Origin of the sequence: Bacillus sp. 41-22, assembly GCF_025809295.1 — a bacterium.
Classification (GTDB): domain Bacteria; phylum Bacillota; class Bacilli; order Bacillales; family Bacillaceae_G; genus Bacillus_A; species Bacillus_A mycoides.
The window spans coordinates 3,318,900-3,434,242 of the sequence record NZ_CP084035.1 but is presented as its reverse complement, the minus strand read 5'-3'; the positions used below and the strand labels follow the sequence as shown (position 1 = coordinate 3,434,242).

At 35.4% G+C, this 115,343-nt stretch carries 108 protein-coding genes and 1 pseudogene (2 of these 109 cut by a window edge); 79 read left to right on the top strand and 30 right to left on the bottom strand.

The window, feature by feature from the left end; genetic code table 11:
* The 4 genes from LCF45_RS17485 to LCF45_RS17470 all read left to right on the top strand — a co-directional run.
* Positions 1 to 1,378, top strand: partial view of a long-chain fatty acid--CoA ligase gene (locus tag LCF45_RS17485; protein WP_002128516.1) — the 3' portion only. The gene continues 236 nt to the left of window position 1, outside the view; only the last 1,378 of its 1,614 coding nucleotides appear in the window; its start codon lies beyond the left edge, outside the window; its stop codon occupies positions 1,376 to 1,378.
* A gap of 123 nt (positions 1,379 to 1,501) precedes the next feature.
* Positions 1,502 to 2,077, top strand: a complete 576-nt coding sequence (locus tag LCF45_RS17480; protein WP_002014265.1) for a biotin transporter BioY — start codon at positions 1,502 to 1,504, stop codon at positions 2,075 to 2,077.
* Between the two features lie 65 nt (positions 2,078 to 2,142).
* Positions 2,143 to 3,606, top strand: coding sequence for an acyl-CoA synthetase (locus LCF45_RS17475; RefSeq protein WP_263893018.1), 1,464 nt, complete (start codon positions 2,143 to 2,145; stop codon positions 3,604 to 3,606).
* Positions 3,599 to 4,696 carry an acetyl-CoA C-acyltransferase gene (locus LCF45_RS17470; RefSeq protein WP_002192725.1) on the top strand — a complete coding sequence of 366 codons (1,098 nt, stop codon included), beginning with the start codon at positions 3,599 to 3,601 and terminating at the stop codon, positions 4,694 to 4,696. Before LCF45_RS17475 ends, LCF45_RS17470 begins: the two co-directional genes overlap by 8 nt.
* A gap of 7 nt (positions 4,697 to 4,703) precedes the next feature.
* Here the strand turns inward: LCF45_RS17470 and LCF45_RS17465 are convergent, their stop codons facing one another.
* Entirely contained in the window at positions 4,704 to 5,285 is a 582-nt protein-coding gene (locus LCF45_RS17465; protein WP_002128513.1) for a DUF6434 domain-containing protein, read from the bottom strand.
* A gap of 104 nt (positions 5,286 to 5,389) precedes the next feature.
* Between LCF45_RS17465 and LCF45_RS17460 the strand changes: the two genes are divergently transcribed.
* Entirely contained in the window at positions 5,390 to 5,833 is a 444-nt protein-coding gene (locus LCF45_RS17460; RefSeq protein WP_002128512.1) for an NUDIX hydrolase, read from the top strand.
* Between the two features lie 42 nt (positions 5,834 to 5,875).
* Here the strand turns inward: LCF45_RS17460 and LCF45_RS17455 are convergent, their stop codons facing one another.
* On the bottom strand, positions 5,876 to 7,078 hold the full coding sequence (locus LCF45_RS17455) for an alanyl-tRNA editing protein (RefSeq protein ID WP_263893017.1): 1,203 nt from the start codon (positions 7,076 to 7,078) through the stop codon (positions 5,876 to 5,878).
* A gap of 132 nt (positions 7,079 to 7,210) precedes the next feature.
* On the opposite strand from LCF45_RS17455, the gene LCF45_RS17450 reads away from it, so the two are divergent.
* Together LCF45_RS17450 and LCF45_RS17445 are read left to right on the top strand one after the other, a co-directional pair.
* Positions 7,211 to 7,603, top strand: a complete 393-nt coding sequence (locus LCF45_RS17450; RefSeq protein WP_002137716.1) for a hypothetical protein — start codon at positions 7,211 to 7,213, stop codon at positions 7,601 to 7,603.
* A gap of 84 nt (positions 7,604 to 7,687) precedes the next feature.
* Positions 7,688 to 8,926 (top strand): MDR family MFS transporter, encoded by a 1,239-nt coding sequence (locus tag LCF45_RS17445; RefSeq protein WP_002128510.1) that lies wholly within the window; start codon positions 7,688 to 7,690, stop codon positions 8,924 to 8,926.
* A 51-nt stretch (positions 8,927 to 8,977) separates the two neighbouring features.
* Here LCF45_RS17445 and LCF45_RS17440 read toward each other — a convergent pair whose 3' ends face one another.
* Together LCF45_RS17440 and LCF45_RS17435 are read right to left on the bottom strand one after the other, a co-directional pair.
* Complete coding sequence (locus LCF45_RS17440) at positions 8,978 to 9,364, bottom strand: Hsp20/alpha crystallin family protein (protein ID WP_002066632.1); 387 nt, start codon at positions 9,362 to 9,364, stop codon at positions 8,978 to 8,980.
* A 125-nt stretch (positions 9,365 to 9,489) separates the two neighbouring features.
* Complete coding sequence (locus LCF45_RS17435; RefSeq protein WP_002128508.1) at positions 9,490 to 9,633, bottom strand: small acid-soluble spore protein P; 144 nt, start codon at positions 9,631 to 9,633, stop codon at positions 9,490 to 9,492.
* 121 nt (positions 9,634 to 9,754) lie between these two features.
* On the opposite strand from LCF45_RS17435, the gene LCF45_RS17430 reads away from it, so the two are divergent.
* Together LCF45_RS17430 and pdaB are read left to right on the top strand one after the other, a co-directional pair.
* Positions 9,755 to 10,018, top strand: a complete 264-nt coding sequence (locus LCF45_RS17430) for a hypothetical protein (RefSeq protein ID WP_002014282.1) — start codon at positions 9,755 to 9,757, stop codon at positions 10,016 to 10,018.
* 46 nt (positions 10,019 to 10,064) lie between these two features.
* A complete protein-coding gene (gene pdaB / locus LCF45_RS17425) occupies positions 10,065 to 10,790 on the top strand; it encodes a polysaccharide deacetylase family sporulation protein PdaB (RefSeq protein WP_002066634.1) in 726 nt (241 codons plus the stop codon).
* 37 nt (positions 10,791 to 10,827) lie between these two features.
* Here the strand turns inward: pdaB and sspO are convergent, their stop codons facing one another.
* The gene (gene sspO, locus LCF45_RS17420) at positions 10,828 to 10,977 is read right to left on the bottom strand and encodes a small acid-soluble spore protein O (protein ID WP_002033549.1); all 150 of its coding nucleotides are present in this window, start codon (positions 10,975 to 10,977) and stop codon (positions 10,828 to 10,830) included.
* A gap of 289 nt (positions 10,978 to 11,266) precedes the next feature.
* Here sspO and acnA point away from each other — a divergent pair, with 289 nt between their 5' ends.
* Both acnA and LCF45_RS17410 read left to right on the top strand, forming a co-directional pair.
* Positions 11,267 to 13,990 (top strand): aconitate hydratase AcnA, encoded by a 2,724-nt coding sequence (gene acnA, locus LCF45_RS17415; RefSeq protein ID WP_002014285.1) that lies wholly within the window; start codon positions 11,267 to 11,269, stop codon positions 13,988 to 13,990.
* Positions 13,991 to 14,059: 69 nt separating this feature from the next.
* Positions 14,060 to 15,778 (top strand): ABC transporter ATP-binding protein, encoded by a 1,719-nt coding sequence (locus LCF45_RS17410; protein WP_263893014.1) that lies wholly within the window; start codon positions 14,060 to 14,062, stop codon positions 15,776 to 15,778.
* Between the two features lie 33 nt (positions 15,779 to 15,811).
* On the opposite strand, the gene LCF45_RS17405 is transcribed toward LCF45_RS17410, so the two are convergent.
* A complete protein-coding gene (locus LCF45_RS17405; protein ID WP_003190802.1) occupies positions 15,812 to 16,144 on the bottom strand; it encodes a YmzC family protein in 333 nt (110 codons plus the stop codon).
* Between the two features lie 11 nt (positions 16,145 to 16,155).
* Positions 16,156 to 16,371, bottom strand: coding sequence for a hypothetical protein (locus tag LCF45_RS17400; protein WP_002121369.1), 216 nt, complete (start codon positions 16,369 to 16,371; stop codon positions 16,156 to 16,158).
* 482 nt (positions 16,372 to 16,853) lie between these two features.
* On the opposite strand from LCF45_RS17400, the gene LCF45_RS17395 reads away from it, so the two are divergent.
* The 4 genes from LCF45_RS17395 to sspN all read left to right on the top strand — a co-directional run bounded on the left by LCF45_RS17395 (position 16,854) and on the right by sspN (position 18,945).
* Positions 16,854 to 17,429: a TlpA family protein disulfide reductase gene (locus LCF45_RS17395; RefSeq protein WP_002128499.1), complete on the top strand. Its 576-nt coding sequence runs from the start codon at positions 16,854 to 16,856 to the stop codon at positions 17,427 to 17,429.
* A gap of 115 nt (positions 17,430 to 17,544) precedes the next feature.
* A complete protein-coding gene (locus LCF45_RS17390; RefSeq protein ID WP_263893013.1) occupies positions 17,545 to 18,492 on the top strand; it encodes a 3'-5' exonuclease in 948 nt (315 codons plus the stop codon).
* A 131-nt stretch (positions 18,493 to 18,623) separates the two neighbouring features.
* Entirely contained in the window at positions 18,624 to 18,767 is a 144-nt protein-coding gene (locus LCF45_RS17385; RefSeq protein ID WP_002014298.1) for an FbpB family small basic protein, read from the top strand.
* Positions 18,768 to 18,810: 43 nt separating this feature from the next.
* Positions 18,811 to 18,945 (top strand): acid-soluble spore protein SspN, encoded by a 135-nt coding sequence (gene sspN / locus LCF45_RS17380; protein WP_000527988.1) that lies wholly within the window; start codon positions 18,811 to 18,813, stop codon positions 18,943 to 18,945.
* Positions 18,946 to 19,021: 76 nt separating this feature from the next.
* On the opposite strand, the gene LCF45_RS17375 is transcribed toward sspN, so the two are convergent.
* A complete protein-coding gene (locus LCF45_RS17375) occupies positions 19,022 to 20,314 on the bottom strand; it encodes a glycoside hydrolase family 18 protein (protein ID WP_002066644.1) in 1,293 nt (430 codons plus the stop codon).
* Positions 20,315 to 20,423: 109 nt separating this feature from the next.
* Here LCF45_RS17375 and LCF45_RS17370 point away from each other — a divergent pair, with 109 nt between their 5' ends.
* Positions 20,424 to 20,843 carry an acyl-CoA thioesterase gene (locus tag LCF45_RS17370; protein ID WP_002128497.1) on the top strand — a complete coding sequence of 140 codons (420 nt, stop codon included), beginning with the start codon at positions 20,424 to 20,426 and terminating at the stop codon, positions 20,841 to 20,843.
* 77 nt (positions 20,844 to 20,920) lie between these two features.
* On the opposite strand, the gene LCF45_RS17365 is transcribed toward LCF45_RS17370, so the two are convergent.
* Together LCF45_RS17365 and plsY are read right to left on the bottom strand one after the other, a co-directional pair.
* Positions 20,921 to 21,211, bottom strand: a complete 291-nt coding sequence (locus LCF45_RS17365; RefSeq protein WP_002033558.1) for a HesB/YadR/YfhF family protein — start codon at positions 21,209 to 21,211, stop codon at positions 20,921 to 20,923.
* Positions 21,212 to 21,320: 109 nt separating this feature from the next.
* Positions 21,321 to 21,917 (bottom strand): glycerol-3-phosphate 1-O-acyltransferase PlsY, encoded by a 597-nt coding sequence (plsY, locus tag LCF45_RS17360; RefSeq protein ID WP_002014306.1) that lies wholly within the window; start codon positions 21,915 to 21,917, stop codon positions 21,321 to 21,323.
* Between the two features lie 225 nt (positions 21,918 to 22,142).
* Between plsY and LCF45_RS17355 the strand changes: the two genes are divergently transcribed.
* The 8 genes from LCF45_RS17355 (at position 22,143) to LCF45_RS17320 (ending at position 33,305) form a co-directional block, all read left to right on the top strand.
* Positions 22,143 to 23,999, top strand: a complete 1,857-nt coding sequence (locus tag LCF45_RS17355; RefSeq protein ID WP_263893012.1) for an anaerobic ribonucleoside triphosphate reductase — start codon at positions 22,143 to 22,145, stop codon at positions 23,997 to 23,999.
* Positions 23,996 to 24,448: an anaerobic ribonucleoside-triphosphate reductase activating protein gene (gene nrdG, locus LCF45_RS17350; protein WP_002128495.1), complete on the top strand. Its 453-nt coding sequence runs from the start codon at positions 23,996 to 23,998 to the stop codon at positions 24,446 to 24,448. Before LCF45_RS17355 ends, nrdG begins: the two co-directional genes overlap by 4 nt.
* A gap of 18 nt (positions 24,449 to 24,466) precedes the next feature.
* A complete protein-coding gene (locus LCF45_RS17345; RefSeq protein ID WP_002087776.1) occupies positions 24,467 to 25,144 on the top strand; it encodes a response regulator transcription factor in 678 nt (225 codons plus the stop codon).
* Between the two features lie 203 nt (positions 25,145 to 25,347).
* A complete protein-coding gene (locus LCF45_RS17340) occupies positions 25,348 to 26,589 on the top strand; it encodes a S1C family serine protease (protein ID WP_002185182.1) in 1,242 nt (413 codons plus the stop codon).
* 79 nt (positions 26,590 to 26,668) lie between these two features.
* Entirely contained in the window at positions 26,669 to 27,082 is a 414-nt protein-coding gene (locus LCF45_RS17335) for a CoA-binding protein (RefSeq protein ID WP_002014313.1), read from the top strand.
* 378 nt (positions 27,083 to 27,460) lie between these two features.
* Positions 27,461 to 29,425: a DNA topoisomerase IV subunit B gene (gene parE, locus LCF45_RS17330; RefSeq protein WP_002014314.1), complete on the top strand. Its 1,965-nt coding sequence runs from the start codon at positions 27,461 to 27,463 to the stop codon at positions 29,423 to 29,425.
* Position 29,426: 1 nt separating this feature from the next.
* Positions 29,427 to 31,850 (top strand): DNA topoisomerase IV subunit A, encoded by a 2,424-nt coding sequence (parC, locus tag LCF45_RS17325; protein WP_002014315.1) that lies wholly within the window; start codon positions 29,427 to 29,429, stop codon positions 31,848 to 31,850.
* Positions 31,851 to 32,273: 423 nt separating this feature from the next.
* Positions 32,274 to 33,305, top strand: a complete 1,032-nt coding sequence (locus LCF45_RS17320; RefSeq protein WP_078203408.1) for an oxidoreductase — start codon at positions 32,274 to 32,276, stop codon at positions 33,303 to 33,305.
* Positions 33,306 to 33,361: 56 nt separating this feature from the next.
* Here LCF45_RS17320 and LCF45_RS17315 read toward each other — a convergent pair whose 3' ends face one another.
* Positions 33,362 to 33,805: a VOC family protein gene (locus LCF45_RS17315; protein ID WP_002128490.1), complete on the bottom strand. Its 444-nt coding sequence runs from the start codon at positions 33,803 to 33,805 to the stop codon at positions 33,362 to 33,364.
* Between the two features lie 59 nt (positions 33,806 to 33,864).
* On the opposite strand from LCF45_RS17315, the gene LCF45_RS17310 reads away from it, so the two are divergent.
* Positions 33,865 to 34,833 carry a helix-turn-helix transcriptional regulator gene (locus LCF45_RS17310; RefSeq protein WP_002128489.1) on the top strand — a complete coding sequence of 323 codons (969 nt, stop codon included), beginning with the start codon at positions 33,865 to 33,867 and terminating at the stop codon, positions 34,831 to 34,833.
* A 95-nt stretch (positions 34,834 to 34,928) separates the two neighbouring features.
* Here LCF45_RS17310 and LCF45_RS17305 read toward each other — a convergent pair whose 3' ends face one another.
* Positions 34,929 to 35,522, bottom strand: coding sequence for a TetR/AcrR family transcriptional regulator (locus LCF45_RS17305; protein ID WP_002128486.1), 594 nt, complete (start codon positions 35,520 to 35,522; stop codon positions 34,929 to 34,931).
* A 164-nt stretch (positions 35,523 to 35,686) separates the two neighbouring features.
* Here LCF45_RS17305 and LCF45_RS17300 point away from each other — a divergent pair, with 164 nt between their 5' ends.
* From LCF45_RS17300 to LCF45_RS17260, 9 genes are all read left to right on the top strand, one after another.
* The gene (locus tag LCF45_RS17300) at positions 35,687 to 36,580 is read left to right on the top strand and encodes an ABC transporter ATP-binding protein (protein WP_002167840.1); all 894 of its coding nucleotides are present in this window, start codon (positions 35,687 to 35,689) and stop codon (positions 36,578 to 36,580) included.
* Positions 36,573 to 37,379: an ABC transporter permease gene (locus tag LCF45_RS17295; protein WP_263893011.1), complete on the top strand. Its 807-nt coding sequence runs from the start codon at positions 36,573 to 36,575 to the stop codon at positions 37,377 to 37,379. The genes LCF45_RS17300 and LCF45_RS17295 overlap by 8 nt, the downstream gene beginning before the upstream one ends.
* Positions 37,380 to 37,588: 209 nt before the next feature.
* Positions 37,589 to 38,122, top strand: a complete 534-nt coding sequence (locus LCF45_RS17290) for an RNA polymerase sigma factor (RefSeq protein ID WP_000864747.1) — start codon at positions 37,589 to 37,591, stop codon at positions 38,120 to 38,122.
* Positions 38,123 to 38,134: 12 nt separating this feature from the next.
* Positions 38,135 to 39,133, top strand: coding sequence for a hypothetical protein (locus tag LCF45_RS17285; protein ID WP_002128480.1), 999 nt, complete (start codon positions 38,135 to 38,137; stop codon positions 39,131 to 39,133).
* Between the two features lie 17 nt (positions 39,134 to 39,150).
* Positions 39,151 to 40,188: an LCP family protein gene (locus tag LCF45_RS17280; RefSeq protein ID WP_078203406.1), complete on the top strand. Its 1,038-nt coding sequence runs from the start codon at positions 39,151 to 39,153 to the stop codon at positions 40,186 to 40,188.
* 347 nt (positions 40,189 to 40,535) lie between these two features.
* Positions 40,536 to 42,233 carry a peptide ABC transporter substrate-binding protein gene (locus LCF45_RS17275; RefSeq protein WP_263893009.1) on the top strand — a complete coding sequence of 566 codons (1,698 nt, stop codon included), beginning with the start codon at positions 40,536 to 40,538 and terminating at the stop codon, positions 42,231 to 42,233.
* A 280-nt stretch (positions 42,234 to 42,513) separates the two neighbouring features.
* Complete coding sequence (locus tag LCF45_RS17270) at positions 42,514 to 44,229, top strand: peptide ABC transporter substrate-binding protein (RefSeq protein ID WP_002167845.1); 1,716 nt, start codon at positions 42,514 to 42,516, stop codon at positions 44,227 to 44,229.
* A 417-nt stretch (positions 44,230 to 44,646) separates the two neighbouring features.
* Positions 44,647 to 46,341, top strand: coding sequence for a peptide ABC transporter substrate-binding protein (locus tag LCF45_RS17265; protein ID WP_078203404.1), 1,695 nt, complete (start codon positions 44,647 to 44,649; stop codon positions 46,339 to 46,341).
* A gap of 83 nt (positions 46,342 to 46,424) precedes the next feature.
* Positions 46,425 to 47,144 carry a class I SAM-dependent methyltransferase gene (locus LCF45_RS17260; protein ID WP_002167847.1) on the top strand — a complete coding sequence of 240 codons (720 nt, stop codon included), beginning with the start codon at positions 46,425 to 46,427 and terminating at the stop codon, positions 47,142 to 47,144.
* Between the two features lie 38 nt (positions 47,145 to 47,182).
* Here LCF45_RS17260 and LCF45_RS17255 read toward each other — a convergent pair whose 3' ends face one another.
* Positions 47,183 to 47,584 carry a hypothetical protein gene (locus tag LCF45_RS17255; protein WP_197236427.1) on the bottom strand — a complete coding sequence of 134 codons (402 nt, stop codon included), beginning with the start codon at positions 47,582 to 47,584 and terminating at the stop codon, positions 47,183 to 47,185.
* A 137-nt stretch (positions 47,585 to 47,721) separates the two neighbouring features.
* Here LCF45_RS17255 and LCF45_RS17250 point away from each other — a divergent pair, with 137 nt between their 5' ends.
* From LCF45_RS17250 to LCF45_RS17205, 10 genes are all read left to right on the top strand, one after another.
* A complete protein-coding gene (locus LCF45_RS17250; RefSeq protein ID WP_002128473.1) occupies positions 47,722 to 48,057 on the top strand; it encodes a hypothetical protein in 336 nt (111 codons plus the stop codon).
* 72 nt (positions 48,058 to 48,129) lie between these two features.
* Complete coding sequence (locus LCF45_RS17245) at positions 48,130 to 48,468, top strand: VOC family protein (protein ID WP_002087749.1); 339 nt, start codon at positions 48,130 to 48,132, stop codon at positions 48,466 to 48,468.
* A gap of 255 nt (positions 48,469 to 48,723) precedes the next feature.
* Positions 48,724 to 50,820 (top strand): vWA domain-containing protein, encoded by a 2,097-nt coding sequence (locus LCF45_RS17240; RefSeq protein ID WP_263893008.1) that lies wholly within the window; start codon positions 48,724 to 48,726, stop codon positions 50,818 to 50,820.
* Between the two features lie 83 nt (positions 50,821 to 50,903).
* Positions 50,904 to 54,266 (top strand): tubulin-like doman-containing protein, encoded by a 3,363-nt coding sequence (locus LCF45_RS17235; protein ID WP_263893007.1) that lies wholly within the window; start codon positions 50,904 to 50,906, stop codon positions 54,264 to 54,266.
* Between the two features lie 57 nt (positions 54,267 to 54,323).
* Positions 54,324 to 54,464, top strand: coding sequence for a hypothetical protein (locus LCF45_RS17230; RefSeq protein WP_002167849.1), 141 nt, complete (start codon positions 54,324 to 54,326; stop codon positions 54,462 to 54,464).
* A gap of 514 nt (positions 54,465 to 54,978) precedes the next feature.
* The gene (locus tag LCF45_RS17225; protein ID WP_002128470.1) at positions 54,979 to 56,355 is read left to right on the top strand and encodes a branched-chain amino acid transporter BcaP; all 1,377 of its coding nucleotides are present in this window, start codon (positions 54,979 to 54,981) and stop codon (positions 56,353 to 56,355) included.
* Between the two features lie 112 nt (positions 56,356 to 56,467).
* Complete coding sequence (locus tag LCF45_RS17220) at positions 56,468 to 56,716, top strand: DUF1294 domain-containing protein (RefSeq protein WP_263893006.1); 249 nt, start codon at positions 56,468 to 56,470, stop codon at positions 56,714 to 56,716.
* A 105-nt stretch (positions 56,717 to 56,821) separates the two neighbouring features.
* Positions 56,822 to 57,763, top strand: a complete 942-nt coding sequence (rarD, locus tag LCF45_RS17215) for an EamA family transporter RarD (protein WP_002014350.1) — start codon at positions 56,822 to 56,824, stop codon at positions 57,761 to 57,763.
* An 80-nt stretch (positions 57,764 to 57,843) separates the two neighbouring features.
* A complete protein-coding gene (locus LCF45_RS17210) occupies positions 57,844 to 58,269 on the top strand; it encodes a divergent PAP2 family protein (RefSeq protein WP_000447809.1) in 426 nt (141 codons plus the stop codon).
* A 102-nt stretch (positions 58,270 to 58,371) separates the two neighbouring features.
* Entirely contained in the window at positions 58,372 to 60,225 is a 1,854-nt protein-coding gene (locus LCF45_RS17205; RefSeq protein ID WP_002185204.1) for a terpene cyclase/mutase family protein, read from the top strand.
* 74 nt (positions 60,226 to 60,299) lie between these two features.
* Here the strand turns inward: LCF45_RS17205 and LCF45_RS17200 are convergent, their stop codons facing one another.
* Positions 60,300 to 60,449, bottom strand: a complete 150-nt coding sequence (locus LCF45_RS17200; protein WP_002128468.1) for a YfhD family protein — start codon at positions 60,447 to 60,449, stop codon at positions 60,300 to 60,302.
* A gap of 133 nt (positions 60,450 to 60,582) precedes the next feature.
* Between LCF45_RS17200 and fabG the strand changes: the two genes are divergently transcribed.
* On the top strand, positions 60,583 to 61,323 hold the full coding sequence (gene fabG / locus LCF45_RS17195; RefSeq protein ID WP_002128467.1) for a 3-oxoacyl-ACP reductase FabG: 741 nt from the start codon (positions 60,583 to 60,585) through the stop codon (positions 61,321 to 61,323).
* A gap of 50 nt (positions 61,324 to 61,373) precedes the next feature.
* On the opposite strand, the gene dhaS is transcribed toward fabG, so the two are convergent.
* Entirely contained in the window at positions 61,374 to 62,858 is a 1,485-nt protein-coding gene (dhaS, locus tag LCF45_RS17190) for an aldehyde dehydrogenase DhaS (RefSeq protein WP_002014355.1), read from the bottom strand.
* Between the two features lie 272 nt (positions 62,859 to 63,130).
* Between dhaS and LCF45_RS17185 the strand changes: the two genes are divergently transcribed.
* The 6 genes from LCF45_RS17185 (at position 63,131) to LCF45_RS17160 (ending at position 69,650) form a co-directional block, all read left to right on the top strand.
* Positions 63,131 to 63,409, top strand: a complete 279-nt coding sequence (locus LCF45_RS17185; RefSeq protein ID WP_002014357.1) for a YhdT family protein — start codon at positions 63,131 to 63,133, stop codon at positions 63,407 to 63,409.
* A gap of 3 nt (positions 63,410 to 63,412) precedes the next feature.
* Positions 63,413 to 64,846: a sodium/pantothenate symporter gene (gene panF, locus LCF45_RS17180; RefSeq protein ID WP_002087740.1), complete on the top strand. Its 1,434-nt coding sequence runs from the start codon at positions 63,413 to 63,415 to the stop codon at positions 64,844 to 64,846.
* A gap of 134 nt (positions 64,847 to 64,980) precedes the next feature.
* Positions 64,981 to 65,913 (top strand): nucleoside hydrolase, encoded by a 933-nt coding sequence (locus LCF45_RS17175; RefSeq protein ID WP_033708028.1) that lies wholly within the window; start codon positions 64,981 to 64,983, stop codon positions 65,911 to 65,913.
* A 117-nt stretch (positions 65,914 to 66,030) separates the two neighbouring features.
* Positions 66,031 to 67,140, top strand: a complete 1,110-nt coding sequence (locus LCF45_RS17170) for a serine hydrolase (RefSeq protein ID WP_002128464.1) — start codon at positions 66,031 to 66,033, stop codon at positions 67,138 to 67,140.
* A 101-nt stretch (positions 67,141 to 67,241) separates the two neighbouring features.
* Entirely contained in the window at positions 67,242 to 68,750 is a 1,509-nt protein-coding gene (gene argH, locus LCF45_RS17165; RefSeq protein ID WP_078203401.1) for an argininosuccinate lyase, read from the top strand.
* A gap of 66 nt (positions 68,751 to 68,816) precedes the next feature.
* A complete protein-coding gene (locus LCF45_RS17160) occupies positions 68,817 to 69,650 on the top strand; it encodes a GNAT family N-acetyltransferase (RefSeq protein ID WP_016127398.1) in 834 nt (277 codons plus the stop codon).
* 35 nt (positions 69,651 to 69,685) lie between these two features.
* Here LCF45_RS17160 and LCF45_RS17155 read toward each other — a convergent pair whose 3' ends face one another.
* On the bottom strand, positions 69,686 to 70,435 hold the full coding sequence (locus tag LCF45_RS17155) for a (S)-benzoin forming benzil reductase (protein ID WP_002128461.1): 750 nt from the start codon (positions 70,433 to 70,435) through the stop codon (positions 69,686 to 69,688).
* Positions 70,436 to 70,552: 117 nt separating this feature from the next.
* Here LCF45_RS17155 and LCF45_RS17150 point away from each other — a divergent pair, with 117 nt between their 5' ends.
* Entirely contained in the window at positions 70,553 to 78,025 is a 7,473-nt protein-coding gene (locus tag LCF45_RS17150) for a DUF7507 domain-containing protein (RefSeq protein ID WP_263893005.1), read from the top strand.
* A gap of 47 nt (positions 78,026 to 78,072) precedes the next feature.
* On the opposite strand, the gene LCF45_RS17145 is transcribed toward LCF45_RS17150, so the two are convergent.
* Positions 78,073 to 78,630, bottom strand: a complete 558-nt coding sequence (locus tag LCF45_RS17145; protein ID WP_002128459.1) for a CatB-related O-acetyltransferase — start codon at positions 78,628 to 78,630, stop codon at positions 78,073 to 78,075.
* 139 nt (positions 78,631 to 78,769) lie between these two features.
* Here LCF45_RS17145 and LCF45_RS17140 point away from each other — a divergent pair, with 139 nt between their 5' ends.
* The 8 genes from LCF45_RS17140 (at position 78,770) to LCF45_RS17105 (ending at position 83,856) form a co-directional block, all read left to right on the top strand.
* A complete protein-coding gene (locus LCF45_RS17140; protein ID WP_002128458.1) occupies positions 78,770 to 79,111 on the top strand; it encodes an ASCH domain-containing protein in 342 nt (113 codons plus the stop codon).
* A complete protein-coding gene (locus LCF45_RS17135; RefSeq protein WP_078206638.1) occupies positions 79,108 to 79,503 on the top strand; it encodes an NUDIX hydrolase in 396 nt (131 codons plus the stop codon). Before LCF45_RS17140 ends, LCF45_RS17135 begins: the two co-directional genes overlap by 4 nt.
* A gap of 86 nt (positions 79,504 to 79,589) precedes the next feature.
* A complete protein-coding gene (locus tag LCF45_RS17130; protein WP_000070943.1) occupies positions 79,590 to 80,210 on the top strand; it encodes an acetate uptake transporter in 621 nt (206 codons plus the stop codon).
* Between the two features lie 142 nt (positions 80,211 to 80,352).
* Positions 80,353 to 80,796, top strand: a complete 444-nt coding sequence (locus tag LCF45_RS17125) for a flavodoxin (RefSeq protein WP_001062757.1) — start codon at positions 80,353 to 80,355, stop codon at positions 80,794 to 80,796.
* Between the two features lie 16 nt (positions 80,797 to 80,812).
* Positions 80,813 to 81,712: a WD40/YVTN/BNR-like repeat-containing protein gene (locus LCF45_RS17120; RefSeq protein WP_002087724.1), complete on the top strand. Its 900-nt coding sequence runs from the start codon at positions 80,813 to 80,815 to the stop codon at positions 81,710 to 81,712.
* 218 nt (positions 81,713 to 81,930) lie between these two features.
* Complete coding sequence (cspB, locus tag LCF45_RS17115; RefSeq protein WP_001179147.1) at positions 81,931 to 82,131, top strand: cold shock-like protein CspB; 201 nt, start codon at positions 81,931 to 81,933, stop codon at positions 82,129 to 82,131.
* Positions 82,132 to 82,320: 189 nt separating this feature from the next.
* The gene (locus LCF45_RS17110; RefSeq protein ID WP_002167856.1) at positions 82,321 to 83,166 is read left to right on the top strand and encodes an exonuclease; all 846 of its coding nucleotides are present in this window, start codon (positions 82,321 to 82,323) and stop codon (positions 83,164 to 83,166) included.
* Between the two features lie 342 nt (positions 83,167 to 83,508).
* Positions 83,509 to 83,856 (top strand): hypothetical protein, encoded by a 348-nt coding sequence (locus LCF45_RS17105; protein ID WP_002087722.1) that lies wholly within the window; start codon positions 83,509 to 83,511, stop codon positions 83,854 to 83,856.
* Positions 83,857 to 84,169: 313 nt separating this feature from the next.
* Here the strand turns inward: LCF45_RS17105 and LCF45_RS17100 are convergent, their stop codons facing one another.
* Together LCF45_RS17100 and LCF45_RS17095 are read right to left on the bottom strand one after the other, a co-directional pair.
* Entirely contained in the window at positions 84,170 to 85,261 is a 1,092-nt protein-coding gene (locus LCF45_RS17100) for a DUF3900 domain-containing protein (RefSeq protein ID WP_002128454.1), read from the bottom strand.
* A 115-nt stretch (positions 85,262 to 85,376) separates the two neighbouring features.
* Positions 85,377 to 85,703, bottom strand: a complete 327-nt coding sequence (locus LCF45_RS17095; RefSeq protein ID WP_002087720.1) for a hypothetical protein — start codon at positions 85,701 to 85,703, stop codon at positions 85,377 to 85,379.
* A gap of 464 nt (positions 85,704 to 86,167) precedes the next feature.
* Between LCF45_RS17095 and LCF45_RS17090 the strand changes: the two genes are divergently transcribed.
* Positions 86,168 to 87,079: a VanW family protein gene (locus tag LCF45_RS17090; RefSeq protein WP_002128453.1), complete on the top strand. Its 912-nt coding sequence runs from the start codon at positions 86,168 to 86,170 to the stop codon at positions 87,077 to 87,079.
* Positions 87,080 to 87,301: 222 nt separating this feature from the next.
* Positions 87,302 to 88,210 carry a VOC family protein gene (locus LCF45_RS17085; protein WP_078203398.1) on the top strand — a complete coding sequence of 303 codons (909 nt, stop codon included), beginning with the start codon at positions 87,302 to 87,304 and terminating at the stop codon, positions 88,208 to 88,210.
* Between the two features lie 200 nt (positions 88,211 to 88,410).
* On the opposite strand, the gene LCF45_RS17080 is transcribed toward LCF45_RS17085, so the two are convergent.
* Positions 88,411 to 88,929 (bottom strand): GNAT family N-acetyltransferase, encoded by a 519-nt coding sequence (locus LCF45_RS17080; protein WP_078203397.1) that lies wholly within the window; start codon positions 88,927 to 88,929, stop codon positions 88,411 to 88,413.
* Positions 88,930 to 89,242: 313 nt separating this feature from the next.
* Here LCF45_RS17080 and LCF45_RS17075 point away from each other — a divergent pair, with 313 nt between their 5' ends.
* Together LCF45_RS17075 and colA are read left to right on the top strand one after the other, a co-directional pair.
* Positions 89,243 to 89,920, top strand: a complete 678-nt coding sequence (locus LCF45_RS17075) for an MgtC/SapB family protein (RefSeq protein WP_002066498.1) — start codon at positions 89,243 to 89,245, stop codon at positions 89,918 to 89,920.
* A 203-nt stretch (positions 89,921 to 90,123) separates the two neighbouring features.
* Positions 90,124 to 93,039, top strand: a complete 2,916-nt coding sequence (colA, locus tag LCF45_RS17070; protein ID WP_002128448.1) for a collagenase ColA — start codon at positions 90,124 to 90,126, stop codon at positions 93,037 to 93,039.
* Positions 93,040 to 93,072: 33 nt separating this feature from the next.
* Here colA and LCF45_RS17065 read toward each other — a convergent pair whose 3' ends face one another.
* Positions 93,073 to 93,576 carry a GNAT family N-acetyltransferase gene (locus LCF45_RS17065; protein ID WP_000636220.1) on the bottom strand — a complete coding sequence of 168 codons (504 nt, stop codon included), beginning with the start codon at positions 93,574 to 93,576 and terminating at the stop codon, positions 93,073 to 93,075.
* Positions 93,577 to 93,831: 255 nt separating this feature from the next.
* Here LCF45_RS17065 and LCF45_RS17060 point away from each other — a divergent pair, with 255 nt between their 5' ends.
* The 6 genes from LCF45_RS17060 to LCF45_RS27070 all read left to right on the top strand — a co-directional run bounded on the left by LCF45_RS17060 (position 93,832) and on the right by LCF45_RS27070 (position 98,066).
* Positions 93,832 to 94,230: a DUF2871 family protein gene (locus tag LCF45_RS17060; RefSeq protein WP_033729908.1), complete on the top strand. Its 399-nt coding sequence runs from the start codon at positions 93,832 to 93,834 to the stop codon at positions 94,228 to 94,230.
* 171 nt (positions 94,231 to 94,401) lie between these two features.
* Positions 94,402 to 95,793: an FAD-binding oxidoreductase gene (locus LCF45_RS17055; protein WP_263893002.1), complete on the top strand. Its 1,392-nt coding sequence runs from the start codon at positions 94,402 to 94,404 to the stop codon at positions 95,791 to 95,793.
* Positions 95,794 to 95,799: 6 nt separating this feature from the next.
* Positions 95,800 to 96,147 (top strand): DUF4260 domain-containing protein, encoded by a 348-nt coding sequence (locus LCF45_RS17050; protein WP_088290914.1) that lies wholly within the window; start codon positions 95,800 to 95,802, stop codon positions 96,145 to 96,147.
* A 24-nt stretch (positions 96,148 to 96,171) separates the two neighbouring features.
* A complete protein-coding gene (locus LCF45_RS17045) occupies positions 96,172 to 96,708 on the top strand; it encodes a GrpB family protein (RefSeq protein WP_263893001.1) in 537 nt (178 codons plus the stop codon).
* A 192-nt stretch (positions 96,709 to 96,900) separates the two neighbouring features.
* Positions 96,901 to 97,506: an FMN-binding negative transcriptional regulator gene (locus tag LCF45_RS17040; RefSeq protein ID WP_000275775.1), complete on the top strand. Its 606-nt coding sequence runs from the start codon at positions 96,901 to 96,903 to the stop codon at positions 97,504 to 97,506.
* A 350-nt stretch (positions 97,507 to 97,856) separates the two neighbouring features.
* Positions 97,857 to 98,066 carry a hypothetical protein gene (locus tag LCF45_RS27070; protein WP_016120604.1) on the top strand — a complete coding sequence of 70 codons (210 nt, stop codon included), beginning with the start codon at positions 97,857 to 97,859 and terminating at the stop codon, positions 98,064 to 98,066.
* Positions 98,067 to 98,112: 46 nt separating this feature from the next.
* Here the strand turns inward: LCF45_RS27070 and LCF45_RS17035 are convergent, their stop codons facing one another.
* The 5 genes from LCF45_RS17035 to LCF45_RS17015 form a co-directional block, all read right to left on the bottom strand.
* Positions 98,113 to 98,301: a Phr family secreted Rap phosphatase inhibitor gene (locus LCF45_RS17035; protein ID WP_000592011.1), complete on the bottom strand. Its 189-nt coding sequence runs from the start codon at positions 98,299 to 98,301 to the stop codon at positions 98,113 to 98,115.
* Positions 98,298 to 99,392 (bottom strand): response regulator aspartate phosphatase, encoded by a 1,095-nt coding sequence (locus LCF45_RS17030; protein ID WP_001102705.1) that lies wholly within the window; start codon positions 99,390 to 99,392, stop codon positions 98,298 to 98,300. The genes LCF45_RS17035 and LCF45_RS17030 overlap by 4 nt, the downstream gene beginning before the upstream one ends.
* A gap of 276 nt (positions 99,393 to 99,668) precedes the next feature.
* Entirely contained in the window at positions 99,669 to 101,135 is a 1,467-nt protein-coding gene (locus LCF45_RS17025; RefSeq protein WP_263892999.1) for a protein adenylyltransferase SelO, read from the bottom strand.
* Positions 101,136 to 101,312: 177 nt separating this feature from the next.
* The gene (locus LCF45_RS17020; protein WP_002190327.1) at positions 101,313 to 102,311 is read right to left on the bottom strand and encodes an NADP-dependent oxidoreductase; all 999 of its coding nucleotides are present in this window, start codon (positions 102,309 to 102,311) and stop codon (positions 101,313 to 101,315) included.
* An 18-nt stretch (positions 102,312 to 102,329) separates the two neighbouring features.
* Positions 102,330 to 102,674: an ArsR/SmtB family transcription factor gene (locus LCF45_RS17015; protein WP_002033417.1), complete on the bottom strand. Its 345-nt coding sequence runs from the start codon at positions 102,672 to 102,674 to the stop codon at positions 102,330 to 102,332.
* Between the two features lie 533 nt (positions 102,675 to 103,207).
* On the opposite strand from LCF45_RS17015, the gene LCF45_RS17010 reads away from it, so the two are divergent.
* The gene (locus tag LCF45_RS17010) at positions 103,208 to 104,824 is read left to right on the top strand and encodes an FAD-dependent oxidoreductase (protein ID WP_078203392.1); all 1,617 of its coding nucleotides are present in this window, start codon (positions 103,208 to 103,210) and stop codon (positions 104,822 to 104,824) included.
* Between the two features lie 112 nt (positions 104,825 to 104,936).
* A complete protein-coding gene (locus tag LCF45_RS17005; protein ID WP_233147358.1) occupies positions 104,937 to 105,311 on the top strand; it encodes a hypothetical protein in 375 nt (124 codons plus the stop codon).
* A 144-nt stretch (positions 105,312 to 105,455) separates the two neighbouring features.
* Here LCF45_RS17005 and LCF45_RS17000 read toward each other — a convergent pair whose 3' ends face one another.
* From LCF45_RS17000 to LCF45_RS16990, 3 genes are all read right to left on the bottom strand, one after another.
* Positions 105,456 to 106,133: a YdcF family protein gene (locus LCF45_RS17000; RefSeq protein ID WP_002167869.1), complete on the bottom strand. Its 678-nt coding sequence runs from the start codon at positions 106,131 to 106,133 to the stop codon at positions 105,456 to 105,458.
* A gap of 93 nt (positions 106,134 to 106,226) precedes the next feature.
* Complete coding sequence (locus LCF45_RS16995; protein WP_033729923.1) at positions 106,227 to 106,715, bottom strand: DUF3916 domain-containing protein; 489 nt, start codon at positions 106,713 to 106,715, stop codon at positions 106,227 to 106,229.
* Between the two features lie 15 nt (positions 106,716 to 106,730).
* Positions 106,731 to 107,582, bottom strand: coding sequence for a LysR family transcriptional regulator (locus LCF45_RS16990; protein WP_002167871.1), 852 nt, complete (start codon positions 107,580 to 107,582; stop codon positions 106,731 to 106,733).
* 112 nt (positions 107,583 to 107,694) lie between these two features.
* Between LCF45_RS16990 and LCF45_RS16985 the strand changes: the two genes are divergently transcribed.
* Positions 107,695 to 108,921: an MFS transporter gene (locus tag LCF45_RS16985; RefSeq protein WP_063225727.1), complete on the top strand. Its 1,227-nt coding sequence runs from the start codon at positions 107,695 to 107,697 to the stop codon at positions 108,919 to 108,921.
* 94 nt (positions 108,922 to 109,015) lie between these two features.
* Here the strand turns inward: LCF45_RS16985 and LCF45_RS16980 are convergent.
* A pseudogene (locus LCF45_RS16980) lies at positions 109,016 to 109,243 on the bottom strand (hypothetical protein).
* Positions 109,244 to 109,504: 261 nt separating this feature from the next.
* Between LCF45_RS16980 and LCF45_RS16975 the strand changes: the two are divergent.
* The 6 genes from LCF45_RS16975 to LCF45_RS16950 all read left to right on the top strand — a co-directional run.
* Positions 109,505 to 110,632 carry a serine hydrolase domain-containing protein gene (locus tag LCF45_RS16975; protein WP_002128430.1) on the top strand — a complete coding sequence of 376 codons (1,128 nt, stop codon included), beginning with the start codon at positions 109,505 to 109,507 and terminating at the stop codon, positions 110,630 to 110,632.
* Positions 110,633 to 110,917: 285 nt separating this feature from the next.
* Positions 110,918 to 112,081, top strand: coding sequence for an agmatine deiminase family protein (locus LCF45_RS16970; RefSeq protein ID WP_002167874.1), 1,164 nt, complete (start codon positions 110,918 to 110,920; stop codon positions 112,079 to 112,081).
* A gap of 176 nt (positions 112,082 to 112,257) precedes the next feature.
* Complete coding sequence (gene psiE / locus LCF45_RS16965) at positions 112,258 to 112,677, top strand: phosphate-starvation-inducible protein PsiE (protein ID WP_016120597.1); 420 nt, start codon at positions 112,258 to 112,260, stop codon at positions 112,675 to 112,677.
* A gap of 178 nt (positions 112,678 to 112,855) precedes the next feature.
* Entirely contained in the window at positions 112,856 to 113,788 is a 933-nt protein-coding gene (locus LCF45_RS16960; protein WP_088044880.1) for a bestrophin family protein, read from the top strand.
* A 229-nt stretch (positions 113,789 to 114,017) separates the two neighbouring features.
* The gene (locus LCF45_RS16955; RefSeq protein WP_002128426.1) at positions 114,018 to 114,995 is read left to right on the top strand and encodes an agmatine deiminase family protein; all 978 of its coding nucleotides are present in this window, start codon (positions 114,018 to 114,020) and stop codon (positions 114,993 to 114,995) included.
* Between the two features lie 44 nt (positions 114,996 to 115,039).
* Positions 115,040 to 115,343, top strand: partial view of a MerR family transcriptional regulator gene (locus LCF45_RS16950; RefSeq protein WP_002167877.1) — the 5' end (the start) only. Its footprint extends 518 nt past the window's final position; 304 of the gene's 822 nt are visible here — the first part of the coding sequence; its start codon is at positions 115,040 to 115,042; its stop codon lies off the right edge, out of view.

Below are 115,343 nucleotides of genomic sequence, written 5' to 3'. Positions count from 1 at the left end.
TATTCCTGGTATTACTTCCGTTTTACACACAATTAATATTCGTTTATCTCCTCAACATATTTCATACATTATTCAGCACGCAGAAGATCGAATTCTACTTATAGATGAAGATCTCGTACCACTTGTTGAAAATATTCAATCACAATTATCAACTGTACAAGCCTACATTATTATGACTGATAAAGATGAACTTCCCAATACTACGCTAGAACCTGTATATCATTATGAAAAGCTATTAGAAGAAGGCGATCCAACTTTCCAATTTGTAAAAGATATTGATGAAAATACACCTGCTGGTATGTGTTATACGTCAGCGACTACAGGAAACCCAAAAGGTGTTGTATATACGCATCGTAGTACTGTATTGCATTGTATGGCACTCGGTTTAGCGGATACAGCTGCTTTATCGGAAAGTGATGCGGCGATGGCAATTGTACCGATGTTCCATGTGAACGCTTGGGGGCTTCCTTTTGCAGCTACTTGGTTTGGAACTAAACAAGTTCTGCCAGGACCAATGTTTACTCCAAAAATTTTATTAGAGATGATTCAAGCTGAAAAAGTAACGATAGCAGCAGGTGTGCCGACAATTTGGCTCGGTGTATTACAAGAGTTAGAAAATAATAGTTACGATTTATCTAGTATAACGAGAATATTATGCGGTGGTGCAGCTGCACCGAAAAGCGTTATTAAAGCATTTGAGCAAAAATATAATGTTCCTTTCGTACATGCATATGGTATGACTGAAACAAGCCCACTCGTAACACTTGCACGTTTAAAAAGTTATGAAACAGAATTATCATATGAAGAGCAATTAGAAATCCGCTCAAAACAAGGATATCTTGTCCCTGGTGTAGAGATGAAAGTAGTCGGTACAAATGGTGAAGTGAAGTGGGATGGTACTGAGATGGGAGAGTTATGTTTACGAGCACCTTGGATCGCTGAAAGCTATTATAACGATGATCGTACTGTCGAAGGATTCCGAGACGGTTGGTTATATACTGGTGATGTTGTTACAGTTGATGAGGAAGGCTGCGTGAAAATTGTTGATCGTACGAAAGATGTTATTAAAAGCGGGGGAGAATGGATTTCTTCAGTGGATCTTGAAAATGCTTTAATGGCACATGATGCTATATTTGAAGCGGCTGTCGTTGCAATTCCTCATCCGCAGTGGCAAGAACGCCCAGTTGCCTGCGTTGTTCAAAAGAAAAATAGTACGGTTACAAAAGAAGAAATATATGAGTTTTTAAAACCGCAGTTTGCGAAGTGGTGGTTACCAGATGATATTGTATTTATGGAAGAAATACCGAAAACATCTGTTGGGAAGTTTTTAAAACAGGCACTTCGAAAAGAACTTGAGCATTTGCATAAAGAGAAATAATTGAATTTATATTTGTAAACCAATATTAAAAATAAGTTGACAAAAAGCTAGTGAAAAGATAATATAACTCCTATAATATGTTACCTAAAAAACATTTTAAGTTTACAAATAGGAGAAGCAAATATGAATACAAAAAACTTAGTTTTCGTCGCTTTATTTAGTTCTATTATGGGAGTGTTAGGATTAATACCCCCAATTGCTCTTGCTATTACACCAGTTCCGATTACATTACAATCACTCGGTGTTATGCTTGCTGGTGGATTGTTAGGATCACGTCTTGGTGCGTTAAGTCAGCTTATTTTCTTACTTATAGTTGGAGTTGGAGCACCATTACTTGCTGGTGGACGCGGTGGTCCAGGCGTATTTGTTGGGCCAAGTGCAGGATATTTACTTGGTTATATCGTTGGAGCGTTTGTCATTGGTTATTTAATTGAGCGTTTACGTGAAGTTTCTATAATAAAGGTATTATGTATTAATATAATTGGTGGTATTTTCGTAGTTTATGTATTTGGTATCATTGTCCAAGCTTTCGTAATGGATATTTCCGTATGGGAAACGATGAAAGTAAGTGTCGCATTTTTACCAGGTGATTGCATAAAGGCGACTATAGCAGCGATTCTTGTGACAAGATTACATCGCTCATTGAAACATATTATTACGCCTGCTTTGAAGAATAAAAAAATTACAAATGCAGGGTAAGAAAAAGGAGAAACACGTTACTTGCGTGTTTCTTTTTATTATTTTGTAAAGAAAGGACGTCTCATATGGGGATTACAAAAGAATATAAAAAGTATGCCTCTTTACAACCAAATAAAATAGCGATTAAAGAAAATGATAGAGTATTAACATATAAAGAATGGTTTGAGTCAGTGTGTAAAGTAGCAAACTGGTTGAATGAAAAAGAATCGCAGAATAAAACGATAGCAATTTTATTAGAGAATAGTATGGAATTTTTACAACTATTTGCGGGTTCCGCTATGGCTGGATGGGTTTGTGTGCCACTAGATATAAAATGGAAACGAGATGAACTTAAAGAAAGAATAGCGATTAGTAAACCGGATATTATTGTGGCGGAGCAGTATAGGCTTAGTGATATATCGTGCGAAGAAGGAAGGATTATTGAGATTGAAGAATGGAAAGAAATGATTGAGAACTATCTTCCTGCATATCATTCTGTAGAAAATGTACAAAACGCTCCTTTTTATATGGGATTTACATCAGGATCGACTGGAAAAGCAAAAGCGTTTTTACGTGCTCAACAGTCGTGGGTACATAGTTTTGATTGTAATGTACATGACTTTCATATGAAAAAGGAAAATTCTATTTTAATAGCTGGGACGCTTGTTCATTCTCTTTTCTTATACGGGGCAATAAGTGCATTGTTTTTAGGGCAAACGGTACACATAATGAGAAAGTTTGTACCAGTTCAAGTGCTATCTAGTATAAGGATAGAGAATATTTCTGTAATGTATACAGTTCCTACAATGCTTGAGTCTTTGTATAAAGAAAATAAAGTAATTGAAAGTGAAATGAAAATTATTTCGTCAGGAGCCAAATGGGAAGCTGAAGCAAAAGAGAAGATGAAGAATGTGTTTCCTTATGCAAAAAGATATGAGTTTTATGGTGCGTCTGAGCTAAGCTTTGTAACGGCATTGGTTGATGAAGAGAGTGAAAGAAAACCGAATTCAGTAGGGAAACCTTGTCATAATGTACAAGTTCGAATATGTAATGAAGCAGGAGAAGAAGTACAGATAGGTGAGATAGGAACTGTGTATGTGAAAAGTGATCAATTTTTTATGGGCTATGTATCGGATGGAGCTATAATCCCGCAATTGTCCGAAGGTGGCTGGATGACAGTGCAGGATGTGGGCTACCAAGATGAAGAAGGCTTTATATATATTGTTGGTAGAGAGAAGAATATGATTTTATTTGGAGGAATCAATATTTTCCCAGAAGAAATAGAAAGGGTATTACAGACACATCCAGCTGTTGAAGAAATAGTTGTGGTTGGTGTAGAAGATAGTTACTGGGGTGAAAAGCCTGTCGCTATCGTAAAAGGAAGTGCTACAAAGCAACAATTAAAAAGTTTTTGCTTACAACGATTATCATCTTTTAAAATACCGAAAGAATGGTACTTTGTTGATGAAATACCTTATACAAATAGCGGGAAAATAGCTCGCAATGCAGCAAAAAGTATGATTGAAAACCGGGAGAAGATATATGAATAGGGCGGTTATTGTAGAAGCGAAAAGAACACCTATTGGTAAAAAAAACGGGATGTTGAAAGATTATGAAGTTCAGCAATTAGCAGCACCACTTCTTACGTTTTTAAGTAAAGGAATTGAGAGAGAAATAGACGATGTTATATTAGGGAATGTTGTTGGACCGGGAGGTAATGTTGCAAGATTATCTGCTTTAGAAGCTGGGCTTGGTTATCATATACCTGGTGTAACGATTGACCGGCAATGCGGAGCTGGATTGGAAGCAATTCGTACTGCGTGTCATTTTATTCAAGGGGATGCAGGTAATTGTTATATTGCTGGGGGCGTAGAGAGTACAAGTACGTCACCTTTTCAAAATAGAGCGCGGTTTTCACCTGAAACAATTGGGGATCCAGATATGGGATTGGCGGCTGAGTATGTTGCAGAGCAATATAACATAACAAAAGAGATGCAAGATGAATATGCTTGTCTTAGCTATAAAAGAACGCTGCAAGCATTAGAAAAAGGATATATACAAGAAGAGATATTACCTCATTATTTTAATGGATTATTAGATGAATCTATAAAGCGGGAAATGAATTATGAAAGAATGATTAAGAGAACGAAACCTGTATTTTTACAAAATGGAACGGTAACAGCAGGTAATTCGTGCGGTGTAAATGATGGAGCATGTGCTGTTCTTGTAATGGAAGAGGGGCAAGCACAGAAATTAGGGTACAAGCCAGTTCTTCGTTTCGTTCGTAGTGCTGTAGTTGGCGTGGATCCAAATCTTCCAGGGACTGGTCCGATATTTGCGGTGAACAAATTATTAAACGAAATGAATATGAAAGTAGAGGACATCGATTATTTTGAAATAAATGAAGCATTTGCTTCAAAAATTGTTGCTTGTGCAAAGGAGTTACAAATTCCTTTTGAAAAATTAAATGTAAATGGTGGAGCAATTGCGCTCGGTCATCCGTACGGTGCATCTGGAGCTATGCTTGTGACACGTTTGTTTTATCAAGCACAAAGAGAGCATATGAAATATGGAATTACGACGTTAGGAATTGGTGGTGGAATAGGGCTTGCGCTATTATTTGAGAAAGTAGAAAACTAGAAAGGGGCTAGTTTTCTACTTTTTGAGGAACATAAGCATTACTACCAGGTTTTGCTTTTATTTCATTCCAAGCAGCGATAGCATCAGCTTTTGATTTCCCTTTGTTATTTGGATCTTCGAAAAAGTCGCGAGTGAAACGATTGTATTCAAACTGCGCGCTGATAGTTGTTTTGTATGTAGGATCTTTTTTTCGTTCGTTTTCTTCATACCAAAACGTTATCGCGTCTTCATATGTTTTTCCAACATTCTCTTTAAAAAATTTTTGAAGAGCTACTGTAAAGCGGAAGTTTGCTCCGATTTTTTCTTTGAAAAAAGCACGAACATCTTCGCTACAGCGGTGATTGTTAGTAATAATCGTTTGAAGAGAAAGTTCTTTATAAGAGAGGGAAGCTTTACTCACCTTTTGACTAGAGCTGTTTTTTAATATTTTACCAGTATGTAAATAATGTGAGATACGCTCGGTTATTTCAATCTTAGAGCCACTAGCTGACAAACCATGCTCACGACAAAATGTTTGCAGTTCTGCTTTTAACCAATAAAAGTTTTGGAAATCTTCAAGTGATATAGACTTTGTTAAAGGTGGACGCATAGATGTAACAACTTCTTTCTTCCATAATTTTCTTTAATTATAAAACATATGTTCTTTTTGTGGAAGGATTAATTTGTAAATATAACGGGAAGAGGAGATTACATATGGAAAGTGTAATGCAAGTTCGTGTTACGGGAATTTTAATTGAAGATGAAAAAGTATTGCTAGTAAAGCAAAAAGTTGCTAATCGCAATTGGTCTTTACCTGGGGGAAGGGTAGAGAATGGTGAAACGTTAGAAGAAGCGATGATTCGAGAAATGAGAGAAGAAACAGGATTAGAAGTTAAAATTAAGAAGCTACTCTATGTTTGTGATAAACCAGATGCTAGTCCATCTTTATTACATATTACGTTTCTGCTTGAAAGGATTGAAGGTGAAATTACGTTACCTTCTAATGAATTTGATCTTAATCCAATTCATGATGTACAAATGGTAGTGATTAAAGACTTAAGTCATTATGGTTTTTCGGAAACTTTTATAACTCTTATAAGTGAAGGTTTTGCAAGTGCAGGGAGTTATCAAGGCTTGAAACAAAATATAGGCCTGTAAATAATTGAAGGATAGCCGTTAGCTACCCTTCATAAACATGTTTTACACTGCTGACTGTAAAGAAGAAACAAGTTGATTTAAAAACTCATCTCTACTCATAATTGCTTTCCCACCGCCACGAGCACTCTTTTTATTTCCTCCGCCTTTTCCTTCAATAGAAGGGAGGGCATCTTTTAAAAGAGCATTCATATCGAGTGTCACTGCTTTACCACAAGCAAGAATACATTGTAATTTGTCCTCATTTTCAATAACGAAGTATGTAATTGCGTGTTCTTGTTGTTCTGTAATAATGGCAGCTAGTTTTGCGACTTCTTGCATAGCGCGATTTGTAAATGCTCGAGAGATAAGTGTTCCAGCATGTATTTCTTCCGATTGTTGTAATAGTTCATTTGCTTCTACAAATAATAGTTTTTCATTCATTGCTTGTATTGCCTTTTCGTTTTCTTTTTGAGAGGTAAGAAGTTGTGCTACTTTTGCTGGAATATCAGTTTCGCTACTGTTCAATTGCTTAGAAACATCGGTTAATATTTGTTGATGTTGTCCCATTAATTTAAGAGAACGCCAACCAGCTATAAATGTTAAGCGTATACCACCTTTATTGCGCTCCCATCCTAGTACTTGAATAGGACCTACTTCACCAGTGTGTTTCGGATGCGTTCCGCCACAGCCGTTGTAATCATAATTTGCGATAATAACAACGCGTATATTTTCTGTCATAGTTGGTTCTTTGCGAAGGGGTAATGCTTTGGCCTCTTCTAAGTTCATCCATTTAATACGAATAGGGTGGTTTTCAAAAACAATTTGATTAGCAATTTGTGCGGCCTTCTCAACAGTTTCTGTAGAAAGATTGGCAGTTTCTAAATCAATGGTTATAGTTTCTTTTCCAAGATGGAACCCGATCGTCGGTATGTTAAAGTGATCCCAAAAAGCAGCGGATAAAATGTGCTGAGCCGTATGTTGTTGCATATGGTCAAAACGGCGCTCCCAATCTATTTTACCCTCTACTTCTTCTGTATGTAATTGTTCTATTATGAAATGACGAATTTCTCCATTTACTTCTTCAACGTTACTTACCGGAATACCATTTAAAGTTCCAGTGTCATGTGGTTGTCCGCCGCCTGTTGGATAAAATGCAGTTTCATTTAAGACAACATATAAGTTTCCTTCTGTATCATGCTCTTGTTTTATAACTTTAGTAGTAAAGTCTTTCTTATAAGCGTCGATGTAATATAATTTTTTCTCCAATTTTCTTTCCCCTTTCGTGTTAGCTAGTTTCATTGTAAAGCAATTGAAATTAGTTTCCTAATATTTCAGAAGAAAGAAACTTTTTTTAGAATTTTCTTGCTATAATAAGAAGAAAATGCGGGGGGAATGAAAATGCCATATGAAAACGGCGTAGATAAGTTGCTTAGTTTAAGCAGAAATATTTCCGAATTATATCGAGAATTAAATGAGATGACCCGGATTTTAACGGATTGTAATCGAGAAAGTGTGAAATTTGATCGGTTATATGTAAAGGAGTTACTTTGGAAAAAAGAAGATGTCATAGAGAAGTATGAACAATTACTCGTCCAGCTTTGTATTAATGAATGCTTTGATTTAAAAAGTGTAATTACTGGCGAATATAAGTATACATATGAAGAAGTAGAAAGCATTGTTTTAGAATTTAATGAAAAGTATAATGTAGCTATTTTGATTAAAGATGTTTGTAAAGAACTACAGTTTACATACGGAATTGATATGGAAATAACGAGAACAGCTCGGGTATAAACATCTCAAGTATAGAAAAAGGAAAAAGAAAGCAGATCCTTTGCTTTCTTTTTTTATGTAAGAAAAGGGAGAGTAGGTTTAAAGATGAAGGGGAAGTTACAAAATATTCATCCACTTGGAATGAGTATCATTATAGGGACATTATTTGCTAGGTTTGCAACTTCAATGAGCATTCCTTTTTTAGCGATTTATTTAACGACTGTTAAAGACGTATCGGCTGGAATGACCGGTGCTATCATTGGAACGAGTGCGCTTGTTGGAGTGTTAGCTAGTTTTATTGGAGGCAATTTATCGGATCGATTTGGTCGAAAGATGATTATAATATGGTCCATGATTGTTTGGGTGTTTGTATTTATAGGATTTTCAGTTGCAGATCATGTTTTGAGTTTCTTTCTATTAAACGCTTTGAATGGATTATGTCGTTCTTTTTTTGAACCGACATCAAGAGCTTTATTATCAGATTTAACGAAACCAGAGTATCGTTTACTCGTATATAATTTGCGTTACGGTGCAATAAATGTTGGAGTAGCGATGGGTCCACTTGTTGGATTACAGATTGGAAGTGCAAAATCAACGATTCCTTTTTTAGTAGCCGCTGGAGTGTACATTTTATATACAGTTATATTAGCGTTTCAATTTAAGAAATATCCACTTGATAATAAGAAAGTAACTACAGAAAATCCGGTCACAATGTTAAGTGCGGTTCGGATTTTGCGAAAAGACATAGTATTTTTAGTTGCTTTAGTCGGAATCATTTTGAGTAATAGTGGTTTTTCACATTTAACGACGACACTATCTCAATATTTTGCAAACGCACATATATTTCAAGATGGAGTAAAGTTGTTCTCATATATGCTAACTTTAAATGCGGTTACAGTAGTAGTTATTCAATACCCTGTTATTCAAATGTGTAAAAAGTATACGCCGTTAGCATCTATTATGGTTGGAACGTTATTTGTGAGCGGGGGATTGTTTGGATTTGGACTAGTAGAATCTATGTTAGGGGCTGCTATATGTACAATTATTTTTACATTCGGAGAAGTATTAATGTTTTCAATGACAGATGTATTTATTGATGAGATAGCTGTTTCGCATTTGAAAGGGACATATTTTGGAGCTATGGGCTTTTCGGGAATTGGAGTAGTAATTGGTCCTTGGTTTGGCGGGATACTTCTCGATCATTATGGATATCAAAATGGCTTTATTGTATTTTTTATATTAGCTGTTTTTTCAACCACTGCATTTCCAGTCCTATTAGTTACAAAAAGCTTAATGAAAAAAAGATATATTAGAAATTCTAAAATAGAAATACATGCGAAATAATATAAGCCCCAGCAAACTAAAAGGTTGCTGGGGCTTATGTTTGTATTTATATTAATCGTTAATTCGAAAAAAGACTTTCTCTTCATGCGTGTTGGCAACTTCATTTTTGGAAATATGAATGGCTAAATATCCATTCTCTAAGCAGGCTAGCATCTTCTTATAAATAATATTAGCAGGTAAAGGAATTATCCGCTGTAAAGAATTATTTTTATGAAGTATGCAAATGTTTAGGCCTGTCTCCATCTTTTTAATGAGTACATCTTGTTCAGTTACATTTAGTACATCTGTTTCCAAAATGTATTCTTGTTCTGTTTCACAAAGGTCAATATGAATTTGATTTGGAAAACTAAAGTTACTATAAGAATCGGAACAAAATTGATCCATCCATTCTTCGAAACCATCAACATGAAAAAGACAATCCTTCTTTTTCTTGCCCATGAAAGACACCCTCCGTAAAATCTCAATTCATACTATGTTATGCATGAATGAAATAGAGGTGAAGAACAAATAGAAAAATATAAACATTTTATGTGAAAGATACAGTGTGTGTGAATACTTTTGCTTTACATATCATGATGTGCATGATTTTTTTGACGTGAATGATTACGGTTTTTAACTTTATGAGATCCACTTAAAGGCTCGGGCTGTCCAGAAGATTGCCCTTTTTTCTCGTTTTGACGATTAGATTGATTCTTGTTTTTACCCATTGTATTTTACACCTCCTCTCCCTATTTAGAATGAGAGAAGTTTGCGAATTTATACGAGAATGTTTTTTGAGAAATGGGTAAAGATAAGTAGGACTAACTCATATAGGAAGGGGAAAGTGTTATGCCATATCATAAAGATAAGCAACAGGCTTTTCAGGCCGCGCAGCAAGGGGTTGTTCAAGCGGAAAATATATTCAATAATATTGTGAAAAATGACCCGAATTACGGCCATGATTTAAAAGAGTTACGCCAAGAAGTGCAAGAGGCGTACGAACAGATTCAAAATGCACTTGAAGTAGCATCAGAAACGCAGCGTCCACAACTTGAGCAATATGAAAGTAATCTCCAAAATATTATGCGAAATGTAGATCAAATAGAAAAGTGAAAAAGGTTGTTGTGAATTCAACAACCTCATTACTTTTAGTGCTACTATGCTGAAACGAAAAATTATTCTATCAATTTTTTCTTTAATTTGTGCAGTACATATATTTCAAGTGGACAAAGTGGAAGCTAAAATGTTGTTAAGAAAAGAGCTAGAGCCAACTGGCTATGTAACATGGGAAGTGCCAAATAATGAAAAAATTATCGCAATTACATTTGATGATGGACCGGACCCAACTTATACACCGCAAGTATTAGAGTTATTACGTCAATATAAAGCGGAAGCGACTTTTTTTATGATTGGCTTTCGAGTTCAGCGTAATCCGTACTTAGTAAAGCAAGTGTTGAAAGAAGGGCATGAAATCGGAAATCATACGATGAATCATTTGTATGCGAGTAATTCATCAGATGAAAAATTAGAACATGATATTTTAAATGGAAAGAAATATTTTGAAAAATGGGTGAAAGAACCTTTATTGTTCCGTCCGCCAGGTGGATATATTAATGATGCTGTATTTACTACGGCAAAAAAAGCTGGGTATCAAATTGTTCTATGGTCATGGCATCAAGACCCTCGTGATTGGGCGAATCCGGGTACAGAATCCATAGTAAATCATGTTGTGAAAAATGCTAAAAGTGGAGATATTGTACTGTTGCACGATGGAGGAAGTGATCGTAGTCAAACAGTGGCGGCATTAGCAAAAATTTTACCTGAACTGAAAAAGCAGGGTTATCGATTTGTAACAGTTTCGGAGTTGTTACGTTATAAACATTAGAGAAAATCCCAAAAGGTATACCTTTTGGGATTTTTCGTTACTGATTCTTTTTTCGTTTCTTATTATTTTGTCGCTCTGCCGGAGTTAAAGGTTCATTTGCGAACTCTTCATTATAGCCAGTTCCTTGCCCTTGGGCGGATGCAGCATTCATTCCTGAAATAATATGATTGGCTTTTCTTTTACCCATTTTTCTCACCTCTATAATGTTTTTTATAGACGAACCATGAGTCGTTCATAGCATATATGAACGTAAAGTAAAACACTGAAAGAGTGCTTTACTTTATAGTAATAGTATTAATAAAGAGCATGGACACTATTCAAATTTAGAAAGATAAAGAAAACTTATGATAATCCATAAGTTTCTTATTATTTACTTATTTAGAAAGTTGTAATAAGATATTATCGTAAGGTATTGAAAAGTTTGTCTACATTTTATATTCAGACAAATTAGTCACGTTTAACAGGGGGGAAACATAATGGTCAAACATAATCCATTTCAATCACGTGCAACTTTTGAACTAGATGGAAAGACGTATCATTATTATCAATTGAAAGCGCTTGAAAACGCAGGGGTTGGCAACGTATCTCAATTACCATATTCCGTGAAAGTTTTACTTGAATCTGTACTTCGTCAAGTAGACGGACGCGTAATTACAGAAGAACATGTTACAAATTTAGCGAAATGGGGAACGAAAGATGTTCAAGATATCGATGTTCCGTTTAAACCATCTCGCGTAATCTTACAAGACTTCACAGGTGTTCCAGCTGTTGTAGATTTGGCTTCGCTTCGTAAAGCAATGGCAGATATGGGCGGAGATCCTGATAAAATTAATCCAGAAATTACTGTAGACCTTGTAATTGACCACTCTGTACAGGTTGATAGAGCGGGTACAGCGGACTCGCTTGCATTCAACATGGACTTAGAGTTTAAACGTAATGAAGAACGTTATAAATTTTTAAGCTGGGCACAGAAATCATTTGATAACTACCGTGCAGTTCCACCAGCAACAGGTATTGTACACCAAGTAAATCTTGAATATTTAGCACCGGTTGTTCATGCGGTGAAAAATGCTGAAGGTGACTTAGTTGCATACCCAGATTCATTAGTTGGAACTGACTCACATACAACAATGATTAATGGTATTGGTGTTCTTGGATGGGGCGTTGGTGGTATTGAAGCAGAAGCAGGAATGCTTGGACAGCCTTCATATTTCCCAGTACCTGAAGTAATCGGTGTGAAATTAACTGGTACACTTCCAAGTGGTACAACAGCAACTGACGTTGCATTAAAAGTAACACAAGTGTTACGTCAAAAAGGTGTAGTTGGTAAATTTGTTGAGTTCTTCGGTAATGGACTAAAGAGCATGCCTTTAGCTGACCGTGCAACAATTTCAAATATGGCACCAGAATACGGTGCAACTTGTGGATTCTTCCCAATCGACGATATTTCATTAGAATACTTACGTTTAACAGGTAGAGATGAAGAGCAAATTCGCGTTGTTGAAGAATATTGTAAAGCAAATGGCTTATTCTATACAGCAGACAGTAAAGATCCAATTTATACTGATCTTGTTGAAATTGATTTAAATACAATCGAATCTAATCTTTCTGGACCGAAACGTCCGCAAGATTTAATCCCACTTTCAAATATGAAAGAGGAGTTCCATAAAGCTGTTGTAGCACCAGTTGGAACACAAGGGCTTGGATTCAATGAGCAAGAGTTTGATAAAGAAGTGAAAGTTACATTGAAAGATCAAGAAGTAACGATGAAAACAGGTGGAATTGCAATCGCTGCAATTACAAGCTGTACAAATACGTCAAATCCGTACGTGTTAATTGGAGCAGGGTTAGTTGCGAAGAAAGCAATTGAAAAAGGACTTAAAGTACCTGGTTACGTAAAAACATCGTTAGCACCAGGATCTAAAGTTGTTACAGAGTACTTAGATAAGTCTGGTTTAACAACGTATTTAGATCAATTAGGTTTCCAAACAGTTGGTTACGGCTGTACGACTTGTATCGGTAACTCTGGTCCATTAGCAGAGGAATTAGAAGAAGCAATCGCAGCAAATGATTTATTAGTAACATCTGTTTTATCTGGTAACCGTAACTTTGAAGGTCGTATTCACCCACTTGTAAAGGCAAACTACTTAGCATCACCACCACTTGTTGTGGCATATGCACTTGCAGGTACTGTTGATATTGACCTGAAAAATGATGAAATCGGTAAAGATGTAAATGGTAATGCTGTTTACTTTAATGATATTTGGCCATCAGCTAAAGAAATTGAAGATGTAGTTCAAAGTGTTGTTACATCTGAATTGTTCAAAAAAGAATATGCACAAGTATTTAACAGCAATGAGCGCTGGAATGAAATCCAAACTTCAAATGAAGCTTTATATACTTGGGATAATGATTCAACATACATTCAAAACCCACCGTTCTTCGAAGGATTATCTAAAGAGCCAGGTGAAGTTGAAACGTTATCAGGTTTACGCATAGTTGGTAAATTTGGTGATTCTGTAACGACAGACCACATTTCACCAGCAGGTTCAATTGGTAAGCACACGCCAGCTGGACGTTATTTACTAGAAAACGGCGTACAACCAGTCGACTTTAACTCTTACGGTTCTCGTCGTGGTAACCATGAAGTTATGATGCGTGGTACATTTGCAAACATCCGTATTAAAAACCAAATCGCACCAGGAACAGAAGGCGGATATACAACATATTGGCCAACTGGTGAAGTAACATCTATCTATGATGCTGCGATGAAATATAAAGAAGATGGCACAGGCCTTCTAGTTGTTGCTGGTAAAGACTACGGTATGGGAAGTTCTCGTGACTGGGCTGCGAAAGGTACAAACTTATTAGGTATTAAAGCAGTAATCGCAGAAAGCTTCGAGCGTATTCACCGCAGTAACTTAGTATTAATGGGCGTATTACCATTACAATTTAAAGATGGCGACAGTGCTGAAACATTAGGTCTTGTTGGTGACGAGTCATTTGAAATTCAAATTGACAAAACGGTTAGACCACGCGATCTTGTAAAAGTAGTTGCAATCGATGCAGAAGGAAAAGAGAAGCAATTTGAAGTAGTAGCTCGTTTCGATAGTGAAGTTGAAATTGACTACTACCGTCACGGTGGTATCTTGCAAATGGTTCTTCGTTCGAAAATCGAAGAGTCTAAAGTGTCAAACTAAATAATTGAAATGAATGATAAGGAAGCTAACATTTGTTAGCTTCCTTACTTTATGTACAGAGGGAAAGGGATGAAACCATTTGGTTTCATCCCTTTCCTTTTATTATGCAAAATTGGGGGAATGACAATGAATGAGTATAGAAGAATAATGTTGCCGCTGTTGCAAGAAAAGCTATTGCTAATTAGTGCGATTTGTAGCGGAATAGTAGCTGCCATTTTAAATTTATCCCGTCCGCTATTTATGGGGCTAATTGTAGATAACATTATTCAGCGGGAGTTAAAAGGTACGTATGTATATATTGCTTTGTTTACGGGGAGTCGATTTTTGATGTGGGTGAACAATCTGTTATTTGATTATGTAAGCTCAAAAGTAAGTCAGCGAATATTACGAGAGAAGCGTATAGATGTATTACGTCATTTTTTCTTATTACCGTTTGAAGAAAGTGAGAAGGTAAAACAAGGGGAGTTAGAAACATTAGTCGTTTCTAATATTCCGAATTGGGTAAGGTTATATGGATCTATATTAATAGAATACATCCACGCCATTGCACAATTTATTGGTGCGTTCATAGCTCTACAACATATCGATGTACAGTTCATATGGTGGATAACCCCGTTTTTATTTTTAAGTGCAATTGTTCCAATGCTTATGGGGGGAAAAGTAAGAAATATTGCAAGTATTGCTCAAAAAAATCAATCAAGTGTTGTAGAGATGATGTCACAGTTTGTAAAAGGTATACAAGATTTACGTAGCTTACAAAAAGAAAAATGGGCAATTCATTTGTTTAAAGGAGTGACGGCACAATCTTATAAAACAGAAGTAAGGAAGACGATGATACAACATTGTATTGGGATAGTTGGAACGGTAATAGAAACAGGAGCATATATAGTTGTTCTTATTATAGGAGCAAAAAAAATAATAAAAGGGGATATGGAAGCCGGTTCGCTTGTGGCGGTATTAGCTACAATTGAGATGTTATTTTTTCCTGTTCGTTATGCAAGTGATTTATTAATGATGACACAAGTTGCTATTGCTTCGGCAAATCGAGTTTTTTGTTTTTTAAATATAGGAGCTGAATACAGAAATGTAGAGAGAGCGATGGGAATGGGATTAACAAATGTTTCATTTCAAGAGAACGTCGAAGAGAGATGTAGAATTAAAAATATTCATTTGCAAATTAATCCTGGTGAACTCGTCATTATTGTAGGAGAAAGTGGTGCAGGAAAAACAACGCTTTTAAAATTAATAACGGGTGTGTATAAACCATCTAACGGTAGCATTGTTTATTATGGTAATGGGGCTCGTATGACTACAGTGTGGCAAGAACCTAGTTTCTTTCGGACGACAATAAAAGAGAATATGTATTTCGGTGAAGAGTATTTAGAAAACCAGTTAGCAAAAAATATTGAACTTGTAAATGTGAAGCCGATTATTAGGGATTTACCTGAAGGGATTCAAACTGTACTACATAAAAGCGGTGAAGAGTTTTCGGGAGGAGAGAGAAAACGTCTTGCGTTATTGCGAGCGATTGTATCAAATCCGAATCTTATTATTTTAGATGAACCGACTGCGGGATTAGATCCGAGCAATCAAGAAGTGGTTTGGAATATGCTTAAAGGGCTAGGGGGGAATGTAACGAGAATTGTGACGACACATGATGTAGAGAATGCGATGATAGCGGATCGGGTGGTTGTTATGAATAATGGGAGTATTGTGGAATGCGGGGATCCTAGAGAATTATTAACGTGTAAGTCATTGTTTAAAGAGATGCTAATAAAAAGATGCTAATAAAAAGATAAGAGCTATATAGCGCTCTTATCTTTATTCACTCTTATTAAGTTGATACGTATAAGACTCAGTATCGTTAGTGCTAAACTCTTTGACTAGAGTAAGTTGATTTGTATCCGGATTATACTTGAAAATCTTGACTATACGTTCGCTACTTAGTGATGGATTATATTCTTGAATAGCAAATGTATTTTCAGCAATCTGTGTCATATTACTGGTGGAAATATTTTCTATGGAATCATGATTTGTAGAAATTTCAACGACTCGTTCACCGTTGAAAAATAAAAGAACGATTACTAAAATAACTAAACATATGCGTATATAGCGAAGTTCTTTACTAATAGGGTGTTCTCCCAAAACAATCATCCTTTCTGTAACTATTGTATAGTAGTGGTGGTAGTCATCGTGAAGAAACTAAGAATACCGAGACCAGCTAAAAGGATAAATGAGATTAAAGCGATATAGAGACAAATACGTCCCACTTGCTTTTTTTCAGGATCTTTACTGAAGAGCGAGATGATCCAAGTGATAATCCCGATTGGTGAAAATATAAAACTAAGAATATATAATAGTATTTTTTCAAATAAATTCATAAAAATCCCCCTTTTTGAAAGCTCTACATGTGCAGTTTTCTTCGTATTAGCGCTGCTGTTATGTAGGAAAGTACAGAATAAACAGCACTATAAACAATCCAAGCGTCTAAGTTTTGTAAAGCTAGGTGTATATTAAATTTAGAGACGATAATGAAAAATATAAGTGGAACAGTAAAAGAAATAATAATTGCAGCCCATTTGAATTTGTATAGTAAGGTGCTAAAAAAAATACATAGTAATGGTAAAGTGAAAAAAACAAAAGTGAAAGGGTTGATAAGTAATTGTAAAATACATATCACCTCGCAAGTTTTGTATTTATTTCTAATTATATGATAAAAAGGGAAATATTTTCATCTGGACTATAAATATTCTAACTATTTCGACTGTGAATATTTCCAAGCTTGTCCGTATAAGCTAAAATAAGGTATATAGTATTTTGGTGATTATGTAATAAGAAGATAAACACGTAAGGGTGATATAATATGTGGCGGAAGCTTACCATTATTGTAGTGTTACTTTGTTTAGCGGGATATGCAGCTTATGAACAGTTTGGTAAAGAGGATCAAGTAATGCAAGAAAAGCCTGCCAAAAGTGAAGCTGCTATGAAAGAGATTTTCGCAAGGAACGGTATTGAAATTGGAAAGAGCGCACCAGATTTTGAATTAGCAAAGATAGATGGAACGAATGTAAAGTTATCCAATTTAAAAGGAAAGAAAGTTATTTTAAACTTTTGGGCAACGTGGTGTGGGCCTTGTCAGCAAGAAATGCCTGATATGGAGGCCTTTTATAAAGAACATAAAGAAAACGTAGAAATTTTAGCTATAAACTATACTCCTTCAGAAAAAGGAGGGGGAGAAGAAAAGGTAAGGAACTTCGCTAAAGAAAAAGGAATTACTTTTCCTATTTTATTGGACAAGAACATTGATGTGACAACAGCGTATAAAGTAATTACCATTCCAACTTCTTATTTTATTGATACAGAAGGTGTCATTCAAGATAAGTTCATTGGACCGATGACGCAAAAAGAGATGGAGAAACGGATTGCTAAATTAAAATAACGGTGAAAAGGTAGAGGTGGAAAGTTACCATTTCTGCCTTTTCTTTTTCACGTAGTGATAGCAGCATGTTATGATAAAAGAAATATAAACGTTTAGAGGTAAAGGAGTGTTTGGAGTGGGGAATATATCCTTACCGTTAGATTATGTTGTAATTGATTTTGAAACAACAGGGTTTAACCCTTATAATGATAAAATTATTCAAGTCGCAGCAGTGAAATATCATAATCATGAACTAGTAGATCAATTTGTTTCCTATGTGAATCCAGAGCGTTCAATTCCGGACCGAATAACGAGTTTAACAGGTATTACAAATTATCGTGTTTCAGATGCACCGACGATTGAAGAAGTATTACCTTTATTTTTAGCATTTTTACATACAAATGTTATTGTCGCTCATAATGCATCTTTTGATATGCGTTTTTTAAAAAGTAATGTAAATATGCTTGGACTACCTGAGCCTAAAAATAACGTTATTGATACTGTGTTTTTAGCGAAAAAATATATGAAGCATGCGCCTAATCATAAACTTGAAACGTTAAAACGAATGCTTGGAATTCGATTAAGTTCTCATAATGCATTTGACGACTGTATTACGTGTGCGGCTGTTTATCAAAAATGTGCAGCGGTTGAAGAAGAAGGAAAAAGAAAAGCGAATAAGGAAGTACTTGATGAAACAGCGGTATTTGAAGCAGTAAAAGAAATGCTTGTACGAAATAAACGTGATATTGAGTGGATTCGTTGTATGAATGTTGGGAGTTATTTAGATATAAAAGCCTTTTACCCAATTATAAGGTTAAAGGTCAAAGGGCGAAAGAAATATGTGTTAACAGAAAAAATGGAAGACGATGTAAGAGAAATTTGTACGAGCTTAACACACGAGGCAGCATTGAAAAGTGAGATTGGCAACACGAGAATTATGATTGACAGTGTAGAGGACATTTTGAAGCTAGAGATCTACATTGTAGCAGAATACGATTCTGTATTACGAGCGCTGGATGAATATAGAGCAAATAAAGTAAATGCGGATGAAGAAATTAAAAAATATTTAAATACGATGGTGTAAAAAATCCCATGTGCAATATATGCGCATGGGATTTTTTATCAAAACATAAAATTTTCTTGCAAATCTGATTAAAGAGTTTTTCATTTGCTCATACTATGTAATAAGAAAGCGTAGAAGAAAGGGTGAGCAACATGAGAAGAAGTCGCCGTAGATCGTTTGAAGAACTTGTAAATGAAAATAAACAACAATTATTAAGCGATCGTGATGCAATGGATCGAATTGAAAAACGAATTGAAAAACGTTATGAAATGAAACTTTTTAAGCAGGCTGAATAATTCTTAACACTAGTACGATACTAGTGTTAAGGAGGCGATAGTAATGGGTAATCCGAAAAAGAATTCAAAAGACTTTGCACCAAATCAAATTGGAACACAATCGAAAAAAGCTGGTGGCAACAAAGGAAAGCAAATGCAAGACCAAACTGGCAAACAACCAATTGTTGATAACGGTTAAAAAAAGGAGAATGTCATCATTCTCCTTTTTGTGTGTTTGGATAATATTATAAAAATATTTAAAAAGCTGACTTTCGTCAGCCTTTTTTCGTAATTGTAAAGTTTTCAACGAGTAAACGCCAATTTTGTGGGAATGGTAGACCGATCTTCCAGTAACTAATACCGCCAATGCCTTGTTCTTTCATTAAATTGAATTTACTTTGAATAGACCTCGAATCTTCAAACCAAACCTCGTGTTGTACGCCGTTTTCATCAAAGTAATTAAAATGTGGAGCTTGGGCTGTGAAATCATAGCGGATAGGAACATTGTATTTACGAGCAAGTGCAACAGCTGCGACAGAGCTAACTGCTTTTGCGGGTGGATTCCCTTGTTTGAAAGGAAGTTTCCAATCAAATCCATATAAATTTTGCCCCATCATAATTTTTTGTGGGGGCATTTGAGATTTTGCATATTGAAGTACTTCTTTTACAGGACCAATAGGGGAAATCGCCATCGGTGGTCCACCTTGCCAACCCCAGTCGTATGTCATAATGACGACGAAATCAACAATTTGTCCTTGTGCTTTATAATCGTGAGCCTCAAAAAATTTCCCTTTTTGATTTGAGCTCGTTTTCGGTACAAGTGTTGTACTTAATGTGTATCCGCTAGGTAAGCGTGTTTTCACATTTCGTAAAAAACGATTATACGCTTCGCGATCTTCAGGTGCCACACTCTCGAAATCGAAATGAATGTCTCGCATGCCATATTTTTCAGCTGTTTGCAAAATGTTAGTAATAAACTTGTTTTGAATTGTTGCATCGCGTAAAATAACCGAGGTCAGATCGGCACTGAAATTTCCATTTTCAATATTTGTAATAACGAGCATAGGGATGGTGTTACCTTGCGTTGCAATATTAGCGATTTTCGCTGTTTCCGTCGGTTCTTTTAAAGTGCCGTCTCTTTTTGCTTCAAAGCTGAAGTAGGCTAAATATGTTAAAAATGGATTAATAGCACGTGTAGCATTTACTAAACTTTCTTTTATCGGTATTGTTGAAGGCTGTAAATAAGCAATGGATTCTACTGCTCGTTTTGTTCCTTTCGGTATATATAATTGCTGTCCGACATGGAGAATAGATTTTAATGAAAGGTTATTAACTTTAGCTAAACTGGCGAGAGGGACGTTATACGTTTGAGAAATTCGATAAAGGCTGTCACCTGGCTGTACATAATAATTATTGCCTTTTGTATTAACGATAAGTGCCTGACCAACAACGAGTGTTTCAGCTGGATTTAGTCCATTGTCTTTTACAATTTCTTCAGGTGTAGATCCGTACTTTGATGCTAAACCATAAACACTATCACCGCTACGAACAGTTACAATTTGGATCATGTGCTTGCCCCTTTCGGTAAAAGATTCACTGTTTTTATTTTATTTTTGATTCCTCTGTATTATGATTAAATGTATGCAAGGTAGCAGAAGTGAAAGAAGGCGAATAGAAATGTTTGTAGCAGAACATGAAGTTGAAATCCGCTATGCGGAAACAGACCAGATGGGTGTTGTTTACCATTCAAACTATTTAGTGTGGCTAGAACTTGGGCGCACTAAACTTATACAAGAATTAGGATTTTCATATGTTGAAATGGAGAAAGAGGGAATTATTTCTCCTGTATTAGACTTGCAAATTTCATATCGTAAAGCGATGCGTTACGGAGAAAAAGCTATTGTGAAAACGTGGGTTGATACTGTGAGCCCGCTCCGCGTTGTATATGGATATGAAATTTATAATGGTGATGGCGAACTTTGTATTACTGCAAGCACGACGAATATTTGTGCGAAAAAAGAAGGGTTCCGCCCTGTATCATTTAAAAAATTATATCCTGAGTGGTATGCGAAATATGAGGAAATTAAAAAGAAATAAAGTGAAACTTTAATCAGTGGGGGTCTTACTACCCGCAAATAGCGGGATAAAAAAAGCGTGGCAGAAGCCACGCTTTTTTATTTTTCATAATTAAATTGAGGGAAATCATCACCGTCGTTAAGTGTAACTAATAAATTATGTCCATCGAAGAACCACTCATCATCGCCTTCAATAAAGAAGTTAATACCTTCTTCTTGAGTTTGAACAGCAGGGTGCGCAGGGTCATCTTTACGAATACCTAAAGAAAGTCCTTTTTGCACAGTACTGCAACCGCCGTATTGTACGAAAAGGCGTATTGTTTCACCCGATTGTAAGTTTAATTCGTTTTTATACCATTGTGCTGCTTCTTTTGTTACGGAAAGATTCATGTATAGTTCCTCCAAATTATGTTGCTTTTTCTTTTAGTATAAAAAATAACGCAAAAAGACGCTATTAATATGCTTCACGTTTTCTTTTTGCGTTATGTGGGTTACGATCTTATTTTTGCTTTTTTGAAAAGTTTGCTTTTGGTTCAGTTTTATTTATAATTCGTCCGATATTTGCACGGTGTTTATAAATAACCATACCTGCTAATAAACACATCGCAATAATGAAGATTTTATCCCCGCTAACAATGGATGCAATAACAGCAACGACAGCTGTTATCATAGAAGAAAGTGATACGTATCTTGTTGTAAATAAAAGGCTGAAAAAGACAACAGCTAATATTGCAAAAACAACTGGTGAATAGCATAATAGCACCCCAGCAGAAGTTGCAACTGCTTTCCCCCCGCGGAATTTTGCGAAGATCGGATAGACATGTCCAAGAACAGCGGCTAATCCAAACCATAGTGGGTGAATATCTGACCCGAAAATAATCGGTAGACCTGTTGCTAATGTACCTTTTAAAATGTCAGCAATTGTTACGATAAAACCTGCTTTTTTCCCTAATGTACGGAATGTATTTGTTCCGCCTAGATTACCGCTTCCATGCTCACGAATGTCGATTCCATAACCAATTTTTCCAACGACTAATGCAAATGGAATCGAACCGAGTAGATAGGCAACGATAAATAAAAGATATGTAATAACCATGAGTTCAGTCTCCTTTATACAAATGTGTTGATAAAGGGTAAAAAGAGTTTTTCCCATTTATTGTACCATACATTTGTAAAGAGCACATTTCTTTTTTATAAATGAAAAAGTCATTAATTTTTAAAAAAACTTTCACAGGAATGTTACATTTTTCACAGGAACAGAAGAACTATATGTTGTATGATTTTAATCAAAAGACAACAACATGTTGGTGGAGGGTTATGAATGTTGAAACAAAATGTACGTGGAGAAGAATTAATGAAAGTATTTGAGACAATTATCCACGGTAATGAACAAGATTTAATGCAGGAAAATGCAAATGTAGATGGTCGATCTCCAATGGGAGTAATGGGAACGTTCGCATCTGAGAGCGCAAAGTATTATGCAGTAGAAAAATTATTATCAGATCAAGTGAAAAAAGCGATAGATCAAAATATATTATATCCACATGATTTAGATTTTTATGCAACAGGAACGACGACTTGTTCGCAAATTCCGTTAGCGCAAATGCTAGCTAACGGTTTTCATACTGGACATGGACATATGAGACAACCGCAAGACATTAAAAGTGCGTTGGCGCTTTCTTCAATTATTTTTCAGGCGAATCAAAATATGCAGCACGGTGGTCAATCGTTTGCACTCTTTGATATTGATTTAGCTCCATATGTGAGAAAAACAGTAAAGAGACATAAAAAACGACTACAGTCATATCCGCTTACGAAAGAACAAATAGAGGAATTTGCATGGAAAGAGACAGAAAATGATACGTATCAGGCGTGTGAGGCTTTCGTTCATAATTCAAATAGTATGCATAGTAGGGGCGGGGGACAAGTACCATTTATTTCTATTAACTACGGAACAGACACATCGAAAGAGGGAAGACTTTTAATTAAGCAACTTTTAAAAGCGACGCAAGCTGGACTTGGTAAAGGAGAAACACCGATTTTTCCTATTCAAATTTTCAAAATGAAAAAAGGGGTGAACTTTGAAGAGTGTGATCCGAACTATGATTTATTTGAATTAGCGTTAGAAACGACCGCTGAGCGATTATTCCCTAACTTTTCGTTTTTAGATGCTCCATTTAATGCAGTGCACTATGATGGACGACCTGAAAGTGAAGTATGTTACATGGGATGTCGCACTCGTGTTATGTCTAATATACATGGAGAAGAAACGGCAATAGGAAGAGGTAATCTGTCGTTTACTTCTATTAATTTAGTGAAATTAGGGCTAATTAGTGGATCGAAAGAAGCGTTTTTTGAAGCGCTAAGTTATTATTTAGATTTAGGCGTTAAGCAATTATTAGAGAGATTTGCTTATCAATGTACAAAGAGAGCAAGAGATTTTCAGTTCTTATATTCACAAGGTGTATGGCGCGGTGGAGAGACGTTACAACCTGAAGATGCTGTGGCACCGATTTTAAAACAAGGGACGTTAAGTCTTGGTTTTATCGGTCTTGCAGAATGTTTAGTAGCGTTAACTGGAAAGCATCATGGAGAAAATGAAGAATCGTGGAAGCTTGGATATGAAATTATTTCCTTTATGAGAGAGAGAATGGATAAGGCGATGGAAGAACATCAACTCAATTTCTCTGTAATTGCAACGCCGGCAGAAGGGTTATCAGGAAAGTTTGTGAAAAAAGATAGAGAAGAATTTGGTGTAATTAGCGGTGTGACAAATCATAATTATTATACAAATTCGTTCCATGTACCGGTGTATTACAATATTCAAGCGATAGATAAAATTCGATTAGAAGGACCGTTCCACGCTCTTTGTAATGGCGGACATATTACGTACATTGAACTAGATGGTGCAGCTGTGCATAATCAAAAAGCGTTAAAGCAAATTGTACAAGCGATGGCGCAGTACGGAGTGGGGTACGGTTCAATTAACCATCCTGTTGATCGTTGTAAGTGCTGTAGTTATCATGGCATTATCGGGAATGAATGTCCGAGTTGCGGGAATGAAGATGAGAGTGAAATAGAAAGAATTCGCCGCATAACAGGATATCTTGTTGGAGATATGTCAAAGTGGAATAGCGCGAAACGTAGTGAAGAGATGGATCGGGTGAAGCATAAATGAAAGTTATGAATATCATTCATGATAGTGTAGTAGATGGAGAAGGATTGCGGACAGTCGTGTTTTTTGCGGGCTGTCCGCATCGTTGTATCGGTTGCCATAATCCGAAATCATGGAATGTTTGCAATGGAACTGAAATGACGGTAGAAGAAATTGTGAAAGAGATTGAAAAAAATTCATTAACCGATGTAACATTTTCAGGCGGAGATCCATTTTTTCAAGCTGCTGAAGTGAAAAAAGTAGCAAAAGCAGTGAAGGATTTGAGAAAAAATCTATGGATTTATACAGGTTACAGGTTAGAAGAGATACAGAGTGCTCAAAATAATGATATGATAGAATTGTTACATTATGGGGATGTTTTGGTCGATGGAAGATTTGAACTTGATAAAAAAGATTTAACACTTCCATTTCGCGGAAGCTCCAATCAACGTATTATTCGATTGAAAGAGTAAAAAGGCGGGATAGGTTATATGAATAAAACAGTATTACTTGTTGAAGATGAAAGAAGATTACGTGAAATTGTTAGTGATTATTTTCGTAATGAAGGCTTTGAAGTAATCGAAGCGGAAGATGGAAAAAAAGCGCTAGAATTATTTGCTGAACATACAATTGATTTAATTATGTTAGATATTATGTTACCAGAAATAGATGGTTGGTCTGTTTGTAGACGAATTAGAAAAGAGTCAGCGGTACCAATTATTATGCTGACAGCACGTTCTGATGAGGATGATACATTACTAGGCTTTGAACTAGGTGCAGATGAGTATGTAACAAAACCTTTTAGTCCGAAAGTGTTAGTAGCTCGTGCAAAGACGTTATTGAAACGTGCGGATGGAGCGGTAGGAGTATCAGAAGAAAATACTATGTCTTTAGCTGGAATAGAAGTGAATCGACTATCTAGAACAGTTTTAGTAGATGGTGAAGAAATTATATTGACACATAAGGAGTTTGAACTTCTTGTTTATTTAATGGAGAACAAAGGAATTGTGTTGTCACGTCAACATTTATTAGATCAGTTATGGGGATATGATTACTACGGTGATGACCGAACGGTTGATACACATATTAAAAAACTGCGAAATAAGCTAGGAGATAAGGCGAAGCATATCGGCACTGTTATTCGAGTAGGTTACAAATTCGAAGAATAACCTTTAATTTACTATGCATCCCGGCTTTGGGATATAGCAAATTTACACTCTCCTTTGTAGGTGGAATGTACAAAAAATACTTTTCTTGTCTACAATGGTAGATAGGAGTATTTTTTTAATTGGATTTCACGATGAGTTCACAAGAAGGACACAAAATGTGACTATACTGAAAGTACGAATTCACCAGGGAGGGGAAATAAAACATGGGATATTACGACGGACCGAATTTGAATGAAGAGCATAGTGAAACGAGAGAAGTGAAAAAATCAGGTAGTAAAAAAGGATATTTTTTCACAGGTTTAGTTGGAGCTGTAGTCGGGGCGGTTTCGATTAGTTTTGCAGCACCGTACATGCCATGGGTGCAAAATAATGATGCAGCTGTTTCGTCATTCAATTCTAATAAACAAGTAGAAGGAACTGTAGTTCCAGTTGTAAATAAGGCGAAAAATGAAACTGATTTACCGGGAATGATCGAAGGCGCGAAGGATGTTGTTGTAGGTGTTATTAATATGCAACAAAGTGTTGATCCATTTGCAATGCAACCGACAGGCCAAGAGCAACAAGCTGGCTCAGGATCAGGTGTTATTTATAAAAAAGCAGGAAATAAAGCGTATATTGTAACGAACAACCATGTAGTAGATGGAGCAAATAAACTTGCTGTAAAACTAAGTGATGGTAAAAAGGTAGATGCAAAGCTTGTAGGGAAAGACCCTTGGTTAGATTTAGCGGTTGTAGAAATTGATGGATCTAATGTAAATAAAGTTGCCACTTTAGGTGATTCAAGTAAACTTCGTGCGGGTGAAAAAGCGATTGCAATCGGTAACCCACTAGGGTTTGATGGAAGTGTAACAGAAGGTATTATTAGTAGCAAAGAACGTGAAATTCCAGTAGATATTGATGGCGATAAGCGTGCAGATTGGAATGCTCAAGTTATTCAAACAGATGCAGCGATTAACCCAGGTAATAGTGGTGGTGCGTTATTTAACCAAAACGGTGAAATAATTGGGATTAATTCAAGTAAAATTGCACAACAAGAAGTTGAAGGAATTGGATTTGCTATTCCAATTAATATTGCAAAGCCAGTTATTGAATCCCTTGAAAAAGACGGAGTAGTAAAACGTCCAGCTCTTGGAGTAGGTGTCGTTTCATTAGAAGATGTGCAAGCTTATGCAGTAAATCAATTAAAAGTGCCAAAAGAAGTAACAAATGGAGTTGTATTAGGTAAAATCTATCCAATATCACCAGCGGAAAAAGCTGGTTTAGAGCAATATGATATAGTAGTAGCGTTAGATGATCAAAAAGTAGAGAATTCACTTCAATTCCGTAAATATTTATATGAAAAGAAAAAAGTAGGCGAGAAAGTAGAAGTTACATTCTATCGCAATGGCCAAAAAATGACGAAAACAGCTACATTAGCAGATAATTCAGCTACAAAGAATCAATAATCGGAATAAAAGAAAGTCTCTTTCATGTTGAAAGAGACTTTCTTTATCGGATATACTAAAGGAATAGGAGGGATAAATTATGATAATTGAAAACCCAACTCGTACGGAAATTGGTGAAGTATTAAAGAAAAGTAAAACGATTGCAGTTGTTGGATTATCAGATAAGCCAGAACGCACATCGTATATGGTTTCAAAAGCAATGCAAGATGCTGGGTACCGCATTATTCCAGTAAATCCAACAGTAGATGAAGTACTCGGAGAAAAGGCAGTTTCTTCACTGACGGATATTAAAGAACATGTTGATATTGTAAATGTGTTTCGTCGCTCAGAATTTTTAAAGGATGTTGCGAAAGAGTTTGTAGAGATTGATGCAGATGTTTTCTGGGCACAATTAGGAGTACAAGATGAAGATACATATAAACTTTTACAAGAAAAAGGCTACACAGTAATAATGGATCGTTGCATTAAAGTAGAGCATGTAATGACAAAATAGTATAGATTTTAAAGATAGAAAGATTGATTCAGCCCTCACTTTTTACATAAGTAGGGCGGATGAACGAGGTGTTCATCATGAGATTTTTTAAAGGCTGTTTTTGGGGATTGTTACTTGTTATCCCATTTTGGATATTGATCATTTGGATCATGATAAAGGTTTGGAATGTATAATGTTGGAATACATATCCATTTCTCGTTGACAAACGATTATTTTTCTGAAATAGTAGCCTAGAGGAATCCTTGTGAAAAAAAACAAGGATTTTTCTATTGAAAATAGTATATAAAAGAGATAAGATAACTTGCCAAAACTATAGTCGAGGCGTTATTCTATAATAGAAACATATGTTCTGATTTGATTAGGAAAGGGGCAAGGAGTTTGGCGAAGCATCAGTTCCAATATAATGAAGATGCAATCCAAGTGTTAGAAGGACTTGAAGCCGTTCGAAAACGCCCGGGTATGTATATCGGGAGTACGGATAGCCGTGGATTGCATCATTTAGTATATGAAATAGTAGATAACTCCGTTGATGAAGCATTAGCGGGATTTGGCGACGAAATTTCTGTCGTAATACATAAAGATAATAGTATTAGCGTAATTGATAAAGGGCGAGGAATGCCTACGGGAATGCATAAGCTTGGAAAGCCGACACCTGAAGTTATTTTAACTGTACTTCATGCTGGTGGTAAGTTTGGCCAAGGAGGCTATAAAACGAGTGGTGGTTTACACGGTGTTGGGGCATCAGTTGTAAACGCCTTATCAGAATGGCTAGTAGTAACGATTAAGCGAGATGGTAGCATTTATGAACAACGCTTTGAAAATGGTGGTACTCCTGCAACGACGTTAGAGAAAATCGGGAAAACGAAAGAGTCTGGTACAACGATGCACTTCAAACCAGATACAACTATTTTCAGCACAACAAATTATAATTATGAAACATTATGTGAGAGATTACGTGAATCTGCATTCTTATTAAAAGGAATGAAAATCTCGATAAAAGATGAACGTAATGATTTAGAAGATGTGTTTCATTATGAAACAGGAATTGAGGCTTTCGTTTCATACTTAAACGAAGAGAAAGATTCGATTCATCCAGTTGTATATTTCTCGGGTGAGCAAAATGGAATTGAAGCAGAGTTAGCGTTTCAGTTTAATGATGGTTACTCAGAAAACATTCTTTCGTTTGTAAATAATGTACGTACAAAAGACGGTGGTACACACGAAGCTGGATTTAAAACAGCAATGACACGTGTGTTCAATGAGTATGCTCGTAAAGTTTCTTTATTAAAAGAAAAAGACAAAAATTTAGAGGGTACAGATATTCGAGAAGGATTAGCTTCGATTGTTTCTGTACGTGTACCAGAAGACGTACTCCAGTTTGAAGGGCAAACGAAAGGGAAACTAGGTACAAGTGAAGCTCGTTCTTCAATTGATGCAATTGTATCTGAGCATTTAGCTTACTTTTTAGAAGAAAACCCGGATGTAGCTACACTTCTTGTGAGAAAGGCAATTAAAGCAGCACAAGCACGTGAGGCTGCTCGTAAAGCGAGAGAAGAAGCGCGTACTGGTAAGAAGAAGAAAAAATCAGAAGGTACTTTAAGCGGGAAGTTAACACCTGCACAATCACGTAATCCTCAGAAAAACGAATTGTATTTAGTAGAGGGTGACTCGGCTGGTGGTTCAGCAAAGCAAGGGCGAGATCGTCGTTTCCAAGCGGTACTACCATTACGTGGTAAAGTAATTAACACGGAAAAAGCAAAGCTTGCTGATATTTTTAAGAACGAAGAGATCAATACGATTATTTACGCAATTGGCGGAGGCGTAGGGAATGAGTTCGCTGTTGAAGATATTAACTACGATAAAGTTGTTATTATGACCGATGCAGATACGGATGGAGCACATATTCAAGTGTTACTACTGACGTTCTTCTACCGTTATATGAAACCACTTATTGAAGCTGGTAAAGTATTTATCGCACTTCCACCTTTATATAAAGTAAGTAAAGGAAAAGGGAAAAGTGAAGTAATTGAATATGCATGGTCTGATGAAGAATTAGGTGATGTAACGAAAAAGGTCGGTAAAGGCTACATGTTGCAGCGCTATAAAGGACTTGGCGAAATGAATGCCGATCAATTATGGGAAACAACGATGAACCCTGAAACACGTACGTTAATCCGTGTGAAAATTGACGATGCATCAAGAGCTGAGCGCCGAGTTACGACATTGATGGGGGATAAAGTAGAACCTCGCCGTAAATGGATTGAGCGTAATGTACAATTTGGTATGCAAGAAGAAGGAAATATTTTAGAAAATGAAATGATTATGGAGACGGAGGTGGAATAACATGCAGGCAGAGAAGTTTCATGACCTCCCGCTTGAAGACGTGTTAGGTGACCGCTTTGCACGTTATAGTAAATATATTATTCAAGACCGCGCGCTTCCAGATGCGCGTGACGGTTTAAAACCGGTACAAAGACGTATTTTATATTCTATGTATGTAGAAGGAAACGTACATGATAAAGCGTTTCGTAAATCAGCTAAAACAGTAGGTAATGTTATCGGTAATTATCATCCACATGGTGATTCCTCTGTATATGAGGCGATGGTCCGTTTAAGTCAAACTTGGAAAGTACGTAATGTTTTAGTTGAAATGCACGGAAATAACGGTAGTGTTGATGGGGATCCAGCAGCGGCAATGCGTTATACGGAAGCACGTTTATCACCAATCGCATCTGAGTTATTACGTGATCTTGATAAAGAAACAGTAGAATTCGTGTCAAACTTTGATGATACGAGTGAAGAACCTATTGTATTACCGGCAATGTTCCCGAACTTATTAGTGAACGGATCTACAGGGATTTCCGCTGGTTATGCAACAGAAATTCCACCGCATCATCTTGGAGAAGTAATTGATGCTACAATTATGCGTATCGATCAACCGAATAGTTCTGTGGAGGACTTGTTAACAGTTATTAAAGGACCAGATTTCCCTACAGGTGGTATTATACAAGGGATAGATGGCATTAAAAAAGCGTATGAAACAGGTAAAGGTAAAATTATTATTCGCGGAAAAGCAGAGGTTGAAACGATTCGTGGCGGGAAGCAACAAATCGTTATTACAGAAATTCCGTACGAAGTAAATAAAGCGAATCTTGTTAAGAAAATGGATGAATTACGTATAGATAAAAAGCTAGATGGAATTGCTGAAGTACGTGATGAGACAGATCGTACAGGTCTTCGTATCGTTGTAGAATTAAAAAAAGAAGCGAATGCTGAAGGTATTTTAAATTATTTATATAAAAATACAGATTTACAAATTCCATACAACTTTAATATGGTAGCGATAAATAATCGTCGTCCGACACTTATGACATTACCTAAGATTTTGGATGCATATATTGGACATCAGAAAGAAGTTGTTACAAGACGCTCACAATATGAATTAAGAAAAGCAGAAAATCGTCAGCATATTGTAGAAGGTTTAAAGAAAGCATTATCAATTTTAGATGAAGTGATTGAAACGATCCGTGGGTCTAAAGATAAGCGTAATGCGAAAGATAATTTAAGTGCGAAATTTGGATTTACAGAGGCGCAGTCAGAAGCAATTGTTTCACTGCAATTATATCGTTTAACAAATACAGATATTACAGCGCTAGAGCAAGAAGCAGCGGAACTTAGTAAGAAAATTATAGAGTTACAGTCAATTTTACAAAGTGAAAAAAGACTTTTTCAAGTTATTAAAACAGATTTGAAGAGAGTAAAGAAAACATATAGTGATAATCGCCGTGCGATAATTGAAGAGGAAATTGAAGAAATTAAAATCGATGTGGAAGTTATGATTCCGCAAGAAGATGTCATCGTTACTGTAACGAAAGAAGGCTATGTGAAACGAACAGGTTGGCGTTCGCATAATGCATCGAACGGGAAATACTTCGGTATGAAAGAGGGTGACATCTTACTTGAGCGTTTCGATACAAACACGACAGAAACCGTTCTTTTATTTACGAACAAAGGAAATTATATTTATCTTCCTGTGTATGAAATGCCAGAAATTCGTTGGAAAGATTTAGGTCAACACGTTGCGAATCTTGTTTCACTCGAGCGAGATGAATCGTTAATTTGGGCAACAGTCGTACCGAATTTTGAAGAAGAAAAACGATTTATCGTATTTGTTACACGAAACGGTATGATTAAGAAAACAGAATTAAACCAATATAAAGTGCAGCGTTATTCACGGGCATTCGTTGCTGTAAACTTGAAAAAAGATGATGAAGTTGTTGATATATTTGCGACAGATGGGACAAGTGATATTGTTCTTGCAACACATGGTGCATATGCACTTGTATTCAATGAAGAAGAAGTAAGTCCAGTTGGTGTCAGAGCAGCTGGTGTGAAAGCAATTAATTTAAAAGAAGATGACTATGTTGCTTCTGGTAAACCGTTAAATGGTGAAAAAGATCAACTTATTCTCGTTACGCAGCGAGGTGCTGTGAAACGTATAAAGGCATCGGAAATTGAGAAATCAACGAGGGCGAAGCGAGGCCTTGTAATTTTTAAAGAGTTAAAACGTAATCCGTACCGCATTGTCGGTATTGAAATTGTTCGAGATGATGAATTAGTTTACATGAAGACAGAGAAACACATTGTAGAAGAAATTGATCCGAAAGCGTTTCGAAATAAAGACCGGTATAGTAATGGTAGTTTAGTACTAGATGTTAATGATACTGGTGAAGTAATTGAAACGTGGACAAAGAAAAGAACAGAATAAAGTGAAACTTTAATCAGTGTTTTTTTTTCCATCCCCCACTGATTATTAGCCTTTACCAATCGGGCTTTTACGGGCAGTTGGTCTCCCGCCTAACTTCCCTCGCATTCGCCTTATTTTGAGGTGGGAGTCTTACTGCGCGTTAATGCGGGATAAAGGGAGCATCTTGCTATGAATGATAGCAAGATGCTTTTTTCTAAGCAAATCATTATGTATATAAAAATAATCTTGTTATAATAATGAAATGAAATCGTTCTCATAAAGTGAAACTTTAATCAGTGGGAATTTTCTTTATCCCCACTGATTATTAGTTGAACCAATCGGGCTTTTACGAGCAGTTGATTCCTCACCTAATTTCTTTGCTTTCGCTGAATTTTGAGTTAGGAATCTTACTGCCCGTTAAAGCGGGACAAATGGAGGGGCAACATGAAAAAAATAGGTGTAGGGATTGTAGGATTTGGATTTTCTAGTACAACATTTCACATCCCGTTATTACAAACGATAGAAGAATACGATATTCGTGCTATTTTATCATCAAAAGAAGAAGTAGTGAAACAAGCATTACCAAATGCTGAAGTTGTTGGTACAATTGATGAATTAGTAAATCGAGCTGATATTGACTTAGTGGTCATTACTTCGCCGAATACAACCCATTTTCCATATGTAAAAGAAGCAATTGTACACGGTAAGCATGTTGTTGTGGAAAAACCATTCGTTGTTTCAATTGAAGAAGGAGAAGAACTTATTTCATTAGCGAACCGACATAATGTCGTTTTAAGTGTGTATCATAATCGTCGTTTGGATAATGATTTCTTAACGATAAAGAAATTATTACAAGAAAAAAGAATAGGGAATGTATACGCATATGAAGCGCATTTCGATCGTTTCCGCCCACATGTACGCGATCGCTGGAGAGAAAAGAACTTACCAGGATCAGGTATATTATATGATTTAGGATCGCATTTAATTGACCAAGCATTATCATTATTTGGGAAACCAGATGCGATAAGCGCAGATGTAATAAAGCAACGACCAGGTGCAGAAGTGGATGATTACTTCCATGTTGTACTTCACTATGGAGTGAAGCGCGTTATTTTACATAGTAGCAGTTACGTAAAGCAAGCTGGACCACATTTTACACTGCATGGAGATAAAGGCTCTATCGTGAAGTATGGTATGGATTCACAGGAAGAGCAATTAAAGACTGGAATGAAGCCAGGGGATAATGATTATGGAGCAGACTCTGAAGAGAATTTTGCTACTTTAGAAACAGAAGAAAGCTTAGAGCGTATTCCAACAGAAGTCGGCTGCTATGACATGTATTATAAAGGCGTGCGAGATAGCATATTAAATGGTGAAAAGCTACCTGTAACTGCTCAAGAAGGTTTAGACGTTATTAAATTGATTCAATTGGCGACTGAGAGTAGTGAAACGGGTAGAGTCATTGCGGTAAAATAAAAAAGACACGAATTTCGTGTCTTTTTTATTAGGAACATATGAATATGACTCATTATTTAGTTTAATCGTTTATCATACATTAACTGGATTTGTATGCCGAAAGGATCTTCAATAATACCATATGCTTCACTAAATATATTTTTTTCTAATGGAGAGATTATTTTCACATGCTTATCGGAAATTAAATTATTATAAAATCTTTGTATTTCTTCTAAATTAGCACTTTGAATGCAAAGTGACATGTTATTTCCAACGCTATAACGTTCAGTAGGGTTCATTGTATCTTCGGCTATCATTAGCTTTGTATTCCCAATTTGTAAAACAGAGTGGGCAATATGATCTTTATTTTCATTTGTAATTTCAAAAGAACTATCTCTTTTGGCCAGTTCTTCATACGTAACAATCATTAACTTCTTGGCTTCTAAATTACGTGTATAAAAATTAATTGCCTCCTTTGCTTGCCCATCCATTGAAAGAAAAATAGCTATTTCTAATGTCATAAATATATAACTCCTTTATTAGTTAATAATTATAATATAGACTAAAAAGGTTTCAATACATGACACCTTTTATGGAGGGAAATATGAAAAAAACTGAACGAATAAATGATATGCTTATTTTCTTAAATAATAAAAGATATTTTAATTTAAAAGATTTAATGGTTAGATATGATATTTCTAAAAGTACCGCTCTACGAGATATTCAATCATTAGAAGAAATAGGTGTACCAATATATTCTGAACTAGGTAGAAATGGAAGTTATAAAATTATAGAAAATAGTGTGTTATCACCAATATATTTTAGTGTGGATGAAATGTATGCGTTATACTTTTCGATTCTTACATTAAATGGATACAAAACAAAGCCATTTAATATAGAAAGTATTGCGCTTGAAAATAAATTTAAACATGTATTACCTGATAATGTGAGTAAAAATATTTCAATCATGGAACGAACGCTTTCCTTTGAAGTAACAAATCATAGTAACTTTAGTCCGTTCTTAAAAGAACTTTTACAGGGGATTTTTGCTGAACGGGTTTATCGTTTAACATATTTGAAAAAAGATGAGGAGAAAGCATTGGTCGCCCAATTTATTCGAATAGAATCTAAATTTGGACAGTGGTATGCTAAAATTTTTAATTTTGAGACAAGTAATGTTCAAATAATTAGATGTGATAAAATACTCTCTATTATGGAAACAAGCAATACTAATCCAAAAAAGCTCGAAGAACTATTAAGTTATCTTACTACTTTTCACAGAAAGCCTGATGCAATTGATTTTATTGTCATTGTTAATCAAGAAGGAAAAGACATTTTTGATAAAGAGAATTATCCTTCCATGAGGATACAAAAAGAAAAAGAAAATTACATTATAACAGGCTATTTTAACAAGAAAGAAATTGATTTTATTTCAAGTTATTTTTTGAATTTCGGAAAAACGATTATCTCAATTCAGCCTGTCATGCTGAAAGATTTAATCTATAATAAGGTAGTATCTATAAAACATCATTTAACTTCTTTGAGATAAAGTTAGTTTTAATAATTCTTTTCGACATGAAAAAGCCCTTGAGATTTAAATATCCAAAGGGCTTTTTTATGATTTTGTTTGTTCTTTAGAAAAAATTATTTTTCTGGGACGGAAAGTCCATAAAAAAACATCGTAACTACATCTTGTATATGTTTTTCTCGATCTCCTTCAAGAAGCTGTGCCCCGAAATCATCACCTAATTTAGTGAACATTTGAATGTAAAGTAACATCATTTCTTTTGAAAGGTGTGGATTAATTTCATTTTTGCGCTGTGCTTGTTCTAATATTTCTAAATACCAAGGCAAGATTTTTTCGTTTTGATAACTATAAATAAATTCTCGAAGCGCTTCGTCTCTTTGCATCATTTGTAGTAACATATCAGGCTGAAATAATCCCCCAGTATTCATTTTTCTTACAATCATTTTTTGCATCATATCATGAAAAGGTAATTTTTCTTCTGCAAGCTCTTTATAATATTGAAATTCAGATATTATAAATTCTTGTATAAGTTCCCTAAATAACGCATCTTTACTTCCGAAATGATTATAAATTGTCACTTGAGAAACGTTTGCTTTTTTTGCAATATGTTCTATTTTCACTTCATTAAATCCACGTTCTGAAAATAATTTAAAGGCCGCATCCTTAATGGCACGTTTTTTCTTTTCTTTCACTTTTTCAAAGCCGTTCAATACAATCACCTCATTTAAAATATACAAGAAAAAATAATTGAAAACAATATTTTTGAAATATGGACATATAAATATTTCAAAAAGTTGTTGCGAATATGAAAGATGAGGAGTACAATAATTTTGAAATATCACATGTTAAATATTTCAAAAAATGAGGTGGGTTTATGATTTCAGTTCAAAATGTCACAAAACAGTTTTCAAATGGAAAAGGCTTGTTTGATATTACATTTGAAGTGAAAGAAGGAGAAGTTTTTGGCTACTTAGGACCAAATGGTGCTGGGAAATCAACAACGATTCGTAATTTAATGGGATTTATAAAACCGACGGCTGGTAAAGCGACAATTTTCGGATTAGATTGTTGGGAAGATGCTGCGAAAATTCAAAGAGAAGTTGGCTATTTACCAGGAGAGATTTCTTTTATTGAAGGAATGAATGGATTAGAGTTTTTAAATTTGATGCAAGGAATGCGTGGGTTAAAAAATATAAAAAGACGAGATGAATTGATAGAACGTTTGCAGTTCGATGTGAAAACACCAATTCGAAAAATGTCTAAAGGAATGAAACAAAAAGTAGGTATAGTTGCGGCATTTATGCATGATCCAGAAGTGTTAATTTTAGATGAACCGACATCAGGACTCGATCCACTTATGCAACAAGTATTTATAGATTTAATATTAGAGGAAAAGCAAAGAGGAAAAACAATCCTTATGTCATCACATATTTTCACTGAAATTGAGAGAACTTGTGACAGAGTAGCTATTATTAAAGATGGTTGTCTTGTAACCGTTGAAAACATTCATGATTTACAAGGCATGAGAAGACAGGTGATAGATGTAACCGTATCATCTCAAGAAGAAATCGAGTCTCTTAAACAATGTGATTTGCAATTTGAAGGAGTGAAAGCTAGAGAGGCGTCAATTATTGTGCAAGGAAACTATCAAACTGTTTTACAAATACTTTCAAACTATAATGTAACTGCACTTCAAACGAGAGCGACGGATTTAGAACATTTATTTATGCATTATTACGAGAAGAAAGAAGGGGTAAAGCATGAATAAACAACTATTTTTAGCTAGTTTGAAAGAAACGAAAAAAAGTATATTCAGCTATGCTACTGGTGCAACTCTTTATTTATGGTTATTAATTTGGATATTCCCATCGATGGTTTCAGCCAAAGGTTTAAATGAATTAATAAGTGCCATGCCTGATAGTGTGAAAAAAATTGTTGGAATGGAAAGCCCAATTCAAAATGTAATGGATTTTTTAGCTGGTGAATATTATAGCCTGTTGTTTATTATCATTTTAACAATTTTTTGTGTCACGGTTGCAACGCATTTAATTGCTCGTCATGTAGATAAAGGGGCGATGGCATATTTATTAGCAACACCTGTATCAAGGGTGCAAATTGCAATTACACAAGCTGCTGTTCTCATATTGGGGCTACTAATAATTGTAATTGTTACTTATGTAGCTGGTATATTAGGTGCAGAATGGTTTTTAAAAGATAATAACTTAAATCGAGAATTATTTTTGAAAATAAACATAGTCGGAGGGCTTATATTTTTAGTAGTTAGTGCCTATTCATTTTTCTTTTCTTGTATATGTAATGATGAAAGAAAGGCACTTAGCTACTCAGCCAGTTTAACAATCTTATTTTTCGTATTAGATATGGTAGGGAAATTAAGTGATAAGTTAGAGTGGATGAGAAATATATCTTTATTTACATTGTTTCGTCCGAAAGAAATTGCTGAAGGAACATATAATATATGGCCAGTAAGTATAGGCTTAACTGCTGGAGCGCTTTGTATCTTCATAGTAGCAATTGTAGTGTTTAGGAAGAGGGATTTACCGTTGTAAATTAGAAAGTCCACTTAATTAGTGGGCTTTTTTCGTTTGTAAATTCGAAGGGATATCTTTTAGAGAAACATTTAAGTAGATAGTCAAAATGGAATGTTTACATTTTTTCTTGTAGAAATATTCAAAAAGAAGTGAACCTTTTTCTAGGATACTCCGTCTAATATGTGTAAAGTTTAATTAATAGAGAGGCTGAAACAGGAGGACCAATTGTGAAAGTAATTCCTTTATATAAGATGATTGTAAAAGAAGAAACGGATGTTTCTTTAGCAAAAAAGGGTAATCATGAGGCTTTTATGACACTTATACATACAGAAAAAGTAAAGATGTATCGCATTGCGAAGGCGATGTTACGTGATGAGACGAATATAGAGGATGCAATGCAGGCAACAATTTTAAAAGCTTATGAAAATATAAAAAAACTGAAAAAGGAAGAGTTTTTTCAAACGTGGCTAATTAGAATTTTAATAAATGAGTGTAACAATATAATTCGCTCTTATAAAAAAGTAATTGTAATTGAGGATCATGATAGTAATATGGTAGCGTTCGATCGATATGAAGATATTGATCTTTGTAATGCTATTCAGTCTTTAACGGAAGAACTAAGAGCTGTAACTGTACTTTATTATTATGAAGATATGAATCAAGAAAGTATTGCAACGCTTTTAGAAATTCCAAAAGGCACGGTTAAATCAAGATTGTCACGTGCAAGGGAACAATTAGAAGAGCGATTAAAGATGGAGTAGGAGGTGGTTAAAATGGATAAAGAAAAATCATTTGATGAAAAATTAAAAAAGAGAATAGAAAAGGATAATACCGTATTGCCACAGGCACTAAATGAAAAAATTAATGATACACTTCATAATCTTCCTGTAAAAAGAAAGAGTTATAGAGTACATATGATGTTTATTAGTGCCGCTGTTCTAACGCTATCAATTGTATCTATGTCTGAGTTTTCTATACAGAGCTTTGCACAAAATGGAGGGATGTTTAATTACGTAAAGAAGAATGCGTTTTCTGATTATGAGAATGAAGAAGAAATAAAGTCGAACGTCAATTATCCAGATAAGGAGAAGATTCATCAAAAGATGCTTGATTCAATTGATCATTTCCAAAATGTTTCAGGGCAATTCGAAGAATATTCTAGCTCTACAAGAATTGCTACAACATATAAATATGTGATTGATACGGAGAAACAAAGTGGTATTTCATCTAAAGAAGACAAACTATCGAAAAAAAGCACGATTATTTATAACGAGGACGGAAAAAAAGAGTTTAATGATAAGAATAATACGTATAAAGAGACGAGATGGATCCCTAAAAAAAGAAATAATGAACTATTAAAATTAAGCCCTATGGAAAGGTTGTTGAGAAAATCAGGTGAGAAGAAACGGTATGATGACGAATATGTGGGATTCGCTAAGTACAGTATTCAATCAGAATTTGCTGATCTGTTAATTCGATATAAAGATTGGAGTTATAAAGAAACGAAGTATCTTGGACTCGATTGCTACAAAATAGAAGGGGTAATAAACATAGAAATGCCTGTAAGTACATCTGAAGATTTGAGTGGGAAATTTGAAATGGTTGTAGAGAAAAATACGGGGATTATGTTGAAGTTCCTTAGTTTCCATGAAGGTATGATTCAATATTCGATTACGACTGAATGGATACAAATAAACAAAGGATTGAAAGAGAATGTATTTCAAAAGGATAGCACTAATTATGAAAAATTGAAAAACATATTAGATGAATAGAAAACGGAGGGAACTATATGGAGAATACCTCTCCTTCAAGAGAAAAGAAAAATAAACGAAAATATAAAAAGACAACGATCATAAGTGTATTGTTAGGAGTATTACTATTTGGCGGAGTGGGGTATGGTGCTTATGTATATATGAAAACTTCTAATCTCGTACAAAAATCTAATTTGAACTTATCGCGTGGTGAAAAATCAAATTTACGTGAGAAAGCTGTAAAGCCAATTACACACAACGTTTCAATGTTAATTATGGGGATTGATGAAAATCAAGAACGGCAAAAGGGCTATAATGGTGCATTTCATACGGATGCATTATTGTTAGCTACGTTTAATAAAGAAGATAAGACAGTGAAATTAACCAGTATACCAAGAGATACTTATACATATGTTCCAATCGAAAAGAAAAAAGATAAAATAACACACGCATATGGAAGTGGTTTCGTTAAAAACGGAAAGGATGGAGGGCCACAAGCTTCTGTTGAGGCAGTGGAAAAGTTGCTGCAAGTACCGGTAGATTATTTTGTGAAATTTAATTTTGGGTCATTTATTAAAATTGTCGATGGGCTCGATGGTGTTGAGGTAGATGTCCCGGTTGAATTTACTGAACAAAATAGTAAAGATGAACCTGATACGATTCACTTGAAAAAAGGGGTTCAAAAATTAACGGGAGAAGAAGCACTTGCTTTGGCGAGAACTCGTCATATTGATAGTGATGCAATGAGGGGACAGCGCCAACAACTTGTTATTGAGGCGATTTTAAGTAAATTAAAAAGTGTAGGGTCTATTACAAAACTGGAGAAAATGGTTGAGGCCGTCGATGGCGATTTTAAAACAAATTTAGCATTGGATGATATTTTATCTTTTTATAAATATGGTTTAGATTGTTCAGTTGAGAAGATTCAACTGAACGGTGATGATTTATATTTACCAAATGGCCCAAATGGGAAGAGTGTATATTATTATAATCCTAATAAAAAAGACTTGCAAAATTTGAGTAATACACTCAGAACACATCTTGGATTAAGTGAGAAGCAAATTGAGGGAAATTAAAGCGGATGTTATATCTGCTTTTTTTGTTTTTGTAGGAAAGAGATCTCTAGAATATACATTATTTATTAACGACAATCTACAGTCTATTTATTGGAAAGTATCATTAACACTATTAAATTAGTGTATATGTAACGATAATAAATGATGTTAAAAAACTATATGGAATTTTTATGAATATTACTGTAAGAAAATAATTTTTTAACAATTTTCAATAATAACACTTTACAAATTTTAAAAAATTAGTAGAATAAGAAGTAGTAAGAATCGTCTGATAAATATATAAAGAAAAACAGAATTATCAGAAAATTCTTAAATAGCTATCGTTTAGAATTAGGGAGGGTACAAAAATGAAAAAGAAAAAAATGAAAAAACTAACAGCAGTTGTAGTACCGGTTTTAGCAATGAGCATGGCATTAACAGCATGTTCTACATCAGGCGGAGATAAAAAGACAAGCACAAACTCAAGTGGAGATAGTAAGTCAGGGGAAAAATTAGCGGCAAAACAAGTTTTAAATCGAACAGTAACACAAGAGATTCCAACGATGGATTCTTCTAAATCAACAGATACAGTATCTTCACAAATGCTAGGGAATACGATGGAAGGGTTATATCGTCTTGATAAAGATAATAAGCCGATTCCAGCTGCGGCAGAATCTAGTACGAAAAGTGAAGATGGTAAAAAATATACATTTAAACTACGTAAAGATGCAAAATGGTCAAATGGTGATCCAGTAACTGCGAAAGATTTCGTATATGCTTGGCAACGTCTATTAGATCCAAAAACAGCTGCTGAGTATGCATTTATCGCATTCCCAATTAAAAATGCAGAAGTGGTTAATAAAGGAGAAAAACCTGTTGCTGAATTAGGAGTGAAAGCGGTAGATGATCTTACGCTTGAAGTTGAATTAGAGCAAGCAGTACCGTACTTCTTAAACTTAGTAGCATTCCCATCGTACTACCCATTAAATGAAAAATACGTAAAAGAAAAAGGGGAGAAGTTCGGCTTAGAGTCTGATACAACAGTTTATAACGGACCGTTCGTTCTTAAAGATTGGAAGCATGAACAAGGATGGAAATTAAAGAAAAATGATCAATATTGGGATAAAAAGACTGTAAAACTTGAAGAAGTTAACTTCAGTGTTGTAAAAGAGGCAGCAACGCTAATTAACTTATATGATAGCGGTCAAGTTGACTTTGCTTTATTAAATGGAGAGTTCGTAGATAAATACAGAAATAAGAAAGATGAATTCGGAACATTCTCACAAGTGAGCACGTACTTCATTCGTATGAACCAAAAACGTGATGGACAAGATACACCATTAAAGAGCAAAAAATTGCGTGAAGCAATTGCACTATCAGTTGATAAAAAGAATTTAGCAAACGTAATTTTAAATGATGGATCAAAAGAAGCTGACTTCTTAGTTCCAAAAGGATTAGCGACTGGACCGGACGGTAAAGACTTCCAAGAAACGTTTAAAAATGGTTTGAAACCAGATGCTAAAAAAGCTGCTGCATCATGGGAAGAAGCGAAAAAAGAGCTTGGTAAAGATCAAGTTACAATTGAATTCTTAAACTACGATACTGGTAATGCGAAAAAAGTTGGAGAATATATTAAGGACCAAATTGAGAAAAACTTAAAAGGTGTAACAGTTAACATTAAACTTCAACCATTTAAGCAAAAACTAAAATTAGAATCTGAGCAACAATATGATATTTCATACGGTGGTTGGAATCCAGATTATGCAGATCCAATGACATTCTTAGATATGTTTGAGTCTAAGCATTCTCATAACCAAATGAGCTTCTCAGATCCTAAATATGATGAAATGGTGAAGAAAGCTGGTACTGAATTAATGAGCGATGCGAAGAAACGTTGGGAAGAGTTAGGAAAAGCTGAAAAAACATTACTTGAAGAAGATGTAGCGATTGTACCTTTATATCAACGTGGGGATTCTTATGTTTTACAACCAAATGTAAAAGGTGTAGTAAAACATAATATCAGTCCAGAATTTAGCTTTAAGTGGGCATACGTGACTGAAAAATAATAGAGTTAAAAAAGCATTTCAAAGTAGCTTAGCTACTTTGAAATGCTTTTTTTAGCTCAGTTAAATAGAGAAGAATAAGGCGTATAGTATGTACATATAGTAGATGGGGGATAAATCATACTAATTTATGAAGATAAAAATCAGAATATTTAAAATAAAACTATTTACAAATACGAAAAATAGAGTAGAATAATATTAGTTATAATTTTCAGAAAATTAATGGTTAGCAAGGGGTCTCTCAAGGGTTGGTAATGTACATATAATTAGGGAGGGTACAAAAATGAAGAGAAAAAAGATGAAAAAGTTAACAGCGGTTGTAGTACCAGTTTTAGCAATGAGTGTTGCATTGACAGCGTGCTCTGGATCAGGTGGGGAGAAGAAAACGACTACTACATCTAATAGTGGGGAAGAAAAAAAAGCTGATATTAAATATGCAGCGAAGCAAGTATTAAATCGTACGGAAAATCAAGAAATTCCGACGATGGACACTTCTAAATCTACTGATACGTTAGGGGCACAAATTTTAGGGAACACAATGGAAGGATTATATCGTCTTGATAAAGATAATAAGCCTATTCCGGCTGCTGCAGAATCAAGTACGAAAAGCGAAGATGGTAAAAAATATACGTTTAAACTGCGTAAAGATGCGAAATGGTCAAATGGAGATCCTGTAACAGCGAAAGATTTCGTATACGGATGGCAGCGCTTACTTGATAAAAACACAGCTGCAGAATATGCGTTTATTGCTTATTATATAAAAAATGCCGAGGCAATTAATAAAGGAGAAAAACCTGGAACTGAATTAGGAGCGAAGGCGGTAGATGATTATACACTAGAAGTAGAATTAGAAAAACCGGTACCGTACTTCTTAAATTTATTAGCATTCCCGTCATATTATCCTTTAAATGAAAAGTTCGTAAAAGAAAAAGGAGAGAAATTCGGTTTAGAAGCAGATACAACATTGTATAACGGGCCATTTGTAATGGCATCGTGGAAACATGAACAAGGTTGGCAGCTGAAGAAAAATGATAAGTATTGGGATAATAAGACTGTGAAATTAGAAGAAATTAATTACAGCGTTGTAAAAGAAGTGGCTACAAAAGTAAATTTATATGATACAGGATCGATTGACTTTACATTATTATCAGGAGAATTTGTAGATAAATATAAATCGAACAAAGATGAATATGGTGAGTATTCAGAAGCAAGTACGTTCTTCTTACGTTTAAATCAAAAGCGTAACGGACAAGATACACCGTTAAAGAGCAAAAAACTTCGTGAAGCAATCGCATTATCAATTGATAAAAAAGGTTTAGCAAACGTTATATTAAATAATGGATCAAAAGCAACGGATCAATTGGTTCCAAAAGGGCTTGCGATAGGGCCGGATGGTAAAGATTATCAAGATACATTTAAAAATGGTCTGAAATATGATGTGAAAAAAGGCGCAGCAGCTTGGGAAGAAGCGAAAAAAGAACTTGGAAAAGATCAAGTTACAATCGAATTACTAAGCTATGATGATGGAACTGCGAAAAAGATTGCTGATTACTTTAAAGATCAAATTGAGAAAAATTTAAAAGGTGTAACAGTTACCACGAAAATTCAGCCATTCAAACAAAAATTAAAATTAGAGTCAGCGCAAGATTATGAAGTTTCGTTTGCAGGTTGGAGCCCAGATTATTCGGATCCAATGACATTTATTGATATGTTTGAATCGAAGAGCCCGTATAACCAAATGGGTTATTCAAACCCGAAATACGATGAAATGGTACAAAAAGCAGGTAATGAATTACTGTCTGATCCGAAGAAGCGTTGGGAAACGTTAGGAAAAGCAGAAAAATTATTCCTTGAAGAAGATGCAGGATTAGTTCCTTTATATCAAACAGGAAGATCATATGTAATGAAGCCAAATGTAAAAGGAATTGTGAAACACAACATTAGTCCAGAATATAGCTTTAAGTGGGCGTATGTAACTGAGGATGGCGGAAAGAAATAATATGAAAGCATTTCAAAAGTGGTTAATATGCTTTTGAAATGCTTTTTTTGTATGAATATGAGAATAAGACACATGGGAATTTTGAGGTCACCTTTAAAATTCTACTGTAGGAATAGTAGAAGGGATTCAATAAAATAGCTAGTGATATCATTTTTATAAGAAAAATATAGAACTTAGCAATAGCGAAGAATAAGAGGAGATATGTTTACATATAGTAGACGGGGGATAATTCATATAGTAGTTAAAACAACAAGTTACTATCATAAAAAAATAAATATTTAGAAAGTTTACAAAACTACTTTACAAAACTCGAAAAAACAGTAGAATATTAATTAATAAGAATTTTCTGATAACGAAAGTTAATAGAGAATCTCTAAATGTTAATATCGTACATATAATTGGGGAGGGTACAAAAAAATGAAGAGAAAAAAGATGACAAAATTAACAGCGGTTGTAGCACCAGTTCTAGTAATGAGTATGGCATTAACAGCTTGCTCTGGATCAGGGGAAAAAGATAAGGCAAGCACAACACCAAAAAGCGGTGAAAAAGAAGGCGGAAAATTAGCAGCGAAGCAAGTGTTGAATTTAACAGAGAGCCAAGAGATTCCATCTATGGATTCTGCTAAAGCGACAGACCAAGTATCGTTTCTTGCTTTAAACAACGTAATGGAAGGTTTATATCGACTGGATAAAGATAATAAAGCAACACCAGGGGTTGCTGAATCATATAAAAAGAGTGATGATGGTAAAAAATATACATTTACATTAAATAAAAATGCAAAATGGTCAAATGGAGAGCCTGTAACAGCGAAAGATTTCGTATTCTCTTGGAAACGTGCGGTAGATAAAAATACAGCAGCGGAATATGCATACATTATGTTTGATGTGAAAAATGCAAAAGCAATTAATGAAGGAAAAGCAGAGCTTGATACGCTAGGCGTAAAAGCTGTAGATGACTACACATTAGAAGTAGAATTAGAAAATCCAGTTCCTTACTTTGTTGAATTAACTTCATTCGGAACATTCTATCCGTTAAATGAAAAATTCGTAAAAGAAAAAGGGGAAAAGTATGGTTTGGAATCAGATACAACGTTATACAACGGACCATTTACATTAACAGACTGGAAACATGAAGAAGGTTGGAAATTAAAGAAAAATGCACAGTACTGGGATAATAAAACAGTTAAGTTAGAAGAAATCAACTTTAACGTAGTAAAAGATAGCGGTACACGTGTAAACTTATATGAAAGTGGACAAATTGATCGTTCAGGACTTACATCTGAATTTGTTGACAAATATAAATCAAATCCTGATTTCTTTACACAAAAAACACCGTCAACTTACTTCTTACGTTTAAACCAAAAACGTGGTGGGCAAGATACAGTGTTAAAGAGTAAAGATTTACGTTTAGCGATTGCAAAGGCGTATGATAAAAAAGGTTTAGCGAATGTTATTTTAAATGACGGGTCTACACCGGCAGATTACTTAGTACCAAAAGAATTTGCAAAGAGTCCAGATGGAAAAGACTTCCGTAAAGAAAATGGAGATATTTTAAAAACAGATTTGAAAAAGGCCAAAGAGCATTGGGAAAAAGCGAAAAAAGAGCTTGGAAAAGATCAAGTAACAGTAGAATTATTAAATTATGATGGTGATGGTGCGAAAAAAGTAGGAGAATTCTTAAAAGGAGAACTTGAGAAGAATTTACCAGGATTAACAGTGAATTTGAAAAATCAGCCGTTTAAACAAAAATTAAAATTAGAATCAGATCTAGATTATGATTTATCTTACGCTGGTTGGGGGCCTGACTACTTAGATCCAATGACATTCATTGATATGTTCGTTACAAACGGACCTCATAACCAAACTGGATATTCAAATCCGAAATATGATGAAATTGTAGAAAAAGGTAAAGGCGAGCTATTAACGAAAACGAAAGAGCGTTGGGATAGCTTACTGAAAGCTGAGAAAATGTTACTTGAAGATGCAGCAATTGCACCATTATATCAACGTGGTGATGCTATCGTTCAAAGAGCAAAAGTAAAAGGTATTGTTCACCACCCAGTTGGTGGAGATTATAGCTACAAATGGGCATATATCGGTGAGGAAAAATAAGCTGAGAGGGCGCGTGATGCGCCCTTTTTTCTATGCACTTTTCTTTCTTCCTTGAATATATAAAATAAAAAAGGGAGAATCCCATGGAACGAAATACTTACATCGATTTCTTAGCTTATTACGGAATAGGAAGTGCTCATCCTGGTGGTTTTACGTTAACAAAACAATTGCTAGCACAACTGCCTCTAAAACAAGGAGCGGATGTCCTTGAGATAGGTTGTGGTACGGGGAAAACAGCGGCTTACATGACAAAAGAATTCGGTTATAAAGTAACAGCGATTGAAAAGAATGAAATTATGATTCAAAAAGCGAAAGATAGATGGTTGTTTGAAAGATTGAATATACAATTGATCCAAGGTGATGCAGAGCGATTACCTTGTTTAAATGATTCATTTGAGTTTGTGCTTGGGGAATCGATACTCGCTTTTACAGATAAAGAAAGGGTTATCTCAGAGTGCTATCGTGTATTACAGAAGGATGGTAAGCTTGTTGTCATTGAAATGATTATTAATACACATATTGAGAAGAGTGAGGAAGAAAAAATTGCCCAATTATATGGCATGAAAGAATTATTAACTGAGAATGAGTGGATTCATTTATTTCAAGCAGCAAATTTTAAAAGAATTACAATTGCGGGTGGCGGAACTATTGCAGAAACAGTTGCAGGACATGTGGAAGAGCCAGAGTGGAATGTATCACCGTTTATTCCGGAAGAATTGTATGAGGCGTGGGTGCAACACGAACAAGTACTGCTTATGTATCAACATATTTTAGGGCATCGGATTTTTATATGTGAAAAATAGAAAAAGAGTTGGCTAAAGATAGTCAACTCTTTACTATGTTAGATGAAAAATAATGCAGCCAAAGTAATTCCAAAAATAAAGCCAAATCCGAGTTCAAGGCCCCAGCCACCGCCGCCCCAGCCACCGCCGCCACAACCACCGCAACCACGACCGCCGCATCCACAGCCACTAAATCCACCATCGAATCCACCACCGCATCCAAATCCACAGTTATCACATCTGCTAATACCACCGCAAATATCACATCCGCCGTTTGAATATGCGTTATAGTACCCGAATCCTGTATCAAAAGATGAGCGCTGTTGCATTGGTTCAATCCAAACAGAATCGTTTGTTACATCTATTATTTTGCCTAAGTGAATGCGACCATCCCGATCTTCAATTCGAACAACTTTACCGAAATAACGTTGGCATGTATCATAACATCTTTTTCTATGCATGTTCTTTCCTCCTTCCGTATTACCGTAATACGATATGTAAGCAGGACAAGTGCGGCTTGTACGAATGACCTATCTATCATAATTGTTATACGAAAGGGGAAATATACGAACAGGATACATAACGAGGAGGAAGAGAAATGAAATCTACAGACCAATTTCAGACATACGAAATTCCTTGGGAGGAATTAATAGAAGCACTGCGAGGTGAAATGAAGAAACAAGTAGGGGCGGATATTATTGATACGGTCGTATGTAATTTGAAAGATGGTTTTGAAGTGTATACATATGTGCAGGGTGATTTGGATTTCGAGTATACAGAAGCTCTTGAACGAAAATATGGAAGTGACGGGAAAATCCCTAATTTGTTAACAGTTATGCTGGTAGCTAGCATTTATAATACGGGTGAAGAGAATATACGTTTACATGCAGATAATAAAGATAATCCAATTGTTGAGGTATATGTGAAGCAATGAAACGCGCTGTGAAAGGCGTGTTTTTTATTTATATGATAAAATGTTAGAAAATTAAGAAAGAAGGTGAGTGAATTGAAAATTAATCATCTTAATTTAACAGTTATAGATGTAACAGCTGCTAGAGAGTTTTTAGAAAAATATTTTAGTTTAACTTGTAGTGGAACAAGGGGGAATGCCTTTGCGGTTTTGCGGGATAATGATGGGTTTATATTAACTTTAATGAAAGGGAAAGAAGTTCATTATCCGAAAACATTTCATGTAGGATTTCCACAAGAAAATGAAGAACAAGTTAATAAAATTAATCAAAGATTGAAGGAAGACGGATTTTCAGTCGAACCGCCTAAACATGCACATGCGTATACGTTTTATGTCGAAGCACCTGGAGGATATACAATTGAAGTGATGTGCTAATTAAAAATCAAACTTTTTGTTAAGAGTTTTTAATTTTAAAAGTAGGAAAAGTCTGTTTTAAGGGTGGAGCTTAAACAGGCTTTTTTACTTATATAATTGGATAGAAAATGCTAGAAGGAATATTACCAAGTTATATATCTATTTACATAATAAAGTTATGGCTCGTTCGTTGTCCTAAAATACAAGTCATATATCTTGTTTCCTCTCATAAATTTAAACATAGGAATTTGTCTACAAAGGTGGCGAAGCCTCATCATGAAAATTCGAATTTGTGCCACGTTCATGCTGTTTCTATTTATATGTTTACCTTTTTCAGTTTTTGCAAAAGGAGAGGAGGCAAAGGAAAGGGTCGTTTCACTTGTATATGATGATTCGGGCAGCATGAGAAATAACGATCGCTGGAAGTATGCCAATTACGCCTTGCAAAGTTTAGTTGCGCTATTAGATGAGAAAGATAAATTTTCTTACGTTCCAATGAGTAAGCCGGATGCTCCATTAAACATTTCATTAACAAAGGATCAAAGGCAAACAGAAATTGAGGGGATTGGGGCGTGGAAAACATATTTAAATACTCCATTTAGCGCAGTAGAAACGGCGATGCAATCTATAAAAAAGGAAGCAGATATAGATGGGAAACGTGAATTTTGGCTTATTGTATTAACTGACGGGGCATTTAATGATTTGGAGAAAGATAAGATTGGCGGAAAAGAACAAATTACACAGAAGTTAGCGCAGTTTAAGAAAGAAATGGATTCGAAAAAGATCTCTTTACATCCAGTCTTAATCACGATGGAAGAGGATTTAGGGCAGCAAGAGAAGCTGCAGTTAAATACGTTTAAAGAGATTTGGAAAAAAGAAATGAATGGAGTTGTCATGCCGTCTAGCGGTGAGGATGGTATTGTACAAAGTGTGAATCAAGTGGCAGCATTAGTTGCAAATCGTGATCCATTTTCTTCTGTTGAGTCGATTGTCAAAACGAAAATAGTAGGGAAAAAAGTAGAGATTACAACACCGTTTCCATTAAAGCGTATGACGCTTGTACGACAATCACCTTCTTTGTCTAATTATAAAGTTATGCAACTTTCCAAACCGTTACAATTGCAGTCTTCTTTTTCTATACATGCACCAGGAGAAGCTAAATTATTCGGAAATATAGTGCATGTAAGTACAGCGAACCAGGAAGTGATTAAGCCAGGGACATATACGATAGAAGTGGATCAGGACATTGAGAAAGAGGGATTACAAGTACTTGTTGAACCAGCGCTTAATTATACTGTTTCTACGTACGACAAAGATGATAAAGATAGAAAAAATGTTGAGAAAATGTATGAAGGTGTGACAGCTGTTATTGAAGCGAAACCTACTGAATTACCAATTCAAACTTCTTATTTCGAAGCAGAAGTAGAAATAGATGGAAAGCAGTATCCGATGAAGTGGGATGATAAAAGACATGTGTTTTATTACGAGACACAGGTTGGTAAAGCGTTAGTACGCGGGAAAGTCCATATGAATATAAAGGGATTTTATAGACAGACGAAAGAATTCAAGATTGAACCAGCTGAAAAACCAAAATTAACACTTCAAGCTGTTACGAAAGATTATGAAGAAAAGGTAACAAATTTAGAAAATAGTAAACCATTTATTTTACAGCCCCAGTTAAATGGTAAACCGATGACAGAAGAGGCTGTAAAGAAACTATTAAAATCTACTGGTGTCACATCGAATCAATCGATCAACTATGAATTAAAACAGCATGGTAGTCAAGTTTATGTTTATCCTCGACCTTATTACTCCGACACATTCAATTTTACAGATACCGGCACCGTAGAGGCTACCATCACGGTCAATGATTCAACATTACAAGAAGTAAAGGAAAAGATCGTACTGCACATTGAAAATGCGCCGTTTTTTGAGAAGTATGCGCTCATTTTTAAATTTGTAATTCCTATCACTTTATTACTTTTAATAGTAGGAATTATTATTTTAGGATGGATTGTTCGTCCGAGATTTCATAGGAAAGCATTACTATATTACGAATGGGATCAAGAAGTAGCGAAAGATTGGCTTTATCAATCTGAACCAGAGTTACTTAAAAATAAATGGTGGAAGCACTATTTTGGCATTCCATTCCGAGCAGAAAGAAAGACTGTGCAATCTGTAACATTAATAGCGAAAAAAGGATCGAAATCTATATTTGTAGCGAAAGAATCGCAAGTGGTTGGGATGATTATTGATGGGATGTTTATAACAGAGGAAGAGGTAGGAATGGAGCATAAGACGTTGTATCCAAATGAACTTTTAGTAATTGATAGAGGATATGGTAAGGAGATTTACCGGTACGAATGTGAATAGTAGATAGGGTGTAAGAGGGGCGGAGGAGGCCCGGCTCTCTTTATTCTTCTTTTCAAACAAGCAAGAATAGGAAGGTGGTTCACATGACATTACAAGTTCCAACAATTTTAATTGGCTTAGGTGGAATCGGTAGTACTGTCACACATCAAATATATGAAAGATTACCTGAGGAGCGTCGTAAAAAGGTAGCGATGCATGTATTTGATACAGATGTGAATACATTGAGTAAATTTGATCATATTCGGAAGTTTAAGACGCAAACGAGCTCGAGTAAAACACCGAGAGAGTATATTGCGGGAGATCCAACGATTCCAGAGTGGTTTCCGATGGATCCGACTATACTTGATAAACCGTTAACAGAAGGGGCTGGACAGTTACGCGTCATTTCACGGTTAGCGTTACGTGCTGCGATGAAAGAAGATAAACTCACATCGTTTTGGCAAGAAATCGAGAAGATTTTTCCAGTTACAAGTGATCAGACCGAATATGGTGTACGTGTCATTATTGTAACATCACTAGCCGGCGGAACAGGCTCAGGGATGTTTTTACAAATCGCATTATATTTGCGTGAGATGCTCCGGAAGAAATTGCAGCATCATAACATTTTAATTCGCGGTGCGTTTTTAATGCCAGATGTTTTAGTTAAGACGAGAACGGTTAGTGCGAAAGAGTTTGAAACTGTGCAAGCGAATGGTTATGCATCGTTAAAAGAGTTGCACGCTATTACGCTTGGATCGACTGGTGAATTATCAAAACGAGGCGGCGTAACGATTGAATTAGAATATCGTCCTGATCAAGTGGATGAGGACGGAAGAACAAACCATACGATAAAGCAGCATCATTTACCGTACAATTATTGTTTCTTATATGATTATGAAAATTTACATGGGCACCATTTGCACAATTTATCGGATTATATGGAGCAAATGGCAAATACGATTTATTTACAGTTATTTAGTCCAATGTCTGCAAATCATTTTGCACAAGAAGATAATCAAATTCAGCAATTGGCAGAATCGAGTGGGAAAGGGAGATATTGTGGAGCAGGAACGGCAAAACTTATTTATCCGTATGAGCACGTTTTGAAATACTGTGCTTTAAAATGGGCGGTGCAAGGTTTAGATGAATCTTGGCTTCATTTAGATCAACTGTTTCAAGAAAAAAAGCAAAGATACGACCAAGATGTCAAACGTGGTATGCAGCGTGAAAAGCCAGAGCGCGGGAAAAGTTATTTAGAAGACTTAGAGCATCTTGCTACTCGGCCAGAACAAGCTCATATTTTTTATAGACAAATGTACCATGAAACACGTGAAGGGGCAGAGGGTGGTAAGCTCGGTGTTGCAAAATCAAAATTGTTTTTAGATGCTGTAGAGAGTTACGTACACCGTACAGTGCAAAAAGATGAGGAATTAAACCGCCTGCAGCATGAGTGCAAAATATCGGCTGCGAAGCTTAAAATGATGGAACAAATGAAGGGGGAAGTAGCGAGAGTTGATCATGCGGTTCGTTTATATGCTTATGCCATTCCGAGCCGTGTACATGAGCATGTTACTACCCTTTTATATGACATGATCGAATCAGACCGCTTTACACCGAGTGGCTCAGAAGGACAGTCTTACCAATTAAATACATGGTTTTTAAAGAAAACGGATCCAGTTCATCCAGTTGCAGCACGTTTTATGCTGTATGAAATTCGTAAGCAGTTAGTAGAGAAGATGAATCGACTACATGAAAATAATGAACAAAAGCGTAATTTAATTCAAAACTACGATAAGAAATTTAATGTGAGTAATATTGATGGAACTGTAACGGCTGTTCGCCGCGTTGAAATTGCGCAGCAACAAGGCTGGTTTGGAAAAATGATTAATAATCAGCAGCGTTTGTTTAAAAAAGAATTTGAAGATATTGTAACGCAGTACGTACACAAATTAAGTGAGTATCGTAAAGAAATGTTGTTAGAACTCGTGTATCAATCGCTATACCAAGCAGTTGATAAAATGATTCAATATTGGGAAAGATTCTTTGATAATTTATACGAAACACGTGAAAATTTATTGTTTGAAATCCAAAAGCGAAGCAAGGAATTTGAGGGGAGAACGAACCCGACGAATGTATACGTATTAGCTGAAGAGAAATTGCAAGAAAAGATTTGGCAAGATATGCAGCAACATTTAAATTTAGGTGTATTACCGAAAGATATATCGTCCGAAATTTATATGAGCTTGTACGGGGAATATTGTCGTGATGCGAAAGCCGAAGAAATTCAGTCGAAAAAGGTGGAAGACTTCTATCGTGAACATATATTGAGTTATTGTTATGACGAACTTCAAGTGCGCTATCGTGACAAATTAGAGCTTAATATCGTTGAAGCATTGCGAAAAGAAGCAGATTTCAAGAAGCGTGATCGTGATGAATACGTTCGTGAAAAAATTGAAGATCTTTTCCATTTAGCAAGTCCGTTCGTTCCGAAAGTTTCTCATCATAGAGAATTACAATATTGGGGCGTACATCCATCTTTAAAACAAGAATTGCAAGAAGAGTTATTGCAAGAAATGTTTAAAGAAAAAGATACGGTAAACGAGGCGTTTTCACCATTTGAAGTGATTTGTTATCGTGCTCATTACGGATTATCGCTACAAGATTTTCCTAAGCTTTCATCTGGACATATTGCGAATGGTTTTATGAACGATAAAGGTGATTATTTTCAATCGTATTATCGCCGCGTGAACAAATTAAATAGTAAAAAATCTAGTTTGACGCCGCATTTAGATAAATATTGGCACTTACCAGCCTTTATGCCAGACTTGAATGCAACGCAAACGAAGTTAGATTACGACAAATGTAATCGTGCTCTTCTATACGCGTATATGTATCGCTGGATTAGCTTAGTTGCTGTTGATGGACAATTCGTGTATCAATATAATGGTGTTGGCCGTAGCTTTTTAATTCAGTCGATGGGGAAAAATATTTCAAGTGAAAGTTATAAGTTGCACAGAGCATTGCTTCATAATCCGTTTATTTATGAAAACATCTTGTCACGATTTGAAGAAGAACAAGAAAAGGCAATGATACAAGGTGGACATTTATATACACATGCATTTGTATTAGGCGCTCAAGATATAAGATGGCTCCGTAAAGAGCATGTTCATAATATTTTAGATATGATTTTAATGTATGACCGTGAGGCAAAATATGACCCGACGTTAGAAGAAACATCTGACGATTTGTTAAGGCTATTCCTTGATGAAATTGAGCTGTATTTCCAAAACTATTACGGAACAGGTGCAGATATGGTTGCGAAGAAAGAGAAAGAGATGTTTATGAAACAATTGTGGGATCGTTCGTATGCGAAAGGGTATGTGGATCCAAATAGTGCGCCTTATAAAAAATGGCAAAATATATTACATGTTCCCGATGAAGAAGAAGTGCCAAAAACGAATGTATAATGAGTGAAAAGGGAATCCTTAAGAATGACAATACAACTTTAGAAATGAGGGATTCCGATGCCATTTTTAGGAAGTGTATATCAAATATTTGGATTATATCCAGAAATTTATTATGGAATGATTTCAGCAGAGCTGCAAGAAGAAGCTCAAAAGGAACATATCAATAATAATAGTACAGAAATTGAAGCGGAAGAATAAAGCGCAGATGAACATCTGCGCTTTTTTTATTGTCTTAAGTGAAAATACTGTTTGTAATTTGCAGGAAAGTTAATTGCTCTAATAAGATGAATAGTTATTTCTATATAACAAATCGACTGATTTTATCATGTTTGCATACGGGGATTACATTGAGTTAAATGTATAAAAATGAATTTTGGAATAATGAAAATTGTATTAAAATGGGAATCATCAGTGTTCGTGAGTGGTATCGTATATTTTGGAATGCTATTTTATTTATAATTATTCAATTCGGGTGAATTAATTATATTGTTGACAATATAATTAATCCTGTGATAAATTCAATCAATCTTCTAAAAACAAGCCTGTTAACAAGCTTGTTTTTAGAAGATTGATTTTTCTGATTTTAAATTATGTAATTTGTGGAGTCTATATAGGGAGTGAAAGTAAAGCATGAATATTATTAATGTGTAATAGCAACAGTAATAAAGATTGTAATGAGTAAGGGATAATTTTGAAAAAGAGGTTTCTACGAATGAGTTTATTTATAAAGAAAGCAATGAATGAAGAAAAGAAAAAAGTGTTAAAGCAAACTTTAGGAGCAATTGATTTAACGCTTTTAGGAATTGGAGCAATTATTGGTACAGGTATTTTCGTATTAACAGGTATTGTAGCGGCGAAACATGCTGGTCCAGCAATTGTATTATCTTTTATGTTAGCTGCAATTGTATGTGCTTGTGTAGCCTTTTGTTATGCTGAATTTGCATCTACAGTCCCGGTCTCAGGAAGTGTGTATTCGTATACGTATATGACATTAGGTGAGATTTTTGCTTTTATAGTTGGCTGGTGTGTCATGTTAGAGTACTTATTAGCTACTTCTGCGGTGGCGGCGGGATGGTCAGCCTATTTTCAGTCATTGCTACTAGGGTTTAATATTCATATTCCGGCAATCATTGCTTCTGCACCAGGGATGGGGAATGGCGGGATTATCGACTTGCCAGCGGTTATTATTATTTTAATTGTTACATTTTTACTAAGTCGTGGTGTGAAAGAAAGTGCACGTATAAATAATATAATGGTTATTATTAAACTGGCTGTTATTTTAGTATTTATTATTGTAGGAGCAAACTATGTAAAGCCAGAGAATTGGCAGCCGTTTCTTCCTTTTGGATACCATGGTGTTATTGGAGGAGCTGCTACTGTATTTTTTGCCTTTTTAGGTTTCGATGCAGTTGCAACAGCAGCAGAGGAAGTGAAACGCCCACAACGTAACGTTCCAATTGGATTACTTGTCTCTTTATGCATTTGTACAATTCTTTATGTTGGTGTTTCATTCGTGTTAACTGGAATGGTTCCATTTACGGATCTGAATGTAGCTGATCCAGTTGCATATGCACTGCGTATTGTAGGAGAGGATAGAATTGCTGGTCTATTATCAGTTGGAGCGATAGCTGGTTTAACAACAGTTCTGTTAGTTGCTATGTTCGCATTTGTTCGAGTATCATACTCGATGAGCCGAGATGGATTGTTACCAAAAAGATTTTCGAGTGTTCATAAACGTTATCAAACACCATTTTTTAATACATGGATTACGGGTATTCTTGCGGCTGTATTAGCAGGTTTATTGGACTTGAATTTGTTGGCAAATTTAGTGAATGTGGGAACGATAACAGCTTTCATATTTGTATCTATAGCTGTAATTGTATTAAGGAAGACACATCCTAATTTGAAAAGACCGTTCCGTGCTCCGTTAGTTCCATTCTTACCTATACTTGCGATAGTAAGTTGTTTATATTTAGCATTAAATCTTTCTAAAACCACTTTAATCAGTTTTGCAATTTGGGTTATTGTAGGTATTTTTATTTATTTTATATACGCGAAAAAACATAGTAAGATTAGAAATAGAGTATAAGGTATTACAATTATGGCTGTAGGCTAAAGTTTTTTTACCTATAGCCATTTTTATTTGTGCGCACCTTATTTTCGTGTTAACATAAAGCGAATTTTTTAAGGGAGAGAATAAGATGAAATGGATATACTTTATTATTATTAACGTTATAGCATTTAGTATGATGGGGCTTGATAAGCGAAAAGCAAAGAAAAAGCAGTGGAGAACGCCAGAAAGTACGTTGTTTTTATCAGTTGCAGCTGGAGGAGCGGTTGGAGCTTGGATTGGTATGTATATGTTTCATCATAAGACGCATAAAAGTAAATTTGTCTTCGGTATTCCAGTGCTCGTTAGTATAACAGTAGGAGTGTTTTTATACATATAAAGGATTTGCAAGAGGAATGCCGAAAGAAATGCAGATTGAATATTGGTAAAGTAAGTATGTGAGACTTTATAATGAAGAAAAAAAGAGAAGAGGAGAAAAAGGAAGATGGGGAGTCAAACAGCAGAGCAAAAGCAGGGGATTATATATGCAGCAGGTGCGTATACGATGTGGGGAGTCCTTCCGATTTATTGGAAATGGGTGGAGGAAGTACCGGCAGATGAAATATTAGCGCATCGCATCGTTTGGGCATTTGTTTTTATGTTGTTAGTTTTAGGAGTAACGAAGAGGTTTCGTCAGTTTGGTGGGGAGTTAGTGGCCCTTTTTAAACGACCTAAATTATTAATGTCATTAACAATTGCTTCGGTACTTATTAGTGGAAACTGGTTTGTATACATATGGGCCGTAAATCATAACCATGTAATCGAAGCAAGTCTTGGGTATTATATTAATCCACTTATAAGTATTTTACTTGGTACAGTTGTTTTAAAAGAGAAGCTTAATTTTTGGCAATATGTTGCGGTTGGTTTAGCTGGATTGGGCGTTGTTATTTTAACGATACGTTTCGGATCAATTCCATGGGTTTCTCTTTCACTTGCTTTTTCATTTGGATTATATGGATTAACAAAAAAATTATTAAATTATGATGCAACAATTGGGCTTACGATGGAAACGATGTTAGTGACGCCATTTGCACTTATATATTTGTTTATGACAGGAGTTCATGGCTTTGGTTCGTTCGGTTCTATTTCGGCAATATCAACGTTTCTTTTAATAGGGGCAGGTATTGTTACAGCGTTACCACTCTTTTATTTTGCTAAAGGAGCACAACTTATTCCGCTCTATATGATAGGATTTTTACAATACATCGCGCCGACTATTAGTTTAATTTTAGGTGTGTTCGTTTTTGGTGAACATTTCACATCTACTCATATGATTGCGTTTTTCTGTATATGGATTGCTTTATTTGTCTTTTCAATGGCGAAAACAAAGTTTCTACTACAGAAGCAACCAAAATTTATTAAAAATAAATCAGCAAAAGTATCATAATGCGTAGTATTTTCTACGCATTTTTCTTTATACTTATATTATATAGAAATTCCATTATAGTCAGTGAGGAGCTGAAAAACATGGAAACAATTTTACATAATGATCCACTTATAGCAGCTATAATTTCTTGGTTTTTAGCACAGTTAACGAAAGTCGTTTTTAAATTAATAAAAACAGGCGAGTTTGATTTTGCTAAGTTCTTTGCTTCAGGTGGAATGCCAAGTTCGCATGCTTCGACTGTTACTGCACTTGCTACAGGTGTCGGAGTGGTGGAAGGTGTGGAGAGTCCAATATTTGCGGTTGCCGCTATTTTTGCCATTATTGTTATGTACGATGCTTCAGGAGTAAGGCTTGCGGTAAGTAAGCAAGCGAAAATATTGAATGATTTTTTTCATGGTAGACAAACAGAATATAAAAAGTTAAATGAGCTCGTTGGACATACACCGTATCAAGTTGTTGTTGGTGCACTATTAGGAATTGTTGTCGGGGTTGGGTATTGTTTGTAAGCAGAATGTGTGTAATGCACGTTCTGCTTTTCTTTGTTTTCATACATATTTAGATGAGTTTTCGAATATCGTATACGGACTTAGAAAGGGTGGGTGAGCGGTGTGCTACTATATGACAAAGTGCATGAGGAGATAGAGCGGAGAACGACTGCACTTCAAACGATGCAAAGGCAAGACGGAACGTGGCAATTTTGTTTTGAAGGAGCTTTGCTAACGGATTGTCACATGATTTTTTTACTCAAATTATTAGGGCGAAATGACGAAATAGAACCGTTTGTGAAAAGGTTAGTATCTCTTCAAACAAATGAAGGGACTTGGAAATTATACGAAGATGAAAAGGGAGGGAATTTATCCGCGACGATTCAAGCATATGCTGCTTTACTTGCTTCGGAAAGATATTCGAAAGAAGCTATGAATATGAGGCGAGCTGAAATGTTTATTAAGGAACACGGGGGAGTTTCTCGTGCTCATTTTATGACGAAATTTTTATTAGCGATTCATGGAGAATATGAATTTCCTGCGCTTTTTCACTTTCCAACGCCAATCTTATTTTTACAAGATGACTCCCCCCTCAGTATATTTGGGCTAAGCAGCTCAGCGCGTATACATTTAATTCCGATGATGATTTGTATGAATAAGAGATTCCGTGTAGAGAAAAAGTTATTGCCAAATTTAAATCATATTGCAGGCGGGGGTGGGCAATGGTTTCGAGAGGAGCGGTCTCCGCTGTTTCAATCGTTTTTAGGTGATGTGAAAAAGGTAATATCTTATCCATTATCGTTACATCATAAAGGATACGAAGAAGTAGAGCGCTTTATGAAGGAGCGTATAGATGAAAATGGAACATTATATAGTTACGCCAGTGCTACGTTTTATATGATTTATGCTTTGCTTGCATTAGGACACTCTATTCAGTCTCCAATTATTGAGAAAGCTGTGACAGGATTAAAATCTTATATATGGAAGATGGACAGAGGAAGTCATTTGCAAAATTCTCCTTCTACCGTATGGGATACCGCTTTACTTAGCTATTCATTGCAAGAAGCTAAAGTTACAAATGAAAATAAGATGATTCAAAGGGCGACGGAGTATTTATTGCAAAAACAACAAACTAAAAAGGTAGATTGGAGCGTACATGCATCATCACTTGTAGCTGGCGGTTGGGGATTTTCAGATGTTAATACGACGATCCCTGATATAGACGATACTACAGCTGCCCTTAGAGCGTTAGCGCGAAGTAGAGGGAATGATAGAGTAGATGATGCGTGGGGAAGAGGCGTGGAATGGGTGAAAGGATTGCAAAACAATGATGGAGGCTGGGGAGCTTTTGAACGAGGGGTAACGAGCAAGTTACTATCGAATTTGCCGATTGAAAATGCGAGTGATATGATAACCGATCCGTCCACACCAGATATTACAGGTAGGGTGTTAGAATTATTCGGAACGTATGCACCGAATGAGTTGCTTGAAGAGCAAAAAAAGAAAGCTATCAAATGGTTAATGGATGTACAGGAACAGAATGGATCATGGTATGGAAAATGGGGGATATGTTATATATATGGGACATGGGCAACGATGACAGGCTTACGTGCATTAGGAGTGCCTTCTACTCATCCAGCGTTGAAAAAAGCCGCTTCATGGCTCGAACATTTGCAGCATGAAGACGGAGGGTGGGGAGAATCCTGTCAAAGTAGTGTAGAGAAAAAATTTATTTCTTTACCTTTTAGTACGCCGTCACAAACAGCGTGGGCACTTGATGCACTCATTTCTTACTACGATCAAGAAACACCGATTATTCGAAAAGGAATTTCATATTTGCTCGCGCAGTCTACTATGAATGAAAAATATCCTACTGGTACAGGGTTACCGGGGGGCTTTTATATTCGCTATCATAGTTATGGACATATATATCCGTTACTTGCTTTAGCGCACTACGTAAAGAAATATAGAAAATAAACCGAGAGATACTCTCGGTTTATTTTGATGGGTAGTAGGTCCCTGTTGAAAAGAATAAGGAACGTTGTAGTTCCTTATTTTTCTGTTGATTGGCGTTTTTGACGTGCATCAGCGGCATTTGCACGTGCGTTTGCTTCTAAGTCATTGTGGTCAGCGAGTTCGCGAGCGAACTCAACATCAATGCCATCGGCAGCTTTGTTTCGATCTACATTCTTTTTTTTCATTCGAAACAATCTCCTTGTGTTTTATGCGGCGTTGCAAAGTTAGTTTGACACAAATAGACTTTTTTATACAAAGAGGATTTGGAAAGCATAGAGCCGAAATATACAATATAACTAATAGAAATGGGGGATAGGGATGGACTTGTTGAATGGGAAAACAGCTGTTGTAACGGGTGCTGCGCAGGGGATTGGAAAAGAAATCGCACGAGTTTTTGCAAAACTAGGGGCCAAAGTATTAATTAGTGATGTAAATGAAGAGAAGCTACAAAAAACGACACGTGAATTATCAGATGAAGGGTATGATGTGAGTTTATATCGATGTGATGTGAGTAATCAAAATGAAGCGAAGTCGTTAATTGAATATGCGGTGCAAAAATTTGGTACATTACATATTTTAGTGAATAACGCTGGAATTACAAAAGATGCAATGTTACATAAGATGGAGAAATCAGCTTGGGAACAAGTATTACAAGTGAACTTAACTGGCGTTTTTTACTGTATGCAGCCAGCGCTTCTTTATATGAGGCAACAAGGGTATGGGCGGATTATTAATATTTCTTCTATTAGTAGGGAAGGAAATATTGGACAAGCAAATTATGCGGCTACAAAAGCAGGGGTTGTAGGTTTAACAAAAACAGCAGCGAAAGAGGTTGGAAGTTTTGGTATTACGTGTAATGCGATTTGTCCAGGATTTATGGATACTGATATGACAAAAACAATACCGGATAAAGTAAAAGAGAAAATGGTTGGAGCGATTCCAGTTGGAAGAATCGGAACGCCGGAAGATATTGCAAACGCAGCTGCCTTTTTAGCATCAGAGTATGCGTCTTACATTACAGGAGAGGTATTAAATGTGAGCGGTGGGTTGCAAGTGTAAATGAATACATAATGAAAAGAACCTGACCGAGTAGGTCAGGTTCTTTCTCGTTAATTTAAGTTAATCCAAACGCTCTTCACTTCTGTATAGTTGTTCAGCGCGTAAGATCCCATTTCGCGGCCAAGACCGGATTGTTTAAATCCTCCAAATGGAGATGCTGCATCAAAGACGTTATAACAGTTTACCCATACAGTACCAGCACGTACTTTACTTGCAACATAGTGTGCTGTTTTAACATTTTCTGTCCACACACCAGCCGCTAAGCCGAATTGTGATTTATTTGCACGTTCAATCACTTCATCAATATCGTTAAAAGGTATTGCAGAAATAACTGGACCGAAAATTTCTTCTTTTGCGATCGTCATTTCGTCATTTACGTCAGCGAATACTGTAGGAGAAACGAAGTAGCCTTGATCGAATGGATTACTTCCTCCGCAAAGTACTTCAGCGCCTTCTTCAATCCCTTTTTCAATGTAGCTCATTACACGTTTTTGTTGTTCTTCGGAAACGAGAGGACCGATTGTTGTTTCAGGGTTAAGACCGGCACCTTGATTTAGTTTTTTAGAATAGAGGACGAGATCAGCCATCACATTATCATACATTTTCTTTGGGATAAATAAGCGTGATCCAGCAGAGCATACTTGTCCTTGGTTAAACATAACACCAGAAAGTGCACCAGGAATCGCGCGAGATAAGTCGGCGTCTGGTAAAATAATGTTCGGTGATTTACCGCCAAGCTCTAAAGTAACACGTTTCAATGATTCAGATGCTTGTCGCATAATTTGTTTACCGACTGGAGTAGAACCAGTAAATGCAATTTTATCAACGAGTGGATGATTAACAAGTGCTTGTCCAGCTGATTCACCGAATCCAGGAACGATATTAATAACACCTTTCGGGAATCCAGCTTCTTCAATTAATTCAGCTAAGTATAGAGCGGATAGTGGAGTTTGTTCTGCAGGTTTTAAAACGATTGTACATCCTGTAGCAAGCGCAGCTCCCATTTTCCACATTGCCATAAGAAGTGGGAAGTTCCAAGGGATAATTTGACCGACGACACCAACAGCCTCATGGCGTGTATAGTTAAAGTAATCACCGGAAACAGGAATTGTTTGACCAACAATTTTCGTCGCCCAGCCAGCATAATAGCGCATATGCTCAATTGCAAGTGGTATGTCTGCCGCCATTGTTTCACGGATTGGCTTTCCGTTATCTAACGTTTCGAGCTGTGCGAGCTCTTCTTTATGCTCTTCCATTAAATCAGCGAGCTTGTACATAAGACGGCTGCGTTCAGCAGTGCTCATGCGTGACCAAGGACCTTCATCGAAAGCCATTCGAGCTGCTACCACAGCTTTATGAATGTCTTCGCGACCAGCTTCAGCAACGATAGCGAGTGTTTCACCAGTTGCTGGGTTAGGAGTTTTAAATGTTTTTCCGGAAGCGCTTTCAATGAACGCTCCGTTCACATATAGTTTCTTTGTGCCCTGAAGAAATTTCTCTACCTTTTCATGAAGATTTACAGCTAGTTGACTCATTGTATAACCCCCTTGAAAATATAATTTAAACGCAGTACGAGACGGCGTTTATTCCGAAATCAAGGATGTGGGAACTAGATGAAAAGCCTCTACTTAAAATCATAAATAAAAAATGCTGAAAATTCAAATTTCATTTTCGTTACAATTGTAAAAAATATGTAATGAAACATTGTATTCTATATAATTACAAAAAATCCTGCGCGTTTTTGTTTTCTAGTAGGAAAAACTAGAAAAACAGTGGTACAATTATACCTCGTGAGAGGAGGGGGAAAATGAAGAATTATCATGATGATCCGCGCTTTCGAGTTGCCCATAGAGAAGCGTTAATTGGTCTTGGATTAGCTATTATTAATTTTATAATATGGTATGGATTTGCTTATGGGCTTGGAAGTAAGGATCCAAGTGAATATACATATGTATTAGGTTTTCCAGCATGGTTTTTTTATAGCTGTATCGTTGGATTTATCGTAATGGTTATTTTGCTTATTTTAGTTGTTCGTTTTTTATTTCAAGATATTTCACTCGATGAGGAAGAAAAAAGTGAGGAATGATAGATGAATTGGTATGTAATAATCCCAATGATAATTTCTTTTATCGTTGTGTTTTTAATTGGTGTATATGCATCAAGACGTGTACAAGCAACCGCTAATAATAAATTTTTACAAGAATATTTTCTTGGTGGGCGTGAACTTGGTGGCTTATTATTAGCTATGACGATGATTGCTACGTACGGTAGTGCAAGTAGCTTTATCGGCGGGCCTGGTATTGCTTACAATATGGGTCTTGGATGGGTGCTGTTATCAGCGATTCAAGTTGTAACAGGATATATCGTTTTAACGGTTATTGGTAAAAAGTTTGCTATTATCGCTAGAAAGATGGAAGCAATTACGCTTATTGATTATTTAAAGGGCAGATACAATAATAAAGCGGTAGTTGTTCTTTCTGCGTTATGTATTATAATCTTTTTGTTCTCAGCAACAGTAGCCCAGTGGGTTGGCGGCGGACGATTAATTGAGTCGCTAACAGGACTTTCCTACACAACGGCACTATTTTTATTTACATTTTCTGTACTTGTGTATGTGTTAATTGGTGGATTTCGTGCAGTCGCTTTATCAGATACGTTATTAGGAATCATTATGTTAGTCGGAACAACAATCATTTTAATTGCTACTGTCATTGCTGGTGGCGGAGTTGAAAAGATTATGCAGGAACTTATTCAAATTAATCCGAATCTAATAACACCGTTCGGAGCGGATGGAAGTTTAACGAAATCATATGTCACATCATTTTGGATTTTAATTGGGATTGGTGTCGTTGGATTACCGCAAATTAGTGTGCGTGCTATGTCTTATAAAAATTCAAAAGCTATGCACCAAGCATTAATCATTGGAACGGTTGTCGTCGGTACAATTATGATTGGTATGCATTTAACAGGTGTGTTTGCAAGAGTAGTCCTTCCAGGCATAACGGTACCAGATAAAGTAATGCCGCTACTCGCAATGGAAGTGTTGCCACCTTGGTTAGCTGGAGTTTTCTTAGCTGCACCAATGGCAGCGATAATGTCTACTGTGAACTCATTATTATTACTTGTAAGTTCGTCAATTATTAAAGATATATATGTGAACTACATAAATAAAGATGCCGCGGATAGTACGATAAAGAAAGGTAGCCTATTGATTACTGGTATCGTAGGATTACTCGTATATGCTGCCGCTATTAAGCCACCAGACTTTTTAATTTGGTTAAATTTATTTTCTTTCGGTGGTTTAGAAGCAGCGTTCATTTGGCCGATTGTGTTAGGTTTATATTGGAAAAAAGGAAATGCAACTGGAGCTCTCGCATCTATTTTAGTTGGAGTAGGTTCCTATATGTTTATTCACCTTTGCTACCCTAATCCATTCGGTATACATACAGTTGTTTTCCCGATTTGCTTTGCATTTATCTCTTATATAATTGGTAGTATGGTTACGATGAAAAAAGTAGCATAAAAATATAGAAAAACGTAGGAACTTCTAATATGAAGTTCCTACGTTTTTTGTTTATACAAAATTTATCTTTTTCATTCTGTATTCCGTCATGTATTCATAAAGTAATAACAATTGATGGGATGGAGTTGAGGTCTATGAAAAAAATATTATTTTTAGGAGACCCAGGAATTGATGACTCTTTAGCAATTATGTATGGATTATTGCATCCTGATATTGAGATTGTTGGAGTAGTAACAGGATATGGGAATGTAACGCAGGAAAAGGCGACGAGTAATGCGGCGTATTTATTGCAAATGGCGGGCCGGGAAGATATACCTGTTATTAATGGAGCGAAAATTCCTTTATCTGGGGATTTTGTAACATATTATCCGGAAATTCATGGGGTAGACGGTTTGGGACCTATTAAGCCTCCTAAAACTTTTTCTCCCAATATTAAACCTTTTTGTGCATTTTTCGATATCATTGAAAAATATAAAGGAGAACTAATCATTGTTGATGCCGGCAGATCAACAACATTAGCGACGGCATTTATTTTAGAAAAACCAATGATGAAGTATGTGAAAGAATATTATATAATGGGCGGAGCTTTTTTAATGCCCGGAAATGTTACACCGGTCGCGGAAGCCAATTTTCATGGTGACCCAATTGCATCACAATTAGTTATGCAAAATGCGAAAAATGTGACATTAATACCGCTTAACGTTACATCAGAAGCGATTATTACACCGGAGATGGTGAAATACATTACGAAACATTCTAAAACGAATTTCAAGAAATTAATAGAACCGATTTTCGATTATTATTATAAAGCTTATAAAAATCTGAATCCTAAAATAACAGGGAGCCCAGTGCATGATGTAGTAACGATGATGGTAGCGGCAAATCCATCTCTTTTAGATTACGTGTATCGTCGTGTTGATGTAGATACGGTTGGAGTTGCGAAAGGGGAAAGTATCGCTGATTTTCGCCCGCAACCTGAAGCAAAAGCGTTGAAAAATTGGGTTAAAATTGGCTGGTCTTTACATTATAAAAAGTTTCTAGAGGATTTTGTGAAAATTATGACGTAGACATAATAGTAGCATACAAGTTAAAATAATGGAGATGATTGTTTAAATAATCATCTCCATTATTTTGTTTTTAAGAGATAAATAGAGAAGAGTTACACAATAGGAGAGGAATTTTACTTGAAAAAAACTATAGTATGCGCAGTGATTGTGGGTATTTTTGTTTTGCTGATATCAGGTAACTTTTTAGTGAAAAAAGTGTGGAGTTCAAATAATGATGATGCGCAGTACATAGCATCCTTTATTGAAGAACATAAAGATGAAAAGAATAGTGCACTTTTAATAAAAAGAAATGATAAAGTCGTGTATTCTGTAAATCCGGATGTTGTATTGCCAGTTGCTAGTACGATGAAGTTAATTGTGGCGCTTGAATATACGAAACAAGTTACAGAGGGGAAAATCGATCCGTCTAGTTTCGTTTCAATTAATGATGTGAATCGTTATTATGTGCCGGGTACAGATGGTGGTGCACAAGATAGATGGCAAAATTATTTGCAAAAAAAAGAAAAGATAACTGAAGGAGCGGTTTCTTTAGAAGAAGTTGCAAAAGGAATGGTTAAGTTTAGTTCTAATGCAAATACTGAATATTTAATGGAGGTATTAGGATTAGACAATATTAATCGGAATTTACAAAGTTTAGCACTTCCTGCACATCAACCGCTATTTCCGATTGTTTCATCTTTATACATTCCGGGATATTTGCATAAAGAATTACATGTTCCAAAATATAAAATAGAGAAAAAGTTAAAAGAAATGTCTCAAGAGCAATATCGTGAATATGCTATGATTATTCATGAACGCTTAAAAAAGAAGGGGCCATTATTACAGAAGGAAATTCCTCTGTATTTAGAGGAACGTTACGACAAAATTTGGTCGGATAGATTGCCGGCTGCTTCCGCTAACGATTATATGGTACTGCTTCAAAAGGCAAATCATCAAGGTGGTCTTACAGAAGCGGAAGAAAAAGTGTGGGCGAATATCGTTGAAACAGATATGAGCGCAAAGAAATATCGTAAAACATTCAGACATGCTGGACAAAAGAATGGTTATACACCATGGACGGTAACAAAAGCAGTTTATGCAATGGATAAACGCGGAAACTGTACAGAAATTGTTTTCTTGGCAAATAATTTAAATGAAGATGACAGTGCTGAAATACGTAAACATTTAGCAAATCTACACTTTCAAGTGTTGCAAAGTGATAAGTATGATGCGACTTTTATTAAATAAACTCGGTGCTATGAGCGCCGAGTTTATTTTTATGTACAAGCACTTTTTCACCATCCTTGGGTATGATGGGTAGTAACACTTAGGCGAAAGGGGAAAAGGTGATGAAACAGAGTAAAGAAGAGTTTATTAAGAATGAAGGCGCTGATTTCCCTGGGAAAACATATGTAGATTGTGTATTACAGCACGTATTTAATTTTCAGCGTAATTATTTATTAAAAGATATGTTTCAAGTGCATAGGGCACATATTACTATGTTAACTGAAGAGAAGTTAATGAAAAGAGAAGAAGCGAAAGTTATATTAATCGCACTTAAAAAAGTAGAGGGGATTCCAAAGGAGAAGTTGCTATATACAGAGCAACATGAAGATCTTTTTTTCTTAGTTGAACATTTGCTTTCTCAAGAAGCAAAGTGTGAATTTGTAAGTAATATGCATATCGGTAGAAGTAGAAATGATATGGGTGTAACGATGTATCGCATGAGTTTACGGCAATTTGTATTGCGGTTAATGGAACATCATTTATTGCTGCAAGAAAGTATGCTGGAGCTCGCCGGTGAACATATGGAAACAATTATGCCGGCGTATACACATACACAACCGGCGCAGCCGACAACATTTGGTCATTATATTTTGGCAATTTATGATACGATGCAACGAGATTTAGAAAGAATGAAAAAAGCGTATCATCTTTTAAATCATTCTCCAATGGGGGCAGCTGCGCTTTCTACAACAAGCTTCCCAATTAAGAGAAAACGAGTGGCACAGTTACTTGGGTTTACAAATGTAATTGAGAACTCATATGATGCTGTTGCTGGAGCAGATTATTTATTAGAAGTTAGCTCGTTACTAATGGTTATTATGACGAATACGAGTAGATGGATTCATGATTTTTTACTATTAGCGACGAAAGAATATGATGGGATTACTGTAGCGAAGCCATATGTGCAAATAAGTAGTATTATGCCGCAAAAACGAAATCCTGTTTCAATAGAACATGCCCGTGCTATTACGAGTAGTGCTTTAGGGGAAGCATTTACTGTATTTCAAATGATTCATAATACACCATTTGGCGATATTGTCGATACGGAGGATGACTTGCAGCCGTATTTATATAAAGGAATCGAAAAGGCGATTCGTGTTTTTTGTATGATGAACGCAGTTATTCGAACGATGAAAGTAGAAGAGGAAACGTTAAAAAGTCGTTCATATAAACACGCGATTACGATTACAGATTTCGCAGATGTTTTAACGAAAAACTATGAAATACCATTTCGGCATGCACATCATGCAGCAAGTGCGATTGCGAATATGTCATTGGAGCAGAAAAAGGAGTTACATGAATTAAATTTCAAAGAGATAAATGTATACTTACAAGAAAATTTGAAAGTAAATTTATTAGAAGAAGAGTGGAAAGAAATTATATCACCAGAAGCTTTTATTCAAAAAAGAAATGTATATGGTGGACCGAGTAAAAAAGAGATTGAGCGTATGATTAAAAATCGAAAAGAGTCATTTCAAAAAGAAGAAGAGGTATTTAAAAAGGAAAAACAAAGAATTTTACAAGCTGAAAATGATTTGAATACGTTAGCTTCGAACATTATTAAATCGTAAAAGAAGGATTTGATGAATTAATCGCCAATACTTAATGAAACTATAAATAGAGAGAAGAGATTGTCGATGATTCAACTACATGTATATGAAGAGATTCTTAATTTTACAGAAGAGGTTAAACCATTTTTAGAGAAGAATGAGCAGGAAAATAATCTCATATTAGGTGTATTACAAATGGTCCAAGAACCGATATTTATAGGAGTAGCAAAACAAGAGGAAGAAATTGCAGCTGTATTTCTTCAAACAGAAGAAAAGAAACAAATAATTGTTGCTACGTCTGAGATTTCGGCAGTAGCTATTAAGGAACTTGCAAAAGAGTTAACGAAAGTATATCCACATATTCCTGGATTGATTGGTAATAAAAAAATCGTACAGAAATTAGCGGAAGAGATTGCAGTGTTAGAGAATAAGAAAACTAATGTTGCAATGGAGCAAGGTATATATGAATTAAAACAAGTAAAGAAAAAGTGGAACGGAGATGGAATCTTTCGAGAAGTAAGTAGTGATGAGCTAACATTAATAGAGCAGTGGATATATCAATTTTGCGAAGATGTGAAGCTTCCTACTACGAAAGAAGAAGCGAAACAAACTGCTCATACATTAATTACTAATCGTTGTCTATTTGGTTTAGAAGTAGACGGGAAGATTGTTTCTGTAGCTGCAAAAACGAGACCGACTACAAACAATATAACAGTTAATTTTGTATATACACCGAAAGAAGCTCGGAAAAAAGGGTACGCATCTAGTTGTGTCGCTGCACTTAGTCAACGTATGTTAGATGAAGGCTACAAAACAACGACATTATATACGGACCTGGCAAATCCGACATCAAATAAAATTTATCAAGAAATTGGTTATGAGAAGATTATGGAGTCTGTACTTATATTTTTAGAGAAATAGAATGAAAAGGCACGCTATTATAGCGTGCCTCTTTGTTATTCATCAATTCGAATTACTTCACCCTGCGGGAAATTCTCAGTTTCTAGTAAGTTACGAATAGCTTTCGCAACATATTCAGGTGACAGCAGCTTTCCTTCTTCTTTTAATGCGGTGAATCGATCTAAGTTAATAAAGTCTTCCTTATTTGTTTCACGAATTTGTGCTTGCATATTTGTATCAACAACACCGGGTGCGAAAGCGACAGTTTTTACAGGATATTCTTTCTCCACTTCTTCAGTAGCTACGCACTGTGTAAACATATTTACACCGGCTTTCGTTGTACAATAAGCTCCCCATCCGAAATAAGGATTTTTTCCTGCTCCAGATGAAATATTTATAATGCGTTTTTCTACTTTCCAGTCTTTCGTATGTTTCATGAAAGTGGAAGTAAGAATCATTGGTGCGATTAAATTAATATGAACGTTCGTAATGAATTGTTCACTTTCTGACTTTTCAATAGGTTTCATTGGTGCAAGTGTTCCTGCATTATTAATTAAATGAATCGATGAGACATTGTCTTTTTGAATAGATGAAAAGACTTCGTTAAAATGAGTTTCTAAATTATGTACATCTTGAAGATCTATGGAATGGAAAATATAATTGCTGTCGTTTTGCTCTGCGAGTTTTGCAAGCTGTTTATTTTCTCTCCTAGAAATAGAGATAACGGTTGTATTTTCTTCTAACAATTGCACGGCGATTGCCTCACCTAAACCTTGTGAAGTTCCTGTTACGATAACGTAGCGCATAGTATAGTAAACTCCTCTCCATATATGTGGAATTTTGTTGGACAACGTACATTATATAGTTTGTCTACATTTTATAGTATAGAGCACTTTTTACTATAAATGAAATGAGATGATTGTGTGCCTTTTATGAATCGTTTTACAACAACAGTAACTGGTGCTGTCACGTTCACTGGGAACACGTTGGGACTAAGTCCTACATCACCTGCACCAAACAATAACTTCGGCACGATTGATGTGTTTACAACGATAAATACATCGCTTCAAGTGCCTGGATTCCCGGCAGGAACAACGAATGACTGGCCATTAAATTCTTCAAGTGCAATTTTGAACCTTCCAGCAGGGAGTAGTGTTTTATACGCAGAACTAGTATGGGCCGGCACATACCGAACCGATACAGAGGATGTTACAGCATTTTTAAATGATAATATTTCATTTACAACACCAGCAGGAACATTTTCTGTTGCACCAGATCCTGCAACTGCGCAGCAAGGTTCAGTTGGGAACCAGTTTTATTATGTTCGCTCTGCTAATGTAACGAATCTTGTTAATACAGGTGGGGCAGGCACATATACAACAGGTGCCGTGCCAGCTGCAAGAACTTCAGCTGATCCAACAATCAGTCGTTCAGCTGGCTGGACGCTTGAGGTAGTTTATCAAAATGCAAGTTTACCACTTCGGAATTTGTCAGTATATGCAGGTCAAGAGATTATCGATGCTTCATCCCCGCCAGTTGATGCTACTATTTCAGGGTTTGCTACTCCGGCAACAGGAGCTGTTACAGGAAGAGTGCTCGTAACTGCTCAAGAAGGTGATTCTAACATTGTTGGAGATCAGCTTCGCTTTGGACCGAATGCAAATGCTACAGTCGCATTATTCGGTCCGAGAAACCCCGCGAATAATTTCTTTCAATCACAAATTTGTAATGATAGTGGCAATCTAGATACGAGCGGCACATTTGGAGATTTGAATCAGCCGTTAGGGATCGCTTTAGCGGTCCGAAGACAAGGGTGGGATATTACGAATGTAGATGCCTCATCTTCTTTAGTAAACAATCAAACGTCAGCAACTGTTCGCTTTGTCACAAATGGAGATGGATACGCTGCAGCTGGTTTTGGTGTTCAAATTGATGCGACAGGTCCAATCATTAATCCTGTTAAATCGGTTAATAGAACAGTTGCAGGGGTAGGGGATACTCTCACCTATACGATTACGGTCCCGAACACAGGAACAGGAAGTGCAGAAAACGTTGTATTACAAGATAGTATTCCGAACGGAACGACATTTGTAGCAGGTAGTGTAACGGTAGGTGGAGTAACACAACCGAGTGCGAATCCAGCGAATGGAATTAATTTAGGTACAATCCCAAATAACACGCAAAGAATTGTTACATTTCAAGTTCGAATAACATCGTTCCCGAACCCAAACCCTATTCCAAATCGTGCAATGGTGTCATACCAATTCCGTCCTTTTGTTGGAAGTTCTCCTATCACAAGTACAGCTTCTTCAAATACAGTACAGACGACGGTAAATCGCGCAAATGTAAGTTTGCAAAAATCTGTAGATTTACAGACGGCAACACTTAATGATGTATTAACGTACACAGTTAATGTGACGAATAATGGGAATGTCGCTGCAAATAATGTGATTTTTGTTGATAGTATACCTGCTGGAACAACATTTGTCGCAAATAGTGTTACGGTAAATGGAGTAGCACGTCCAGGAGCGAATCCATCAAGTAGTATTAATCTTGGAAGTATTAATGCTTCACAAACGACTGTAGTACGCTTTCAAGTTCGAGTAACATCTAATCCTCTTGTAAATCCAATTCCGAACCGTGCAAGTGTAACATTTAACTTTACTCCAGTGCCTGGCCAACAACCAATTTCAGGTCAAGCGACAAGTAATACTGTATTTACTACTATTAATATAGCTGATATAAGAACGAGAAAAACAGTGGATAGAGCTTTTGCGACAGTTAATGACGTTCTTACGTACACCGTTACAATTGAAAATACAGGAAATGTACTTGCGACAAATGTTATTTTTCAAGATCCGATCCCAACTGGAACGACTTTTATACCAAATAGTGTAACTGTAGATGGGGTTTCACAGCCTGGAGCAAATCCTGCGACTGGGTTTACAGTAGCGAATATATCTCCAGGTGGAAGTAGGACAGTGACTTTTCAAGTACGAGTCACATCTACGCCATCAGGAGGGACGATTGCGAATCGTGGAAATGTATCGGCTAATTTCGTCGTTATTCCGAATCAGCCGCCAGTAACGATTAATAGACAAACGAATACAGTTGTAACACAAGTTAATACAGGTGGTTTAAATGTAATAAAGGAAGTGAATACAACGCAAGCGGCAGTAGGGGACACTTTAACATACACGATTGCCGTCCAAAATACAGGAAACGTTCCGTTAACAAATGTGTTTTTCCAAGACACTATTTCTTCCGCTGTTTCATTTGTTGCAAATACTGTAACGATTAATGGAGTACCGCAAAGTGGATTGAATCCGAATACAGGATTTTCTCTTCCAAATATTCCTGCGGCTCAAACCGTTGTAGTCACATTTGACGTATTAATTGTACAGGATCCAGAAAATGAAGATATTTTAAATCAAGCAAATGTAACAGCAAGTTTTCAAGTGAATCCGAGCGAACCGCCAGTAACAATCAATGTTCCTAGTAACATTGTGAATACAACTGTACAATCAGGGAATTTTGAAGTTGTGAAAGCAGTGAATACGGATGTTGCAACGGTAGGGGATGTTTTAGTATATACAATCGAAGTCATAAATGCAGGTAGTGTACCAGCTACAAATGTATTTTTCCAAGATTCAATTCCACAAGGGACATTATTTATTGAAAACAGTGTATTTGTTAATGGTGTTTTACAAGAAGGGGCAGATCCAGAACTTGGATTCCCATTAAATAATTTGCCTACTGGCGCGAGTGTAATTGTTACGTTTGAAGTATTAATTGATGAAATTCCCCAAGGAAATAATGTCGTAAATAATGCGAATGTAACTGGAGATTTCCTTGTAAATCCAACAGAGCCACCGATTACTGTAACAGTACCAAGTAATACTGTTATGACAGTCGTGAATTCTTCAGGGTTAAATGTAATGAAGAGCGTAAGCGCTACTGAAGCAGGTGTAGGAGATACGTTAACGTATACAGTTCGTATACAAAATAGTGGAACAGTAGCAGCAACAAATGTATCATTCCTCGATCCTATTCCATCTGGAACAACGTTTGTAGCAAATAGTGTAACAATAAACGGAACACCTCAGCCAGGTTTAAACCCAACGACTGGATTTCCGCTTGCCAATATTCCAGTAGGAGGGATGGTAACAGCTGCTTTTCAGGTGACAATCACGAGTGTACCACCAAATAGAGTTCTTCCGAATAATGCAAATGTGACTGCTGATTTTCAAGTAAGTCCTTTGCAGCCACCAATTACAATTGTAACAATTAGTAATATTGTTGTGACGCGAGTGAATGTAGGATCAATTAATGTAATAAAGAGTGTAAACACACCGCAAGCAGGTGTAGGAGATACGTTAACGTATACGATTCTTATTCAAAATACAGGAACTGTTCCTGCAACAAATATTATTTTTCAAGATCCGATTCCTGTTGGAACTGCGTTTGTAGCGAATAGTGTCACGATAAATGGAGTTGTTCAGCAAGGTGCAGACCCTGTGGTAGGTTTTCCAGTTCCGAATATTCCAGTTGGGCAAACCGTTACAGTTACGTTTCAAGTTATAGTGACGAGTGTCCCGAGTGGTGGAAATATTAGAAACCAATCAAACGTTACTGCAAGTTTTCTTATAAATCCAGCTAATCCTCCAATAACGACTGTTACGAATAGCAATTTCGTCGTGACGCAAGTAAACACAGCACAGTTAAATATACAAAAATCTTCATCTGTACAACAAGCGGCACTTGGAGAAATTTACACGTATTCTGTTGTCATTAGAAATAATGGAACGGTAACAGCAACGAATGTCTCTTTCATTGATCCAATTGCTCCAGAAACAACATTTGTAGCAAATAGTGTAACGATAAATGGAACTCCTCAACCTGGATTTGATCCAAATATAGGTTTTACGCTTCCTAATATAGCTGCTGGCACATCATTGACTGTAACGTTCCAAGTAACAGTAGTTGCGCCATCCACGCGCGGAGCCGTACTAAACACCGCATCTGCAACAGCCACTTTTTTATTAAATCCTTTACAGCCCCCTGTAACAACGACAAATTCAAGTAATACGACAGTAGTTACGATACCGTTACCTCCTCCTGGTGAAGTAACAGCAACCAAAACAGTTGACGTTGCAACTGGAGCGGTTGGGGATGTATTAACGTATACCGTGCTAATTTCAAACGTAGGAATTATACCTGTTACAGATGTGTTCTTCCAAGATGTCATACCAGAAGGAACGACATTTGTAGAAGATAGTGTAACGATAGGTGGGGTGCAGCAACTTGGTTTAAATCCAGAAATAGGATTTACAGTTACTCCATTATTAATTAATGGTGGAAGTATTGAGGTAACGTTCCGAGTGACGATTACAGAAATTCCAGATAATGAAGTCATATTAAATGATGCAGACGTTACATTTACTTCACAACCAAATCCGCAGGAACCACCGATTACGGAAACGATATTAACAAATTTAGTCGTTACGACAATTAATATAGCGTTTATTTTTCCGTTAAAACTAGTAGATAAAGAAGTAGCGACTGTAGGAGAAATTTTAACGTATGATGTATTGATTTTTAATTTTGGAACAGTGGCAGCGACGAATGTTCAATTTATAGATACTACTTCCGCGGGTGTAGCATTTGTACCAGGAAGTGTGAGCATAAACGGGGTACCAGCACCAGGATTAGATCCTTTTATCGGTTTTACAGTTCCAGATATACCTGTAGATGATTTTGTACTTGTCACATATCAAGAGATGGTAACGAGCATACCAGAAGGTGGAACAGTTGTTAACTTTGTAGATGTTACGGCTACATTTGCTGTAAGTGAAACAGAGCCGCCTATTACTGAAACAATGACAAGTAACACGACATTAACCGAAATAAATGAACCTGGTTTGAATGTTTTAAAATCAGTAAGTGAGCCAATTGTTGCAGTAGGCGATACAATCACATATACGACAGTAGTTCAAAATACAGGGACAGTGACAGCGACGAATATTCAATATAGTGATGTATTACCTTCCTCTATAGCATTCGTGCCGAATAGTGTAACGATAGGTGGTGTGATACAACCTGGGTTCAATCCTAATAATGGATTCCCACTTCCAGATATAAATTCAGGGGGAAGTGTAGAAGTCACATTCCAAGTAACCGTTGTTAGTGTTCCATCAAACGGAACAATTGCCAATACGGCAAATGTTACTGGAAGCTTTATATTAGTACCAGGAGAACCACCAGTTATAGTAAATCAGCCAAGTAACACAACGCTCACAACTGTAAATAGAGGACGCTTTAATGTTATTAAACAAGTCAATAGAGCTGCTACCTTAGTTGGAGATGTATTAACGTATACAGTGCAAATAACGAATACAGGAACAGTAACAGCTAACGATGTTCAGTTTATTGATACGATTTCAGCAGGAGCGTCATTTGTACCAAATAGTGTAACGGTAAATGGAACTCCGCAACCTGGTTTGAATCCGATTACTGGGTTTGGAATTGGCGATATACTTGTTGGCAATACGACTATAGTGACGTTCCAAGCGATAGTGACAAATATTCCATCTTCAGGAACGATAACGAATGTTGCAAATATAACAGGAAGTTTTACTTTAGTACCAGGAGAACCACCAGTTGTAGTAACAGAGCCGAGTAATACGACAATAACAAGGGTAAATAGAGGGCGATTCAATGTTATAAAAACTGTCAACAAACAGGCGACACGATTAGGAGATACGTTAACGTATAGTGTGCAAGTTACAAATACAGGAACGGTAACAGCGACAAATGTGCAATTTATTGACGTTCCATCACCTAGTTTAGAATTCGTTCCAGGGAGTGTACAGATAAATGGGATTCCACAAGTAGGTTTAGATCCTTTTGTAGGCTTTTCATTACCGGATCTTGCAGTAGGAGATAGCATACTAATCACATTTGAAGTAAATGTAATCGTAATTCCGCCTTCTAGTAGCATTATGAATACAGTGAGAGTAACTGGAGATTTTGAATTGATTCCAGGAGAACCACCGTTTACAATTACGAATTCAAGTAATACGACAGTCACACCAGTAAATAGAGGCAGTTTAGATATGCTGAAAGAAGTAGATCATTCAATTGTTGGAGTAGGAGAAACGGTAACGTACCGTGTTCGCATATTAAATACTGGTACGGCTGATGCAATGAATGTTCAATTTATTGATGTGTTATCTCCGGAAGCGGCTTTTGTACCAAATAGTGTAACGGTAAATGGAGTAGCACGTCCAGGAGTAAATCCGCAGGTTGGATTTACGATTTTAGACATTCCAGTCGGTGAGACGGCGATTGTAACATATGAAGCTACAATTACAAGTTTTCCAGATGGTGGTACAGTAGTGAACGTTGCTGGGGCATCGGCAGAATATATTTTAGTACCAGGGGAACCGCCAGTTACAGTGATGGATACGAGTAATACAGTTATTGTAACGGTAAATACTGCAATCTTATTTGTTGCAAAAGGAGCAAACTTTGAAGTAGCAATGGTAGGAGATGTTGTCACTTACGGAATTGCTGTTATAAATGATAGTACAGTTCCTGTGACGAATATTATTTTAACAGACATCATTGACCCAAATACGTTATTTATAAATGGCACGGTAACGGTAAATGATGTACCTTTTCCATTTGCCAATCCGAATACCGGTATCCTTTTAGGTGATTTTCAGCCGAATGATGCAGCAATTATTAATTTCCAAGTTGTAATAACAGGAGGGCAAATAAATAACTTAGTAACAAATACAGCTACAGCGAATGGGCTTGCAACTGTAAATCCTAATGAGCCGCCAGTAGTAGTTGAAGGCGATAGTAATACAGTTGTTATCCCGTTTATTCCTCAAAATGTTTCAACAACAGTCGTAAAAACGGCAGATCTTCAATCAGCAACAATTGGAGATGTTATTACGTTTACGACAGTTATTACGAATACGGGGGATACAGCGATACAAAATATTCGTTTTCAAGATATGTTAGATAGTAGTTTTCGATTTGTTCCTGGAAGTGTAACTGTTGATAATACGCCAGTGCCAAATGTAAGCCCAGTATCAGGGTTTCTTATAGGAAGTTTAAATCCAGGTGAAGCACGGACAGTTTCGTTCCAAGTAACAGTTCAGAGTGCACCAAGTGGTTCAGGAAATTATATTAATCAAGCGAGTATTCGCTTCGAACATCAAGTAGGCACAGTATTGCCACCTGTTACACAAATAATAGATAGTAACATAGTTGTCATTCCATTTGTTCCAACGATAGAACAAATTTGTGAAACAAACTTTAATTGTTTAGACAAAATTCCATTTCACTGTTCTCCGTGTAATCAGTTGCGAATAAATAAAAAATAAACACAAAAAGAGCATCCTGAAAGAATAGGATGCTCTTTTTGTTTAGATCAAGTAGCTTCTTCTTCGGGAGAAGTGAAAAATTCGTTGACTTTGTTGGAGAGTAGAAATGGAATAGCTCCTTTTATAACGGAAATGTCCCAGTCCCACCATGCAAGGTTTTCTAGTTTTTCAATGATTTCTTGCGGGAAACGATATCGAACTAGTTTGGCAGGATTACCAGCGACGATTGCATATGGAGGTACGTCTTTTGTAACAACACTCTTGGCCCCGATAATGGCCCCGTTACCAATTGTAACACCAGATAAAATGCAGGATTGATAACCAATCCATACATCATTGCCGACTACGATATCACCTTTTGAAGAAGGATGACCAGTAATGTGTGCTCCTTCTTCGAAGAGGACATTAAATGGATAAGTTGTTATCCAATCAGCACGATGTTCACCGCCAAGTACGAAAACGACTTCTTCTCCTAATGAACAAAACTTACCTATTTTTAATTTTGTTTCATCATTCCAAGAAAAAATAATAGGGCCTACTTTACTGTAAGTATAATCACCGATATCATATTTATTATATTCAGGTTTTTGATTTAAATATAACATACCAATTTTAGCATCCTCTCTAAAGAAAGTAATGGATATGGAACATTATATGTAAGGTGAAGTAAGGCGAACTATGTTGTATGAAATGGTAATGTGCAAAAATGTTAGTAGGCAAGATGAATAAAAGGGAGTGAAATGTATGAGATACGAAATGGGATTATATAATAAACCTTTTCAGTCGATTCAATTAGGAAAAAAAGTATATGAAGTACGCTTATACGATAAAAAACGTCAACTTATAAAACAAGACGATGAAATTGTATTTACGAACCTTACGACAGCAGAAACGATGGCTGTAAAAGTAACGGAGATAAAACGATACGAAAGCTTTAAAGCAATGTACGAACAAATTGATAAAAAATTATTTGATTGTGAAGAACTTAGTATAAAAGAAATGTTAGAAAGTACATACGGAATATATACGAAAGAACAAGAAAAAGAATGGGGAACAGTTGCGATTGGTGTTGAGGTAATAAAGTGAGAAGAAATCGCGGTGCAGCTATAATTATACAAGGTGGTAAAATCGCTCTTATAAAACGTGTTCGAGAAGGTGAGATGTATTTTGTTTTTCCAGGCGGGGGAATTAAAGAAGGAGAAACGCCTGAAGAAGCAACGAAGCGAGAGGTTTATGAAGAATTAGGGGTACATATACAAGTGGAGCATCTGATTGCAAAGGTGGAGTATAAAGGTACGGAGTATTATTATAATGCCCATATTATAGGTGGAGTTTTCGGAAGTGGTAAAGGCGAGGAGTTCGAGCTGAAAGATAGAGGGAGTTATATTCCTTTATGGATGCCGGTAAATGAGTTGCCAAATTTAAATGTAAAACCTTATGATGTGGCCAAATGTGTATTTGATTATTATGGAATATAAGGTCTGACAACATACAAAAAAAACCATTGACATAGCCTTCTGATTTAAGTATTGTATTCGAGTATGTTTATAATCAGGAGGTTTATATGAGCAATCAAACTACTACACATCATGTGAAAATGACAACAGCAGATCCATCTGGAATCGGTCTATTTGGATTAGCGATGGTAACACTTGTAGCATCGTCTCAAAAGTTAGGCTTAACAGATGGCGTTTCACTTGTATTACCATGGGCAATCTTTTTAGGAGGATTTGCACAAATCTTTGCATGCATTCACGATGCAAAGCACAACAATACGTTCGGTACAACAGCATTTGGTGCGTACGGCCTATTTTGGTTAGGTGTTGGAATGACTTGGTTAATTCAACTTGGAGTATTTGGCGAAAAATTAGCCCAAACTGCAGATTCAAAACAGCTCGGTGTAGCCTTTATCGGATACTTGATTTTCACGATCTTTATGACAATTGGTGCAATGGAAACACATAAAGTATTATTTATGATTTTCGTCCTTATTGATTTCTTATTTATCGGTCTTTCATTAAGTACTTTAGGTGTTATGCCGCACGCAATGCATAATTTAGCAGCGTATTCTGAACTATGTATTTCATTATTATCTTTCTATGGTTCAGCAGCAGCTGTGTTAAATACACACTTCGGAAAAGTTGTATTACCAGTTGGAAAACCCTTTGGTATTTTTAAAAAGTAATAAAAAAGAACAGATGATTGTATAGTCATCTGTTCTTTTTTTTATGGAATAAAATAAAATAGCAAAAAATATAATTGAAATTGATTCTCATTATTAATATAATGAGAATGAGAATCATTTATTGTAAGAGGGGGATGCCAAAGTGGCGAAAATTTTAATAGCGTATGCAAGTATGTCAGGGAATACAGAGAGTATTGCTGATTTAATTAAAGTAAGTTTAGATGCCTTTGATCATGAAGTAGTATTACAAGAGATGGAAGGTATGGATGCTGAAGAATTATTAGCTTATGATGGAATCATTTTAGGATCTTATACGTGGGGTGATGGTGAATTACCATTTGAAGCGGAAGATTTCCATGATGAGTTAGAAAATATAGATTTAACGGGTAAAAAAGTGGCTGTTTTTGGATCAGGTGATACGGCGTATGAGCTGTTTTGTGAAGCGGTAACGATATTTGAAGAACGTCTTGTAAAATGTGGGGCAGAACTTGTACAAGAAGGATTGAAAATTGAATTAGCTCCAGAAGATAAAGAAGACGTTGAAAAATGCAGTGATTTTGCAATTGCTTTTGCCGAGAAGTTCTAGGAACGGGAGTGTCAACGTGGAAACAATGTTAAGTGCAACTGCTATTACAAAGTTAAGAGATGGAAAGCTTTTGTTAGCTACTACATATAATGGTTTATTCATTGAAAAAGATGGAGAATGGAAACAGGCTTTAACTGGTTTCCAAAAACGAATTCGAGATTTACATAGTGAAGGTAACGTAGTTTACGGAGTAGGAGACGAAGGAGTTTTTATTCGTAGTATGAATGGTGGAGAAACGTGGACGATCCAGCGCTTTCCAACGAAAGCAACGAGCTGGAATGTATGTAGTAATGAGAATGGAACAGTAATTGCTCATGGAGATAAAACACTGTATCATTCTAATAATTTTGGTTCCACATGGGAGACTATTCAGCCATTTCTTAATTACGGTAGTGAGGCACCATCTATTCGATCATTATTTTTATATAAACATTACTTATTTATCGGTACGAAAATACATACTAAATATGGTGGTGTTTGGCTTTTTGATTTAGAGACACGTAAATTAAAAAGGATTAAAATAGCGATGAATCAGATGATTTCTGCGTTGACTATACATAATTCCTATTTAGTAGCGGCAAGTGGATCGTGCAAGGGGATTAGCGGAAATATTTCTTTTTGCAGAATAAATGAGAGTATCGAAAGTGATAAAATAGGTTGGCATACATGTCAAAGTGAACAAAAAGCGAGTAGTTATTTAGATTTAAGTGTGGATCAACATGTGTTATATACAACGTCAACGCAAAATAAGGCGGGAATTAGCACTGTTTGCCGTGTGCTTCTTGAAGAAGGAATTGTTACAGTATGTGATTCGGTTAAAGGGCATGGTTGGCGCATTGTTAATGAAAAAGAAGGCTATGTTGTAGCTGGATCAGGTGAATTAAAAACGATGCAGTGGAAAAAAAAAGCTGTATAACTTTAAAAAAACTTTACTTTTATTATATTGGTATGATATAGTTACTTTAAACCATTTTACTTTTAATAATATAGAGATTTAAATGAGCTGTAACTTCCGAGGAGGATAGCAATGTTAAATCTCCTCTGGGGTTGCAGTTTTTTAATATATGATGTATTATTGTAAAGTGGTTGAAAATGAATATGTACATATAGGTACATTGTAGGAGGATTTTTTAAATGCAAAACGGTAAAGTAAAATGGTTTAACGCAGAAAAAGGTTTCGGTTTCATCGAGGTTGAAGGCGGAGAAGACGTATTCGTTCATTTCTCAGCTATCCAAGGCGACGGCTTCAAATCTTTAGAAGAAGGTCAAGAAGTTACTTTCGAAGTAGAACAAGGTAACCGTGGACCTCAAGCTACAAACGTAAACAAGAAGTAATTATGAAAAAAAGAAGGGCTTGCCCTTCTTTTTTTTTGCGTTTTTATTGAATATCCTCCTATGTACATGTAATAATAAGACTGAATTTTTGATTTTTATGCGAAGTTTTTCATGCATAAAGTGCATTAATAAATAAATACTGAAAATAAAGTATGTGTGTGAAAAGGAATTTAGAAAGAGGTAAATAAATTGAAAAACGCTACACACTTCATTGTGTTTGATATTGAAAGGAATTTTAGGCCGTATAAATCAGAAGATCCGTCAGAAATAGTTGATATTGGAGCTGTAAAAATAGATGTGAGTACAATGAAGGTTATTGGAGAATTTTCAGAGTTAGTAAAACCAAGTGCCCCATTAACTCGTCATACAACAAAATTAACTGGAATTACAAAGAAAGATTTAATAGGTGTAGGGAATTTCCCTCAAATTATAGAGAAATTTATTCAGTTCATCGGAGAAGATTCAATATTTGTTTCATGGGGAAAAGAAGATTACCGTTTTCTATCTCAAGATTGTACATTATACGGTGTAGAATGCCCATGTATGGAAAAAGAGAGTAGATTTGATGTGCAAAAATTTGTTTTTCAGGCGTATGAAGAATTATTTGAGCATACACCAAGTTTACAATTAGCAGTGGATCAGCTCGGCTTAACGTGGGAAGGGAAGCAGCACCGGGCTTTAGCAGATGCTGAGAATACAGCAAATATCTTTCTGAAAGTATATGGCGAGAGAGATATTAACAAGCGATACAAGAGACATGGTGAGCTTGAACTTGTAAAGAACGGAAAACTAACAGAAAAAGCGAAAAAAAGGATGCGGAAATGGGTGTTTAAAGAACTGAGAAAAAATACAGAGCGTCCTTTTGTATGGAGTGCATTTGAAAGTAGTGACACGTGGGAAGGTATAACGGAAAGATATTATATAAGTGAATCAGCAGTAGAACTTCTGAAAAAACACTTTCCTACTGCGGTGAGAAAAGCGGAGCGGCAGCTTAGGTATTTGGCTGAGATGGAGAAAGTAGTAGAAGAAAGTTAGTAATAAAATTTATTTTATTCATATGTACAACTAGACTTCAGGATTAAGTTGCTGAAGTTTAGTTGGAAAATTCACGGCTTGTCCTGTATTGTTAATGGAATATTTTGTTGTTTTTAGTACGGATATACATAGAAAAGAGTGTAGTTTAATGGAAGCAATCTTTAACATTTTAACCGTTTTAGTTTTTTTTGATAATATTTACCACACTATTTGCACTAATTACACTTCCTTTCATAGCAAAGAAGAAGAATTGGAAAAAGCTTAATATATCTTTAGCTCGTGGTGTATTAAAGATTAAAATCGAAGAGTAAGGTAAGAGTCTTATACAAGGGAGGTGTGATAGTGATAGACTTGGAAATCAAAGATGTCACCGTACAGATGGAATTAAATGGTGTCTTTTGGAATGAGGATGGAATTGCTGAAATGATGGTGACTACAAAAGCGGAGCATTCTCTTATTCTTCGTCTAGTAGTTGACTTAGAAAGTAAAACGATTCGTGCGATGAATGCCGAGATAGTGGGTGGGTTCTGTCCTCTATGTAAACAGAAAAGGAACGAATGTAGTGAACTTAATGACGTGCAAAATAAAATGGATATTTTAGAAGAAGCCTACGATTGGGTGAGAGAGCATCCGGAATATCGTTTTCAATTATCTTTTTACGAGTACAATAAATTTGAGGTAGTAAAGTGAAATTTTCATTTTAACAACATACATAATGACTAAAAGGAAAAACACCAAAAACTTATAGAAGGACTTGGTCAACTAGGGATATTGAAGTAGATGTCTCTCATGGAAATAGGCTTGTACAACAAGGAAGGAATCTGCTTGATGCTACAAGAAATGTCATCTTGGAGCAAAAATATTTTTTAAAAATAAGCATATTTGTTATAAAGAAGAAAAACCGATTCTTAGTAGAATCGGTTTTTAGTATAAATGTCAACTATGTCCCAAATAAAAGAGCGCTTGTTAATAGAGCTCAGTAAAAATAGGTATATGGAAGCATTTATTCGATCCCATTCGAATCATAAGAATACTGCTGTTTATTCTCAATCCGCTCAATTACGTCCTGTAATTCATCCGGCTTCAAAAACTCAATGGGAGAGAAGCCTTTCTCAAACGTAAGTGTATCAGCCTCAATCATTAATACATATCGGTCGTTTACCTTTGCAATATGTATTAGGTCTCCGAAATCAGCAAGCAAAGCCTTCACAGAGATATGATCTGCTTTTAGCTTTAATTCCACTTCAGGGGCGTGCTCGACGATTTGAGCGGTAGCTTCCATTACTTCTTCTGTTGAAAATTGTTCCATAATTTCGCGTTTCGGACTGGCAGCCCATACTTCCATCGCTTGGTCGAACTGTTCACGTTCTTCAGTACCTTCTTCAAATACATCTTCAATTTGGTCGTATACCATGTCCATTACTTGTGTTTTCATAATTTCAGGCATAGAGCGTTCGTATTCGACGAATTTTAAGAAGTCTTCAAAGTAGCGGGCGTGTGATGCTTGGTGTATTTTTAGTTCGCCAGGCTCCACCATACCTTCTTCAGGCATGTATGGGTACTGGATAGATTTCATATTCTTTGTTGTGATGGCCATTTCAACGTTACGAATAAGTGTTGATTCATCAGAAATGGAAGCAACCTTTGGTTCGAAGTCACATTTCATTACGAATACGAATGGATCATCAAAGTATTTGCGTAGTTTTGCTTGAGCGATTAAAAACACACCACCACGTACAGCGCTTGTGTCAAGGTATGTATAAACGAGAGGTTCGCTCATATCTTTGAAGTTTTCTTTTGTTTCTGCAAAGCGAATACGATTAAATAAGTTGTAATGAGGGTTTGAATCGAGTTCATGCCCTTCTTCTACAATAAAGCGACCGATCTTCGTTGGGGCTTGTTCTGTTTTTGCGTGACGTTCTACTTTTCGCTTTGAAATTTTTAATAATTCACCATTCAAAAATTCTTTTAAAGAGCTATCTTCATACTCTTCAGCGTCTAATGTTTGAAAATGTTTATAGCGCTTATCAACTGCTTCACCTTTTCCTTCTACTTGTACTACATAAAAAGAAAGAAAATTTATTTCAAAATCCATATTTATCACCTTGTTTCATTTCATTAACTCTTATCAGTATAAAGATGGAAAAAACTTTCGTCAATTTATATAAGGAAGGGGGAGCCCCTTCCTTATATATTTGTTATTTTCGAAATTAAAATCCGTCTTCTAATGCTGAAAATGGAATATTTAGCCTGTTTTCTACTGTACGTAAACGCTGATTTAAGCGGTTTAATCTACGCGTATGACGCTCAACTGTGTTTTCTAGTTGACGTACTCTTTGCTCAAGCTCATTTACTCGTCTTTCTAATTGACGGTTTCCAGTACCAGGGAAAGAGATTGGAAGTTGAAATTGTCGATTTTGATCATATGGATTAACTTGTTCTGTTTGATCTATATATTGTTGGTATTGTGCCTGTAAATCATACTGAGGTTGGTAACCATATTGGTTATATGGATCATAAGGATTGTAGGGATACATAAAAACATCCTCCATTTCTTTATAATAGGTTAAATTCATCATAATGTATGTGCAAAAGCGGAGTAGTGGCACGGCAAATACCTATATACCTGAAGTGAATGATTGTTTTTACCGATAAAAGCTCGGTTTAAGTTGTTAATAATGATCACATATGAGAAAGCGGTATTGCGGTTTCTGAAGCATGCAGGTGAATAGAGAGGTGAAATGAAAGGGTGTTACATTTGTATTTCATCTGTTGAATGGTATATACTGGATGGAGATAGGTTGCATAAAAGTTACAATTTTATCAAACTCGAAAATTTATATAAATATGTATAGACATTTACAAAAGAAAAGAGTAATTTTAATAGAGTAAAAAACAACTTGTAACATTTTCTAAATATATTGTAAAATGATTGTAACAAAAGATACATAAAAATGAAATAATACATAAGAAATAATGTTGGGGAAAAGGAGAGAGTATATTGTTCCGAAAAATAAAGGGTATATTAGTAGGGGTGCTATGCGTAGCTGTAGTAAGTGGTTGTGGTACAAAAGTAAGTGATGTGGCATTAGTAAGTGATTTTGGTGGGAATGTTGTAGAGGCTAAGGCTGATGTACAGGATTCAATTAGCTTAGTGGATGGGCGTACTGGTACTGAAGTGAAAAAAATAGACTTATCGAGTTTAGGCTATTTTGAAGATGAGGCGAAATTCAAAAAATCCGTAACGAAGGTTGCAGGTGAAGTCGGGAAAAGTGTTGACAAAAAGATGGTCCCTTCACGTATAGCATCTGATGGATCATGGCAAGAAGGAAAGCCTTCTTTTGAATTAATGGAAAAAGAATTAGTAGATAAATTATTAAACGTTGGTATGTGGGATTCTTCATATCAGTTACCTATCGTTGAGAAAAAGCCTACCGCAACATTAAGTGATGCGCAAGGAAGTGGCACGGTAATTGGTAGATATGAAACGAATTTAGGTGGATCAGCAGGTGGCCGTATTGAGAATATTCGTTTGTCGGCAGCGAGCATAAATGGAGTTGTATTAGCAAAAGGAGACAGTTTCTCTTTCAATGCATTAATCGGTGATACAACGCCAGATAAAGGATATCAATTAGGTAAAGAAATTGTAGATGGTAAATTAGTAGATGGTTATGGTGGTGGCGTTTGTCAAACATCATCAACGCTATACAATGCAGCAGATCAAGCTGGTTTGAAAATGGTAGAGAGAACTACACATTCTAAAACAGTAGGTTATGTCCCTCAGGGAAGAGATGCTACAATTGCTTATCCATATTTAGACTTAGTATTTGAAAATACGAATGATGCTCCTGTTAAGCTTTATATGGGCATTCAAGGCGGAAAGTTAGTTGCTGAAGTACATAAGATGAAATAAATATGTAGTTAAAGGATAAGAAAGTAAAATATTTATAGTTTCTATAATTGAAGCCATCTCTTCTGAATTTCAGAGGAGATGGCTTTTTGTCATTAATGGCCTTCTTAAAAAACTATGAATTCTGATTTTTCTTATTTACATAGTGTGTTTTTAGTTGTATCCTTCATAGTAACGGCGATGTTAGTTTGTTTTGAAATAAAGGATTAGGAGAGGAAGTTATTCATGGTACAAATTCATCCGAAAACACGTATTGGTCATGTCGAATTTAAAGTAAAAGATTTAGAGCGTCAAATTGCTTTTTATGAGAATGTAGTAGGGTTAGAGGTAAGTAAGCAAGAGGGGAATAAAGCATATTTAACAGGAAAAGGTGGTAAGAATACGTTACTTGTTCTTGAGCAGTTGGAAGATGCAGCGCTACAAGAACCGCGTACGACGGGTATATATCACGTAGCCTTTTTAGTTCCGACTCGTGAAGCTTTTGCTTCGGCACTATTTGGTGTTATTCGCAATAAAAAGGTAATTGATAGTCCGGCTGAGCAAGAAGGGCGTTATACATATTCAAATGAAATTTTGCCAATTTCAAGATTTAATAGTGCAAGTGATCATACGTATAGTGAGGCGTTTTATTTACAAGATTTAGAGGGGAATGGTATCGAGATTTATGCAGATCGCCCTCGAGGTCAATGGGGAGAAGGGCCAGGGGGAAGTACGCCACTAGATTTAAAAGAACTGGCAACGCTCGTTAATTATGAGTTTGATGGATTACCTGCTGACACTGTCGTTGGGCACGTCCATTTACGAATAGCTGATGTAGAAAAGTCACATGAGTTTTATGTAGAAACAGTAGGCTTTGAAGTGCAGCAGCGTGAAGATGATTGCTTATTTATTTCGGCAGGAGGGTATCATCACCATATCGGTGCAAATACGTGGAACGGAGTAAATAATCCGTATCCACCAGCACATGCAACTGGACTAAAAGTGTATACGATAGTACTACCGCATAAAGAAGCGTTAGATGAAGTGAAAGAAAGATTAATAGAAAAACAACATGAAATAAATGAAACTACAAATGGATTTACTGTAGTAGATCCAAGTGGTATTACAGTGCAGTTTGAAATAGAAGCAGTATAAAGTGAAACTTTAATCAGTGGGGGCTTTGTTCATCCCCCACTGATTATTAGCCTTCACCAATCGGGCGTTTATGGGCAGTTAATCCCCCGCCTAACTTCTTTGTTCCAGCTGAATTTTGAGGTGGGAGTTGTACTGCCCGTTAACGCGGGATAAAACAAGCCAGAAAGTGTTTAATCACTTTCTGGCTTGTTTTTGATTATTTAGAGCTCAATCCAATACCTTCTCACAACATTCCCATCTTCTTCAATGAAATCATCATCACGGAGACCGCCGTTATGTAAAATCGTTTTCTCTGAAGCAGTATTCACCTCGTCGCAAACGACAAGTGCTTTCGTGATGTTTAATTCTTTCGTTTTTTCTAATGATAACTCTAGTAACTTTGTAGCATAACCTTTTCTTCTTTCAGAAGGGCGAATACCATAACCGATATGGCCTCCAGCATTAAATAAATGCTCCGTCAAACTATGACGAATATTAACAACTCCTACAATTTTATTTTCATTTGTAACAAGCCAATAAGTAGAATCTGGTACCCAAGTTTCAGGAATATTTATTCCGTTATGTGCGTCGTGTAATTCTTGAATCATTGCCGTGAAATTAGAAGGATTTTTTGAAATAACCCATGGAATCATCGTTTCACCGCTATCTTTCCATTCGTTATAAAAATCTAAGTATTCTTCTTGTAAATCAGTAGTAGGTGTAAGTAAAGAGACGTTCATTGTTAGTAAGCTCCTTTTATTTATGTTTTATTTCACAAAAATTATGATATAAAATGAAAGCGTTTCCTGAATTTCTCAACCTCATTTCACGCAACTCATATGCCATTTTTAACTGAAAATAAGTTAGACGTTGAACTTTAAAGTTTTTTTGTATGAGAAGTAGGTTGTTTCATTTATGTTAATATTTAAAATATTAACATAAAATCACTGGAATATTAAATGTATTTTAATAAAATGCTTTTATATCGATGGGTAGATGCATGTGATAATTTTTGTTTTATCTCTCTATAATGAATAAAAGGGGGAAGTGCTCGTGAGCTTACATATTGATTTTATTATACGAATCGGTGTTGCTGGTTTGTTAGGGGCGATAATCGGTATTGAAAGGGAAATTCGCTCAAAAGAAGCTGGATTAAAAACACATTTCCTAGTAGCCGTAGGGAGTGCTTTAATAATGGTCGTTTCGAAATATGCTTTTTCGGATATTGTGTTTGAAGAACATATGGCTCTTGATCCGAGCCGGATTGCAGCGCAAGTTGTTAGTGGAGTTGGATTTTTAGGTGCAGGTACAATCATTATTCAAAAGCAGGCAGTGAAAGGATTAACGACAGCGGCTGGTTTATGGGCTACAGCAGGAATAGGGCTAGCAATTGGAGCAGGTATGTATGTTGTAGGGATTGGAGCGATGATTCTCGTTTTGATTGGTTTAGAGATTGTAAGTCGTATTTTTAAGGTGCAATTTTTATTTCCGCAAAATATAACAGTGCAAATGTGTATAAATAAACACGAAGCGGTACAACAAATAGTAGAGACTCTACGAGTGAAAGGTATTCCAATACTTTCATATGAAGTTGAAGCTTTACAGCAAGATACAGAAATAGTTTATAAGGTAGGAATGCAATTGAAAAATATATCGTCAGAAGAAAAGAATGCATTTATTCAGCATATGCAAACATTGCCGGAAATTACGTTTATAAAGTTAAAATCATAGTGTTGAAATAGAGGATAGATGTAGCAGGAATTTCGCTATTATCTATCTTTTTTTGACATAAATCACATGTGAAGTCAAGTGTTAATTTCGCTTTGAGTGGATACATGTGTGAACGTTACCTTCTTTTTTCTCAATACAGAATAAATAGTCAGAATAGTAAAATAATGGAGCGGGACACTAAAAAATGTAAGGTAGGGGAGAGCATGAAAGGCTATTCAAAAAAAGTTTTAGTAGGGGTAAGTTTTGCTAGTTTAATGTTAGGGAGTTTTCAAGGAAGCATATTGGCGGAAGATACTAAGGGAGAGCAAGTTTCATATCGAAATGTGCTAAAAATGGAGCCGGTTGGTGTACAACTACCAGTGGAAGAATTAGCTCATTCATCGAAAGTATTAGAAAGCAAGTCTTTTGAGAAAAGGCTACAATTTGCTGATTTATCGCAAAGACCGCCTGAAGTAAAAAAGGAAAGTAAGCAATTAGCTGTAGCGAAAACTTATACAATTGCTGAATTAAATCAATTAAGCAATCAACAATTAGTAGATTTACTTGTAACAATCGATTGGGAGCAAATTACGGGGCTATTTCAGTTTAATAAGGACAGTCTTGCATTCTATCAAAATGATAGTAGGATGCAGGCAATTATTGATAAATTGAAGCAGCAAGGACAGGCTTATACGCAAGACGATTCAAAAGGGATTGAGACATTAGTGGAAGTTTTGCGATCAGGGTTTTATTTAGGGTTTTATAATACAGAATTAAGTAAACTAAATGAACGTAGCTATCATGACAAGTGCTTACCTGCATTAAAAACGATTGCGAACAATCCAAATTTCAAACTCGGTACGTTAGAACAAAATAAAGTTGTATCATCATATGGGAAATTAATAGGAAATGCTTCGAGTGATGTGGAAACGATAACATCGGCTGCAAAGATTTTTAAGCAATATAATGATAATTTTTCTACATTGGTAGATAATCTTTCAGCTGGAAATGCGATTTACGATATTATGCAAGGTGTTGATTACGATATTCAATCGTATTTGTACGATACGAGAAAAGCACCGAAAGATACAGTATGGTACCAAAAAATAGATAGCTATATTAATGAATTAAGTAGATTCGCGTTAATGGGAACGATTACAGAGAAAAACGGATGGCTTATTAATAATGGCATTTATTATACAGGTAGACTCGGCACATTCCATAGTACAGGGACAAAAGGATTACAAGTTGTAACAGATGCGATGAAAATCTATCCTTATTTAGGTGAGCAATATTTCGTAGCAGCTGAGCAAATTACGACGAATTATGGCGGGAAAGATGCAAACGGTAACGTTGTTAATTTAGATCAAATACGAGAAGATGGGAAGAAAAAGTATTTGCCGAAAACGTATACGTTTGATGATGGTGCAATTGTTTTAAAAGCGGGAGATAAAGTGACTGAGGAGAAAGTTAAACGTTTATATTGGGCAGCAAAAGAAGTGAAGGCACAATTCCATCGTACGGTTGAAAGTGACCAACCGTTAGAAAAAGGAAATCCAGATGATGTATTAACGATGGTTATTTATAATAGCCCGGCTGAATATCAATTTAATCGTCAATTGTACGGGTATGAAACGAATAACGGCGGTCTTTATATAGAAGGAACAGGTACGTTCTTTACTTATGAACGTACGCCAGAAGAAAGTATTTATAGTTTAGAAGAATTGTTCCGACATGAATTCACGCATTATTTACAAGGTAGATATGAAGTGCCAGGACTTTGGGGACAAGGTAAGATGTATGAGAATGAGAGATTATCTTGGTTTGAAGAAGGGAATGCTGAGTTTTTTGCAGGTGCAACGAGAACGGACAACGTCGTTCCAAGAAAGAGTATTATAGGAGGACTATCTTCGAATCCAGCAGAACGTTATACCGCAGAGCGAACGTTAAATGCAAAGTATGGAACGTGGGATTTCTACAATTATTCCTTTGCTTTACAATCGTATATGTACAATAAGAGATACGATATGTTTGATAAAGTTCATGATCTTATTAGGAAAAATGATGTAACAGCATATGATGCATACCGCTCTGCTTTAAGTAAAGATGCGAATTTAAATAAAGAGTATCAAGACTATATGCAAATGTTAGTAGACAATCGTGAGAAATATAATGTTCCGTTAGTGTCAGATGATTATTTAGCAACTCATGCACCGAAACCAGTTTCGGATATTGCGGCAGAAATTACAGCGGAAGCAAAATTAAGTAATGTATCAGTTAAGAAAAATAAATCACAGTTCTTTAATACATTTACACTACAAGGAACGTATACAGGTACTACTGCAAAAGGAGAATATGAAGACTGGAAAACAATTACACAAAACGTGAATGATACGTTAAAGCGTTTAAGTGCAAAAGAATGGACAGGCTATAAAACAGTAACAGCGTACTTTGTAAATTACCGTGTGAATGCATCAGGACAATTTGAATATGATGTTGTATTCCATGGTATTAATACAGAAGAAGGTGCTGTGAATAAAGCACCAGTTGCGGTAATAAATGGTCCGTATAGCGGAAATGTAAATGAAGCAATCTCGTTTAAAAGCGATGGATCAAAAGATGAAGATGGGAAAATTGCTTCTTATAAATGGGAGTTTGGCGATGGTACTGAAAGTAGTGAACAAAATCCAACTCACGTATATACAAAAGAAGGAACATATACAGCAAAATTAACAGTAACAGACGATAAAGGATTAACTAATACTGCTACAGCAAGTGTAACGGTTCAAAAGAAAGAAGATAACAGTGTAGAAAAAGAGCCGAATAATTCATTCCAAACAGCGAATAAACTGCAGTTAAACCAATTGTTACGTGCAAGTTTAGGAAACGGTGATACAAGTGATTACTTTGAAATAAATGTGGAAACAGCTAGGAATCTCCAAATTAACGTAACGAAGGAAAATAATATTGGGGTAAACTGGGTTCTTTATTCAGCAGCAGATTTAAATAATTATGTTACGTATGCTCAGACGCAAGGAAATAAATTAGTGGGCAGCTACAATGCGCATCCAGGTAAGTATTATTTACATGTATATCAATATGGTGGGGGAACAGGGAATTATACGGTAGAAGTGAAGTAACAAAAAGGTCGCCATGAATGGCGACCTTTTTTATTATGCGTTATACCCGAATAATTTTAGATCTTCTCCGGAGTCTGAAATTATTTTTTCGAATCGCAATCCTACTTTTTCTAACAGATTGCCTGAAGCAGCATTATCTATAGAAGTAATTGCTACAATTCGTTTCATACCTAGCTTATGTACACCGTATTCGATTACCGCAGCAGCTGATTCATAGCCGTACCCTTTCGAACGGAATTTTTCTAAAAAGGCAAAGCCGATATCAACATCTTCTAATGAATCTCTTTTAATAAGGCCGCACATGCCAAGTGGAGTGAGATCTTCTTTTCGTTCAACTAAGTAAAGACCAAAGCCCATTTTATTATACATATCGACCGGACCGTTTAAAATATAATTTTGAGCATCTTCTAGGTTTCTAACCCTTTTATCACCAATAAACTGAATCCATGCAGGATCGTTTACTAACTCAAGAATAAACGGAGCATCTTGTATATCGAACCAACGAAGAGTGAGTCGTTCAGTTTCAAGAACTATCAATCTATTGCACCACCTTTATAAGTTATAATAATTAGTATGGATTGTGTAACACAAAAGCGCAACATATTTTAATAGAGTCCTGCTTGTTCACATAAAGTTCGATTGTTTTGTATAAAAGGATATTTTATAATTAGGATTGACTGTAAAGAGTGAGATGCTTATACAATGACTCCTAGGAAACTAGGAGTTTTTACTATATAACTATCATTATTACTAAATATGACACATTACACATTCTACTTAAGGAGGTACATAATGAAGAAATTATATAACGCATCGTTTACGTATTTAATTATTGGTTTACTATCAGGAATATTCGCTAGGGAGTATGGGAAATTTAAAGGAATACTAGGATCTACACTATTAAATCTTTTGCATACACATACGTTAGTACTTGGCTTTTTCTTCTTTTTAATTGCTTTAGGATTAGCGAAGGTATTCGCTTTTCATGAAGTGAAAGGATTTAATAAATGGTTTGTTTTACATAATATCGCATTAACTTTAATGTTAGGATCGCTGGCAGCGAGAGGACTTCTTCAACTAAATGGAGCGGACTTTAAAGGGTTAACTTATATTGTAGGGTTCTCTCATTCTCTGATGGCATTTACTTTAGTTTGGTTTATGTTGTTAATAAAGAAGTCATTTAAAATATAGTATTATTGAAAAGAACTTGCACTAATTAGTGCAAGTTCTTTTTGTTTATTCGACAGTAGGAAACGAATTTTATATATGTAAAACTTGAATTATTTAATTTTTCGGATTATTATGTATAAAATAGTTAACATATTTTGTAATTCTAATTTATAGAAAGTAGGAGAGTGTACGATGGAAATAACGGTAGAGCGTTTAGTAAATGAATTAAGGGGTGTACTTCCCGAAGATCGAGTAGTTGTGAATAAGACAGTAAGAGAGTTACATAGTAAAGATGAATCTTATCATATTAGTAGTTTACCTGATGTAGTTGTTTTTCCGAAGACGACCGAAGAGGTCAGTAGGATAATGAAAGTAGCGAGTGAGCATGAAAAACCTGTCGTTCCTTTTGGGGTAGGTTCTAGTTTAGAAGGTCATATAATTCCTTATGAAAAGGGGATTACAGTTGATTTTTCATTAATGAACAAAATACTTGAAATAAGAGAGAAAGATTTTCTAGTGAAGGTACAACCGGGAGTGACACGCTCTCAGCTCAATAAAGAATTGAAAAAGTACGGTCTGTTCTTTAGTGTAGACCCAGGTGCAGATGCAACGTTAGGTGGAATGGCTGCTACGAATGCAAGCGGAACGACAGCGGTGAGATATGGAGTTATGCGTGATCAAGTTCGTGATTTAGAGGTGGTACTTGCTGATGGGGAAGTAATACAAACTGGAAATTTAGCAGCGAAGTCATCATCAGGTTATCATTTAAATGGAATTTTCGTAGGATCAGAAGGTACGCTTGGATGCTTTACAGAGTTAACATTAAAAGTATACGGCATACCAGAACATGTTATGGCTGCGAGAGCATCGTTTCCAACTATAAATGATGCGGTAGAAGCTGTTATTAATATACTGCAAGCGGGTATTCCAATTGCGAGAATTGAACTTGTAGATGAATTATCTATGAAACAAGTAAATCATTATAATGAAACAAGTTACAGAGAAGAGCCTACATTGTTTTTAGAGTTTCACGGTAATGAAGCTGGGCTAAAGCAAGACATTGAATTTACGAAGGAAATTGTTTTTGATCATAAATGTAAAGAAGTTGCTTTTGAAACGGAAACTGCGGCGAGAAATAAATTATGGGATGCACGGCATAATCTAGCGTACTCTTACGTGCATAGCTATCCTGGTAAAAAGCTTATGAGTACAGACGTATGTGTACCAATTTCAGAATTAGCGGGTGCAATCCAACATGCGAAAGAGACATTAGATAAAGTAGGTCTTGTTGGTGGTATTCTTGGCCATGTAGGAGACGGGAATTTCCACGTGCTCTTAATGGTTGATCCAAACGATAAAGAAGAAGTGGAAAAAGCGGATGAAATAAATGAAAGTATCGTTTTATATGCTCTTAAACGTGGTGGAACGTGTACGGGAGAACATGGTGTTGGAATCGGAAAACGGAAGTATCAAGAAGAAGAACATGGCGCGGCATTATTGGTAATGGAGAAAATAAAGAAAGCTCTTGATCCGCAAAATATTTTAAATCCGAATAAAATTTTCAAGCTAACAGATAAGGAATGATGAATTTTGGAGAAACGAATTATACACTTTGAAGGATTGGTCGTCTTATTAGCTGCGATTTATATATATGCATTATGTGGATTTAGTTGGTTATTATTTATCGTATTACTTTTTGCACCTGATTTAGCAATGGTGGCGTACGCTATTAACAAACGTGTTGGTGCACAAATTTATAATCTATTTCACACATATATCATATCAATATTACTTGTTTTAATAGGGGTCTATTTAAAGATGGATACAACTTTAATGGTTGGTTTAATATGGACAGCACATATTGGAATGGATCGAATGCTTGGGTATGGATTGAAGTATGAAACTGATTTTAAGGATACGCATATTCAGAGGTTATAAAAGTGATTTGAGAAGGGTGGTCAATTGAAACAATTTATTACTGTTGAGAAATATAATACACAATGGGAAAGTGAATTTTGTAAATTACAGACGTTGATTAATAACGTAATGGGAGAACTCATTTTTTCTATAGAGCACGTTGGGAGTACATCTGTTAAAGGCCTTGCTTCTAAACCGATATTAGATGTCGATGTTGTAATAGAAGATTATGATGTTTTTCCGAAAGTAATAAAGAGGCTTGAACAGATAGGTTATTTTCATCAAGAAGAGTGGAGTTTTAAGGGGAGAGAAGCTTTTGGGAGAAAGGATCAATATGTTCCGAGGGACGGGAAGAATACAATTTGGATGGAACATCATTTATATGTATGCGATAAGAATAGTGAAGAGTTAAGAAGACATGTGGCGTTTCGTGATTACCTTCGTGGAAATCCAAACGTTGTTATTGAATATGGAAAGCTAAAGAAAGAATTAGCAGAAACGGCGGAAAATCGCTTAGGTTATAGCTTAGGCAAAACGGAATTTATTGAAGCTGTATTAGAAAAAGCTATGAAGGATAGTTGAATAGAAGAGTTTGTATCAATACGAAAATAGACTAAGGTGGCAGAAATCATATAATGCCACCTATTGTTTTTGAAGAAGAGGTTTTACTATATGAACTGACCTTATAAAACAATTACAATCTGCCCCTGCCAAATAATAAATCTCGTAAATATAATGAGAAATAAGAAGATAAGAAAAGAAAAGAGGGAGTTTATGTACATACCAAAACATTTCACTATACAAGATGAAGAGACGAAGTACGAAATTATTGAACAAAATAGCTTTGCAACTTTATTTTCTCAACATAACGGAGCACCGTACGCAACGCATTTACCGTTATTGTTAAATAGGGAAACACTTACTTTATCCGGGCATTTTGCACGTCCAAATGAGCAATGGAAAGATAGTGAAAATCAACAAGTGTTAGCTGTTTTTCAAGGACCACATAGTTACATCTCTCCGTCATGGTATGAAACAAATAAAGCAGTACCAACATGGAACTATGTTGCGGTCCATGTATATGGAGAGTTAGAAATTGTTGAAGATGAACAGGAATTAATAGATTCTCTTCAAGATTTAGTACATAAATATGAAAACTCAAAGAGCACCTACTCACTGAAGGATGTAGATCCGAATTATATGGAAGGATTAAGTAGGGGAATAGTTGGGTTCAAAATAAAGATAAATAATATAGAAGGAAAAGCGAAGTTAAGTCAAAATCATTCTGGGCAAAGACGGAAATTAGTTGTGGAGGAACTTGAGAAAGTTGGTAGTGAGGGGAGTAGGGGGATTGCTGATTTGATGAAAGAAATAGAGTGATTTCATATGAAGTAAAGGGATATTTCTATTTTTGTAGAAATATCTTTTACTTGAAAGAAAAACTGCCTCCGTAGCTCTAGAAGGGAAGAGCGCCGGAAAACAGTGTAGAACCGGGTCGCAAGGCGAAGGTTTCAGAAGCACCGAAAAGCAAATAAGCTGAGACAGGTGAAACTCCTGTCGGTGAAATTCCGTAGGGAAGCGTGTTCCCCTTAGCCTATGCTTACGAAAGGAGTACGGGTTCGAATCCCGTCGGAGGCATATAGAAAACCGTATATTAAGAAATAGTTTGTCTTTGTTATACTCATTTAATGGTAAAATTAAAGTTAGGATATTTTATAGTGGGAAACAAAATGGAAGTGTTTTTAGTAGCCATCTTTTCAGCGACTATCATAATGATGACTGTTTTTGTTATAACAAAGGCTTGTTTTACGGGGTACAAGAGGAATGATATATCATTTCGGAAATTTATTTTTTTATTAAGTGTTTCAATTATGATAGGCTGTTTAGTATCATGGGTGTTACCATTTGGCTATGAAAAAATATTGGATTATATTAACTAAATAAGCGCATTTAAAAAGACCTTCTTAATTGAAGGTCTTTCATTTTTTAAAGTGCTTTTTCAGCTGTTGTCGTGTTGTAGTCTTTACTAACGTCAACTGATTGAACAAAATCAGGTCTTTGTGGTGCAGGAAGATCGGCATGACTTGCTTGATATGTAAATGAACTATTTATTCCAATAGACACAATACCAATAACAGATAATCCTAAAACGAGAGAACTAATTTTTTTAATCATTTTAGAGCTCCTTTCTCAAACGTTTTTTCTTTTGCTTGTAACGCTTTATGAAAATATTCACTCGCCTTTATATGATTATTTTCATCATAAAATTTAACAGCTAGTTTCTCTGAATACTCTTGAGTGTAGTTATATAAAGATTCTTTGTCGAAATAAGTAATTCCTTCAAGAATAATTTTTTCTAGATCTTCAGTTGACTCATTATTGTTAAATGAATTTAAATTTTTAAAATGAAGTATATATTCTTCATTATTTAGTTCTGTACAAACTTTTAATCCTTTTTTAATAAGTTCTTCCGCAATATTTATTTCACCAAGTTTAGAATGTTCTCTAGCTTGTAAAAAGGTCGCTTTAAAATGTGTAGGTATTTTTGTTGTAACTTCTGATAAATGTCGAATTGCTAGAGGAGAAAGGTTTTGACTTGCATAGAGCCAACCTAGATTATTGCGAACACTTAAAACTAAAGCATTCTCGTTGAATTTTTGTAAAATAGAAAGAGCAGAATTGAATTTTTCCTCTGCTTGTTCATATTGTTTTAAAAATACACATGAAGAACCAATTATGTTGTCACAAAGCGCTAATTTTATTTCAAATCCTTTTTCAGTAATGAAAATTTCTCTGGCTTTTGTTGCTTGCTGAATTGCTTCAATAGGTTTATAAAAATGTTGATTAAAGATAGCGAATCGATAATTGAATTCGGCTTCCTCTAATTTATCTGAAATATTGACTAATAGTTTCTCTGCCTTTTCATAATGTTTACTCGCTAAGTTATAATTTGTTGTTAAAGTAGCATAAATCGCTTTAAACAAATTATAGTAATAAGAAAGTGGATGATTAGATGAGATGGTATAAGAATCTATCTTATCAAAACTATCTTTAGTAATACTTAAACTAGCTGTTAAAATTTTATAGCGAAAATCTAGTAAGGAATAGTATAATGCTAAATTTTCGTCTTCTTTAAAATGTAGTTCCTTTTCCTCAATTTCATGCTTTAAATTCGTCGCCTGTGAAACATCTTGCTTTAGCATAGCTAAATACCAATCATTAAATAGTTTTGTAATTTGTTCATTACCTTGTAGTTGAACGTTCATGAAATCCCCTCACTTTTTGAATATTCTTATAAAACATATTATCAAAAATAATAATATTTAGAAATGGGGTTTTATATTTCTCAATATTTGTTTAGTGGATTTATTATTAAACAAATTGGAATAAAGTCAGTTTTGTTCTTTAGTTTAAGGGAGGGGAGTGTGGAATATAGTAAGGATAACTATAAGATGCTTCAGTCTATCTGTTTAAAAGGGAAGTGTATAAAAAAAGTGTGTTCACACAATTTGTATGAACACACCTTTTTACATATTAAACAATCACGTCCCACAAAAAGTACGATAAGGGCGATTAGACGGCACAGGAGGCGTGCAGTAATCCACTTGTTCTTGAGAATATTCATAAGGATTTGCTAAAGCTTGAAGAAGTTTCTCCATTACGCTATAGTCTCCATTTTTAACAGCTGCTTCTAGTGCTTCTTCTACTCTGTGGTTTCGAGGGATGATTACTGGGTTGTTATTTTTCATTAATTTGTATGCATCATCTTTCGATTCTTTTTGTCTTTCTAACCGAGATTGCCATAGCTCGTACCATTCTTTAAATTCAGGACTTTCAAATAAAGGTGCATTTTCTAATATATTGTCAGTTAATGCACGGAATGTATTTGTATAATCTGCTTTATATTTTTCCATTGCTTTTAAAAGTTTCTCAATAAGTGATTGATCTTGCTCTTCATTGCTAAATAGTCCTAATTTCTTCTTCGTTCCGAGGAACCAATTGTTTTCGTACTGCACACTGAACTTTGAAATTTCATCTTGTGCAATTTTTAGTGCTTCTTCTTCATCTTCATGTAGTATCGGTATTAAAGATTCAGCTAAACGTGCGAGATCCCATGCAGCCATATATGGTTGATTTCCGTATGCATAACGGCCTTGTGTGTCAATAGAGCTAAATACTGTTCCTTGATTATAACTATCCATAAAGGCACATGGACCGTAATCAATCGTTTCACCGCTAATCGTTATATTGTCAGTGTTCATTACGCCGTGAATGAAGCCAACGAGTTGCCATTTTGCGATAAGGCTTGCTTGTCTCTTAATGACTTCTTGTAGTAGTGCGACATATGGATTTTCAGTAGATTCAACCTCTGGATAATGTCTTTTTATCGTATAATCAGCTAAAGCTTTGAGATCTTCGATTGAGCCTCGAGCTGCGGCGTATTGGAATGTTCCAACGCGTATATGACTGCTTGCAACTCTAGTTAAAATAGCTCCAGGTAACTTCGTTTCGCGATAGATTGTTTCGCCAGTTGAGACTACTGCTAAACTGCGAGTAGTTGGAATATCAAGCGCGTACATCGCTTCACTAATAATATACTCACGTAGCATTGGACCGAGTGCAGCGCGACCATCACCACGGCGCGAATATGGAGTTGGACCGGAACCTTTCAATTGAATATCAAACCGTTCGCCTGAAGGAGTAATTTGTTCTCCAATTAAAAGGGCACGACCATCTCCTAACATGTTGAAATGACCAAATTGGTGCCCAGCATACGCTTGAGCTAGTGGATGAGCTCCTTCTGGAATAGTATTACCAGCTAAAATGGCGATTTCAGCGTCCTTTTTTAGTTCCTCAGGATTAAAGCCAAGAGATATTGCTAAAGAATTATTTAGTTTAATTAACTCCGGTGAGTGTACAGGAGTTGGGGGGATTTCTGTATAAAATGATTGTGGTAAAGTCGTATAACTATTATCTAAATTCCAACCTGCTTCATTATTTTTAGTCATTTTATCTCCTCCTTGTTTATTTTTTTATTATGTATTTGTACGTATGTATTCTTTGTAAAATTAGCTAAAAGTATAATATGATATTTCCCCTTGAAATCTATTGTAAGGACTTCATTGCACTATGTCTATTTAACAGCAAATAATAAAACTCCATTTTAAAAAAATGGAGTTTTATTATTATTTGATTTTTACAATTATCTTTCCTTTTGCTCTTCCAGACTCTGAATATTCCATTGCTTTTTGAGTATCTTCAAAAGGGAAAATGCGATCGATTATAGGTTTGATTTGTCCAGATTCAATATACTTTGCAATTATACGTAATTGATCTCCGCTTGGTTTCATAAACAAAAACGAATATTGAGCATTATGCTTTTTTTCAAGTGCAGTAAGTTTTTTGCTTGCTAATGAAAATAAGAGTGTTTTGAAAAATCCTGAACCAAATTCTTTACCGAAGCGAGCATTCGGCATTCCTGAAACGGAAACAATGTTCCCTTCGCTTTTTATAATATCGAATGATTTTTCAAGTGTTGTACCGCCAAGTGTATCAAATACCGCATCATAATTTTTCAGTATATCTTCAAACTTTTCTTTTTTGTAATTAATAATTTCATCTGCGCCAAGAGACTTTACTAAATTTTCACCAGCTTCACTAGCAGTTGTTGCAACAGTGGCACCCATTATTTTTGCTAACTGAATTGCGAAAGTACCAACACCGCCGGATCCAGCGTGAATCAAAATCTTTTGTCCTTTTTGTAATTGCATGATGTCATGTAATGCTTGATATGATGTTAAGCCAACGAGTGGAATCGACGCCGCTTCCTCGAAAGTTAAATTTTTCGGTTTTAAGGCTATATCATCTTCATGAATGGCTATATATTCCGCAAAAGTACCGATCTTATCTTTTCTTGGACGTGCATATATTTCATCACCAACTTTAAATTGAGTCACCTTTGTTCCGACTTTTACAATGACACCAGAAAAGTCATTACCAAGAATAAGGGGCATTTTATATTTAAGTAACAACTTCACTTTTCCATCGCGTATTTTAAAATCAATTGGGTTAATGCTAGCTGCATGAATTTCTGCGAGCACCTCATACTCATTTATTTCAGGGGTGGGCATCTCAGTCATACGCATTGGAACTTTCCCGTACTTATCAATCACCATTGCTCTCATTTCTTATACCTCCAAAGTTCAATAAAAGTTTTGCAGTAGCTTCTCAATATCTAATACAAGATTTTTTAATAATCCTAATTTTGTACGTATGTCAATATAATAAAAGTTCTTTGTACCTTCTTTACGCATTAAAATAATACCAGCTTCTCGTAAAATCTTAAGGTGATGTGATACTGCTGGTCGAGAAAGGTGTGTTTGTTTAGTGATTTCGCCAACACGTAATCCAGTTTGACATTCTGTTTTCATTAGAACTAACAAAATAGCTTGACGTGTTTCGTCACCAATTGCCACTAATACTTTTTGACAATTAATAAAATCTTCTTTAATAACATTTAATTGTTCTTGTTTATTCATTTCAATCACTATACCTCCAATAATTAGTCGAAAGGTTTAAGATGATGAACCATTACATCGATACGGTAATGCTACATGAATGTTGTATGAGCTGCAATATTGAGAAAGAAAATCGAGACGAATCAATTTGTACGTATAGAAAATAATGGAGTAGTTATTATAGGGAATAGAAAATAATGGAGTTGAACGGTAGGAAATGATTTAACAATGCGTTGTCTGCCGAGGATAAAGGGTAGCCATTTAACAATAAAATAAGCGGTCGTAACCTTGTATAATTTACAAGGTTACGACCGCTTATAATGTTTTTATTATTTTTGATGTCTATATCAGAGAATAGTTCAAAGTAAAGTAGGGCCTTCTTTTTTATTCTTTCATACACACACAAATTAAGTGACTTGTAGATGTATGAAAGGATAAAAGTAATTTGGGGCGTAATCTATCTATATGATAATTCAAAATGAAATATAAGTCTATATTTTTGTTGGTTTTTTGATTATATTTATGTCACTGAGCTCAGAAGAATATATGTGGAGGGAAAATGTATGGAATCGAAACATGTACCAGTTTTAATTGTTGGAGGGGGATTATCAGGATTATCGTCTGCATTATTTCTTGCGAAACATAACATTGATTATGTACTTATTGAAAGGCATCCGTCTACTGCGATTCATCCGAAAGCGGGTGGAATTACATTTCGCACAATGGAATTATTCCGAGAACTGGGTCTAGAAAAAGGAATTAGATTAGCTGGTAAAGCATTAGAGAATTGTCACGGGAGAATTGCAGTTCAAACAATAGCTGAGGTAAAGCATGAAGAGTTGGAACAAATAAGGGCGGCGCAGTATGAAAATAACGAAAATTTATTTCGTAAAGTGGAAGAGATTAGCCCATCAAAACAAACTGCTTGTTATCAAATTACTTTAGAGGAGATGATGTTACAAGAAGCACAGAGATTAGGCGGGAAGCTATCTTTTTATCATGAACTAGTTTCTTATGAGCAAAATGGAAACGGAGTAATAGCAACGATTCGAAATCGTAAAACGAAAGAAGAGAGCATGATTCATTGTGATTATGTAATTGCAGCAGATGGAGCGAAAAGTAAAATACGTGAACAGTTAGGTATTTTAACCGAGGGCCGTGGTACAATCGGTGGTTATTATATGAACATATATTTTGAAGCGGATTTGAGTGAATTTATTAAAGGAGACGCATTCGGTTTTACTATGATACTTCATCCAGAAGTAATTGGTGCGCTTATTCCAGTCGATAACGAAAGTAAATGGATTTATCATGTAGCTTATGATCCAGTAAAAGGGGAGCGACCAGAGGATTTCTCTATAGAACGCTGTAAACAAATTATTCAAACTGCAATTGGAAGTACGGATATTAAGCCAGAAATAGTAAGTGTTTTGCCGTGGGAAGCGAGTGAAAGTACAGCGGTAAAATTTCAGGACAATCGCATCTTTTTAGTTGGTGACTCGGCGCATATTATGCCGCCAACAGGAGGATTCGGTTCAAATACAGGAATACAAGATGCACATAATTTAGCTTGGAAATTAGCGGCTGTTATAAAAGGGAAAGCAAATCCAAAATTGTTAGAAACCTATCATGACGAGAGATATCCTGTTGCAAAATTAACGACGGACCATGCGAGTAGTATATTATTTCGTGCTGCGAATAGAGAGGAAGGTAATTTGAGTAATATGGATAGTTTAGCTGTCACTGCTGGTTATCAGTATTGCTCAGAAGCAATTATAGACGAATGTAACACACCGCATAGAATGAATATAGTTGATTTGAACGGACGCCCGGGAACGCGTGCGCCACATTTTTGGGGAACTTATGAAGGAAAAGAAGTTTCTATACTTGATCTATTTGGTAGCAACTTTGTGTTACTTACTGGAGCAGAGCCTAGTACTTGGACTGAAGCTGCAAATGTTGTTTCATCTGGATTAGGAGTAAAGATAAAAGTGTATCAGGTAGGTTTAACTGGTGATTTTATCCATCAAGGTAACTTTTTTAGAAAACTATACGGGATAGAAAATGGAGGAGCGGTAGTAATAAGACCAGATGGATTTATTGGATGGCGTACGGAAAATGAGGTAGTAAAGCCGGGTATATTACTTGAAGAGATAATGAATCGTTTATTATGTAATTAAATATAAAAACACCGCTTGTATTTCAAAAGCAGAAGAACCACTGAATTATGGTGGCTCTCATATAACAACTATTACTTCTCAAAAGAGTAAGCATCTTTTAAGTTACACGAATATGATGCCAGTATACGCTAATAAACTACCTCATAAGGATGAGGCAGAGAAAATAGCGATGGATGTAATGGAAAAGGTTGATCGACAATATGCAAAGGGCCTAACTTTGCTTCGTATAGAAAAACAAACGAGACATTATGTTGACGGGGGACAAACTGTGGAGTTTCCTGTTCTATGGATAAAGATGATGCATAATAACGGAAGTTTTAACTGGGTGACAATTGGTGGTGACGGACAAATCATTGAATTTGAGCGAGAAGTGCGCTGGGATTATATGATGAGTCGTCGCCAAACAGAAATGTGGTATTACGATGATTGGGTATTGGCACGCACCGGGGAAGGACCACAATTATTGCCGCCAGCTGCGTTGGCTTAATATGTTAAACAATATGTGTACAATGGTAGGCGTCTATGTGGGGGAATGAAAGAGGAAAAGTAATTTTAGTGTTATTTATGCATCATTAGAATATTCGGGAAGCCTTTATATTGGCTTCCCGATATTTTTTATGTTGAAAAAATATTATGCAAGATGTTGGTAATATACTACGTATTTTTCTAATCCTTCAATCTCTTTCTCGGGAGGTTCAATTCCACCTTTTCGGCCGTAGCAAACATTTCTCAAGTATTCGCCGAAAATCATAGAGCGACTTTTCTCATTTTCCATCCAATTATATCTATTAATTATAAAATCACCATCAAAACTTGTATCAAATGTATATGGAATACAAGTTATATGTTTTGGTAAATGTTTTTTTAATACTCTATATTGCCGGCCTGCTCCTAAGCTTTTACATACAAATAGTAAACTATTAATTGTTGTAAAATCAAAGATCTTCTTAGCTTCAATTACATTTGCGATAGAATGGAGAGAGTTTTTCTCGAAAATGATAGCATCTTCCGGTACACCGTGTTCAATTAACTTGTTAACAATTACTTCTGATTCTGATAAATCTCCATAATTCCAGTTTGGATGTTTCATTCCATGTAAACTAGTACCACCTGTGACGATAATTTGTGCACCTAAACCTTGTTGATAAGCATGTAAAGGAGCTTGCCAATTACCAGGATGGGAACCACCGAAAACGAAAATTGCATCACACTGTTGTGGTGTTGATTCTTTTAGGAAAGCGATTTCGGTTATTTCTTCAATTTGTTTTTTCGTAAGATGTGGGACTTCAGGGTATTTAGGGATTACCATATGAAAACCTCCTATATAGTGAAATGTTAAATTCATTATATAGCGATGTTGTTTAGTGGAAAAAGGGAAGTTTTTCATTTGACAGTTCCCCTTTTATGATAACTCTCCTATAAACAAAAGTTCTCCTTCATCATAAAATCCATCTTCATCCTTGATTATCTCTTGGAAATGCAATGTTTGGACACTGTTAGAAATTGATATTTTCCATTCATGCCCGAAGTCGGAAGCATTGGAGAGGGGAATCCATTTTTGAAATTCGTTATCTCTATTGAAAAAATTTTGAAAGTAGTCATCGTTTTTAAATATGATGATTTGTGAGTTCCATAAGCTTGCTATTTTGATCATAACAACGACTCGATATGTATTTGTATCGTTCGGTTTCATTGTCATTAATTGATTCGCTTGATTTAACAGGGTTTGAATGCACAATCGCTTTACTTTCCTAGGTGTTGTACTAGAATCGATAAAAGCTTGAGAGCCTGGTAAAGGCATATGCCAGTATTCATCGTTATAGAAAGTAGACGGAAATGCTTTAGTAGAGTCTTCAATTCTTTTTATAAGAGTTTTTGTTTTTCGTTTCATTCCGCGTATTTTTTTTCACGCATTGTTGATCATCTCCATAAATTTTTGCAAGGCAGCTGAGTGGAAAATATCTTTTCGAATAATAAAGGTAGTAGGAACCTTTCTAAAGTGATTTGGTAATGTATTTAAAGATAAACCATGTTCGTAATCTGGAATAATAGATTTCAGCATAATAGCCGTACCCATACCTGATTTTACACATGCAAGTATTGCTTCAATTGTTCCGAACTCTAGTATTCTTTTAGGTGAAATCCCTTCTTCTTGAAGCCAGTTTTCTAATAGTTTTCTGTAATAACATCCTTGACTAAAAGCGAGTAAATTCAGTTCTCCTATTGTTTTAAAGGAAGATAGAGGAGTCTTACTAATGAGAACGAGTTCTTCTTCTCGAAATAAAAGTGTATGAAGTTCAACATGCTGAATATTTCCAGCGATGAATGCTCCATCCAGTTGACGGTCTAAGACGAGTTGAGTTAACCGTTCGGTCGTATTTGTTTCTAAAATAAATTCGACTTCTGGATACTTTTCATAATAGGTCGTTAATATAGGCGGGAGACGAACGGCTGTTGTCGATTCTGTACACCCGATTTTTAACGTGCCTTTTGGCTCGGTTCCGTTACTTTGGACAGCTTGAATGGATTGATCGATTAGATGGATGATTTGTTTTGCATATGTTAATAAAATTTCTCCGTTAGAAGTTAAAGTAACGCCTTTTCCATTTCGATAAAATAAAGGCACACCTAACTCAATTTCTAGTTGTTTTATACGCATCGTTACACCTGATTGTACATAGTTTAAGTTTTTAGCAGCATGAGATATATTTCCTACTGTCGCAACTTCGTAAAAAACCGTTAAATCTTTTATGTCCATTTATTATCACCCCGAAAAAGGTATCAATTTTTTTGATGGATTCTATTATTAACACTTATTTTACATGATATCAGAACCTTCATACAATGAAAGGGATATGGGGGAGATAACGTTGATAAGTGAAGAAAAAATTGAAACGTACAGTAGTTCTAATAAATGGATCATGTTAACTTTGGCAACGGTAGCACAGGCAAGTGCAACACTTATAACATATGGAGTAGGGGTACTCGCTTTATTTTGGAAACAGAAATATGTACTTTCGAATATGCAGGTTGGGTTGTTAATAAGTTCTATAAATATTGGTCCGCTGTTTTGTATGCTTTTTGCCGGAAGGTTACTTGATCGATATAACGAAAGAATATTAATTGGAGCGAGCACTGTATTACTTGGCGGGGCGCTTTTACTTGCTCATATGGCAAGGGGCTTTATTGGGCTATTATTTGTCCTTCTTTTAATAGGAACTTTTTATAGCGTATCTCAGCCAGGGGGAAGTAAAGTAATCTTGAAATGGTTTCCGAAAGAAATGCGCGGATTAGCTATGGGAATACGGCAAGCTGGTATACCTATTGGCGGAGCGTTTGCAGGAGTAATAATCCCTTTGCTTACAATTAAATTTAGTTTGGCTTATACGATAAATGTAATTGCAACTATATGTATAATAGGCGGGTTATTGTTTTTCATATTTTATAAGGAATCGTGCGTACGAGAACACACGAGCCAAGAAAATGTAAGTATTTCTTTTTGGATGCAGTTAAAAAAGGTAATATGTAAAAAAGAGCTGTATCCAATTTTTATTACAGGTATTTGCATGATTTCTTTACAAATGATATTAGTCGGACATTTTATAAAATTTTTAGTCATTGAAAAATCGATAACACCTATTGTAGCAGGGAAAGTATTTTCAGTTATGCTAGTTGCAGGAATGATAGGCCGAATTATATTAGCTACAATAAGTGATACATATTACAAAGGTGATCGTCGTACACCTTTATTAATAACTGTATGTATATCTTTTTGCTTAATTTTCGTTGTTGTAATGAGTATAAACACAATGACACTTGAGGCATTGTTTGTGATGAGTGGACTGCTAGGATTCTTTGCGATCGGTTGGTTTAGTCTTTTTATGGTTGAAGTTGCTGAGTCTGCAAGTGAGGAATTGGTAGGTCTAACAGTGAGTTTTGCGCTTACACTTAATCAAATTGCTATTATCTTTGCACCTGCTTTGTTTGGTTATATAGTAGATGGAAAAGGCTACACATATGCATGGATGGGGATAGCTGCATTACTAAGCGTTTCAGTAGTGAGTTTATGTAAAAGTAAACGAATATTAAAAATGTAAATCTTTTATGAAGAAAATCTAAAGAAATGTCGTGAGAGTGACATTTCTTTTTTTATATGCTGTATAATCAATTTAGAAATGAGATTCGTTTTCATTAACGCTCATTTCCTCTTTTGAAATTACCTGTAATTTTAGCCATAATAAGCTGTTTTTCTTTTTCGTTACTTGCCCGATTTATTTTGTTTAAAAATTTTTCAGCATCATTTCCTTTTAAAATTGTAATCTATTTTACATAATATTCAATTAAAACTATATTGTTTTTTGTTACTCGATAATGAAACATCATATCATCTAAACGATTGCGCTTATCGGTCTTTTTCAAATTAACGCCTCCATTCTTGTTAATGTGTAACGAATGTTACATAAAAAATTAAAATTAAAGTTGGATGTATCCGATTGTAAGGTGGAAATTTTGTAAAAAAGAACTACAATAGAGAGTAGTTAAAATTTGAACGTTAGAAAAAGGAATCTAGTTTACTATGAGGAATAATAGAGTAGATAGATTATAAGATATTTAAAAACTAAAAGATATAGAATAGAATGGAAAAGTATAAAGTGAAACTAGATAAAAGAGGGTTCCCATATGTTTAAGAAATGGTTAATCGCTTTCTTTGTTTTTGCTATTTTTTGTGGGAGTGTCGCTGCACTCATACATGCAAATAAAGAAAAGAAATACAGTTTGAAGGCATTTTCAAATTTTGAGGATAAAGTTGGAAATGTTCAACCGAAAGTTGATGCGAATCAGCAAAAACGTTATGATATTGCAGCAACGAAACTCGATCAATATTTAAAAGATAAAGGATTTAACGGGACGGTTCTCGTAACGGATAAAAATAATGTGGTTTTACGAAAAGGCTACGGGTATGCGAATGTAAAAGATAAAGTTTTAACAACGCCAAGAACAAAATATCGCATCGGTTCCATAACGAAAACAGTAGTTGCAATATCTATATTACAGCTAAGAGAAAAAGGGAAATTGAATATTGAAGACAATGTAAATAAGTATATTCCATCGTTTCCAGCAGATAAAAACATTACGTTACGAAATTTGTTAACACATACGTCCGGGTTACCAGATCAGGGACAAGGTAGTGTTGATGCGGCATCACGTTTAAAGTTAGTAACGTGGATTGGAGCGCAAAAGTTGCAATTTCCTGCAGGGACAGGATGGAAATATACAGATTATAATTATATGGTACTTGCGTATATTGTAGAAAAGATATCGAATAAACCGCTTGCTGAATATGTGAAAGAAAACATTTTTACTCCTGTTGAAATGAATGAATCTGGTATGGGTGCAACTCTCCCTGAAGATATTTTCTTAGCAGAAGGTTACACGAAAAAAGATAATGAGTTAATAGCTACACCCCGCTTAAAAATGAACTGGCTGTATGGTTGTGGTGAAATGTATACGACCGTTGAAGATATGAAAAGATTAGATGAGGCTATTATGGATGGAAAGCTGATTTCTAAACAAAGCTTATCAGATATGTTTACAGTATCACCTGCGAGAAAATATGGATTTAGCTTCTATATTTACCCAGATTATTATCATAACCACGGTGTATTAGCTGGCTGGAACACTTTTAATAATTTTAACTGGGATAAAAGAACGTTTGTAATATTATTCTCTAACGTACAAAATGGTATGAATGATACATTTAATCAAGAGTTTAGGAAATTAGCGAATGATTTAATAGAAGGAAAATAATTATTTGAAAATCGGTATTGATATAAAATTATCAATACCGATTTTTTTATTTAGTGAACAAGCATGTATGAGAGGGGATTAGTATTAGAATAAATTTATGAAGGAAGTTAAATGATATGGATGTTAAATATAGGAAGTGTATTTTGTGAATGTCATCTATTTGTATTGAAATTATGTGATTATCATGCGGAAGAATAATTGGTAATTTTTACATTGATGAAAAAGCTTGAGCTTCACACTATGTTAAGCCTTACAGTATTGTAGACATGAACAGGAGGTTGAAAAATGAAAAAAATAGTAAAGTTTTGTTTAATAGCTACATTATCTACAACGATTATTAGTGGATGTTCTTTTGAAGGGAATAATGAAAATGCCAAAGGGAAAGAGAAAGAGGATAAAAAAGTAGAGGTACAGAAAAACGCTGGAAAATATACGATGCCGGATGAAAAAGATAAACATGAAGGTACATGGCTACAATGGCCTCATGAATACACATATGGTCAAGAGTATAAACAAGAAGTTGAACCTATTTGGATTAAGATGGCAAGTGCTTTAACTGAGGGTGAAAAAGTCCACATTGTTGCATATGATGAGGAAGAGAAAGAGCGAATCAATAAGCTTTTAATAGATAAGGGGCTGAATATGGATAAAGTTGATTTCTTTATCGCTCCTACTGATGATGTGTGGGCAAGAGATAGTGGACCGATTTTTGTTTATGACAATAATAAAAATCTAAAAATATTAGATCCAGCATTTAATGGTTGGGGAAAGAAAACTCCATATAAAAATGATGCCCGTATACGTGAGAATGTTAGTAAACAATTAGGGATTGAAAGAATTGATTGGGGGAAATTTGTCCTTGAAGGTGGCGCAATTGAATTAGACAGCAATGGGACTGCTTTATTAACTCGAAGCGCAGTAACGAATAAAAATAGAAATCCTGATTTATCAGAAGCGGAAATTGAAAAATATATAAGTGACCTTGGGGTGACAAACTTTATTTGGTTAGATGGAGTGCCTAATTTAGATATTACTGATTTTCATATTGATGGATTTGCTAAATTCCATGATAAATCTACAATCGTAACGATGGCAGAAGATGACTTGGCTGAATGGGGCTTGTCAAACAAAGATATGGATAAATTGTTAGATGCAAAAAATGCTTCAGGACAGAAATATAAGTACGAATACTTACCGCTTAGTAAAGATAAAGTTACTTTAGAAGGTGGAAAAACTCTAGATTATAAGGGGTCGTATATCAATTATTATGTTGGGAATACAGTTGTATTGGTTCCTAACTATAATGATCCAAATGACAAAATCGCAAACGATACGATTCAGAAATTATACCCGGATCGTAAAGTAGTGGGAATTGATGTGAGAGAGCTTTATAAAAATGGCGGAATGATCCATTGTGTGACACAGCAACAACCGATTCAATTGAAATAATCGATGATAGTTTCGTTATGTTGCTTTATAGACAAAATAGGTGAAATGCTATCTTTACTTATTTTGTCTTGTTTTAACATCTGTAACAAGGATATAATGTATAATTTTAATGTAACGATAATTAAATGAAAGTATATTGTCATTATTGGTTTATATGGAAAAGGAGAAAAATGTTTGTGGTAAAGAATTTTAAAAAAGTATTTTCGTTTTTCCCTATCGTTCTACAGTACATTATAAATGTAGCTTTGATCTGTTTGGGAATTGTTTTAAGTGTGTTTCTTATGAAAGAAGTCATTCAATTTATACAAGAACTTAAATTAAATAGTGAGGAATCTAGTTATCATTTAATTGATAGCATTGTCGTATTCTTTTTATATTTTGAATTCATCGTAATGATTATAAAGTATTTTCAAATGAACTTTCATTTTCCATTACGTTATTTTATATATATAGGTATTACGGCTATTATTCGTCTAATTATTATAGACCATGATAGTCCAATGGATTCATTGATATATGCTTGCGCGATTCTTGTATTAATTAGTGCTTTATTCATTGCAAATTCTAAAATAATGCGTCGTGATTTAGAAGAGTGAACGTTTGTTGTTTAAATCAAAAAAGATGTTTTATCTTTTGGTAAAAAGGAGTAACAGTATTGAAAGAAATAATCTTAACCAGTTTTATAATAATAGGGTTTATGATTCTACTATTTAATTGTATACTTTCATAATTTAAAAGAATAAAAGGTTAATAAGGAAAGAGGTTTTTGTAAATATGGTTCATTACAATAATCAAAATAGTTTACATCAAATATTTACATTAAAGGGAACAATTATAAGAGATATTTTCCCGCAAATTTTATTATATATATGTATTTCAACGATAGTAACTGTGATTAATTATTATTATGTAGAAATAAAAATTAATCAAACTCCTTGGGTAATTGTTGGAGGAGCTTTAGGTCTACTGTTAGTTTTTCGTACTAACACTGCCTATGATAGGTATTGGGAAGGTAGAAAGTTATTTGGCACGGTTGGTGCTTGTACTAGAAATTTGGCAGTTAGTTTTTTATGTTATTGGGAGTCTGAAGGGAAAAAGACGGATCAGGAAAAATTAAAATTTTTACATTTGTTAATTGCTTTTCCAAAGATAGCGAAAGGACATTTGAGAGACGAAAAAGATTTATCCGAAATAAAAGCATTGTTTGATATTTGTTCTGAGAAGGAAAAAGAAATGTTGGCTGAGTCTATTCATTTACCGATTAGTATAGTTTATATGTTAAAAACTATACTATCAAAAGGTTTGAAAACGGGTCAAATTCACCCAAATGCAATAATTAATATGGAAGCTGATTTGAATACTCTGCTTACGGCTGTGGGTGGATGTGATCGGATCAAAACAACGCCTATTCCTTTTGCATATTTTGCTCATATTAAAATTTTACTGCTCATATTTTGCGGGACTTTATCGATTGGTCTTGTTGATAGTCTTGGATGGTTTACAGTACTTGCAACTACGTTTATAAGTTTTGCATTTATAGGGATTGAAGCAATAGGAGTTGAAATTGAGGATCCATTTGGTCAAGATCCAAACGATCTGCCGCTAGAAGGGATTTGCATTGGTGTAGAAACGCATTTAGTGAATTTATATAATCAAAACGCTCTATTAGAAGTAATGGATTTGAATCTTGATAAAAAAATCATCTAATCCTTCATTGTGTACGACGATTAAAATTTAAAAATCTTGTCAAGAGTCAGTTTACGGCTTAACGACGTCTTTATATTTTTTATATAAATATATAATATTTCTCCGTGCTATAATCCATTCATGAAATGTGCACGTTTCAAAAATTGTAATGAAAAGAGAAATGAATTGGGGAATAGTTGGCTTATTGAAAACAGTTATTCAATCATTATTAAAAAGCGAGGTAAGTAATATGGAACAAAAACATAGTGGCATTATTTTTACTGCAATACCAGATGAATCGAATGAATATTATCGACCATTTTATGAAGACATTATTTATTTTAATGAATACTTAAATGAAAATAAAGCATTTACCGATCAACTTATATCTTTATCTGTTGAAGAGCAAGACTTTCATACAAACTTTTTTGAGTATGATGATATTTGGCTAAGAGATGTTGCACCAGTTGTAACAAATCATCTAGTTAAATTCAAATATCAACCGAATTATTTACCGAAAGATCAAGGACGATATTTAGATCAACAATTTAATAAATGGTTGAAAAAGAACGATTTTGAATATGTGACATCTCCATTGATATTAGACGGTGGAAATCTTATTTGGAATAAAAAAGATACCGTTATATTAACGGAACGCATATTTGATGATAATTATGATTGGACGGAAGAAGAAATTATAGAGCAACTGGAATGGGATTTAGATGTGAGTCGGGTTATTATTATTCCTGCTGAAGAGGGAGATGTACTTGCACACGCAGACGGGATGGTTAAATTTATTGATGAACATACAATGTTTATTAGTGATTTTTTAGGGGATCATGAATTTAGATATAAGGTTCAAGAGATTATTCAAGAGCAAATGCCAGAGGCTGAATTTATAGTTGTTCCTTCGTCATATACAGAGAAGGGTCAATACGATGAAGAGATAGCGTCAGCAAAAGGTTTATATATAAATATGTTAGAAACATGTGATACGCTTTATGTTCCTAAGTTTGGATTAGCTAAAGATGAGGAAGTTTTAAGATATATTCAACAGCATACTGAGAAACAAGTTATTCAAAGTCATGTAGGAGAAATATCGACAATGGGAGGCGCGATGAATTGTTTAACGTGGTATTGTCCTAGTCATTTGTTACCTTCAAAAATGAAAAGGCTGAACGATCAGAATGAAGGTTCTTCAATCAGAAAAATATTTGATTGGTTTTAATAAATAAGCTTATATATAAGAGAATGTATTCAAGGGGTATTTATATGTATACAATTACTGAGTTTTCGCGGATTTGTAAAATGAGTACACGGATGCTAAGGCATTATGATAAAGAGGAAATATTGAAACCAGCATATGTGAATCCGGTAAATGGATATAGATATTATGAGCAAGGGCAGCTTGAAATAGCGCTGAAAATTAAAAAGCTAAGGGAGTATAAGTTCCCTTTACCGAAAATCAAAATAATTCTTCAATCATCAGATCAAGATTCATTTATTAAACATATGCAATCACAAATTATAGAGTTGTCTCAAGAGGTGAAACAAAATTTACAGGTTATTTCAGAAA

Bases quoted from the DNA above. Each gene is read 5' to 3' on its own strand.
- colA (WP_002128448.1), top strand. From the start codon at position 90,124: ATGAAAGGCTATTCAAAAAAAGTTTTAGTAGGGGTAAGTTTTGCTAGT.
- LCF45_RS17395 (WP_002128499.1), top strand. From the start codon at position 16,854: ATGTGGCGGAAGCTTACCATTATTGTAGTGTTACTTTGTTTAGCGGGA.
- LCF45_RS17340 (WP_002185182.1), top strand. From the start codon at position 25,348: ATGGGATATTACGACGGACCGAATTTGAATGAAGAGCATAGTGAAACG.
- sspN (WP_000527988.1), top strand. From the start codon at position 18,811: ATGGGTAATCCGAAAAAGAATTCAAAAGACTTTGCACCAAATCAAATT.
- LCF45_RS17145 (WP_002128459.1), bottom strand. From the start codon at position 78,630: ATGTTATATTTAAATCAAAAACCTGAATATAATAAATATGATATCGGT.
- LCF45_RS17025 (WP_263892999.1), bottom strand. From the start codon at position 101,135: ATGACTAAAAATAATGAAGCAGGTTGGAATTTAGATAATAGTTATACG.
- LCF45_RS17080 (WP_078203397.1), bottom strand. From the start codon at position 88,929: ATGAACGTCTCTTTACTTACACCTACTACTGATTTACAAGAAGAATAC.
- LCF45_RS17250 (WP_002128473.1), top strand. From the start codon at position 47,722: ATGAAATCTACAGACCAATTTCAGACATACGAAATTCCTTGGGAGGAA.
- LCF45_RS17000 (WP_002167869.1), bottom strand. From the start codon at position 106,133: ATGGTAATCCCTAAATACCCTGAAGTCCCACATCTTACGAAAAAACAA.
- LCF45_RS17365 (WP_002033558.1), bottom strand. From the start codon at position 21,211: ATGAATCTTTCCGTAACAAAAGAAGCAGCACAATGGTATAAAAACGAA.
- LCF45_RS17220 (WP_263893006.1), top strand. From the start codon at position 56,468: ATGAAATGGATATACTTTATTATTATTAACGTTATAGCATTTAGTATG.
- LCF45_RS17160 (WP_016127398.1), top strand. From the start codon at position 68,817: ATGATTCAACTACATGTATATGAAGAGATTCTTAATTTTACAGAAGAG.
- LCF45_RS17435 (WP_002128508.1), bottom strand. From the start codon at position 9,633: ATGGGTAAAAACAAGAATCAATCTAATCGTCAAAACGAGAAAAAAGGG.
- LCF45_RS17320 (WP_078203408.1), top strand. From the start codon at position 32,274: ATGAAAAAAATAGGTGTAGGGATTGTAGGATTTGGATTTTCTAGTACA.
- LCF45_RS16960 (WP_088044880.1), top strand. From the start codon at position 112,856: ATGGTTCATTACAATAATCAAAATAGTTTACATCAAATATTTACATTA.
- LCF45_RS17315 (WP_002128490.1), bottom strand. From the start codon at position 33,805: ATGACATTAGAAATAGCTATTTTTCTTTCAATGGATGGGCAAGCAAAG.
- LCF45_RS17370 (WP_002128497.1), top strand. From the start codon at position 20,424: ATGTTTGTAGCAGAACATGAAGTTGAAATCCGCTATGCGGAAACAGAC.
- LCF45_RS17475 (WP_263893018.1), top strand. From the start codon at position 2,143: ATGGGGATTACAAAAGAATATAAAAAGTATGCCTCTTTACAACCAAAT.
- LCF45_RS17225 (WP_002128470.1), top strand. From the start codon at position 54,979: ATGAGTTTATTTATAAAGAAAGCAATGAATGAAGAAAAGAAAAAAGTG.
- LCF45_RS16995 (WP_033729923.1), bottom strand. From the start codon at position 106,715: ATGAAACGAAAAACAAAAACTCTTATAAAAAGAATTGAAGACTCTACT.
- LCF45_RS17095 (WP_002087720.1), bottom strand. From the start codon at position 85,703: ATGTATCCCTACAATCCTTATGATCCATATAACCAATATGGTTACCAA.
- LCF45_RS17085 (WP_078203398.1), top strand. From the start codon at position 87,302: ATGGTACAAATTCATCCGAAAACACGTATTGGTCATGTCGAATTTAAA.
- LCF45_RS17260 (WP_002167847.1), top strand. From the start codon at position 46,425: ATGGAACGAAATACTTACATCGATTTCTTAGCTTATTACGGAATAGGA.
- LCF45_RS17265 (WP_078203404.1), top strand. From the start codon at position 44,647: ATGAAGAGAAAAAAGATGACAAAATTAACAGCGGTTGTAGCACCAGTT.
- LCF45_RS16990 (WP_002167871.1), bottom strand. From the start codon at position 107,582: ATGGACATAAAAGATTTAACGGTTTTTTACGAAGTTGCGACAGTAGGA.
- fabG (WP_002128467.1), top strand. From the start codon at position 60,583: ATGGACTTGTTGAATGGGAAAACAGCTGTTGTAACGGGTGCTGCGCAG.
- LCF45_RS17430 (WP_002014282.1), top strand. From the start codon at position 9,755: ATGCCATATCATAAAGATAAGCAACAGGCTTTTCAGGCCGCGCAGCAA.
- LCF45_RS17100 (WP_002128454.1), bottom strand. From the start codon at position 85,261: ATGGATTTTGAAATAAATTTTCTTTCTTTTTATGTAGTACAAGTAGAA.
- LCF45_RS17405 (WP_003190802.1), bottom strand. From the start codon at position 16,144: ATGATTGTTTTGGGAGAACACCCTATTAGTAAAGAACTTCGCTATATA.
- LCF45_RS17060 (WP_033729908.1), top strand. From the start codon at position 93,832: ATGAAGAAATTATATAACGCATCGTTTACGTATTTAATTATTGGTTTA.
- LCF45_RS17285 (WP_002128480.1), top strand. From the start codon at position 38,135: ATGGATAAAGAAAAATCATTTGATGAAAAATTAAAAAAGAGAATAGAA.
- parC (WP_002014315.1), top strand. From the start codon at position 29,427: ATGCAGGCAGAGAAGTTTCATGACCTCCCGCTTGAAGACGTGTTAGGT.
- LCF45_RS17270 (WP_002167845.1), top strand. From the start codon at position 42,514: ATGAAGAGAAAAAAGATGAAAAAGTTAACAGCGGTTGTAGTACCAGTT.
- LCF45_RS17010 (WP_078203392.1), top strand. From the start codon at position 103,208: ATGGAATCGAAACATGTACCAGTTTTAATTGTTGGAGGGGGATTATCA.
- LCF45_RS17005 (WP_233147358.1), top strand. From the start codon at position 104,937: ATGATGCCAGTATACGCTAATAAACTACCTCATAAGGATGAGGCAGAG.
- dhaS (WP_002014355.1), bottom strand. From the start codon at position 62,858: ATGAGTCAACTAGCTGTAAATCTTCATGAAAAGGTAGAGAAATTTCTT.
- LCF45_RS17230 (WP_002167849.1), top strand. From the start codon at position 54,324: ATGCCATTTTTAGGAAGTGTATATCAAATATTTGGATTATATCCAGAA.
- LCF45_RS16955 (WP_002128426.1), top strand. From the start codon at position 114,018: ATGGAACAAAAACATAGTGGCATTATTTTTACTGCAATACCAGATGAA.
- LCF45_RS17400 (WP_002121369.1), bottom strand. From the start codon at position 16,371: ATGAATTTATTTGAAAAAATACTATTATATATTCTTAGTTTTATATTT.
- LCF45_RS17030 (WP_001102705.1), bottom strand. From the start codon at position 99,392: ATGAACGTTCAACTACAAGGTAATGAACAAATTACAAAACTATTTAAT.
- LCF45_RS17210 (WP_000447809.1), top strand. From the start codon at position 57,844: ATGGAAACAATTTTACATAATGATCCACTTATAGCAGCTATAATTTCT.
- LCF45_RS17310 (WP_002128489.1), top strand. From the start codon at position 33,865: ATGACACCTTTTATGGAGGGAAATATGAAAAAAACTGAACGAATAAAT.
- LCF45_RS17235 (WP_263893007.1), top strand. From the start codon at position 50,904: ATGACATTACAAGTTCCAACAATTTTAATTGGCTTAGGTGGAATCGGT.
- plsY (WP_002014306.1), bottom strand. From the start codon at position 21,917: ATGGTTATTACATATCTTTTATTTATCGTTGCCTATCTACTCGGTTCG.
- LCF45_RS17460 (WP_002128512.1), top strand. From the start codon at position 5,390: ATGGAAAGTGTAATGCAAGTTCGTGTTACGGGAATTTTAATTGAAGAT.
- LCF45_RS16975 (WP_002128430.1), top strand. From the start codon at position 109,505: ATGTTTAAGAAATGGTTAATCGCTTTCTTTGTTTTTGCTATTTTTTGT.
- LCF45_RS17450 (WP_002137716.1), top strand. From the start codon at position 7,211: ATGCCATATGAAAACGGCGTAGATAAGTTGCTTAGTTTAAGCAGAAAT.
- LCF45_RS17055 (WP_263893002.1), top strand. From the start codon at position 94,402: ATGGAAATAACGGTAGAGCGTTTAGTAAATGAATTAAGGGGTGTACTT.
- LCF45_RS16970 (WP_002167874.1), top strand. From the start codon at position 110,918: ATGAAAAAAATAGTAAAGTTTTGTTTAATAGCTACATTATCTACAACG.
- acnA (WP_002014285.1), top strand. From the start codon at position 11,267: ATGGTCAAACATAATCCATTTCAATCACGTGCAACTTTTGAACTAGAT.
- sspO (WP_002033549.1), bottom strand. From the start codon at position 10,977: ATGGGTAAAAGAAAAGCCAATCATATTATTTCAGGAATGAATGCTGCA.
- LCF45_RS17130 (WP_000070943.1), top strand. From the start codon at position 79,590: ATGAGCAATCAAACTACTACACATCATGTGAAAATGACAACAGCAGAT.
- LCF45_RS17040 (WP_000275775.1), top strand. From the start codon at position 96,901: ATGTACATACCAAAACATTTCACTATACAAGATGAAGAGACGAAGTAC.
- LCF45_RS17335 (WP_002014313.1), top strand. From the start codon at position 26,669: ATGATAATTGAAAACCCAACTCGTACGGAAATTGGTGAAGTATTAAAG.
- LCF45_RS17345 (WP_002087776.1), top strand. From the start codon at position 24,467: ATGAATAAAACAGTATTACTTGTTGAAGATGAAAGAAGATTACGTGAA.
- LCF45_RS17375 (WP_002066644.1), bottom strand. From the start codon at position 20,314: ATGATCCAAATTGTAACTGTTCGTAGCGGTGATAGTGTTTATGGTTTA.
- LCF45_RS17355 (WP_263893012.1), top strand. From the start codon at position 22,143: ATGTTGAAACAAAATGTACGTGGAGAAGAATTAATGAAAGTATTTGAG.
- LCF45_RS17200 (WP_002128468.1), bottom strand. From the start codon at position 60,449: ATGAAAAAAAAGAATGTAGATCGAAACAAAGCTGCCGATGGCATTGAT.
- LCF45_RS17155 (WP_002128461.1), bottom strand. From the start codon at position 70,435: ATGCGCTACGTTATCGTAACAGGAACTTCACAAGGTTTAGGTGAGGCA.
- LCF45_RS17410 (WP_263893014.1), top strand. From the start codon at position 14,060: ATGAAACCATTTGGTTTCATCCCTTTCCTTTTATTATGCAAAATTGGG.
- LCF45_RS17300 (WP_002167840.1), top strand. From the start codon at position 35,687: ATGATTTCAGTTCAAAATGTCACAAAACAGTTTTCAAATGGAAAAGGC.
- LCF45_RS17255 (WP_197236427.1), bottom strand. From the start codon at position 47,584: ATGCATAGAAAAAGATGTTATGATACATGCCAACGTTATTTCGGTAAA.
- LCF45_RS17480 (WP_002014265.1), top strand. From the start codon at position 1,502: ATGAATACAAAAAACTTAGTTTTCGTCGCTTTATTTAGTTCTATTATG.
- LCF45_RS17280 (WP_078203406.1), top strand. From the start codon at position 39,151: ATGGAGAATACCTCTCCTTCAAGAGAAAAGAAAAATAAACGAAAATAT.
- nrdG (WP_002128495.1), top strand. From the start codon at position 23,996: ATGAAAGTTATGAATATCATTCATGATAGTGTAGTAGATGGAGAAGGA.
- cspB (WP_001179147.1), top strand. From the start codon at position 81,931: ATGCAAAACGGTAAAGTAAAATGGTTTAACGCAGAAAAAGGTTTCGGT.
- LCF45_RS17240 (WP_263893008.1), top strand. From the start codon at position 48,724: ATGAAAATTCGAATTTGTGCCACGTTCATGCTGTTTCTATTTATATGT.
- LCF45_RS17035 (WP_000592011.1), bottom strand. From the start codon at position 98,301: ATGATTAAAAAAATTAGTTCTCTCGTTTTAGGATTATCTGTTATTGGT.
- LCF45_RS17440 (WP_002066632.1), bottom strand. From the start codon at position 9,364: ATGGGCAAGAAAAAGAAGGATTGTCTTTTTCATGTTGATGGTTTCGAA.
- panF (WP_002087740.1), top strand. From the start codon at position 63,413: ATGAATTGGTATGTAATAATCCCAATGATAATTTCTTTTATCGTTGTG.
- LCF45_RS17020 (WP_002190327.1), bottom strand. From the start codon at position 102,311: ATGAGAGCAATGGTGATTGATAAGTACGGGAAAGTTCCAATGCGTATG.
- LCF45_RS17465 (WP_002128513.1), bottom strand. From the start codon at position 5,285: ATGCGTCCACCTTTAACAAAGTCTATATCACTTGAAGATTTCCAAAAC.
- LCF45_RS27070 (WP_016120604.1), top strand. From the start codon at position 97,857: ATGGAAGTGTTTTTAGTAGCCATCTTTTCAGCGACTATCATAATGATG.
- LCF45_RS17175 (WP_033708028.1), top strand. From the start codon at position 64,981: ATGAAAAAAATATTATTTTTAGGAGACCCAGGAATTGATGACTCTTTA.
- LCF45_RS17445 (WP_002128510.1), top strand. From the start codon at position 7,688: ATGAAGGGGAAGTTACAAAATATTCATCCACTTGGAATGAGTATCATT.
- LCF45_RS17470 (WP_002192725.1), top strand. From the start codon at position 3,599: ATGAATAGGGCGGTTATTGTAGAAGCGAAAAGAACACCTATTGGTAAA.
- LCF45_RS17385 (WP_002014298.1), top strand. From the start codon at position 18,624: ATGAGAAGAAGTCGCCGTAGATCGTTTGAAGAACTTGTAAATGAAAAT.
- LCF45_RS17185 (WP_002014357.1), top strand. From the start codon at position 63,131: ATGAAGAATTATCATGATGATCCGCGCTTTCGAGTTGCCCATAGAGAA.
- rarD (WP_002014350.1), top strand. From the start codon at position 56,822: ATGGGGAGTCAAACAGCAGAGCAAAAGCAGGGGATTATATATGCAGCA.
- pdaB (WP_002066634.1), top strand. From the start codon at position 10,065: ATGCTGAAACGAAAAATTATTCTATCAATTTTTTCTTTAATTTGTGCA.
- LCF45_RS17140 (WP_002128458.1), top strand. From the start codon at position 78,770: ATGAGATACGAAATGGGATTATATAATAAACCTTTTCAGTCGATTCAA.
- LCF45_RS17275 (WP_263893009.1), top strand. From the start codon at position 40,536: ATGAAAAAGAAAAAAATGAAAAAACTAACAGCAGTTGTAGTACCGGTT.
- LCF45_RS17295 (WP_263893011.1), top strand. From the start codon at position 36,573: ATGAATAAACAACTATTTTTAGCTAGTTTGAAAGAAACGAAAAAAAGT.
- argH (WP_078203401.1), top strand. From the start codon at position 67,242: ATGAAACAGAGTAAAGAAGAGTTTATTAAGAATGAAGGCGCTGATTTC.